This window comes from Streptomyces sp. NBC_00223, assembly GCF_036199905.1.
In the GTDB taxonomy this organism is placed as follows: domain Bacteria; phylum Actinomycetota; class Actinomycetes; order Streptomycetales; family Streptomycetaceae; genus Actinacidiphila.
The window spans coordinates 7,699,563-7,814,905 of record NZ_CP108109.1 but is presented as its reverse complement, the minus strand read 5'-3'; the positions used below and the strand labels follow the sequence as shown (position 1 = coordinate 7,814,905).

At 72.6% G+C, this 115,343-nt stretch carries 100 protein-coding genes, 3 pseudogenes and 1 riboswitch (1 of these 104 only partly in view); of the genes and pseudogenes, 48 read left to right on the top strand and 55 right to left on the bottom strand.

The annotated features are described in order from the left end of the window. The first annotated feature begins 561 nt into the window (after positions 1-561). Positions 562-1,299, top strand: coding sequence for a dethiobiotin synthase (bioD, locus tag OHA30_RS33190; protein ID WP_328917562.1), 738 nt, complete (start codon positions 562-564; stop codon positions 1,297-1,299). A 912-nt stretch (positions 1,300-2,211) separates the two neighbouring features. On the opposite strand, the gene OHA30_RS33185 is transcribed toward bioD, so the two are convergent. Together OHA30_RS33185 and OHA30_RS33180 are read right to left on the bottom strand one after the other, a co-directional pair. Further along, positions 2,212-2,583, bottom strand: coding sequence for a fic family toxin-antitoxin system, toxin component (locus OHA30_RS33185; RefSeq protein ID WP_328917561.1), 372 nt, complete (start codon positions 2,581-2,583; stop codon positions 2,212-2,214). Further along, complete coding sequence (locus OHA30_RS33180) at positions 2,580-2,807, bottom strand: DUF6364 family protein (RefSeq protein ID WP_328917560.1); 228 nt, start codon at positions 2,805-2,807, stop codon at positions 2,580-2,582. The genes OHA30_RS33185 and OHA30_RS33180 overlap by 4 nt, the downstream gene beginning before the upstream one ends. Before the next feature lie 111 nt (positions 2,808-2,918). Between OHA30_RS33180 and OHA30_RS33175 the strand changes: the two genes are divergently transcribed. The 6 genes from OHA30_RS33175 (at position 2,919) to mug (ending at position 9,195) form a co-directional block, all read left to right on the top strand. Beyond that, positions 2,919-3,341 carry a GNAT family N-acetyltransferase gene (locus tag OHA30_RS33175; RefSeq protein WP_328917559.1) on the top strand — a complete coding sequence of 141 codons (423 nt, stop codon included), beginning with the start codon at positions 2,919-2,921 and terminating at the stop codon, positions 3,339-3,341. Positions 3,342-3,709: 368 nt separating this feature from the next. Next, positions 3,710-5,047 carry a hemolysin family protein gene (locus tag OHA30_RS33170; RefSeq protein ID WP_328917558.1) on the top strand — a complete coding sequence of 446 codons (1,338 nt, stop codon included), beginning with the start codon at positions 3,710-3,712 and terminating at the stop codon, positions 5,045-5,047. Continuing rightward, complete coding sequence (locus tag OHA30_RS33165) at positions 5,044-6,060, top strand: hemolysin family protein (protein WP_328917557.1); 1,017 nt, start codon at positions 5,044-5,046, stop codon at positions 6,058-6,060. The genes OHA30_RS33170 and OHA30_RS33165 overlap by 4 nt, the downstream gene beginning before the upstream one ends. 243 nt (positions 6,061-6,303) lie before the next feature. Then, on the top strand, positions 6,304-7,179 hold the full coding sequence (locus OHA30_RS33160) for an SGNH/GDSL hydrolase family protein (RefSeq protein ID WP_328917556.1): 876 nt from the start codon (positions 6,304-6,306) through the stop codon (positions 7,177-7,179). Between the two features lie 43 nt (positions 7,180-7,222). Continuing rightward, positions 7,223-8,656, top strand: a complete 1,434-nt coding sequence (gene purB / locus OHA30_RS33155) for an adenylosuccinate lyase (RefSeq protein WP_328917555.1) — start codon at positions 7,223-7,225, stop codon at positions 8,654-8,656. Next, positions 8,653-9,195: a G/U mismatch-specific DNA glycosylase gene (mug, locus tag OHA30_RS33150; RefSeq protein ID WP_328918097.1), complete on the top strand. Its 543-nt coding sequence runs from the start codon at positions 8,653-8,655 to the stop codon at positions 9,193-9,195. Before purB ends, mug begins: the two co-directional genes overlap by 4 nt. Before the next feature lie 36 nt (positions 9,196-9,231). Here the strand turns inward: mug and OHA30_RS33145 are convergent, their stop codons facing one another. After that, on the bottom strand, positions 9,232-9,822 hold the full coding sequence (locus OHA30_RS33145; protein WP_328917554.1) for a hypothetical protein: 591 nt from the start codon (positions 9,820-9,822) through the stop codon (positions 9,232-9,234). Between the two features lie 150 nt (positions 9,823-9,972). Between OHA30_RS33145 and OHA30_RS33140 the strand changes: the two genes are divergently transcribed. Then, positions 9,973-11,130 (top strand): ROK family protein, encoded by a 1,158-nt coding sequence (locus tag OHA30_RS33140; protein ID WP_328917553.1) that lies wholly within the window; start codon positions 9,973-9,975, stop codon positions 11,128-11,130. 630 nt (positions 11,131-11,760) lie between these two features. Here OHA30_RS33140 and OHA30_RS33135 read toward each other — a convergent pair. Beyond that, a complete protein-coding gene (locus OHA30_RS33135; RefSeq protein ID WP_328917552.1) occupies positions 11,761-12,525 on the bottom strand; it encodes a GntR family transcriptional regulator in 765 nt (254 codons plus the stop codon). A 287-nt stretch (positions 12,526-12,812) separates the two neighbouring features. On the opposite strand from OHA30_RS33135, the gene OHA30_RS33130 reads away from it, so the two are divergent. Continuing rightward, entirely contained in the window at positions 12,813-13,559 is a 747-nt protein-coding gene (locus OHA30_RS33130) for an SDR family oxidoreductase (protein WP_328917551.1), read from the top strand. A 329-nt stretch (positions 13,560-13,888) separates the two neighbouring features. Here the strand turns inward: OHA30_RS33130 and OHA30_RS33125 are convergent, their stop codons facing one another. Next, entirely contained in the window at positions 13,889-14,797 is a 909-nt protein-coding gene (locus OHA30_RS33125; RefSeq protein WP_328917550.1) for a DMT family transporter, read from the bottom strand. 218 nt (positions 14,798-15,015) lie between these two features. Here OHA30_RS33125 and pdxR point away from each other — a divergent pair, with 218 nt between their 5' ends. The 3 genes from pdxR (at position 15,016) to OHA30_RS33110 (ending at position 20,895) form a co-directional block, all read left to right on the top strand. Continuing rightward, entirely contained in the window at positions 15,016-16,437 is a 1,422-nt protein-coding gene (gene pdxR, locus OHA30_RS33120; RefSeq protein WP_328917549.1) for a MocR-like pyridoxine biosynthesis transcription factor PdxR, read from the top strand. Between the two features lie 1,065 nt (positions 16,438-17,502). Continuing rightward, positions 17,503-18,960, top strand: coding sequence for a GNAT family N-acetyltransferase (locus tag OHA30_RS33115; protein ID WP_405784866.1), 1,458 nt, complete (start codon positions 17,503-17,505; stop codon positions 18,958-18,960). A 246-nt stretch (positions 18,961-19,206) separates the two neighbouring features. Then, on the top strand, positions 19,207-20,895 hold the full coding sequence (locus OHA30_RS33110; protein ID WP_328917548.1) for a DUF885 domain-containing protein: 1,689 nt from the start codon (positions 19,207-19,209) through the stop codon (positions 20,893-20,895). A gap of 130 nt (positions 20,896-21,025) precedes the next feature. Here OHA30_RS33110 and OHA30_RS33105 read toward each other — a convergent pair whose 3' ends face one another. Both OHA30_RS33105 and OHA30_RS33100 read right to left on the bottom strand, forming a co-directional pair. Continuing rightward, complete coding sequence (locus tag OHA30_RS33105; RefSeq protein ID WP_405784868.1) at positions 21,026-22,468, bottom strand: MFS transporter; 1,443 nt, start codon at positions 22,466-22,468, stop codon at positions 21,026-21,028. Next, entirely contained in the window at positions 22,461-22,907 is a 447-nt protein-coding gene (locus tag OHA30_RS33100) for a MarR family winged helix-turn-helix transcriptional regulator (protein ID WP_328917547.1), read from the bottom strand. Before OHA30_RS33100 ends, OHA30_RS33105 begins: the two co-directional genes overlap by 8 nt. Before the next feature lie 262 nt (positions 22,908-23,169). Here OHA30_RS33100 and OHA30_RS33095 point away from each other — a divergent pair, with 262 nt between their 5' ends. Then, on the top strand, positions 23,170-23,694 hold the full coding sequence (locus tag OHA30_RS33095; RefSeq protein WP_328917546.1) for a GNAT family N-acetyltransferase: 525 nt from the start codon (positions 23,170-23,172) through the stop codon (positions 23,692-23,694). Positions 23,695-23,724: 30 nt separating this feature from the next. On the opposite strand, the gene OHA30_RS33090 is transcribed toward OHA30_RS33095, so the two are convergent. After that, positions 23,725-24,216: a rhodanese-like domain-containing protein gene (locus tag OHA30_RS33090; RefSeq protein ID WP_328917545.1), complete on the bottom strand. Its 492-nt coding sequence runs from the start codon at positions 24,214-24,216 to the stop codon at positions 23,725-23,727. A 94-nt stretch (positions 24,217-24,310) separates the two neighbouring features. Between OHA30_RS33090 and OHA30_RS33085 the strand changes: the two genes are divergently transcribed. After that, positions 24,311-24,757 carry an Lrp/AsnC family transcriptional regulator gene (locus tag OHA30_RS33085; protein WP_328917544.1) on the top strand — a complete coding sequence of 149 codons (447 nt, stop codon included), beginning with the start codon at positions 24,311-24,313 and terminating at the stop codon, positions 24,755-24,757. Here OHA30_RS33085 and OHA30_RS34150 read toward each other — a convergent pair. From OHA30_RS34150 to OHA30_RS33065, 3 genes are all read right to left on the bottom strand, one after another. Further along, a complete protein-coding gene (locus OHA30_RS34150) occupies positions 24,747-28,664 on the bottom strand; it encodes an AAA family ATPase (RefSeq protein ID WP_405784872.1) in 3,918 nt (1,305 codons plus the stop codon). The genes OHA30_RS33085 and OHA30_RS34150 overlap by 11 nt on opposite strands. Next, positions 28,664-29,824 (bottom strand): exonuclease SbcCD subunit D, encoded by a 1,161-nt coding sequence (locus tag OHA30_RS33070; protein WP_328917543.1) that lies wholly within the window; start codon positions 29,822-29,824, stop codon positions 28,664-28,666. Before OHA30_RS33070 ends, OHA30_RS34150 begins: the two co-directional genes overlap by 1 nt. 130 nt (positions 29,825-29,954) lie before the next feature. Beyond that, positions 29,955-30,581 (bottom strand): YigZ family protein, encoded by a 627-nt coding sequence (locus OHA30_RS33065; protein WP_328917542.1) that lies wholly within the window; start codon positions 30,579-30,581, stop codon positions 29,955-29,957. Positions 30,582-30,705: 124 nt separating this feature from the next. Here OHA30_RS33065 and OHA30_RS33060 point away from each other — a divergent pair, with 124 nt between their 5' ends. Continuing rightward, positions 30,706-31,113 (top strand): CoA-binding protein, encoded by a 408-nt coding sequence (locus tag OHA30_RS33060; RefSeq protein WP_328917541.1) that lies wholly within the window; start codon positions 30,706-30,708, stop codon positions 31,111-31,113. A gap of 55 nt (positions 31,114-31,168) precedes the next feature. On the opposite strand, the gene OHA30_RS33055 is transcribed toward OHA30_RS33060, so the two are convergent. The 4 genes from OHA30_RS33055 to OHA30_RS33040 form a co-directional block, all read right to left on the bottom strand. Beyond that, positions 31,169-31,699, bottom strand: a complete 531-nt coding sequence (locus tag OHA30_RS33055; protein ID WP_328917540.1) for a YbaK/EbsC family protein — start codon at positions 31,697-31,699, stop codon at positions 31,169-31,171. 107 nt (positions 31,700-31,806) lie between these two features. Continuing rightward, positions 31,807-32,625, bottom strand: a complete 819-nt coding sequence (locus OHA30_RS33050; protein WP_405784874.1) for an acyltransferase — start codon at positions 32,623-32,625, stop codon at positions 31,807-31,809. A gap of 25 nt (positions 32,626-32,650) precedes the next feature. Beyond that, the gene (locus OHA30_RS33045) at positions 32,651-33,307 is read right to left on the bottom strand and encodes a DedA family protein (protein ID WP_328917539.1); all 657 of its coding nucleotides are present in this window, start codon (positions 33,305-33,307) and stop codon (positions 32,651-32,653) included. A 162-nt stretch (positions 33,308-33,469) separates the two neighbouring features. Beyond that, positions 33,470-33,922: a DUF4442 domain-containing protein gene (locus tag OHA30_RS33040; protein ID WP_328917538.1), complete on the bottom strand. Its 453-nt coding sequence runs from the start codon at positions 33,920-33,922 to the stop codon at positions 33,470-33,472. Between the two features lie 72 nt (positions 33,923-33,994). Here OHA30_RS33040 and OHA30_RS33035 point away from each other — a divergent pair, with 72 nt between their 5' ends. Continuing rightward, positions 33,995-35,170, top strand: coding sequence for a hypothetical protein (locus OHA30_RS33035; protein WP_328917537.1), 1,176 nt, complete (start codon positions 33,995-33,997; stop codon positions 35,168-35,170). A 164-nt stretch (positions 35,171-35,334) separates the two neighbouring features. After that, the gene (locus OHA30_RS33030) at positions 35,335-36,741 is read left to right on the top strand and encodes an MFS transporter (protein WP_405784876.1); all 1,407 of its coding nucleotides are present in this window, start codon (positions 35,335-35,337) and stop codon (positions 36,739-36,741) included. On the opposite strand, the gene OHA30_RS33025 is transcribed toward OHA30_RS33030, so the two are convergent. Then, entirely contained in the window at positions 36,681-37,544 is an 864-nt protein-coding gene (locus OHA30_RS33025) for a spermidine synthase (RefSeq protein WP_405784877.1), read from the bottom strand. The genes OHA30_RS33030 and OHA30_RS33025 overlap by 61 nt on opposite strands. Before the next feature lie 403 nt (positions 37,545-37,947). Here OHA30_RS33025 and OHA30_RS33020 point away from each other — a divergent pair, with 403 nt between their 5' ends. Together OHA30_RS33020 and OHA30_RS33015 are read left to right on the top strand one after the other, a co-directional pair. Then, on the top strand, positions 37,948-39,177 hold the full coding sequence (locus OHA30_RS33020) for an MFS transporter (protein WP_328917535.1): 1,230 nt from the start codon (positions 37,948-37,950) through the stop codon (positions 39,175-39,177). A gap of 262 nt (positions 39,178-39,439) precedes the next feature. Next, a complete protein-coding gene (locus OHA30_RS33015) occupies positions 39,440-40,339 on the top strand; it encodes a TVP38/TMEM64 family protein (protein ID WP_405784878.1) in 900 nt (299 codons plus the stop codon). On the opposite strand, the gene OHA30_RS33010 is transcribed toward OHA30_RS33015, so the two are convergent. Beyond that, positions 40,293-40,907 carry a flavin reductase family protein gene (locus OHA30_RS33010; RefSeq protein WP_328917534.1) on the bottom strand — a complete coding sequence of 205 codons (615 nt, stop codon included), beginning with the start codon at positions 40,905-40,907 and terminating at the stop codon, positions 40,293-40,295. The two genes, OHA30_RS33015 and OHA30_RS33010, sit on opposite strands and share 47 nt — an antisense overlap. A 490-nt stretch (positions 40,908-41,397) precedes the next feature. Here OHA30_RS33010 and OHA30_RS33005 point away from each other — a divergent pair, with 490 nt between their 5' ends. Continuing rightward, positions 41,398-41,577 (top strand): hypothetical protein, encoded by a 180-nt coding sequence (locus OHA30_RS33005; RefSeq protein ID WP_328917533.1) that lies wholly within the window; start codon positions 41,398-41,400, stop codon positions 41,575-41,577. A 62-nt stretch (positions 41,578-41,639) separates the two neighbouring features. Here OHA30_RS33005 and OHA30_RS33000 read toward each other — a convergent pair whose 3' ends face one another. The 3 genes and pseudogenes from OHA30_RS33000 to OHA30_RS32990 form a co-directional block, all read right to left on the bottom strand. Further along, complete coding sequence (locus OHA30_RS33000; RefSeq protein WP_328917532.1) at positions 41,640-42,560, bottom strand: IS3 family transposase; 921 nt, start codon at positions 42,558-42,560, stop codon at positions 41,640-41,642. After that, positions 42,557-42,865, bottom strand: a complete 309-nt coding sequence (locus OHA30_RS32995) for a transposase (RefSeq protein ID WP_328917531.1) — start codon at positions 42,863-42,865, stop codon at positions 42,557-42,559. The genes OHA30_RS33000 and OHA30_RS32995 overlap by 4 nt, the downstream gene beginning before the upstream one ends. 335 nt (positions 42,866-43,200) lie before the next feature. Then, positions 43,201-43,625, bottom strand: a pseudogene (locus OHA30_RS32990) (ATP-binding protein); the annotation flags it as partial. Between the two features lie 615 nt (positions 43,626-44,240). On the opposite strand from OHA30_RS32990, the gene OHA30_RS32985 reads away from it, so the two are divergent. The 3 genes and pseudogenes from OHA30_RS32985 to OHA30_RS32975 all read left to right on the top strand — a co-directional run. Beyond that, complete coding sequence (locus tag OHA30_RS32985) at positions 44,241-45,713, top strand: NF041680 family putative transposase (RefSeq protein ID WP_328918090.1); 1,473 nt, start codon at positions 44,241-44,243, stop codon at positions 45,711-45,713. A 7-nt stretch (positions 45,714-45,720) separates the two neighbouring features. Further along, positions 45,721-46,407, top strand: coding sequence for an HAD-IA family hydrolase (locus tag OHA30_RS32980; RefSeq protein WP_328917530.1), 687 nt, complete (start codon positions 45,721-45,723; stop codon positions 46,405-46,407). A 6-nt stretch (positions 46,408-46,413) separates the two neighbouring features. Continuing rightward, a pseudogene (locus tag OHA30_RS32975) lies at positions 46,414-46,702 on the top strand (IS5/IS1182 family transposase); the annotation flags it as partial. Positions 46,703-46,729: 27 nt separating this feature from the next. Here OHA30_RS32975 and OHA30_RS32970 read toward each other — a convergent pair. After that, the gene (locus OHA30_RS32970) at positions 46,730-47,203 is read right to left on the bottom strand and encodes a MarR family winged helix-turn-helix transcriptional regulator (protein ID WP_328917529.1); all 474 of its coding nucleotides are present in this window, start codon (positions 47,201-47,203) and stop codon (positions 46,730-46,732) included. Positions 47,204-47,286: 83 nt separating this feature from the next. Between OHA30_RS32970 and OHA30_RS32965 the strand changes: the two genes are divergently transcribed. Then, entirely contained in the window at positions 47,287-47,907 is a 621-nt protein-coding gene (locus tag OHA30_RS32965; RefSeq protein ID WP_328917528.1) for a DODA-type extradiol aromatic ring-opening family dioxygenase, read from the top strand. An 80-nt stretch (positions 47,908-47,987) separates the two neighbouring features. Further along, the gene (locus OHA30_RS32960; protein WP_328917527.1) at positions 47,988-48,923 is read left to right on the top strand and encodes an NADP-dependent oxidoreductase; all 936 of its coding nucleotides are present in this window, start codon (positions 47,988-47,990) and stop codon (positions 48,921-48,923) included. On the opposite strand, the gene OHA30_RS32955 is transcribed toward OHA30_RS32960, so the two are convergent. From OHA30_RS32955 to OHA30_RS32920, 8 genes are all read right to left on the bottom strand, one after another. Then, on the bottom strand, positions 48,924-49,502 hold the full coding sequence (locus OHA30_RS32955) for a Tn3 family transposase (RefSeq protein ID WP_328917526.1): 579 nt from the start codon (positions 49,500-49,502) through the stop codon (positions 48,924-48,926). Between the two features lie 209 nt (positions 49,503-49,711). Then, the gene (locus tag OHA30_RS32950) at positions 49,712-50,110 is read right to left on the bottom strand and encodes a hypothetical protein (RefSeq protein ID WP_328917525.1); all 399 of its coding nucleotides are present in this window, start codon (positions 50,108-50,110) and stop codon (positions 49,712-49,714) included. 8 nt (positions 50,111-50,118) lie between these two features. Further along, entirely contained in the window at positions 50,119-51,225 is a 1,107-nt protein-coding gene (locus OHA30_RS32945; RefSeq protein ID WP_328917524.1) for a potassium channel family protein, read from the bottom strand. 125 nt (positions 51,226-51,350) lie between these two features. After that, a complete protein-coding gene (locus tag OHA30_RS32940; RefSeq protein ID WP_328917523.1) occupies positions 51,351-52,385 on the bottom strand; it encodes an urea transporter in 1,035 nt (344 codons plus the stop codon). A gap of 376 nt (positions 52,386-52,761) precedes the next feature. Beyond that, the gene (locus tag OHA30_RS32935) at positions 52,762-53,268 is read right to left on the bottom strand and encodes a DUF2690 domain-containing protein (protein WP_328917522.1); all 507 of its coding nucleotides are present in this window, start codon (positions 53,266-53,268) and stop codon (positions 52,762-52,764) included. A 69-nt stretch (positions 53,269-53,337) separates the two neighbouring features. Beyond that, a complete protein-coding gene (locus OHA30_RS32930) occupies positions 53,338-53,787 on the bottom strand; it encodes a hypothetical protein (protein WP_328917521.1) in 450 nt (149 codons plus the stop codon). A 151-nt stretch (positions 53,788-53,938) separates the two neighbouring features. After that, on the bottom strand, positions 53,939-57,733 hold the full coding sequence (locus OHA30_RS32925; RefSeq protein ID WP_328918089.1) for an nSTAND1 domain-containing NTPase: 3,795 nt from the start codon (positions 57,731-57,733) through the stop codon (positions 53,939-53,941). Positions 57,734-58,014: 281 nt separating this feature from the next. Next, positions 58,015-61,485, bottom strand: a complete 3,471-nt coding sequence (locus tag OHA30_RS32920) for a discoidin domain-containing protein (RefSeq protein ID WP_328917520.1) — start codon at positions 61,483-61,485, stop codon at positions 58,015-58,017. Positions 61,486-62,068: 583 nt separating this feature from the next. On the opposite strand from OHA30_RS32920, the gene OHA30_RS32915 reads away from it, so the two are divergent. From OHA30_RS32915 to OHA30_RS32905, 3 genes are all read left to right on the top strand, one after another. Next, positions 62,069-62,218, top strand: coding sequence for a hypothetical protein (locus tag OHA30_RS32915; RefSeq protein ID WP_328917519.1), 150 nt, complete (start codon positions 62,069-62,071; stop codon positions 62,216-62,218). 120 nt (positions 62,219-62,338) lie between these two features. Beyond that, positions 62,339-62,887 carry a hypothetical protein gene (locus tag OHA30_RS32910; RefSeq protein ID WP_328917518.1) on the top strand — a complete coding sequence of 183 codons (549 nt, stop codon included), beginning with the start codon at positions 62,339-62,341 and terminating at the stop codon, positions 62,885-62,887. An 854-nt stretch (positions 62,888-63,741) separates the two neighbouring features. Next, complete coding sequence (locus OHA30_RS32905; RefSeq protein WP_328917517.1) at positions 63,742-63,921, top strand: hypothetical protein; 180 nt, start codon at positions 63,742-63,744, stop codon at positions 63,919-63,921. 386 nt (positions 63,922-64,307) lie between these two features. Here OHA30_RS32905 and OHA30_RS32900 read toward each other — a convergent pair whose 3' ends face one another. From OHA30_RS32900 to OHA30_RS32885, 4 genes are all read right to left on the bottom strand, one after another. After that, a complete protein-coding gene (locus OHA30_RS32900; protein WP_328915889.1) occupies positions 64,308-64,544 on the bottom strand; it encodes a helix-turn-helix domain-containing protein in 237 nt (78 codons plus the stop codon). 14 nt (positions 64,545-64,558) lie between these two features. Then, positions 64,559-64,897 carry a helix-turn-helix domain-containing protein gene (locus tag OHA30_RS32895; RefSeq protein WP_328917516.1) on the bottom strand — a complete coding sequence of 113 codons (339 nt, stop codon included), beginning with the start codon at positions 64,895-64,897 and terminating at the stop codon, positions 64,559-64,561. Beyond that, entirely contained in the window at positions 64,894-65,277 is a 384-nt protein-coding gene (locus OHA30_RS32890) for a type II toxin-antitoxin system RelE/ParE family toxin (protein ID WP_328915887.1), read from the bottom strand. Before OHA30_RS32890 ends, OHA30_RS32895 begins: the two co-directional genes overlap by 4 nt. A gap of 298 nt (positions 65,278-65,575) precedes the next feature. Continuing rightward, positions 65,576-65,977 carry an Imm32 family immunity protein gene (locus tag OHA30_RS32885; protein ID WP_328917515.1) on the bottom strand — a complete coding sequence of 134 codons (402 nt, stop codon included), beginning with the start codon at positions 65,975-65,977 and terminating at the stop codon, positions 65,576-65,578. A 234-nt stretch (positions 65,978-66,211) separates the two neighbouring features. Between OHA30_RS32885 and OHA30_RS32880 the strand changes: the two are divergent. Next, a pseudogene (locus tag OHA30_RS32880) lies at positions 66,212-67,058 on the top strand (tyrosine-type recombinase/integrase); the annotation flags it as partial. Between the two features lie 406 nt (positions 67,059-67,464). Here the strand turns inward: OHA30_RS32880 and OHA30_RS34145 are convergent. Together OHA30_RS34145 and OHA30_RS32875 are read right to left on the bottom strand one after the other, a co-directional pair. Continuing rightward, a complete protein-coding gene (locus tag OHA30_RS34145; RefSeq protein ID WP_443045122.1) occupies positions 67,465-67,632 on the bottom strand; it encodes an SUKH-3 domain-containing protein in 168 nt (55 codons plus the stop codon). Between the two features lie 2 nt (positions 67,633-67,634). Beyond that, the gene (locus OHA30_RS32875; RefSeq protein WP_328917514.1) at positions 67,635-68,195 is read right to left on the bottom strand and encodes a hypothetical protein; all 561 of its coding nucleotides are present in this window, start codon (positions 68,193-68,195) and stop codon (positions 67,635-67,637) included. A gap of 51 nt (positions 68,196-68,246) precedes the next feature. Here OHA30_RS32875 and OHA30_RS32870 point away from each other — a divergent pair, with 51 nt between their 5' ends. The 4 genes from OHA30_RS32870 to OHA30_RS32855 all read left to right on the top strand — a co-directional run bounded on the left by OHA30_RS32870 (position 68,247) and on the right by OHA30_RS32855 (position 74,445). Further along, complete coding sequence (locus OHA30_RS32870; RefSeq protein ID WP_328913034.1) at positions 68,247-69,542, top strand: ISAs1 family transposase; 1,296 nt, start codon at positions 68,247-68,249, stop codon at positions 69,540-69,542. 963 nt (positions 69,543-70,505) lie between these two features. Next, positions 70,506-71,696 carry a globin domain-containing protein gene (locus tag OHA30_RS32865; protein ID WP_328917513.1) on the top strand — a complete coding sequence of 397 codons (1,191 nt, stop codon included), beginning with the start codon at positions 70,506-70,508 and terminating at the stop codon, positions 71,694-71,696. 202 nt (positions 71,697-71,898) lie between these two features. After that, positions 71,899-73,038, top strand: a complete 1,140-nt coding sequence (locus tag OHA30_RS32860) for a nitric oxide synthase oxygenase (protein WP_405784885.1) — start codon at positions 71,899-71,901, stop codon at positions 73,036-73,038. Between the two features lie 300 nt (positions 73,039-73,338). Continuing rightward, a complete protein-coding gene (locus tag OHA30_RS32855; RefSeq protein ID WP_328917512.1) occupies positions 73,339-74,445 on the top strand; it encodes a GH25 family lysozyme in 1,107 nt (368 codons plus the stop codon). Between the two features lie 684 nt (positions 74,446-75,129). Here the strand turns inward: OHA30_RS32855 and OHA30_RS32850 are convergent. From OHA30_RS32850 to OHA30_RS32790, 13 genes are all read right to left on the bottom strand, one after another. Then, positions 75,130-76,644, bottom strand: a complete 1,515-nt coding sequence (locus OHA30_RS32850) for a cryptochrome/photolyase family protein (RefSeq protein ID WP_328917511.1) — start codon at positions 76,642-76,644, stop codon at positions 75,130-75,132. Between the two features lie 539 nt (positions 76,645-77,183). Then, entirely contained in the window at positions 77,184-78,092 is a 909-nt protein-coding gene (locus tag OHA30_RS32845) for a class I SAM-dependent methyltransferase (protein WP_328917510.1), read from the bottom strand. Positions 78,093-78,346: 254 nt separating this feature from the next. Further along, positions 78,347-79,450, bottom strand: a complete 1,104-nt coding sequence (locus OHA30_RS32840; RefSeq protein WP_328918087.1) for an NAD(P)-dependent alcohol dehydrogenase — start codon at positions 79,448-79,450, stop codon at positions 78,347-78,349. Between the two features lie 2 nt (positions 79,451-79,452). Then, the gene (locus OHA30_RS32835; RefSeq protein ID WP_328917509.1) at positions 79,453-80,856 is read right to left on the bottom strand and encodes an aldehyde dehydrogenase family protein; all 1,404 of its coding nucleotides are present in this window, start codon (positions 80,854-80,856) and stop codon (positions 79,453-79,455) included. 7 nt (positions 80,857-80,863) lie between these two features. Beyond that, entirely contained in the window at positions 80,864-81,616 is a 753-nt protein-coding gene (locus OHA30_RS32830; RefSeq protein ID WP_328917508.1) for a (5-formylfuran-3-yl)methyl phosphate synthase, read from the bottom strand. 628 nt (positions 81,617-82,244) lie between these two features. Continuing rightward, positions 82,245-82,925: an N-acetylmannosamine-6-phosphate 2-epimerase gene (locus OHA30_RS32825; RefSeq protein ID WP_328917507.1), complete on the bottom strand. Its 681-nt coding sequence runs from the start codon at positions 82,923-82,925 to the stop codon at positions 82,245-82,247. Then, positions 82,922-84,019, bottom strand: a complete 1,098-nt coding sequence (nagA, locus tag OHA30_RS32820; protein WP_328917506.1) for an N-acetylglucosamine-6-phosphate deacetylase — start codon at positions 84,017-84,019, stop codon at positions 82,922-82,924. The genes OHA30_RS32825 and nagA overlap by 4 nt, the downstream gene beginning before the upstream one ends. Then, positions 84,016-84,858 (bottom strand): GntR family transcriptional regulator, encoded by an 843-nt coding sequence (locus OHA30_RS32815; RefSeq protein ID WP_328917505.1) that lies wholly within the window; start codon positions 84,856-84,858, stop codon positions 84,016-84,018. The genes nagA and OHA30_RS32815 overlap by 4 nt, the downstream gene beginning before the upstream one ends. 98 nt (positions 84,859-84,956) lie before the next feature. Next, positions 84,957-85,982, bottom strand: a complete 1,026-nt coding sequence (locus OHA30_RS32810) for an SIS domain-containing protein (protein WP_328917504.1) — start codon at positions 85,980-85,982, stop codon at positions 84,957-84,959. Further along, complete coding sequence (locus OHA30_RS32805; protein WP_328917503.1) at positions 85,979-87,214, bottom strand: sugar ABC transporter permease; 1,236 nt, start codon at positions 87,212-87,214, stop codon at positions 85,979-85,981. The genes OHA30_RS32810 and OHA30_RS32805 overlap by 4 nt, the downstream gene beginning before the upstream one ends. A gap of 2 nt (positions 87,215-87,216) precedes the next feature. Beyond that, complete coding sequence (locus OHA30_RS32800) at positions 87,217-88,029, bottom strand: ATP-binding cassette domain-containing protein (RefSeq protein WP_328917502.1); 813 nt, start codon at positions 88,027-88,029, stop codon at positions 87,217-87,219. Beyond that, positions 88,026-88,994 carry an ROK family protein gene (locus OHA30_RS32795; protein WP_328917501.1) on the bottom strand — a complete coding sequence of 323 codons (969 nt, stop codon included), beginning with the start codon at positions 88,992-88,994 and terminating at the stop codon, positions 88,026-88,028. Before OHA30_RS32795 ends, OHA30_RS32800 begins: the two co-directional genes overlap by 4 nt. After that, positions 88,995-90,110, bottom strand: a complete 1,116-nt coding sequence (locus OHA30_RS32790; protein WP_328917500.1) for a substrate-binding domain-containing protein — start codon at positions 90,108-90,110, stop codon at positions 88,995-88,997. A gap of 446 nt (positions 90,111-90,556) precedes the next feature. Here OHA30_RS32790 and OHA30_RS32785 point away from each other — a divergent pair, with 446 nt between their 5' ends. From OHA30_RS32785 to OHA30_RS32770, 4 genes are all read left to right on the top strand, one after another. Further along, positions 90,557-93,727, top strand: a complete 3,171-nt coding sequence (locus OHA30_RS32785) for a glycosyltransferase (RefSeq protein ID WP_328917499.1) — start codon at positions 90,557-90,559, stop codon at positions 93,725-93,727. 225 nt (positions 93,728-93,952) lie between these two features. Then, on the top strand, positions 93,953-94,597 hold the full coding sequence (locus OHA30_RS32780) for a TetR/AcrR family transcriptional regulator (RefSeq protein ID WP_328917498.1): 645 nt from the start codon (positions 93,953-93,955) through the stop codon (positions 94,595-94,597). Beyond that, positions 94,594-95,307, top strand: a complete 714-nt coding sequence (locus OHA30_RS32775; RefSeq protein WP_328917497.1) for a VC0807 family protein — start codon at positions 94,594-94,596, stop codon at positions 95,305-95,307. Before OHA30_RS32780 ends, OHA30_RS32775 begins: the two co-directional genes overlap by 4 nt. Positions 95,308-95,411: 104 nt before the next feature. After that, entirely contained in the window at positions 95,412-96,149 is a 738-nt protein-coding gene (locus OHA30_RS32770; RefSeq protein WP_328917496.1) for a class I SAM-dependent methyltransferase, read from the top strand. 77 nt (positions 96,150-96,226) lie between these two features. Here the strand turns inward: OHA30_RS32770 and OHA30_RS32765 are convergent, their stop codons facing one another. Beyond that, positions 96,227-97,282, bottom strand: coding sequence for a sodium:calcium antiporter (locus OHA30_RS32765; RefSeq protein WP_443045121.1), 1,056 nt, complete (start codon positions 97,280-97,282; stop codon positions 96,227-96,229). Positions 97,283-97,515: 233 nt separating this feature from the next. Continuing rightward, positions 97,516-98,919: a UbiA family prenyltransferase gene (locus OHA30_RS32760; protein WP_328917494.1), complete on the bottom strand. Its 1,404-nt coding sequence runs from the start codon at positions 98,917-98,919 to the stop codon at positions 97,516-97,518. Between the two features lie 95 nt (positions 98,920-99,014). Here OHA30_RS32760 and OHA30_RS32755 point away from each other — a divergent pair, with 95 nt between their 5' ends. The 3 genes from OHA30_RS32755 to OHA30_RS32745 are packed head-to-tail and all read left to right on the top strand — an operon-like array spanning position 99,015 to position 101,698. Then, complete coding sequence (locus tag OHA30_RS32755) at positions 99,015-100,088, top strand: type III polyketide synthase (RefSeq protein WP_328917493.1); 1,074 nt, start codon at positions 99,015-99,017, stop codon at positions 100,086-100,088. A gap of 6 nt (positions 100,089-100,094) precedes the next feature. After that, positions 100,095-100,685, top strand: a complete 591-nt coding sequence (locus OHA30_RS32750; protein WP_328917492.1) for an isoprenylcysteine carboxyl methyltransferase family protein — start codon at positions 100,095-100,097, stop codon at positions 100,683-100,685. Further along, entirely contained in the window at positions 100,682-101,698 is a 1,017-nt protein-coding gene (locus OHA30_RS32745) for an NAD(P)/FAD-dependent oxidoreductase (protein ID WP_328917491.1), read from the top strand. Before OHA30_RS32750 ends, OHA30_RS32745 begins: the two co-directional genes overlap by 4 nt. A gap of 105 nt (positions 101,699-101,803) precedes the next feature. Here OHA30_RS32745 and OHA30_RS32740 read toward each other — a convergent pair whose 3' ends face one another. The 3 genes from OHA30_RS32740 to OHA30_RS32730 all read right to left on the bottom strand — a co-directional run bounded on the left by OHA30_RS32740 (position 101,804) and on the right by OHA30_RS32730 (position 103,619). Then, positions 101,804-102,343 carry a DUF6529 family protein gene (locus tag OHA30_RS32740; RefSeq protein ID WP_328917490.1) on the bottom strand — a complete coding sequence of 180 codons (540 nt, stop codon included), beginning with the start codon at positions 102,341-102,343 and terminating at the stop codon, positions 101,804-101,806. 50 nt (positions 102,344-102,393) lie between these two features. After that, on the bottom strand, positions 102,394-102,558 hold the full coding sequence (locus OHA30_RS32735) for a hypothetical protein (RefSeq protein ID WP_328917489.1): 165 nt from the start codon (positions 102,556-102,558) through the stop codon (positions 102,394-102,396). Between the two features lie 182 nt (positions 102,559-102,740). After that, the gene (locus tag OHA30_RS32730) at positions 102,741-103,619 is read right to left on the bottom strand and encodes an ATP-grasp domain-containing protein (protein WP_328917488.1); all 879 of its coding nucleotides are present in this window, start codon (positions 103,617-103,619) and stop codon (positions 102,741-102,743) included. A 44-nt stretch (positions 103,620-103,663) separates the two neighbouring features. Between OHA30_RS32730 and OHA30_RS32725 the strand changes: the two genes are divergently transcribed. Further along, positions 103,664-103,849 (top strand): hypothetical protein, encoded by a 186-nt coding sequence (locus OHA30_RS32725; RefSeq protein WP_328917487.1) that lies wholly within the window; start codon positions 103,664-103,666, stop codon positions 103,847-103,849. Positions 103,850-104,187: 338 nt separating this feature from the next. On the opposite strand, the gene OHA30_RS32720 is transcribed toward OHA30_RS32725, so the two are convergent. Continuing rightward, the gene (locus tag OHA30_RS32720) at positions 104,188-104,442 is read right to left on the bottom strand and encodes a hypothetical protein (RefSeq protein ID WP_328917486.1); all 255 of its coding nucleotides are present in this window, start codon (positions 104,440-104,442) and stop codon (positions 104,188-104,190) included. Positions 104,443-105,233: 791 nt separating this feature from the next. Next, a riboswitch (cobalamin riboswitch) is annotated at positions 105,234-105,455 on the top strand. Positions 105,456-105,616: 161 nt separating this feature from the next. Between OHA30_RS32720 and metE the strand changes: the two genes are divergently transcribed. The 7 genes from metE (at position 105,617) to OHA30_RS32685 (ending at position 114,839) form a co-directional block, all read left to right on the top strand. Then, a complete protein-coding gene (gene metE, locus OHA30_RS32715) occupies positions 105,617-107,935 on the top strand; it encodes a 5-methyltetrahydropteroyltriglutamate--homocysteine S-methyltransferase (RefSeq protein ID WP_328917485.1) in 2,319 nt (772 codons plus the stop codon). A 261-nt stretch (positions 107,936-108,196) separates the two neighbouring features. Then, positions 108,197-109,204, top strand: coding sequence for a terpene synthase family protein (locus tag OHA30_RS32710; protein WP_328917484.1), 1,008 nt, complete (start codon positions 108,197-108,199; stop codon positions 109,202-109,204). A 7-nt stretch (positions 109,205-109,211) separates the two neighbouring features. Then, positions 109,212-110,600, top strand: a complete 1,389-nt coding sequence (locus tag OHA30_RS32705; protein ID WP_328917483.1) for a cytochrome P450 — start codon at positions 109,212-109,214, stop codon at positions 110,598-110,600. Beyond that, a complete protein-coding gene (locus OHA30_RS32700) occupies positions 110,597-111,937 on the top strand; it encodes a cytochrome P450 (RefSeq protein WP_328917482.1) in 1,341 nt (446 codons plus the stop codon). Before OHA30_RS32705 ends, OHA30_RS32700 begins: the two co-directional genes overlap by 4 nt. A gap of 91 nt (positions 111,938-112,028) precedes the next feature. Next, positions 112,029-112,574 (top strand): EF-hand domain-containing protein, encoded by a 546-nt coding sequence (locus OHA30_RS32695; RefSeq protein WP_328917481.1) that lies wholly within the window; start codon positions 112,029-112,031, stop codon positions 112,572-112,574. Positions 112,575-112,692: 118 nt separating this feature from the next. Continuing rightward, complete coding sequence (locus OHA30_RS32690) at positions 112,693-113,553, top strand: class I SAM-dependent methyltransferase (RefSeq protein ID WP_328917480.1); 861 nt, start codon at positions 112,693-112,695, stop codon at positions 113,551-113,553. Continuing rightward, entirely contained in the window at positions 113,550-114,839 is a 1,290-nt protein-coding gene (locus OHA30_RS32685) for a phthiocerol/phthiodiolone dimycocerosyl transferase family protein (RefSeq protein ID WP_328917479.1), read from the top strand. Before OHA30_RS32690 ends, OHA30_RS32685 begins: the two co-directional genes overlap by 4 nt. Positions 114,840-114,871: 32 nt before the next feature. On the opposite strand, the gene OHA30_RS32680 is transcribed toward OHA30_RS32685, so the two are convergent. Next, on the bottom strand, positions 114,872-115,343 hold the end of the coding sequence (locus OHA30_RS32680; protein WP_328917478.1) for a cytochrome P450. Its footprint extends 884 nt past the window's final position; 472 of the gene's 1,356 nt are visible here — the last part of the coding sequence; its start codon lies off the right edge, out of view; its stop codon occupies positions 114,872-114,874.

Here is a 115,343-nt window from a genome sequence, read left to right as displayed (position 1 = left end):
CGGCCGTGGGCCAGGCGTACATCCGTGCGGGGTGCGACTCCCGTCACGGGGGCCGCGGCACCGTCGTCGTCCGCACGTCCGTGCGGGGTGCCCTCCCGGCGGGGATACGCGGCTGTGGAGCAGGTGCACATCCATGCGGGGCTCAACGCCCGTCGCCGGGATCGCGGCACCGTCGTCGCCGTCCGCGCGTCCATGCTGGATGCCCTCCCGGCGGGGGTACGCGGCAAGTGGGACGTGCACGTCCGCGCGGGGTGCGACTCCCATCGCGGGGGCCGCGGCACCGTCGTCGTCCGCACGTCCGTGCGGGGTGCCCGTGCCTGGCGGCGCGGGGTCGTTCCCGCCCTCCCCCAAAGCCTCCGTCTGCGGGTCTTCTTGTGGCGGTACAGCGCCGTCGGCGGCTGCCGGGCCCCGGGGGCAGGGGCGTGTGGGGTGATGCCGGCTGCAAGCCTTCCCGTGGGGGTGCGGCGCCCTCGGCGGCCGCGGGCCTCCGGGGGAGAGTGGGCGCGCGGCGAGGGGGATCGTAAGGTCGGGCGGGGGGAGGACGAGGAATGGAGTGGGAACGTGGCCATCGTGGTCATCACCGGGACGGGTACCGAGGTCGGGAAGACCGTGACGACAGCGGCCGTCGCCGCGGCTTCGCTGGCGCAGGGGCTGAGCGTGGCCGTGCTCAAGCCCGCGCAGACCGGCGTGGCCGAGGACGAGCCCGGGGACGCCGCCGAGGTTGCGCGGCTCGCGGGTGAGGTGACGGCGGTCGAACTGGCCCGTTACCCCGAGCCGTTGGCCCCCGCGACCGCGGCCCGCCGCTCCGGCCGGGAGACCATCTCCCCCGGCGAGATCGCGGAGGCGGCGGCGAAACTCGCGGCCGTTCACGACGTCGTGCTCGTCGAGGGCGCGGGCGGCCTGCTGGTCCGTTACGACGAACAGGGCTCGACGCTGGCGGACGTGGCCGCGCTGCTGCACGCCCGGGTGCTGCTGGTCGCTCCCGCCGGGCTCGGCACGCTCAACGCGACCGCGCTCACCGCGGAAGCGCTCAAGTCCCGCCGGCTGAACTGCCTCGGCGTGATCATCGGCAGTTGGCGCGCCGACCCCGACCTGGCCGAACGCTGCAACGTCGTCGACCTCCCCCAGGCCGCGGGCGCCCCGCTCCTGGGCGCGCTCCCCCAGGCGGCCGCCAAGCTGTCACCCGCCGAGTTCCGCGCCGCCGCCCCGGACTGGCTGGCCCCCCAACTCGGCGGCCAATGGGACGCCCTCGCCTTCACCAAGATCTACACCCCGCCTCTCCCCCAACCAACCTACTAGCGCCAGCCGCGGACGGCACCGCACCCCCACGGGAAGGCTTGCAGCCGGCATCACCCCACACGCCCCTGCCCCCGGGGCCCGGCAGCCGCCGACGGCGCAGCATCCCCACAAGAAGACCTTCGGACGGAGTCCGAGTTGCCCGGGAGAGCACAGCGAGATGGGGGTACGTACCCCCAGGCGAAGCTTTGGGGGAGGGCGGGAGCCGCCCCGCGCCGCAAAGCACGGACACCCCGCACGAACGTGCGGACAACGACGACGCCGCGACCCCCACGCCGGGAGTCGCACCCCGCAGGGACGCGCACCTGCTCCACAGCCGCGTAGGCGTTGCCCCGGCCGGTCGGTCCTCGCGGCCCTCCGTGGTCGGGGCAGGGGGCCAAAGTGGTGGGTTCCGGTGACGAAGAAAGTCACCGTGGAGCCGGGGTCGGAAGCGTGCGGTTGCACGGCACGCCGCGTTTCTGGCGTGGGACATCCCCCGCGTATCCCCGCCGGGAGGGCACCCCGCCCGGAGGGCGGCCGCGGTCCGGCGCCAGCCCAGGACTTACCCCCGCGCCGCCGGGCGCGGACCCCGCGCGAACGTGCGGACGACCACGGTGGCGAACCCCCGCGACGGGAGTCACACCCCGCACGGACGCGCACCCGTCCGACCGCCGCGTACACCCGCCGGAAGGGCACCCCGTACGGACGTACGGACGACCACGGTGGCGAACCCCCGCGACGGGAGTCGCACCCCGCACGGACGCGCACCTGCTCCACGGCCGCGTACACCCGCCGGGAGGGCACCCCGCAGGGGCGTGCGGACGACGACGCTGCCCGCGCGCCCGCGCCCGGGAGTCGCACCCCGCGCGGAGGGCGGCGTCTGCGCGGCGCGGAGCCAGATCGCGCACCCGCTGGGCGGCTCCCGGGCCGGAGGGGCTATTTCGTCCAGGCCCGCAGCTCCTCCGCGATGCGGGGGACGTCCGCACGTCCCTCCCGAACCAGCCGGGCCAAATCCCGCACCCGCTCCGGACTCGTCACCACCTTCTGCCCCACGGCGACGAGATACGCGTACGCGACCGCCGTCGCGAACAGCGCGTTCGACCGCTCAAGCGCCGGCACATGCACCAACAATTGCATCAGCGCCGCCGCGCGCTCGTACTCGTCCGCGTAGACCGGCCGCCCGAAGATCTCCGCCCGGTGTCGGCTGACCGCCGCGACGAGTGCGCCCCAGTCCGTCACCTGCGGGTCGCCGGGGGTGTTGTGCTCGGCGACCATCAGCAGCCAGGCGAGGTCGATCCTGAGGGTCAACGCGAACCTTCCGGCCGGTTGTCGAGTTCCTCCTCGAAGACCGCCTCGTACTGCTTCATGAAGTCGGCGGCGGCCTGGACGAACGCCCGGCCGTTCTCCCCCTCGTCCTGCTGGACGAGTTCCTCGATGTACCGGTTCACACTGATGCCGCGCTGCGAAGCGCGTTCCCGCGCCGTCTCGGCGGTGGCTTCGTCCACCCGCACGTTCAACTGGGTCTTCGCCATACACCCACGCTAGCGCCGTGGCGCTAGTAGCGGCAAGGGTGGGTGACGAGGGCCGCGTCCGGATCGCGGAATTCCCTGAGCCAGGCGCCGCGGGGTGGTTGGCTGCCGCGTATGAGTGATCTTCGTATACGGCCCGCGAATCCGTCCGACGCCGCCGCGGTGCTCGCGTTCTGGCAGGTGGCGGCGGAGGGCACGAGCATCAGCGACGACGAGGCGGGGGTGGCCCGGCTGATCGGGCGGGACCCCGAGGCCCTGCTGCTCGCCGAGCGCGACGGCGTCCTGATGGGGTCGGTGATCGCCGGTTTCGACGGGTGGCGCTGTCACCTCTACCGGCTGGCCGTCCACCCGGACGCCCGCCGCCAGGGGGTGGCGCGGGTGCTGCTGGCGGCCGCGGAGGAACGTTTCCTGGCGCTGGGCGGGCGGCGCGGCGACGCGATGGTCCTGGACGCGAACGAGCGGGCACACCACGCGTGGCGCGCGACCGGTTACGTCCGCGAAGAGCGCTGGCGCCGCTGGACAAAGCCGCTGGCCTGACCGGCCCGGCCCCGACCCACCGCCCGCCACGTTCGACGGCCCTCGCGCCGTACGGGCCCGGCCCCGGGACCCTCGGGCCAGCAGCTTTCCGGCCGCCCCGACGCCGTAACGGCCCCTGGCGCCGTGTCCCCCACGCCTGGGCGGATCGTTGCCGAGGGGTGCGCGCCGACTCGCATGCGCCCTACCGCGCCCGGAGTGGCGCCCCGCGCCCGACCCGACCGCCGCGCCCGGGCGGCCCCGGCGCCGTACCGCACTGCGGCCACCGCCGTCCCGCGACCCCACGCCCCGGAGCCCCGCCCCCGCGGGCACGCGGCGCCGCGCCGTGCGGCGGCCGGGTGGCTGGCCGATCATGGGAGCGAGGTGTGCCGATGACCGAAACGCTGCTCCTGGTGGTGGCCGTCCTGCTGACCTTCGCCTGTGGCGTGTTCGTCGCGGCGGAGTTCTCGCTGACCACGATCGAGCGCGGTGAGCTGGAGCGGGCCGCCCGCGACGGTGAGCGCGGCGCCGCCGCGGCCCTGTCCGCCGTACGGAATCTGACCGTGCAGCTGTCCGGCGCGCAGTTGGGCATCACGGCGACCGGGCTGATCATCGGCATGCTGGCCGAGTCGTCCATCGGCAAGCTGCTGCGCGGACCGCTGCGGGCCGCCGGTCTGCCGCGCTCCGGGGCGTCCTCGCTGGGCCTGGTGCTGGGCACGGCGCTGTCGACCCTGGCCCTGATGGTGATCGGCGAGCTCGTCCCGAAGAACTGGGCGATCTCCCGGCCGCTGCGGGTCGCCAAGGCGGTCGCGCCCTCGCAGCGGGTCTTCACCGCCGCCTTCGGGCCGCTGATCCGCCATCTGAACAACACCGCCAACCGGGTGCTGCGCCGTATGGGCCTGGAGCCGGCCGAGGAGCTGGCCTCGGCCCGCGGCCCGCAGGAGCTGGCGGCGCTCGCCCGGCACTCGGCGCGCGAGGGCACGCTGGAGGCGGACACCGCCGAGCTGTTCGTCCGCACCCTGAATCTCGGCGAGCTGACCGCCGAGAACGTGATGACCCCCCGGGTCCGGGTCACCGCGCTGGAGGCCGGGGCGACGGCGGAGGACGTGGCGAGCGTGACCCGGGCCACCGGCCTGTCCCGTTTCCCCGTCTACCGCGACAGCCTGGACGCGGTCATCGGCACCGTCCACATCAAGGACGTACTGGCCGTCCCCGCCGACCGCCGCCCCCGGCTGCCGGTGACCGAGCTGCTGCGCGACCCGCTGCTGGTCCCGGAGTCGCTGACCGTGGACCGGCTGCTCGACCGGCTCTCCGGCGGCCGGACGATGGCGGTGGTGATCGACGAGTACGGCGGTACGGCCGGGGTCGTGACGCTGGAGGACATCGTCGAGGAGGTCGTCGGCGAGGTCCGCGACGAGCACGACCCGCAGGAGCTGCCCGATCTGCTCCTGCTGCGCACCGACCCGAGCGGCCGGCGGATCTACGAGGCCGACGGCGCCACCCGTACCGAGGACCAGTTGGAGCGGATCGGGCTGCACGCGCCGGAGGGGCCGTACGAGACGCTGGCCGGTCTGGTGGCGCACCTCCTGGGCCGTATCCCCGAGCACGGCGACACGCTGGAGCTGGACGGCTGGCGGATCGAGGTCACCGACGCGGAACGGCACCGGGCGGCCCGCGCCCGGCTGATCTCGCCGCCGCGCGGCGACGGGGGCGGGAGGCCGGGCCCGTGACCTTCGTGCAGTTGCTGATCGGCCTGCTCACCCTGATGGTGAACGCCTTCTTCGTCGGCGCGGAGTTCGCGATGATCTCGGTGCGGCGCAGTCAGATCGAACCGGCCGCCGAGTCCGGTGACGGGCGGGCCCGCCATGTGCTGTGGGGTCTGGAGCACATCTCGCCGCTGCTGGCCGCGGCCCAGCTCGGCATCACCGCGTGCACGCTGGTGCTCGGCATCGTCGCGGAGCCGGCCATCGCGCATCTGCTGGAGCCGGTCTTCCACACGGCGCACGCTCCGCAGGGCGCGGTCCATCCGATCTCGTTCGTGATCGCGCTGGTGGTGGCCACCTACCTGCACATGCTGTTCGGCGAGATGGTGCCGAAGAACATCGCGCTGGCCGATCCGCCCCGGGCCGCGCTGCTGCTCGGGCCGCCGCTGGTGGCGCTGACCCGGGCGCTGGGGCCGCTGATCGGCGGGATCAACGCGCTGGCCAACGCGGTGCTGCGGCTGGTGCGGGTGGAGCCGAGGACCGAGGTGGCGGCGGTCTTCTCGGACGACGAGCTGGCCCGGATGGTGGGGGACGCGGCGGCCGCCGGGCTGCTGGACGAGCGGTCGACCGAGCGGCTGCGGGACGCGCTGGAGCTGGGCCGGCGGCCGGTCGGCGAGATCGTGCTGCCCGCCGACCGGGTGGTACGGGCGCGGCTGGGCATCACGGCGGAGGGTCTGGAGGCGCTGAGCGCGCGGTCGGGGTTCTCGCGCTTTCCGGTCGCCGACGACGACGGGCGGGTGCTGGGCTATCTGCACGTCAAGGACGCGCTGGACGCCGAGCCGCGCGACGCGGCCTTTCCGCGGTCCGCGCTGCGGCACATCACGCGGGTCGGCGCGGCCACCCCGCTGGACGACGTGCTCACCGCGATGCGCGCGGGCCGCGCCCATCTGGCGGCGGTGGTGGACGACCAGGGCCTCGGCGTGGGCCTGGTCACCATGGAGGACGTCCTGAAGGAACTGGTCGGCCGCGGCCGCGCGTGACCGCTCCGCGGTGGCACGCCGGGGGCTCGACGCGGCCCCCGCCCCGGCGCGGAACGCGACGCGAGGTCGCCCCCGAGTTCGGCACGCGGGCGCGACGACACGGAGGGACGCACGTCGCGGTCGCGCCGGCCCGGGGTGCGCCGGAGCGGCGCGGGAGGCGCGGGAGGCGCGGGCTCGACGCAGTGCGCGGAGGCGCGCTTGCGTTTTCGTACCGACCAAGCGGTCGCATAGGATCGCCGCGCCATGCAGACGCCTGTCACCTACTCCAGTTACTCCAGCTTCGTCGCCGTCGGCGACTCCTTCACCGAGGGCATGTCCGATCTGCTGCCCGACGGCTCGTACCGGGGGTGGGCGGACCTGCTCGCCGACCGGCTGGCCGCGCTCCCCCGGCCCGACGCGGACGCGTTCCGGTACGCCAACCTCGCCGTGCGCGGCAAGCTGATCCGGCAGATCGCCGACGACCAGGTCGACGCCGCGGCCGCGATGGGCGCGGACCTCGTCACCCTGGTCGGCGGTCTCAACGACATGCTGCGGCCCAAGTGCGACGTGGACGCGGTGTGCGCGCTGGTGGAGAGCGCGGTACGCAGGCTGGCCCCCTCCTGCGGCCAGTTGGTGCTGATGCGCAGCCCGGCCAGGCGCGGCCCGGTCGCCACCCGCTTCCTGCCCCGCATGGAGCACCTGTTCGGCTTCCTCGACGAGTTGGCCCGCGAGCACGGCGCCGTCGTGGTCGATCTGTACGGCGCCGACGTGCTCGGCGACCCGCGTATGTGGGCAGACGACCGGCTGCATCTGACCGCCGAGGGCCACGAGCGGGTGGCCGAGGCGGTGTGGCAGGCGCTCGGGCTGCCCGCCGCGTCCGACTGGACCCGCCCGCTGCCGCCGCCCGTGCTCCCCGGCTGGGCGGCCAGGCGGGGAGCGGATCTGCGCTTCACCCGTCAGCACCTGCTGCCGTGGATCGGCCGCCGGCTGACCGGCCGCTCCTCCGGTGACGGCCGCCTGCCCAAACGCGCGCAGTTGGTACCGTATCCGGGCCCGATCCCCGTGCCGTCGCGGGACGCGGGCGGCATCCCGTCGCAGGACGCGCCCGCGACCCCGTACCCGGCCCCGTCCGAGGGCTGACCATGGACGTACCGCCCCGGCGCGACCAGTAGAATCTCCCCACGTGACAGCCAAGCCGCGTATCCCGAACGTCCTCGCCGGCCGCTACGCCTCCGCGGAGCTAGCCGCCCTCTGGTCCCCCGAGCAGAAGGTGAAGCTGGAGCGCCGGCTGTGGATCGCCGTCCTGCGCGCTCAGCAGGACCTCGGCATCGAGGTGCCCGAGCGGGCGCTCGCCGACTACGAGCGGGTGCTCGACGAGGTCGATCTCGGCTCCATCGCCGAGCGCGAGAAGGTCACGCGGCACGATGTGAAGGCCCGCATCGAGGAGTTCAACGCGCTGGCCGGGCACGAGCAGATCCACAAGGGCATGACGTCCCGCGATGTGACGGAGAACGTCGAGCAGCTCCAGATCCGGCTGTCGCTGGAACTCGTCAGGGACCGTACGGTCGCGGTGCTCGCCCGGCTCGGGCAGCTGTCGGCGCAGTACGCGGAGCTGGTCATGGCGGGCCGCTCGCACAATGTGGCGGCCCAGGCGACCACGCTCGGCAAGCGTTTCGCGACGGGCGCGGACGAGCTGCTGGTGGCCTTCGAGCGCGTCGAGCAGCTGATCGACCGCTACCCGCTGCGCGGCGTCAAGGGCCCGGTCGGCACCTCGCAGGACATGCTCGACCTGCTCGGCGGCGACAGCGACAAGCTCGCCGACCTGGAGCGCCGGATCGCCGACCACCTGGGCTTCTCCCGGGCGTTCACCTCGGTCGGCCAGGTCTACCCGCGCTCGCTGGACTACGACGTGGTGACCGCGCTGGTGCAGCTGGCCGCCGCGCCCTCGTCGCTGGCCAAGACGATCCGGCTGATGGCCGGGCACGAGCTGGTCACCGAGGGCTTCAAGCCGGGCCAGGTCGGCTCCTCGGCGATGCCGCACAAGATGAACACCCGTTCCTGCGAGCGGGTCAACGGCCTGATGGTGATCCTGCGCGGCTACGCCTCGATGACCGGCGAGCTGGCCGGCGACCAGTGGAACGAGGGCGACGTGTCCTGCTCGGTGGTGCGCCGGGTCGCGCTGCCTGACGCGTTCTTCGCGCTGGACGGGCTGCTGGAGACGTTCCTGACGGTGCTGGACGAGTTCGGCGCCTTCCCGGCCGTGGTCGCCCGCGAGCTGGACCGCTACCTGCCGTTCCTGGCCACGACCAAGGTCCTGATGGGCGCGGTCCGGGCGGGCGTCGGCCGGGAGAGCGCGCACGAGGCCATCAAGGAGAACGCGGTGGCGTCCGCGCTGGCGATGCGCGAGCAGGGCACCGAGCGCAACGAGCTGCTGGACCGGCTGGCCGCGGACGACCGCATCCCGCTGGACCGTACGCAGCTCGACGCGCTGATGGCCGACCGGCTGTCGTTCACGGGCGCGGCGGCCGGGCAGGTCGCCGAGGTCGTCCGGCGGGTCGAGGACGTGCTCAAGGCGCACCCGGCGGCCGCCGTGTACCGGCCGGGGGCGATCCTCTGACCCCCGAGGAGCTGACGGCGGCCCGCGACCGGACGCTGGAGGACATCGTCGCCGGCGGGCTGCGGGTGCTCTTCTGCGGGATCAACCCGGGGCTGATGTCGGCCGCGACCGGGCACCACTTCGCCCGGCCGGGCAACAGGTTCTGGCCCGCGCTGCACGCCTCCGGCTTCACTCCGCGCCGCTTCGCGCCCTCCGAGCAGCGCGAGATGCTGACCCTCGGGCTCGGTATCACCAATGTCGCCCCGCGGGCGACCGCGCGCGCCGACGAACTGAGCCGGGACGAGCTGATCGCCGGTGGTCGGAGACTGACCGCCACGGTCGAGACGTACCGGCCGGGGTGGCTGGCGGTGCTGGGCGTGACCGCGTACCGGGTCGCCTTCGCGGAGAAGGACGCGCGGGTCGGCCCGCAGGAGCGGCGCATAGGCGACACCCGGATCTGGGCGCTGCCGAGCCCCAGCGGGCTCAACGCGCACTGGTCGCCGGTCGCGCTGGCCGAGGAGTTCGCCCGGCTGCGGGCAGCGGCCTACGGACTGTCGTAACAGCTCCCTTGGGCCGGGCAGTCGGACCGGGCGGCGTCAGTCCGGCGCGTTGTCGCGGTGGGCCGGCGGACCGGACGCGCCCGGCCGGCCGTACGGCCCCGGTGGTCTTTCCGCGGCAGGCGTCGGGACCGGCGCGGGCTCGGAATTCCGCGGCGCCTCCCGTATACGGTCCGGCACAGGCTCAGGTCCCGGTATCGCCCGCCGATCGGCTGTCGCGAGCACCAGCCGGAAGGGTAACGACGCGCCGCCCTGGCCGACCCCGAGCGCGATCCAGCGCTCGCCGACCCGCCAGCCGTAGACCTCGGGCACGTATCCGCACAGCGCGTCCAGCGGCGGCGGCACCTCGCCGCCCTCGGCGCTCCGTATCAGATACGGCGCCAGGTCCAGCGGCTCCGGGTCGCCCCAGCGGCGGGCGAGCAGTTCGATCAGCGCCTGGCAGGCCGCGCCGAAGTCGTCGGCGCTCTCCGCGCGGCGGCCGATGTCCTCCCCGGTGAAGTCCTCGCCGACCGCCAGGTCCGCCAGGTGGAAGCCCGGGCCGCTGTCCAGGGCAGGCGTGCGGACCGGCCGCGCCGGGAAGTCCAGGGCGCGCAGCCGGTCCACCTCGGCGAGCTGAGCGGCAAGATCCATGTGTCCAGTAAACCTCCGCCCTATGACAATTGGCGGTCCGTCAGACGGCCCTGGTCCGGGCGTCACCCAACCGGTACCGGACGGCACTCGCCGCCGGGCCGTCCGCCGGGTACGATCCGCCACACACAGGCACAGGCTGGAGGGCACATCTTGGGGCGTCTCACCGGCGGGGACCCCTCCCTGCTACGGCGGATCAACTCCGCCGTCGTCCTCCACGCGCTGCGCGGAGCGCAGACCCCGACGCTGACCGAGCTGGTGCACAGCACCGGCCTTTCCCGGCCCACCGTCGAGGGGGTCATCGAGGGGCTGACGGAGTCCGATCTCGTCGTCGAGGTCGCTCCGGAGCCGGGCGACGCCCGCAAGCAGGGCCGTCCCGCCCGCCGGTTCCGCTTCCACGCCGAGGCCGGGCATCTGCTCGGCATCGAGATCGGCGCCCACCAGGTCCGGGTCGTGCTCTCCGACCTCGGCGGCCAGGTGCTGGGCTCGCACGGCCGTAACGTCGACGAGTCCGCCTGCGCGGAGGACCGGCTGGAGCGGGTACGGAGCACGGTCGCGGAGCTGCTGCGCAAGGCCGGGGTGGCCCGCAGCACCCTGTGGGCGGTCGGGGTGGGCAGCCCCGGCATCGTGGAGGCCGGCGGCGAGGTGCGGCTGAGCACGGCGCTGCCGGGCTGGACCGGGCTGCCGCTGGGCGAGCGGCTCCAGCGCTCGTTCCGATGTCCGGTCCTGGTGGAGAACGACGCGAACGTGGCCGCGGTCGCCGAGCACTGGAAGGGCGCCGCGGTCGGCACGGACGACGTGGTGTTCGTGCTCGCCGGTCTGAGCCCGGGGGCCGGTTCACTGATCGGCGGGCGGCTGCACCGCGGTTTCGGCGGCGCGGCGGGCGAGATCGGCGCGCTGCATCTGCTGGGGCGCGAGGTCACCCCGGAGTATCTGCTCTCGACCACCGGCACCCCGCTGCATCCGCTGGACGAGCCCGCCGTGGAGCGGGTGTTCGCGCTGGCGAAGAAGGGCGATGTGCAGGCCAAGGACGCCGTGGAACGCTTCCTGCGCCGCCTGGTGCACGACGTGGCGGCGCTGGTGCTGGCGATCGACCCCGAACTGGTGGTGGTCGGCGGCTGGGCGGCGGGCCTGGACGGCGTACTGGAGCCGCTGCGCTCCGAGCTGGCCCGCTACTGTCTGCGGCCGCCGAAGGTGGTGCTCTCCGCGCTGGGCCAGGAGGCCATCGCGACGGGCGCGCTGCGGCTGGCGCTCGACCATGTCGAGGAGCAGCTGTTCGCGGTCGAGCAGACCTCGCTGGCGCGGCACTGAGCCGGCGCCGCACGACCGGCGCACGTCACAACAGGCCGGGGCACCACCCCACGGCGGGACGCGAACGAACCGGCCCGGCGGCGCCGAACCGCCCCTGGCCCCGCCGCCAGGCGGACGGCCGGCGCACGTCACAACAGGCCGGGCGCCACTCCACGGCGGACCGCGAAACGAACCGGCCCGGTGGCGCCGAACCGCCCCTGGCCCCGCCGCCAGGCGGACAAGCCGCGCCCGGCGGACGGCCGACGCACGTCGGAACCCGCCGGGGCGCCGCCCCACCGACCTGCCACCGCGACAGGACGCGGGACGCCGCACCCGCCGAACGGCCGACCCACGCCAGAGCAGGCCGGGCACCGCCCCACCCGAACCCCGCCGCCACGGCGGGACGCGAAACGAACCGGCCCGGCGGTGCCGAACCGCCCCTGGCCCCGCCGCCAGGCGGACGCCCGACGCACGTCGGAACCCGCGGGGCGACGCCCCGACTACCCGCCACCGCGGCAGGACGCGGGACTGCGCGGCCCCGCGGTGCCGAACCCGTACGCGGCCGGGGCTCATCCGCTCAGATGACCGTACGGACGCCGACGGCCCGGCTCTTCGCGGGGAAGAGGCGGGCCGGTCGGTGGGCGGCGGAGGTCAGGACGCCTGGCGGCGTGCCTCCGGCTGCTGGTGCAGGACTTCCAGGGCGCCGGAGTCGCCGAAGGTGAGCCGGCAGGTGTCGGCGCGGTAGGTGGCGACGGAGGCGGCGGCGACGCGTCCGCCCGCGTAGTAGCGGGTGGTGACGACCAGCACGGGCGCGCCGGGCAGGCGGTCGAGCTGCTTGGCGTCCTCGGCGCGGGCCGAGCCCAGCTCCACGGAACGGTCCTCGCCCTCCAGCGCCAGCTGGTGCAGCTCGAAGAGCACGGCGGACGCGTGCGCGGCGGGCGTCAGCAGCGTGGAAAGACCGGGCACGGAGGCCGACGGCACGTACAGCAGCTCGGTGGCGACCGGCAGGGCGCGCATCACGCGCTCGCGGCGCAGGGTGTGCACGGCGTCGTCGGGGCCGGTGCCGAGCAGCGCGGCGATCGGGGCGGGGGCGACGGCCTCGACGCAGCCGACGGTGTTCCAGGCGTCGTGGCCCGCGCCGGGCCAGACATTGGCCGACGGGCCGACGGCCACGCCCATGCGCGGCGGCGCCACGGTGGTGCCGACGCCGCGGCGGCGCTGCAACCGCCCTTCCAGCTCCAGCTGTTCGAGCGCCTGACGGAGTGTGGCCCGCGCGACGCCGAACCGGGCGGCGAGGTCGCGCTCGTTCGGCAGGATCTCGCCGACCTCGAACTCCGAGTCGAGGGCGTCGATCAGCACGGTCTTCAGGTGCCAGTACTTCGGTTCCTGTACCGCTTCGAGCTGCGTGGTCCCCACCCTGTCCTCGCAATCACCGGGCCGCTCCGGCGTCGGCCGGCTCTGTCGCGGCTATGAAGCCCTGTTGTTCAGCCTTGTTTCCGAACCACTGTTTATTAAAGGTTCTTGCACTACTAGGAAGATAGAGGCGGCCGCCGAACTTGGTCAAGACCAATTCTCGAACCCACCCACGCCTGGCGGAACCGGATACACCGGACGTTCATCCGATGTTGACGCGGCGCTGCGATAGCGTGGGTGATCTCCGCCGGGGTCCTCTCGGGGGCGCTCACCTGGGAAGGAACGGTCCGATGGAGCAGGTCACCGTGATCACGGGCGCAAGCCGCGGTATCGGAGCGGCGGTCGCGGTCCGGCTCGCCGCGGCCGGCCACCGGATCGCCCTGGGGTACGAACGGGCGAAGGACGCGGCCGAGGAGACGGCCGGCAAGGTCCGCGCGGCGGGGGCCGAGTGTCTGGTCCACCAGGTCGACACCAGCGACGAGGCTCAGGTCGACGCGTTCTTCGACGCGGCGAAGGCGAGCCTGGGCCCGATCACCGCCCTGGTGAACAACGCGGGCGTCACCGGCCCCCTCGGCGCCTTCGCCGAGACCCCGGTCGAGGTGATGCGGCGGGTCGTGGACGTCAATGTGATGGGCGCGCTGATCTGCGCGCGCCGGGCCGTGCGGGAGATGTCCACCCGGTACGGGGGCGGGGGCGGCGCGATCGTGAACATCTCCTCGGGCGGCGCGACGCTGGGCAGCCCCGGCGAGTACGTGCACTACGCGGCGAGCAAGGCCGCGGTGGACACCCTGACGCTGGGCCTGTCCAAGGAGTTGGGCCCCGACGGGGTGCGGGTCAACTCGATCCAGCCGGGGATGATCGTCACCGACATCCACGCGACGATGGGCGACCCGGAGCGGCCGTGGCGCACGGCGGGCCGGGTGCCGATGGGGCGGCCGGGGCAGCCGGAGGAGGTCGCGAACGCGGTGGCGTGGCTGCTGTCGGCGGAGGCGTCCTACACGACGGGCGCGGTGCTGCGGGTGGCCGGCGGGCTCTGAGCCAGCGCCCGGGATCTTCAAAGGGCTCGCGTCGCACGGGTGTTGCGCGGTGCGGAAGGGCGACGCGCGCCCTACGTCCGGTGGAGCGCCGCCCACCGTCCGCCGGAGGAGGGGACCGGGCGGACCGGCGGGCGGGCTCCGGCGCCCCGACCGAGACGGGGGCGCCCGGTCGAGGCCGCTGGCCGGGCCGGCGCTGTGCTCCACCGGCCCGTACTGACTGAACTCCCCCCGAGCGGGCGGAGTTCCCGGCCCGTGGATATATCCACGGCGCCGGCGCGGCGCCGGACCTGTGACACATGTGGGCGGGCCGGGTACGGGTGACGGTCGTATCAGCCGACGGAAGCGGGCTGCCGCGCCCCGGGCCGGGAGTCGCGGCGCCGGCCGGCCCTGCCGGCGCCCAGGGCGACACCCGCGGCGACGAGGGCAGCGCCGGCGAGTTGGCCCGTGCCGAGCGTGCCCACGGAGACCAGCGGCGCGGTGAGCGCGGTGGAGACCGGGATGAGGCCGGAGAAGAGGGTCGCGCGTTCCGTACCGAGGCGTTGCAGGCCCGCGTACCAGCAGACGAAGCCGATCACCGTGGCGACCACCGCCTGCCAGCCCAGCGCCAGCGCCTCGTGACCGGTGGGCGTGCGTACGCCGTCCGTGGCGGCCGCCAGCGCCCCCGCCTCGATCGCGGCGAGCCCGCAGACGCACGCGGACAGCAGCGGCGGGCCCAGCGGCCGTACGAGCGGCGCGGCCAGCAGCGCGAAGCCGACCTCGCCGGCCAGGGCCGCCACCGACCAGCACAGGCCCGGGACGTCCGTACCGCCCCAGCCCTGTACGACGAAGGCGCCGCACGCGACGAGCACCGCTCCGGCGCTGACCGCCAGGGCCGGGCGGCGGCCGGCGGCGAGCGGGACCAGCACGGCCACGACGACCGGCGCGCAGCCGACCAGCACCCCGGGCACGGCGGGTTCGGCGGTGCGTTCCGCCGCGAGCACGGCCAGGTTGAAGCCCACCATGCCGACCGCCGCGACGGCCGCCGCCAGCGCCCACTGCCGGGCGGTGAGCGCGCGCAGCCGCCGTACCGCGTCGCGGCGGGCGGGCACGAGCAGCAGCAGGCACGCGGCGCCGTACCGCAGCGCCTGGCCGCCCGCGTGCGGGTAGTGGACGAGCGCGCCGCCCGCCGTGAAGGACGCGCCGACCAGGACGCAGGCGAGGGCGGCGAGCAGGACGCCGCTGCGGTGGGAGGGATTCATGAGGAGGACGCTACGGACGCAAGCGGTCTGGTTTAAGGTCCATTTCCATGGGAGTTATGAGAACCAATTCGACCGGGGACGGCGACGGTCCGGGTTCCGGGGCGGGTCCCCGGTTAGCGGGCGGCGGCAGGCGCGGGGCCTCGGGGGACGGCGCCGGGAGCGGCACGGGCAGCGGGTCCGGCAGCGGCAGGGGGGACGGCTGGACCGCCGCCTGGGAGTTGCTGCTGCCGTCCGCCGCCGCGCCCGCGCGGGGCCGGGGCCGGGTGCTCCAGACGGCGTTGCGCGACGCGGTGCGCTCCGGGCGGCTCGCCCCCGGCACCCGGCTGCCGCCCAGCCGTGAACTCGCCGCGGACCTCGGTGTCTCGCGCGGCCTGGTCACGGACGCGTACGCGCAGCTCACCGCCGAGGGGTATCTGACCGGCCGTCAGGGCTCCGGTACGTGGGTCGCCGAGGCCGCCGCCGCTCCCGTGGCGCAGAGCGCGACGCGCTTCGCCGAGGACGACCGGGGCGGCCCCATGGACTTCCGCCCGGGCCTGCCGGACCTCTCGCTCTTCCCGCGCACCACCTGGTCGGCCACTCACCGGCGGGTGATCGCCCGGCTGCCGAACCGGGCCTTCGGCTACCCCGATCCGCGCGGGCTGCCCGCGCTGCGCGAGGCGCTGGCCGAACTCCTGGCCCGGCGGCGGGGCGTGGCCGCCGATCCGGACCAGGTGATGGTCACCTCGGGCGTCGCGCAGGCGCACACGCTGCTCGGGCTCGTCCTGCACGGGCGCGGCGAGCGGATGACGGCGATCGAGGACCCGGGCAGCCCCGAGCACCGAGGTCTGCTGGCGGCGACCGGTCTGACGGCCGTACCCGTGCCGGTGGACGCCGAGGGGCTGCGGGTCGAGGCGCTGGCCGCGACGGGCGTACGGTCGGCGGTCGTGACGCCCTGCCACCAGTTCCCCTCCGGGGTGGCGTACTCGGCGGGCCGCCGCGCTGGTCTGACCGAGTGGGCGCGGTCGGTGGACGGCCTGGTGATCGAGGACGACTACGACGGCGACTTCCGTTACGACCGCGCGCCGGTGGGGGCGCTCCAGGGACTGGCGCCCGGGCATGTCGCGTACACGGGGTCGGCGAGCAAGTCCCTGGCGCCGGGGCTGCGGCTGGGCTGGCTGGTGGCCCCGCCGGACATCGTGGCGGAGGCGGCCGTCCGCAAGCGGACGATGGACCTCGGCAATCCCGTCACCGAGCAGGCCGTGCTCGGTGACTTCATCACCGCCGGGCACTACGACCGGCATCTGCGGCGCTGTCAGCGGCTGTACCGGGCGCGGCGGGACGCGCTCGTGGCCGCGCTGGCCGAGTGCTTTCCGGGGGCGGAGGTGAGCGGGATCGCGGCGGGGCTGCACGCGATCGTCACGTTGCCTCGGCGGTACGGGCCGCAGGGGCGGTTTCTCGCGGCGGCGCGGGTGGCGGGGGTGGCGTTGCGCCCGCTGTCCGACTACCGCGTCGCGGCTGCGCCGGGGCCGAGGCCGACGGCGCCGCAGCCGGACGACGCCGACGACGCCCCGGACGTCAGGCTCGTCGTGGGCTACGCCCACCTCTCCCCGGAGGCCATCACCCAGGCCGTCCGCCGCCTGGCCTCTCCCCCACGCCGGTAACACCGCCCCGGGCCCGGCCGGGCACTCACACGGCGGCCGGGCCCAGCGGCAGGCGCCGCGTCGCCGCCCGACGAGGCGCCTGCCGCGCCGGCTGCCGGACGGCCCGCGAGCCAGGCACCCGTGTCGGCGGCCACGCGGGCCCTGCGGGCCGGGGACCCGGGCCAGGGAGCCAAAGACACCGCCCCCGGGCCCGGGACCCGGGGCAGGTGTCGCCTCGCCGCCCGACGTGCGGGCGCACGGGCCCGGGGCCGAGGAGTCGAAGACGTCGCGGACCTTACCCACGGACGAGCCGATCCGCCTCGCCCGGCAACCGCCTCCCCGCGCGCGGGCTCCCCCCGGGGGCCACGCGGGCCCTGCGGACAAACCGCGACTCCCGTCCGGCGACCTGGGAGCCCGTACGGGCAACCGCGCCGACCCGGCCGGGCCAAGCGGGCCCGACCCCGGGCGTCGCATCGCGGCCGAAGGGCAGGAACGGGCCCCGTGGTCGGGGGGCCGAAGACGTCGCGGACCTCAGCCGCGGACGAGCCGGTCCGCCTCGCCCGGCAATCGCCTCCCCACGCGCTCCCCCGGACTGCCCCAGCCGAAACCCGCGCCCTGGGGGGCACGCGGGCCCTGCGGGCCAAGCCGCGACACCCGCCCGGCAACCGTGTCAGCCCGGCTGCGCGGGCCACCGCGCTACCCCTCCCGCAGACCAGGCGTGGTCGGCACGGGTCCGGGGCCGGGCCCCAGGCGCGCGTCACCGTCCGAAGGACGGGAGCGGGCCGAGCCACGACTCCCGTCCGGCGTCCTGTCCGGCGACCCGGGAGCCCCGGCGGGCAACCGCGCCGGCCCGACCGGGCGGGGCCACCGCGCTATCGCTCCCGCAGGCCGAGCGGGGCCGGCACAGGGGTCTGGGGCGCTGCCCCAGGTGTCGCGTCGCCACCCGGGCGCGGGACCGGGGGCCGGGGCCGGGAGTGGCGGCGCGGCGGCGCCCGAGGGGCGGGGCGGGAGGGGACGGGTGGGACATTTACTCCGCGGTCACGGCGCGTTCGCGGTCGCGCAACACGCGTTCGGCATGGTGGATGTATGACTCATCCGACCTCCGCCCGCGCCCGTGAAGCGGCCCGCGCCCAGCGTCCGGGCCGCGGCCATGACCACCGCCCCGCCGCCGCACGGCACCCGCACTGGGGCCGCGCCCTCGTGGAAGTGGCCGCGCTGTTCACGGCGATGGCCGCCGCCGACTTACTGGCCGACCTGGTGAAGCACGGCCCCGACGGCCGCGCCCTGCTGATCGCCTCCGCCGTCAGTCTGCTCGCGGCGGCCGGGTGCCACGCGTGGTGGGCCCGCCGCCAGGGCCACGGCCACGCACCGCCTCCCCCGCCGTCCCCGACACCCGCCGCTTCCGCCGCGCCCGAGCAGGGCCACGCGGAAGACGTGGAGCCCGCGGAACCCGCCCTGTGGCGCCTGCGGACGACCGTACGGGACACCCCCGGCAGCCTGGGCTCGGTGTGCACGGCCCTCGCGCGCAGCCGGGTCGACATCATCACGCTCCAGACGCACCCGCTGGCCGAGGGCACCGTGGACGAGTTCCTGCTGCGGGCCCCGGCCGCGCTGACCGCCGCGGCCCTGTCGCTCACCGTCGCCGACGCGGGCGGCACCGACACCTGGCTGGAACGGGCCGACGCCCACGACCTCGTGGACACCCCCACCCGTATGCTCACGCTCGCCACCCGTACGGCCCTCGACCCCGCCGAACTGCCGCTCGCGCTGCGTCAGTTGTTCGGCCGCTGCACGATCGGCTCGGTCCCCGCCTCCGCCGACGACGCCTCCGTCACGGACGCCGGCGACCCGGCCGACCCCCCGACCCTGATGCGGCTGCGCGACCCGTCCGGCGGCACGATCACCGTACGACGTGACCATCTGCCGTTCACGCCCACCGAGTTCGCCCGGGCCCGCGCCCTGGTGGAGCTCGACGCGCGGCTGGGCGCGCGCATCCCGGACCGGGCAGACGTGCTGACCCTGCCCGAGGGCAACGAGATCACCGTGCGCCGCGCGGGCCCGAAGGACCGGACCGCCGCGCTGGCCATGCACGCGCGCTGCTCCCCCACCACGCTCGCCCGGCGCTACCACGGCCCGGTCGGCGACGCCGACAGCTATCTGACGCATCTGCTCGGCCCGCGCTTCGGCCGGTCGCTGGCCGTCGAGACCGCCTCGGGACGGCTGGTCGCGCTCGGCCACCTGCTGTGGGACGGCGACGAGAACGAGGTCGCGCTGCTCGTGGAGGACGAGTGGCAGCGCCGCGGGATCGGCGCGGCGCTGCTGCGCGGACTCGTCGAACTCGCCGTGGAGGCGGGCCGGGAGAGCGTGTACGCGGTCACGCGGTCGACCAACACCGGAATGGTGGCGACCATGCGCGAACTCGGCCTTCCGCTGGACTACCAGGTCGAGGACGGCACCTTGGTGATCACCGCGACCCTGCCCGCGGCGGACACCCGCCGTACGGCCACCGCGGCCCTCCCCTGGCTCACCGCTCACCGCCCCTGATTCGCACCCTGGGCAACGAAACAGCCGGCGAAACGGCTCACGACGCGGCGCGGGTCGGCGGTCGGCCGCGCGGCCGGCTCGGCGGCGGTCGCGGGCGCCGGCTGCCTTCCGGCCGGCTGAGGCACGTCCCCGTGTGTCGCGGGTCACCGCCCGGGTCTACGCGCGATGTGGCCGTCGGCCGACGCGTGAGTAACCGGGAAATCTATGGTGGTGACGCCAGGCGCTCCGACGTACCAGGATGGTCGTATGTCCAACATCACCAGCAGCCAGTTGCCCCGTCAGGTCGCCGACGCGCATGTCGACGGTCTCCTCGAACTCGACCCGATCTTCGGTACGTACCTCGGAGCGCCCGGGAGCGGCCGACGGCTGCCGGACTTCTCGCCGGCCGGCGCCGACGCCCTGGCCGACCTGGCGCGGACCACCCTGGACCGGCTGACCGAGGCCGAGGCGCTCCCGGGGGCCGAGAGCGACGCCGAGCGGCGCTGCGCCCGGCTGCTGCGCGAGCGGCTGACCGCCGAACTCGCCGTGCACACCGCCGACGAGCACCTGCGGGCGCTGAGCAACCTCGACTCGCCCGCGCACCGCATCCGCGAGGCGTTCACCCTGATGCCCGTGGAGACCTCCGAGGACTTCTCGGACCTCGCCGCCCGGCTGCGGGCCGTGCCCGCCGCGCTCGACGGCTTCCGCGCGTCGCTGGCCGAGGGCCTGGCCCGTGACCTGCCGGCCGGTCCGCGCCAGGTGGAGACGGTGGTCGGGCAGTTCACCGAGTGGGTCGGGGAGAACGGGGACGGCAGCTGGTTCTCCGGTCTGGTCGCGGGCGGGCCGCAGGAGCTGCGGGCCGAGCTGGACGCGGCCGCCGCCGAGGCCACCGCCGCGTACACCGCGCTGCGGGACTGGCTGCGCGACACGTACGCGCCGGCCGTCGCGGGCGCCGCCGACACGGTGGGCCGCGAGCGGTACGCCCGCTGGACCCGGCTGTGGAACGGCACGGATCTCGACCTGGACGAGGCGTACGCGTACGGCTGGTCGGAGTACCACCGGCTGCACGCCGAGATGGTGGCCGAGGCGGGGAAGATCCTGCCCGACGCGACCCCCTGGGAAGTCCTCAAGTACCTGGAGGAGCACGGCCAGGCGGTGGAGGGCGAGGAGGCCGTACGCGACTGGCTCCAGGCCCTCATGGACGAGGCGATCGGCGCGCTCGACGGCACGCACTTCGAACTCGCGGAGCGGGTCAAGCGCGTGGAGTCCCGGATCGCCCCGCCCGGCGGCGCGGCGGCCCCGTACTACACGGCGCCGTCCGAGGACTTCAGCCGTCCGGGCCGCACCTGGCTGCCGACGATGGGCAAGACCCGCTTCCCGATCTACGACCTGGTCTCCACCTGGTACCACGAGGGTGTGCCGGGCCATCACCTCCAGCTCGCGCAGTGGGCGCATGTCGCCGACACCCTTTCGCGCTACCAGGCGACGGCGGGGCTGGTCAGCGCCAACGCGGAGGGCTGGGCGCTGTACGCCGAACGGCTGATGGACGAGCTCGGCTTCCTCACCGACCCCGAGCGGCGGCTGGGTTATCTCGACGCGCAGATGATGCGGGCCAACCGGGTCATCGTGGACATCGGCATGCACCTGGAGCTGGAGATCCCGGCGGACTCGCCCTTCCACCCGGGTGAGCGGTGGACGCCGGAGCTGGCCCGCGAGTTCTTCGGCATGCACAGCGGGCGGCCCGCGGACTTCGTGGACAGCGAGCTGATCCGCTACCTCGGGATGCCGGGGCAGGCCATCGGCTACAAGCTCGGCGAGCGCGCGTGGCTCACCGGGCGCGCGGCGGCCCGCGCGGCCCACGGCGACGCGTTCGACCTGAAGGCGTGGCACATGGCCGCGCTGTCCCAGGGCTCGCTGGGCCTGGACGACCTGGTCGCGGAGATCTCGGCGCTCTAGCCCGCCGGCGGGGTAAGGGTTCGCGGCGAGGGCGCCCCCGGCCGCGCGCGAGCCCGGCCCCACCGGGCCGGGCTCGCGCGTTGAGGCGTGCCGGCGGACGCCCACGAAGCGGAGTTGAGCCCCGGGGGTTCTACGCCGCCTGCGGCGCGCCCGCCGGGGTGTCCCCGTCCGTCGCGCGGCCGAGTGTGCGGTCGAAGAGGGTCAGGAGAAGGTAGAGCACGCCCGCGCCGAGCATGATCCAGACGAGGTGGTGCATGCCGCCGGTGTCCGCGCGCTGCCCGAAGGAGGCGGCCGTGGTGGAGGAGGCGACCATAGACCCGACGTAGGCGAAGGTGCGCAGCAGGCCGGCCGAGGAGGCGGTGCGCTCGGGGTCGGCCTGGAAGTAGACGGAGTTCTGGAGGGCCAGGTTGTTCAGCCCCTGCGGGACCCCGAAGATCAGGGCGACGAGAACGAGCGTCCACACGGGGCTGTCGCCGGTGAGCCTCAGCATCACCACGCAGGCGACGATCTGCCCGAGCGCGCCGACGAGCAGCTTGCCGCGTACGCCCTTGCGCCGACCGGTGACGATCGAGACGCCGATGGCCACCAGGAACATGGGAATCTGCACCAGCCCGGCGTGGAAGGGCGAGAGCCCGAAGCCCTCCTCCGTCCACTGGCTGAACCCGTAGAGGAAGGAGTACGCGACGACGTAGGCGACCAGTGCGCGCCCATAGGTGACCAGCAGTGGTGTGTTGCCGCCCAGTACCCGCAGGTCGATGAACGGGCTGGGGGCCCGTAGCTCCCGTATCCCGAACGCGGCGCTCGCGGCGGCGGCGATCACCAGCAGGTACCAGTCGCGCGGGTGCAGGTTCATCAGGAACAGCAGCAGCGCGATGAGCATCGCGGCGAACAGTGCCATGCCGGGCAGGTCGAGCCGGGCGGCGAGGCGGCCGCGCTGCGGGGGCTTCCCCGTACCGGCTTCTTTGGGGGCCTCCTTGGGCAGCCTGAGCAGCCCCAGCAGCACGGCCGCGACGGCCAGCGGCACGTTCAGCGCGAAGGTGGCGCGCCAGCCGCCGAGTCCGATCAGCAGGCCGCCCAGCAGCGGGCCGATCACGGCGATGGTCTGGTTGGCGACGGCCAGGGCGGTCAGTATTCCGCCGGGACTGTCGTGTCCGGTGCGCCTGGCCTCGCTGCGCAGCAGCGCCATCGCGGCGGGATACCCGGCGCAGGTGCCGAACCCGAGCAGGACCCGCGAGGCGATCAGCACCCCGAGGTTCGGCGCCAGGGTGCCGACGACACCGGCGACTCCGACGAGGCTCGTGCTGACGAGGAAGAGCCTGCGCGGCCCGAAGATGTCGATGAGCCGGCCCACGACGGGCTGCCCGAGAGCGGTGGCCAGATAGAGGGCCGAGACCAGCCACGCGGTCTGCGAGGGCGGCGCGTGCAACGCGTTGCCGATGGGGACGAGCGTGACGGCGATGATCGTGGAGTTGATCGGGTTCAGGACCGAGCCCAGCAGCATCGGCGGCAGCAGCCGCCGGTCGAAGCCGGCCGCCGCCGTCCTGTCCCGCCCCTCGGTTATGTGATCAGTCATGGGTGAGGCGCTCCAGCACTGCCATGGCGGCGATCACGGCTCTCCGTTCCTCTTCCGTGCACTTGTCCTGCAACTCACCGGCGAGCCATTCCTGCCGGGCCTGCCGCCCCTCCTCCACCCGCCGGTGCCCCTCGGCGGTCAGCGCGATCAGCAGCCGGCGGCCGTCGTCGGGGTCGGGCCGCCGTTCCACCAGCCCCAGGGCGGTCAGCGACGCGACCGTCGCCGTCATCGACTGGTGGCGCACTCCCTCGGCCGAGGCCAGCTCACTGGCCGTGACGCCCTGCTGGCCCGACAGCCGGCTCAGCACGGATGCCTGGCCCAAGGTGATGTCCTCGGCCTCGGCGGCGTTCAGGATGCGGCGCCGCAGCCGGCTGATGACCGCGCGGACCTCGCGCGACGCCTGGACCGCCGAGGGGGACGGACGGGGGCTCTCCTGCATGCGTCCCACCCTAGAACCCGCAGCTTGAGTTGTACAGTTTCACCTGTACAGCTTGCCCTGATCGACGGGCCCAGGCCGCCGGGCCGGACCCCGCCGCCGCCCGGTGGCGTCCGGCGGGGGCTGGCGGCGTCCGGCGGGGTGCCGGAGCCGGGCGGCGTCCGGATGCCACCGCTTCTTCGGCCCCCGAGCCGTTAGTCTGCTGCTTTCCGGACGCGAGCCGGCCCGGCTCCTCCTGACACGTCGAACAAGGCGGTACGGCCCGATGACCCTGCACGCTTCCCATGACGGCGGAGCCCTGGTGCTGACCCAGGGCCGGCTGACCCTGCGCGAGCAGCTCCCCGCGGACGCCGCGCAGTTGGCCGAGGGCAAACCCGCCCGGCTGACGTGGATAGACGGCGTGCCCGGCGAGGGCACGATCGGCGCGGCCTCGATGACGGTCGCCTCCGCCGCCGTGGGCGTGTACTGCGGGGGCTGGGGCCTGTTCGCGATCACCCGGACCGAGGACGGCACGGCGCTGGGCGGCGCCGGTTTCCACGGCCCGCCGGACGAGGGCGCCGTGGAGATCGGCTACGACCTGTCCGTGTCGGGCCGCGGCGCGGGCTGGGCGACCGACGCCGCCCGCGCGCTGTGCCAGTGGGCGCTGGCCCAGCCGGGCGTCCTGGTGGTGCAGGCCACCACCGAGCCGGGCAACCGCGCCTCCCAGGCCGTACTGGAACGGGTCGGCTTCCTCCGCGTCGCCGACCGCGGCGAGCTGTGGGCGTACGAACTCACCTCGCCGCCCGCCTGACCGCCGCGCCCGCCCCCGGCCCGACCGGTCTCACCCGCAGCCGCACTCGCCCTCCGCCACGGGCGCGGTCAGCGGGTCCGGGTCGCGCCGCGCGGGCCCGGCGGCGGTCTCGTACGCGAAGCCCTCGCGCATCCAGTACTCCATGCCGCCGAGCATCTCCTTGACCCGGTGGCCGAGGGTCGCCAGGGCCAGTGCGGCGCGGGTGGCGCCGTTGCAGCCGGGACCCCAGCAGTAGACGACCACGGGCCGGTCCGGGTCGAGCAGTCCGGGGGCGAGCCGGGGGATCTCGGCGGTGGGCAGATGGACGGCGCCGGGGATGTGCCCCTGCTCCCACGCCTCGGCGCTGCGGGAGTCGACCAGGGTGAACCCGGGGTCGCCGCCGCCCGCGAGCGCGGCGGCCACGTCCGAGACGTCGGCGTGGAAGGCGAGGCTCGCGGCGAAGTACGCGGCCGCCTCGGCGGGAGCGGCGGGCGGCACCCGCAGGACCGGGTGGCCGGCGAGCGGCGTCGGTGTCGTCGTCATGGCGGGAAATCTACGGTCACCGTGGTCCGCGCTGAAGGGGAGATCCACGGCGTTGTCTTTGCGTGGCGGGGGAATCCCCGGCACTCTGGGCGGCATGACGATGTTTCCCCTGGACGCCACCGACTGGCGGCTGCTCGAAGCGCTCCAGCGCGACGGCCGCGCCACGTACGCCGAGCTGGCCCGTACCGTGTCGATGTCGCCGAGCGCGGTCACCGAGAGGGTGCGGCGGCTGGAGGAGACCGGAGTGATCACCGGGTACACGGCGGTGATCGACCACGAGCGGATCGGGCTGACGGTCCGCGCGATGGTCCGGCTGCGCTACCCGACGGGCAACTACAAGCCCTTCCACGACATGCTCGCCGTCACCCCCGAGGTGCTGGAGGCCCACCACGTCACGGGCGACGACTGCTTCGTGCTGAAGGTGGCGGCGCGCTCGATGCGGCACCTGGAGGAGATCACCGGCCGGATCTCGGGGCTCGGCGCGGTCACCACGAGCGTCGTCTACTCCTCGCCGCTGGAACGCCGCCCGCTCATCCTCTGACCGCGCCCGTGCGCTGCCGGACCGTGGAGCCGTCCCGGCCTTTGACGACCCGCAGTTGGGCGGGGATACGGTGCCGCAGATCGGCCACGTGGCTGACGATGCCGACGGCCCTGTCCCGCTCCCTCAGCCCGTCGAGGACGTCCAGCACCTCGTCGAGGGTCTGGTCGTCCAGGCTGCCGAAGCCCTCGTCGATGAAGAGCGTGTCCAGGCGGGTGCCGCCCGACTCGTCGGTCACCACGTCGGCCAGGCCGAGCGCGAGGGCGAGCGAGGCGAAGAACGTCTCGCCGCCCGACAGCGTCGAGGTGTCGCGCTCGGTGCCGGTCCAGGCGTCCACGACCATCAGTCCGAGACCGGACTTGGCCCGCCCGCCGCCCCGCGCGTCGGTGTGCACGAGCGTGTAGCGGCCGCCGGACATCCGCTGGAGCCGTACGCCCGCGGCGGCGGCGACCTGTTCCAGCCGGGCGGCCAGGACGTAGGTCTCCAGCTCCATCCGGTACTGGTTCTCGGTGGTGTTCGCCGAGGTCAGGTCCGCCAGGTGCTTGATCCGGGTGAACTCGGCGCGGGCCGGGCCGAGTTCGCGGGCCCGGCCGGTGGCCAGGGCGCTGAGCCGGTCGAGTTCCGCGCACGCGGTGGCGGCGGCGGCCTCGGCGGCGGAGGCGGCGCGCAGCCGGCGGTTGGCGGCGTCCAGGACGGCCGTCGCGGCGGCCGGGTCGGCGGGTGGGAGGGCCGCGGCGGCGACGGTCTCGGGCGCGGTGGCGTCGGCCTCGACGGCGGCTTCCTCCTTGGCCCATGCCTCGGCCCGGAATTCGGCCTCCGCCAGCCGGGCGGGCGGCAGCAGCGCGGCGGCGGCCTCGGCGGGGGACGCGAACCCGGCCCGGGCGGCGGCGTCCGCGAGCGCGGCTTCCGCCGCGTGGAGCCGTTCCGCGGCCTCGGTACGGCCCCGCACGGCGTGGACGGCCCGGTCGAGCAGGGCGATACGGGTGGTGAGGTGGTCCCGGCGGGCGGCGACGCTGGCGTGGCCCGCGCGTGCCTTGGCGACCTCGGCGGTCAACTGCTCGTACTGCGCGTCCAGTTCCTCCCGGCGGGAGGTGCGGGCGGCGGTCCGGCTGAGCGCGTCCTGCCGCTGGGCGGCGCGCCGGTCGCGTTCCTCCTCGGCGCGGGTCAGCGCGTGGCGGGCCTCGGCCACGTCGGCGGCCGCGCGGACGGCGGCGGTGTGCCGCGCGGCGGATTCGGCGTGGGCGGCGGCGAGTCGGTCCCGGGGGGCGTCGCCGGCGGTGGCCGTGGCCGCCGCGAGGGCGGCCCGCAGCCGGGCGACCTCGTCGCGGGCCCGCTCGTAACGGGCCGACTCCCGCTGGAAGTCGGCGTAGGCGGTGTCCTCGTCGGCCCGGGTGACCTGCTGGGCCGCGGGGTGCGCGGGGGCCGGGTGCTCGGGGGCGCCGCAGACCCGGCAGGGCTCGCCGTCGACGAGTTGGGCGGCCAACTCGGCGGCGATGCCGGTGATACGCGCCTCGCGCAGGTCCTGCCAGGTCTCGCGGGCGGCCGCGGTACGGTCCCGCGCGTCACGGGTGTTGTCCTCGTGCCGGGTCGACTCCGCTGCCAGCGCGTCGCGTTCGGCCGCCGCGTCGCTGCGGCGCCGGGCCGCCTCCACGTCGGCGGCGAGCGCGGCGGCCCGGTCGGCGGCGTCCAGCCCCGCGTCGAGCCGGGCCTGCAGGGCCGCTCGCGCGGCGGGCCACTCCTCCAGCCACGCCTGGGCGTCCCGCAGCGCCTCCTCGTCGGTGCGCTCCTCGCGGGCCAGCGTGGCGCGGCGCTCGGCGATCTCCCGCGTCCGCGCCTCCAGCGCGACGGCAGCGCCGAGCCCGCCGAGTTCTTCGCGCGCCTCCCCCGCCCGCCGCACGAGCACGGCGCCCACTCCGTCGGAAGGTTGCCCCACGGAAAGGCCACCGACGACCCCCGCCGGACCGCCTCCCGGCCCCACGGCGACCCCGCCACCGCCCGCGGTGCGCGGCCCGTTCACGACCGGACGGGCGTCCGAACCGGACTGCCGCCCCTCCGGCCCCGAACCGACCTCTGCTGCACGACTGTTGGCCCCGCCGGGCACACGCCCGCCCTCGGGCGGACCGACGTCCGAACCCCGCTGCTGCGGCGCGGCCAGCCGGGCCTCAGACCCCGAACCAACGCCCCCAGTGCGGTTGTTGACCGTATCGGCCAGCCCGGACGACGCGCCAAGTGCGTGACCGGGCCCCGCCGGGCCCGGCAGAACGGCGCCGAACTCCGAACCAGGCACGCCAGCACGGCTGTTGCCCACACCGGTCGGCCCGGACCCCTCACCGGACAGACACCCTTCCCCCAGCGGACCAACGTCCAAGCCCCGCTGCTGCGGCGCGGGAAGCCGGGCCTCAGACCCCGAACCAACGCCCCCAGTGCGGCCGTTGACCGGATCCGCCCGCCCAGCCGCATACCCACCCCCGGGCAGAGCGGCGACCGAGCCCGGCAGGACGGCGCCGAACTCCGAACCAGGCACGCCAGCACGGCTGTTGCCCACACCGGTCGGCCCGGACCCCTCACCGGACAGACACCCTTCCTCCAGCGGACCGACGTCCAAGCCCCGCTCCGGCGGCGCGGACAACCCGGTCGCAGACCCTGAACCAACGCCCCCAGTGCTGTCGTTGACCACGCCGACCCGCCCGGCCGCCACGCCGGGTGCGTGACCGGGATCGGCCGGGCCCGGCAGGGCGGCGTCGGCCGACGAATCGGCGTTCTCGGCAGGGGCGGGCGGGCCGGAGTGTTCGGATACCGCGTCTGGCGGGGTGGCGGTTTGGTGGGGGGCTCGGGCCGAAGGGAGCGAGGGCAGCCAGGGCGGCTCGCCCGCTTTCCGTAGGGACGCCGTCGCGTTCCGCTCCACCTCCAGGGCGTACTCGTACCGGCCTACGGCCTCGCTCCGCAGCGCCAGGGCCGGTTCGACGGTCGCGGCGCGGCGGGCGCGGGTCAGGGCCGTACGGGCGGCGGTACGGGCGGGCGCCTCCAGGGCGAGGGCGGCGGCCCGCCCGAGCGCTTCCGCGTGGCGGGCCTGGAGGGTGTGCAGGGCGCGGGCCTGCTCCGCCCGCTCCGCGGCCACCGCGTAGGCGCCCTCGGCGTGCCGCACCGCCGCGCGAGCGATCCCGTACCGCTCACGCGCGGTGGACCGCAGCACCGCGGCCCACTCCAGGACGTCCGCCCCCTCCCCGGGATCGTCGTCGGGCCCGGGGCCCGCGGCCTGCCGCATACGGCCGGCCAGTTGGGCGAGTTCGGCGTCGCCCTGCGCGAGCAGCTGCGCCGATTCCTGCCTGCGGTCCCGCAGCCAGTGCTCGACGGACTTGAAGCGCCGGGTGTCGAAGAGCCGCCCGAGCAGCGCGGCCCGTTCCGTGGCGCTCGCCCGCAGGAAGGTCGCGAACTCGCCCTGCGGCAGCAGCACCACCTGGCAGAACTGCTCGCAGCTCATCCCGACGAGCTGCTTGATCTCCTCGCCGATCTCCTGGTGCGACTTGGAGACTCCCCGCCACTGCCCGCCGATCTGCTCGCGCAGCAGCGTGACGGCCTTGTCCATGGTCGTGCCGGTGCCGCGTTTCTTCGCGCGGGGCTGCTCGGGGCGCCGGGTGATCTCCAACCGCCGCCCGCCGAGGGTGAGTTCGAGGACGACCTCGGTCGGTGTGCCGGGCGCGGCGTGGTCGCTGCGCAGCCGGGTGGCGGGCCGGGCGCCGGGCACCTGACCGTAGAGCGCGAAGCAGACGGCGTCCAGGACGGAGGTCTTGCCGGCGCCGGTCGGGCCGTGCAGCAGGAAGAGCCCCGCGGCGGACAGTTCGTCGAAGTCGACGGACTGCGGGGCCGCGAAGGGCCCGAACGCGGTGAGTTCGAGGCGGTGCAGTCGCATCAGTCGCGTTCCGCCCGTACGGAGTCGGCCCGCACCGCGTCCAACGCCTCCCGCAGCACGGCGCGTTCACGCGTGTCCGGCGCGTGGCCGCGTACGTGGGCGACGAAGTCCTCGGCGATCTGCTGGTCGCTGCGGCCGCGCAGCCGCTGCGCGTAGGAGGCGAGCGGGTCCTCGTCGGCGGCTTCGGGGTCGAAGGCGAGGGCGAGGACGTGCGGGAAGCGCGCGGCGAGGGCGGCCATCGGCTCGTGCGGGCGGAAACGGTCGGTGAGGGTGGCCTCGACCCAGGCGCCGGTGTGGCGTTCGAGCGCGGGGTCGGCGAGCAGGTCGTCCAGCCGGCCCCGGATGCGGGCGAGCGGGCGCGGCACGGGCGTGTCGATCCGCTCGGCGTCCACCTCGCCGCCGGGCCCGAGGGTGACCAGCCACATGCTCTTGCGGTGGTGCACCTCGGAGAAGGAGTAGGCGAGGGGCGAACCGGAGTACCTGATCCGCGCGTTGAGCGTCTGGCAGCCGTGCAGATGGCCGAGCGCGGTGTAGTCGACGCCGTCGAAGAGGGCCGCGGGCACGGCCTCGACGCCGCCGGCGGTGATGTCGCGTTCGCTGTCGCAGGGCGCGGCGCCGGTGACGAAGGCGTGCGCGAGGACGACGCTGCGGGTGCCGGCCGGGCGCCCGGCGAGATCCGCGCGCACCCGGTCCATGGCGGCGCCGAGCACCGCCGTGTGGTCGGCCCGCTCGGCGCCGAACTCCTCGCGGGCGAGGGCGGGTTCGAGGTACGGCAGTCCGTAGACGGCGACCTCGCCGTGCTCGTCGGACAGTACGACGGGCCGGTGGCAGGTCGCGGGGTCGGTGCGCAGGTGGATGCCGGCCCGGCCCATGAGTCCGGCGCCGACGCCGAGCCGCCGGGCCGAGTCGTGGTTGCCGGAGATCATCACGGTGGGGACGCCGAGGTCGGCGAGGCGGTGCAGCGCGTCGTCGAAGAGCTCGACGGCGCTGAGCGGGGGGACGGCCCGGTCGTAGACGTCCCCGGCGACGAGGACGGCGTCCACCCGCTCGGCGCGCACGGTGGCCACGAGGTGGTCGAGGAAGGCCCGCTGGGCGTCGAGCAGGCTCACCCGGTGGAAGGACCGTCCCAGATGCCAGTCCGACGTGTGAAGCAAGCGCATGATCCCCAGAGACTAACCCGCCGTGCCACCGGCCGTGGCACGTACCCGTGATCGGGGCACGCGCGGCCGAAGCGGCGACCGGCGGGACCGACCGGGTCGTGCGGCAGCGCCGTACGGCCGGGTCGTACGGTCATACGTCGACGTACGCGCTGCCCTCGGTCGTGACGACGGCCGTGCCCGAGGTGGCGTCGGCGAGCCAGGAGCGGAAGGCGGGCACGTCGGCCTCGGGGACGCCGAGGCGGAAGGTGACGGCGGCGGTGTACGTCACCTCGCGGACGGTGTGCCCGGCGGTGCGCAGCTCGTTCTCCAGCCGCCCGGCCCGCTGGTGGTCGACGGTGACGGTGACCAGGGCCAGCCGGCGCCGCTCGACCGTGCCGATCTCGTCCAGCGCGGCGGAGACGGCACCGCCGTACGCCCGGGCCAGGCCGCCCGCGCCGAGCTGGATGCCGCCGTAGTAACGGGTGACGACGGCGACGGTGTCGCGTACCTGCCGGGCGAGCAGCACCTGGAGCATGGGGGTGCCCGCGGTGCCGCCGGGCTCACCGTCGTCGCTGGCGCGGTGCAGGCGCCCGTCGGGGCCGATGACGTACGCGAAGCAGTTGTGGCTGGCGCCCGCGTGCTCCTTGCGGACACCGCGCACGAACTCCTGGGCCGCGTCCTCGCTCCCGGCGGGCGCCAGCGCGCACAGGAAGCGCGAGCGTTTGATCTCGCTCTCGTGCACGCCCGCGCGCGCCACCGTCAGATACCGGTCGGTCATCCTTTCAGCCTAAGCGCGGGAATGGTCACGCCCGGACCGTCGTTCGACCAGGCGACAGACGACAGAGGGAACAGACAGGCGAGGGCGGCCGGCGACGAGCGGCCGCGAAGGGCTGGAGGACGGCGTGTACGGCGACACGGAGACGGTACGGAAGATCCTGACCGGCACGGGCGACACCTGGGCGGTGGTCGGCCTGTCGAACAACACCGCGCGGGCCGCGTACGGCGTGGCCTCGGTGCTCCAGCGTTTCGGCAAGCGGGTCGTGCCGGTCCACCCGAAGGCGGAGAGCGTGCACGGGGAGCAGGGGTACGCCTCGCTGGCGGAGATCCCCTTCCCAGTGGACGTGGTGGACGTCTTCGTCAACTCCGACCTGGCGGGCGGGGTCGCCGACGAGGCGGTGGCGGTGGGCGCGAAGGCCGTCTGGTTCCAGCTCGATGTGATCGACGAGGGGGCGTACGACCGCACGCGCGCGGCCGGTCTCGACATGGTGATGGACCGCTGCCCCGCGATCGAGATACCGCGCCTGGGCTGACGCGGGTACGGGGTCGCGGGCGCCGAGGGACCGGTCGGGGGCCGCGGGGGCGCGGTCAGACGCCGAGGCCGTCGAGGACGACCGCGCCGGGCAGCGCGGCCAGCACCTTGCCGGGGACGATCAGCTTTCCGCGCCGGGCTCCGCTGCCGATGACCAGGTAGGGCGCCTCGACCACGGCCGCGTCGATCAGCAGCGGCCAGTCGGCGGGCAGCCCGACCGGGGTGATCCCGCCGTACTCCATGCCCGTCTCGCCCACGGCCGTGTCCATCGCCGCGAAGGACGCCTTGCGCACACCGAGGTGGCGGCGGACCGTGCCGTTGACGTCCACACGGGTGGTGGAGAGCACCAGGCAGGCGGCGAGGGTGATGTCCTGGCCGCGCTTGCCCGCGACGACCACGCAGTTCGCGGACTTCTCCAGCAGGTCCTGGCCGTAGGCGGCGACGAAGTCGGCGGTGTCGGCCTTGGCCGGGTCGGTGTCGACGAGGATCATCTCGGCGGTGACCGCGGCGGCGACCGGCGGGGGCAGCAGCTCACGGCGTTCGGTGGCGGGGTGGACGACCTCGAAGGTGCCGATCGGTGCGCGCATGGGCTTGAACCTAACAAACGCGGACTGTGCGCCGACGCTGCGGGGAAGGCGGCCGCACTCTCACACGGCGGGCTTGACTCCGGCCGACCCTCGCGGCGCCGCCGGCCTCACACGCCGGGCGGGCCAGGGGTCGGCCCGTGCCACGGGGGGCCGGGCGCCTGGCTCGCGTCGGCGGGCTCCGCGGACTCCTCGACGTCCAGCAACTGTTCGGGGCTCACGTCCGCCGGGAAGGGCGAGGGCGCCGGGGTGCGCAGCGGCGGGTCCCAACTCCGGGTCTCCGGCAGCCAGCGCCGTACGATCCGGGCGGGCGCGCCCGCGACCACCGCGTAGTCGGGCACCTCGCCGCGTACGACGGCGCCCGCGCCGACCACGACGTTGCGGCCGAGTGTCGCGCCGGGCAGGAGTACGCAGCCCGCGCCGAGCCAGCTCCCGCTGCCGACCTCGACCGGCGCCGAGCGCGGCCACTGCTCGCCGATGGGCTGGGTGATGTCGTCGTAGGAGTGATTGAGGCTCGTGACGTAGACATACGGGCCGCAGTAGACCTTCTCGCCGAAGACGATCGGGGCCAGGGCCACGACATGGCTGCCCCGGCCGATGACGACGCCGTGGCCGAGCCGTATGACGGGGTCGGGGCCGAAGCCGGTGCCGCCGGGCATCAGGCCGACGGTGAGGGTGACCTGCTCCCCGATGACGCAGTGGTCGCCGAGGTGGATCCAGGGCTCGCCGAAGACGGTCCCCTGCGGGAAGGCGAGCCGGGTGCCGTCGCCGATCCGGCCGAAACGCAGCGGCCCCGGGCGGTCCGCGGTGACCGCGCCCGTGTCCCGTACCCACTGCCAGCCGCGGTGCACCAGACGCGAGGTCGCGCGGCGGCGCCAGGCCGCGGCGCCCGCCATCGCGGAAAAGAACACGTTCTCATTCTCGGGCACGTGCCCACCGTATACGGCGCGGGCCCTACTCCCCGGCCTGCACCGCCGCGACCTCGGGCTCGGCCGCGGTTTCCATTTCCGCCTGCATCTTGGCCGCGCGCCGCTTCACGAACAGCATCGAGCCGACGCCGAAGAGGACCGCGATGGCCAGCCCGATGTAGCCGAAGCGCTTGAGCCAGGGTTCGGCGACGACGCCCACGTAGTAGATGACGGCCGTGATGCCGCCGGCCCAGACGACGCCGCCGAGCGCGTTGGCGGTGAGGAACTTCGCGTACGGCATCTTGAGCACGCCCGCCAGCGGTCCGGCGAAGATCCGCAGCAGGGCGACGAAGCGGCCGAAGAAGACCGCCCACATGCCCCAGCGCTGGAAGGAGCGCTCGGCGGTGGCCACATGGCCTGGTGAGAAGTGCTTGGGGAATCTTCGGCCGAGCCGTTCCAGCAGGGGTTTGCCCCCGCGGTGTCCGATCGAGTAGCCGATCGAGTCGCCGCCGATCGCGCCGATCATCGCGCTGACCGCGACCAGCCACGGATTGACGTTCCCCTGTGACGACATCAGCGCGGCCGTCATCAGGACGATCTCGCCCGGCAGCGGAATGCCCAGGCTCTCCAGTCCGATGATCAGGCCGACCATCAGGTAGACCGCGATCGGTGGGATGCCGTCGAGCCATTCCTGGACGTGCACAGCCGGTTCCCTCCCCGCGACGACAGTCGGAGCGCGCACCCTGGCGCACTGCTGGGAAGCCTAACCGACCACGCGGACTTTCCGGCCCGGCGAACGGGGCCGACGGGATCGTCCTGCCAGGTCAGCCGTTGCCGACTGCCGGGACCGGCGGTGCCGGCGCGGTCAGTGGTTCGGGCGCAGGGTCCAGACGATGGTCATCCGCCCGGTCTCGGCGTCGTCCGCGCGCCGGATGACCACCTCGACGGGGAATTCGGGGCGCTCCCCCGCGTCCAGCTCCGCGACGACCTCGGCCACGGGCCTGCCGAGCCGCGCGGTCGCGGTCACCGGGCCCTTGGCCAGCTTGCTGTAGCCGATCTCGGCGCGCACGGCCAGCGGCACGGCACGGCCGAGCTGGTCGCCGAACGCGGCGAGCACGATCGCGCCGGACGCGGACTCGGCGAGGGTGAACATCGCCCCCGCGTGCGGGCCGGCGACATGGTTGTGGAAGTCGGGCTGGTCGGGCAGCAGGACGACCGCGCGCTCGGGGGTGGTCTCGGTGAACCGGAGGTTGAGGGTGCGGACCATCGGCACGGTGGCCGCCATCATGTCGCCTATGGAGGGCAAGGTCTCGGTCATGCCCGCAGGTTACCAGCGAGTAGGGGTATCCGGCGTGGAACCGCGGGCCAGGCTCCCCTAGTGTTTCCCGCCATGTGGCCAGGAGACCAGCAGCCCGGGGGACAGCAGAATCCGCAGGGCAATCCCCCTCAGCAACCGCAGGGACCGTACGGACAGCCCAGCCCGTACGCGCACCCCGGATACCAGCAGCCGGGCCCTCAGCAGCCGGCCCCCCAGCCCGGGTATCCGCAGCCCGGCTACCCGCAGCAGCCGGGTTACCCGCAGCAGCAGCCGGAGTACCAGCAGACGCAGCCGTACGGTGCGCAGTCGCCGTACGCCCAGCCCGGCTACCAGCAGCAACCGCCGCCCGGGGGCTATCCGACCCCGCAGCAGTGGGGTCCGCCCGTGCCCGGCGGACCCGGCGGGCAGCCGCCGCGCAAGGACCGCAGGAACCTCACCGTCGGCATCGCGATCACCGCGGCCGTCGCCGTGATCGCCGCCGTGGTGGTCGGTGCGGTCTATCTGACCGACGGTGACAAGAAGGACGACGCCAAGGACGGCCCGACCTCCACGCCGACCGCGACGGCCCCTACCTCGGCCACCGCCACACCGACCCCGACCGACACCGGCGCCCCAGAGACCGACGACCCGGACAACCCGCGCGGCGCGCCGGACACCATGGACGTCAAGCCGGTCGTCCCCGGCTGGAAGGTGGTCAGGCGCGGCGAGCGCAATGTCGCCTTCGACGTGCCGCCGGACTGGAGCGTCGACAGCGAGGGCATGACGATCGGCTTCGAGGACAAGGACGGCAAGCCCGCCGTCGCGATGAGCGCCCCCGCGTACTACAAGCACAACTGGTGCAAGACGGCCAACGGCACGGCCGACCGCGCGGTGGTCGGTACCAAGGGCGCGAACGGCGCGACCAGCGTGCGCAACGCCGCCGAGGTGCAGGCCACGGCGTGGGCGTACTGGGGCTACCAGGACAACGGCAAGGGCACCTTCTCCAAGGCGCTGAACAGCAAGGCGTTCCAGAACTCGTACGGCATATCCGGCTGGCAGGCGCAGGCCACCGCGACGGACGTCCCCAAGGCCAACAAGTGCTCGGCGGACGGCGAGGCGTACACGGTCGCGTGGGTCGACCCGGCGCAGAGCGACCCGGCGAAGTCGCTCGTGGTGTGGGTGCTGTACGCGGACCGCGGAGTGCCCGACCAGCTGGCCGAGGCGACGATCGACAAGATCAAGAGCACGATCCGCCCGCTGAAGAAGTAGCGCGGCCTCACGCGGCCCGCCCGCCGGCCCGCACTCCGGTCCGCCCGCCGGTCCTCTCGAAGGCGGGCGGTCGGGCGGTGGCGTGCGCCGGAGCGCGTGGGCGGCGGGGGCCGTCGGGCGGATATCCCCTGGCGCCGGGCCGGGCGCTCGGGGATAGTGCCCGGGTGAAGCGGAAAGACCCGGCCGGCCCCCCGCGGCGCGCCCCCGTACCCCCGTCGTCGCGGCAGCGCCGCCGCCCGCGCGGAGCGGCCCGGCTGGCGGCCTTCCCGCCCTGGGCCGGCCGGAACTACCGGCTGCTGGTCTCCGCCTCCTTCATCACCAACATCGGCAACTCGGGCGCGCTGATCGCCGCCGCCTACGCCGTCATCGAGAGCGGCGGCAGCGCCACCGACGTGGGTCTGGTGGCCGCCGCCCGCACCCTGGCGATGGTGGTCTTCCTGCTGGTCGGCGGGGCGCTCGCGGACCGGGTGCCGCGGCAGCGGGTGATGGTCGGCGCGAACTCGGTCAACGCCCTCTCCCAGGGCCTGTTCGCCCTCCTGGTGCTGACCGGGTCTCCCCCGCTGTGGCAGATGGCGGCGCTCACCGGGATCGGCGGCGCCGCGCATGCCTTCTTCTCGCCCGCCTCCGAGGGCATGGTCCTGTCGACCGTCGAGACCGCGCACGCGGGCAAGGCGTTCTCCGTCTACCGGCTGTCGATGAACGGCGCGACCATCGGCGGCGCCGGACTGGGCGGCGCGCTGGTGGCGGCCTTCGGGCCCGGCTGGGTACTGGCGATCGACGCGGCCGGATTCGTCCTCGCCGCGAGCCTGCGCTCACGGCTCGCGGTCGCCGCCGCCGACCGTCCGGACCGCTCGGGGAAGCCGGGCGGCATCCTGGGCGATCTGCGCGAGGGCTGGCGGGAGTTCGTGTCGCGCCCCTGGCTGTGGGGCATCGTCGTGCAGTTCGGCGTGGTCAACGGCATGCTCGGCGCGTCCGAGTCCGTCTACGGCCCGCTGGTCTCCCGCGAGCACCTGGGCGGCGCCGGCCCCTGGGGCATCGCGCTGGCCGTCGGCGGGGTCGGTACGGTCTGCGGCGGGCTGGTCATGCTGCGCTGGAGACCGCGCCGCATGCTGCTCTCCGGCACCCTCGGCGTCTTCCCGATGGCCCTGCCGGCCGTCGCGCTCGCGCTCGCCCTTCCGCTGTGGCTGCTGTCCTTGTCCATGTTCGCGGCGGGCGTGGGCATCGAGGTGTTCGCGGTGGGCTGGATGCTGGCCCTGCACCAGGAGATCCCCGAGGAGAAGATGTCCCGGGTCTCGGCGTACGACTGGCTGGGCTCGGTGGCGATGATGCCGCTGGCGATGGCGCTGGCCGGCCCGGCGGCCGACGCCTTCGGCCGGACGGAGGCGCTGTGGGGGTCGTCGGCGCTGATCGTCGTGCTGACCGCGGCCGTACTGCTGCTGCCGGACGTACGGCGGCTGGAGCGCGCGCACCCGGCGGTCCGGACCGTGGCGGCGGGTACGGCGGCCGCCGGTCAGCCGACGGTGAAGGCGCCGTCCGGCGGGGCGGGCGAGGGTGTGGCGGAGGCGTCGTAGACGGGCGTGCTCCCGGTGAGGCGGTCGAGCGGGCGGCCGTGCACGACCCGGGCGGGGAAGGCGTCGCCCGCGCAGAGCCGGGCCAGCGCGTCGACCGGGAGCGGGCGGCGGGAGGCGGCCAGCACGGTGTTGCCGAAGCGGCGGCCGCGCAGCACACCGGGCTCGGCGAGTACGCAGATGTCGGCGTCCGGGCCGAACGCCGCGCGTACGGTGGCCAGTTGGGAGCCGAGGAAGGGGAAGGGCGCGGTGTCGGCGAGGTTCGCCACGTACAGCCCGTCCGGGCGCAGTACGCGCAGCGCGTCGGCCGCGAACTCGACGGAGGTGAGGTGGGCCGGGACGCGGGAGCCGCCGAAGACGTCCGTGATCACGGCGTCGGCGCTCGCGTCGGGGCGGGCGGCGAGCCAGGCGCGGGCGTCGGCGGTGCGCGTCTCGATGCCGGTGTCGTCCGCGGCGAGCGGCAGGTGTTCGGCCACGAGCGCGGCGAGGGCGCGGTCCGCCTCGACGACGTGCTGCCGTGAGCCGGGCCTGGTCCGGGCCAGCCAGCGCGGCAGCGTCAGCGCGCCGCCGCCGAGGTGCACGGCGTCCACGGGCGTGGCGAACGCGGCCCGCAGTGCGCAGGCGATCCGCCGGACGTACTCGAACTCCAGGTGCGTGGGGTCGTCCAGGTCCACGTACGACTGCGGGGCGCCGTCCACGGTGAGCAGCCAGGCGCGGGCGCGGTCGATGTCGGGCAGCAGTTTCGCGGTCCCGAAGTCGACGGGCCGCGTGACGGGTACGGGTTCTTCCTGGTCCTCCACCCTCACATCCTCCCAGCCACCGCACCCCGTCCCGCGGCCGGCGCCGGGGGCGCGAGCCGGAGCATGTACCCGGCGTGGGAATGTCGGCTCACGCAAGCCGAACGCGCCACGCCCGCGCGAGCGGTGGACGCGGCCCGCGTGGCGACTCGCCCCCGCCGGAATGCCGGCGACCGCTTCGCCCACCCGTCCGGCGGGCCACCGCCGCAACTCACGCCGGCGCGCTGCGCGGGCGCCGGCGCGTGTGTGACGGCGCGTCACGTTCCCTCCGTACAGACGAGCGCCGGAGAAACTTCACTGCCCCGTGATCCCCCGGAATGAAAGGGGTACGAGACTTTGTTCCGCTGGTAAACTAAGTGCGTTCGGCCGCCCACCGGCCGTCACCGTCCCCCGTACCCGAAGGAACCTTTCCATGCCCCTGGCCGTACTCGCCCTCGCGATAAGCGCCTTCGGCATCGGCACGACCGAGTTCGTGATGATGGGCCTGCTGCCCAACGTCGCGCACGACCTCGGCACTTCCGTGCCGACCGCGGGCTACCTCGTCTCCGCGTACGCCCTCGGCGTCGTCGTCGGCGCGCCCCTGCTCACCGCGCTGGGCGCCCGCGTCCCGCGCAAGCGCATGCTCGTGCTGCTGATGGGCCTGTTCACCATCGGCAACCTCGCCTCCGCCGTCGCCCCCGGCTACGCCACGCTGCTCGCCGGCCGCTTCCTCACCGGGCTGCCGCACGGCGCCTTCTTCGGGGTCGGCGCGGTCGTCGCCTCCCGCCTGGTCGCGGAGGACCGGCGGGCGCGGGCCGTGGCCGCGATGTTCCTCGGCCTGACCATCGCCAACATCGTCGGCGTCCCCGCCGCCACCGCCCTCGGCCAGCACCTCGGGTGGCGCGCCACCTTCCTCGTCGTGTCCGTGGTCGGCCTGCTCTCCCTGGCCACGCTCGCGCTCCTCGTCCCCCGGCTGCCCTCCGACGAACACGTCGGCGTGGCCCAGGAAGTACGCGCCCTGCGCGACCCCCAAGTGCTGCTCGGCCTGCTCACCGCGGTGTTCGGCTTCGCCGGCGTCTTCGCCGTCTACAGCTACCTCGCCTCGATGATGACCGAGGTCACCGGCTTCGCGGACTCCTCCGTCACCCTCCTGCTCGCCCTCTTCGGCATCGGCATGACGCTCGGCGCGCTGGCGGCCGGTCCGCTGACCGACCGGGCGCTGCGCCCGACGCTCTACGGTTCGCTGGCCGCGCTCGCCGTCGTGCTGGTCCTCTTCCGTTACGCCGCGCTGTCCAAGGAGACGGCACCGGTCGCCGTGGTCGTCCTCGGCGCGGTGGGCTTCCTCACCACCACGCCGCTCCAGATGCTGGTCATGAACAAGGCCCGCCGCGCCCCCACCCTGGCCTCCGCCTCCAACCACTCGGCCTTCAACCTCGCCAACGCGGGCGGCGCCTGGCTGGGCGGCGCGGCCATCGCGGCGGGCTGGGGCTGGACGTCGCCCGCGCTGGTCGGCGCGGTGCTCACGGTGATCGGCCTGGGCATCGCGGTGACGGCGGGCGTCCTGGACCGCCGCAATCCGCAGCCGCCCTCCCCGGTGATCGCGGGCGGCGGGCCGATCGGGCGGGAGTCCGCGGCGGAGGGGATGGCGGCGGAGCGGGCGTGAGGCTTCGGGCAGCCGTGTGAGGGGGGTGCGGGCGCCCGGTTGTACGGGGCGCGGTGCGGTGCGGCGCGGGCCGCCCGGTCGTACGCGGTGCGGTGCGGTGCGGTGCGGGCCGCCCGGTCGTACGCGGTGCGGAGCGCCGGCCGGTCGTACGCGGTGCGGTGTGGGCCGCCCGGTCGTCCGGCGTCCGGCTGTACGGCGTCCGGCCGGCGTAAGTGCCGTGCGACCGGAGCCGTACGGCCGCCGCCTCCGTTACGCTCGCCCCGTGCTCGACCACGCGAACGTCAACGCGCCCTCGACCGCGATCCCCGGCCCGCCCTCACCCTCGACCTCAGCTTCAGCCCTGCCCGTGCCCCCGCCGCCGGCCTCCGGCTCGACCTCAGCCTCAGCCCGGTGGCCGGACGCGCGACGGCGCCCGGCGTACCGACTGGCCGTCCGCGGCTCGCGGCTGCTGTGGTCGCCGTGGGCGCGGTTCGCCCTGCTGGTCGCCGTACTGGCGGCGGCGGTCGTGGCCGCCCTGGCCTGGCAGCCGCAGCGGCTGCTGACGACGCACGGGCTCGCGCCGCAGACGTCCGGCGCGACCGCGGTGATCGTCTTCGCGGTCGCGTACGGCGTGGCGACGGTCGCCTTCGTCCCGCGCCCGCTGCTCAACGCCGCCGCCGGGGCGCTGTACGGCATCCACGCCGGGCTCCCCGCGGCGATCGGCGGGACCGTACTGGGCGCGGGGCTCGCCTTCCTGCTGGGACGCTTCCTCGGCCGGGACGCCGTACGGCCGCTGCTGCGCGGGAGGTTCGTGCTGTCGCTCGACCGGCAGCTGAGCAGGCACGGTTTCCGCAGCACGCTGGCGATGCGGCTCTTTCCCGGGGTGCCGTTCGCCGCGGCGAACTACGCGGCGGCGGTCTCCCGTATCCGCCTGATGCCCTTTTTGACGGCCACGGCGGCGGGCAGCGCGGCCAACACGGCGGCCTATGTGGTCGCGGGCAGCCGCGCGGCCTCGCCGACCTCGCCGGTCTTTCTGTGCGCGCTCGGTTTTCTCGGGGTGACGGGGGTGGCGGCGGCCGCGGTGGCCCGGCGTACGCGTGCCCGTACGTCCGCGACCGCGTCGACCGGGCCGGCGGTCAGCGACCCGGGCGCGCCGGCCACTCCTCCAGCGGGATCCGGTTGATCTCCAGGATGTCGCCAAGAGTTCCCCACTCGTTCCGGCCGAGCCGGGACAGCGGGCGCAGGTGCCGTACGTCGGGGCGGCCGTCGACGATCGCGGCCTCCGAGACGGCGACGTGCACGACCCGCCCGAAGACGACCGTGGAGTCGCCGAGCCGCAGGGTGCTGTGCAGTTCGCACTCCAGCGCCACGGGGGACGCGGCCACCCGGGGCGGCCGCACCTTCAGACTCGGTTCGCGCGCGATCCCGACCTCGTCGAACTCGCTGACGCCGCGCGGGAAGGGCGTCCCCGTGGCGTTGATCTGCTCGAACAGGTGCTCAGGGGCGAGGTTCACCACGAACTGGCCGGTCTCCTCGACGTTCCGCACCGAGTCCTTGCGCCCCACCGACGTGAACTGCACGACGGGCGGGCTGACGCAGGAGACGGTGAAGAAGCTGTGGGGGGCGAGGTTGTCCGTGCCCGCCGCGGAGGTCGTGGACACCCAGGCGATCGGCCGGGGCACCACCACCGAGGTGAGCAGTCGGTAAAAGGCCCTGCTGTCGGTCTGACCAGGGTCGAAGTCAATACGCATGCCCCTAGTATCCACGCGAAGGCCGCGGATCTTAGCGGCGGACTGCGGCTCGCCCAAACCCCGGCGTTTCCGGAAAGTGCCCGATATCGGACGGCACGACTACCGGGAGCTGAACCCAGTGAGTACCACGACGCTGTCCCCCTGGGACGGCCTGACGATCCCCCCACAGGCGCGCGGCAGGGGGATCACCCTGAACCTGTTCGACCAGTTGTCCGCTTATGTTCCCCGACGCCCCCCATCAGCCGGCGCCGGGCCCTGCCGCGCCGGTACCGCGGGGACCTGGTCGCAGACCTCCACTGGCTGGTCACACCGCTTGGGTGCGTCCGACGGATGATCGCCGGCTTCCTGAGATCGATGCTCGGGTAACCACGTTGCTCTTCTGTGGGCGGGCCGTGATGCTGAGTCAGTGCCAGGGCAGAGGAAGCGGAAGCAGCGGGAGGCCCGCCGGCGGGCTGCCGCCCGCTTTGCCCCGGAAACGGGACGCTGGGAAGTGCTCTTCGAGACTCAGGACGAGTCGCAGTGGCGTGCCCAGATTCAGCGCCTTCGGGCCGGGAACAAGCAGATCGACTGGTCAGCGGTTCGGCTGGACACGCTCTGCGGGCGGCTGACCCAGCCGACCACCTACCGGCTGAGCGTGTTCATGCCGATCAGCGGGTCCGTTGCGGACTGACGCACCCTGGCGTGACCTGCCCTGGCGGGCATGAGGTTCCCCCGGTGTGCGGGTGTGGCTGACTAGCTGGTCAGGGCGGGTTGACGTGGTTTCAGGTTCGTTGGTTCGGCCGTCGCCCGGTTGGCGTAGTGCTTCTCTTCGTACTCGATCGGGCTGAGGTAGCCGAGCCGTTTTTGGATGCGGCGGGGGTTGTAGAAGCCGTCGATGTACTCGAAGAGCGCGAGGTTTGCTTCGGCTCTGGTGGCGAAGACGCGGCCGCGGATGCACTCGGTCTTGACCAGCATCCACAGGTTCTCCGCGAGGGCATTGTCGAACGAGTCGCCGACCGAGCCCATGGATGCCTGGATCCCGGCCCTGACCAGGCGTGTTGTGAGTTTCACCGAGGTGTATTGGGTGCCGTGGTCCGCGTGGTGGACGAGTTCGCCGGGCGCGACTTCGGGGCTGGCCAGGGCGTATTCCAGCGAGGTCAGGACCAGGTCGGCGTCCGCGCGGGCGGAGGTCTCCCATGCCACGACCCGGCGGGAGAACGCGTCCCGGATCGCCGATAGCCACAAAGGCCCCTCCTGGGTGGAGATCATGGTGAGGTCGGTGACCCACAATCGGTTCGGCCCGTTCGCGGTGAAGTCGCGTTGCACCAGGTCAGGAGCGAGTTCGGCGTCGGGGTCCCGGCGGGTGAAACTCTTGCCCCGGCGGGGGCTGATCCCGGCCAGGCCGGCCTGGCGCATGAGCCGCTCGACGCGCTTGCGGCCGACATGGACACCCTCGCGCTTGAGGACGGCGTGCACGCGGGGTGAGCCGTAGATCCCGCCGGACTCGTCGTGGATCTGGCGGATCCTGCTGGTCAGCCCGGCGTCCTGGCGGCGCCGTTCGCACGGCTCGGTCACGGCTTGGCGCCAGCGGTAGTAGGTGGAGGAGGGGATGTCCAGTTCCCGGAGTACGGGCTCGGCCCCCAGGTGCGAGTGCTCATCGAGGAGCGCGGTCATCGGGGCCGGGTCGGGTCGAGCTGGGCCGCGAAAAAAGCCGAGGCCGTCCGCAGGACCTCATTGGCACGCTTGAGCTGGGCATTCTCCTTGCGCAGGGCGGCCAGCTCCTCCCGCTCGGCAGTGGTCGGCACATCGTCCCGTTCGCCGGCGTCCGCCTCGGCCTGGCGGATCCAGTTGCGCAGGGCCTCGTGGTGCACGCCGAGTTCCTCGGCCATGCGACGGATCACGGGCTTCGGCTCGGCCGCCCGGTACATCCGCACCGCACGCTCACGCAACTCCAGCGGGTACTTCCTCGGGGCAGGCATCGTCAGGGCCCCTCTCATGAAACCCATCTGACCTGCTGTCACCATTCCCCGCATCTCGGGGGAACCTCACCCGTCTTGAGCGAGCGATGAGGATGACATGCGAGCACTGCCAGGGCGACGAGAAACTCGACCGGTGGCTGGCTGAGGGGTTCTATGAGATCGCGACTTGGGTTCCAATGTGGACCTCACATCCGAACTTCCCGAGGCCGACCCCGGGGGTCTACTACGAGGCCTGCATAGAGCGGATCAGTGATCTGGCCAGGTGGTTTTTCCGAGGCTGGCACGATTACTCCGAAGGACACCAGTGGTCTGATCTGTGAGCCCCCCACGGTCGGTCAGGCTGCGTGGTCTCGGTCCCGTTCGATGGCGGCGAGGCGGCTTTGAGCCGGTAGCTGTTGCCGTTGATCGAGACGACCTCGTGGTGGTACAGGAGGCGGTCGAGGATCGCGGTGGCGAGGACGTCGTCGCCGAAGACCTGGCCCCACTTACCGAAGGTCTTGTTGAGGTCAGGACGATCAGGCCCTTCTCGTAGCGCTGGGAGATGACCTGGAAGACCAGATTCGCCTCGGCCCGCTCCAGCGGCTGGTAGCCGACCTCGTCAACGACCAGGACGCTGGACCGCAGGTAGGTGCCGAGCTTGCGCATCAGCCGGCCCTGTTTCCCCGGCGGCTTTGAGGTGGCGGACCATGTCGTCGAGGCTGATGAAGTAGATCGAGTGGCCGGGCCGGCAGGCGGCGACCGCAAGGGCGACGGCGATGTGCGGGCCCGCCAGCGTCTCCGCAGGACGGCATTCTGAAACGATCAGTAAGCTTGTTCTTTATCTTCCGGCCGCGTCGCAGGGCGGGGACGGAAGGTTCCAGACGGCGTCTGACCGGTTGACGATCTTTCGAAGTTCGCGGGTGCTTCGTGGTGACAGGGCCTGCATTACGGTGTCGAGGAGGGCTCGGGCTTCGAGAGGGTTGCCGCAGCAGTACCAGTGCACGTTGCCCCGCTCGTAGTCGTGCCACAGTGTACGCTCGGGCTGGTGGACGTAGTCCTTCCACAGGCCCACAGCCGCGCTGACGTCGCCTGGCTGCAGATAGTTGCGGGTGTGCTCAAGACGGATGATCTCGGAGAGTGCACCTGAAGACAGGCCGTTGATGACTGACCCTGCACCCCTGGTCCGGTGGCTGCCGGGAGCGCCGGCACGGATGTGTCCTGGCCGTCTACGCGGCATGGACCTTTCGGTTCGTCGTCATGCCGTACATGGTGCCACGGTCTCGAATGGCGTCTCGAACGGATTCGCCCGCGTGGGGATTCGCCGGACGTGGAAGCGGCCTTCGTCTGATCCTGTGCTCCGACCAAGGTGCACGTGACCGGGACGAAGGCCGTGAGGGTGAGTCTGCTGCCTGATGCTGTTCGGAGGGAAGCGTTCGCGGAAGCGTCACGCTTCCGGGGAGATTTCTACGAGTGTCTGACCGCCCGGCGCGACGAGTTGTTCGAACTGGCGGACGCGGTGCTCTGTGTGGACGGTGCGGTGAAGTCCCCGGTGGACTTGACGCTGCTGCCCGAGCACCGTCGTGGGCACGGAGCGATGTACGGCGGCCTGAACCACGGCCGGATCGACACCGGTCGATTGCGGACGGTGCTGGCCGGCCTGCCGCTGCCGCGTTTCGACAGCGGGCGCCTGGTCCTGGCGGTCGACGTGTCGCCATGGCTTCGCTCGGACGCGCCGTGCTCGGCGGAGCGCCTGTTCTGCCACGTCTACGGCCGGGCGAAGACTGCGTCGCAGTTCATTCCGGGCTGGCCCTACTCCTTCGTGGCCGTTCTGGAGCCGGGTGCCACGTCCTGGACCGCGATCCTGGACGCGGTCCGGCTCGGCCCGGCGGACGACGCGACCGCAGTCACCGCCGCCCAGCTCCGAGGGGTCGTTGAACGGATCATCGCCGCAAGCCAGTGGCAGGCCGGGAACCCGGACATCGTGATCGTGAGCGATGCCGGCTACGACGTCACCCGCCTGGCCTGGGTCCTGCGCGACCTGCCGGTCGAGCTGGTCGGCCGTGTCCGCTCCGATCGCGTGATGCGGCTGCCGAGAGCGCCCGGTGTCAGCGGCCGGCCGCCCAAGCACGGCCCGGAATTCCGGTTCACCAAGCCGGAGACCTGGCCCGAGCCCACGGTCACCAACTACGGCAAGGCCGAGACCCAGGCATGGGGCCGGGTCCACCCGCGGCTCACCCACCGCTCCTCATGGCTCGACCACGACGGCGAACTGCCCTTGGTCGAGGGCACGTTGATGCGGCTGAAGGTCGAGCATCTGTCGAAAGAACGGGATGCCCCGCCACGGTGGTTATGGTCCTCCAAGACCGGTGCCACCCCGGACGACGTGGATCGCTTCTGGCAGGCATTTCTCCGCCGCTTCGACCTGGAGCACACCTTCCGCTTCGCGAAGCAGACCCTCGGCTGGACCACCCCGAAACTCCGCACTCCCGAGGCAGCGGACCGCTGGACCTGGATCCCGATCGTCGCCCACACCCAACTCCGGCTCGCCCGGACCCTCGCCGTGGACCTCCGCCGGCCCTGGGAGAAACCGACCACCTCCGACAGACTCACCCCGGCCCGGGTCCGCCGGGGGTTCAGGAACATCCGCGCTCATCTCGCCTGCCCGGCCCGCGTCCCCAAACCCCGAGGCACCGGCCCCGGACGCCCACCCGGCGCCAAGAACAAGCACCGGGCACCCCGCTACGACGTCGGCAAGACCGTCACGCCCCGAGACCCTCAAGGCAATCGGCAAGCCCGGAAGATCTTGGTAGATAAAGAACAAGGTAAGGGTTGTCCCGCAAACTGCCTGTTCGGGGGCCTGATGGCATGATCGAGGCGTGATCGGTGAACCTGCTCGGCCCGGAGCTAAGAAGTATGTCCTGTTCGATGTCGATGGCACGTTGATCGATGCCGTGGACAACCAGCGCCGGGTTTGGCGCGAGTGGGCGGAGCGATACGGGCTGGATCCCGTTGAGGTCTACCAAGTGGCGCTGCGGACCAGGCCGATGGATACCTTCGCACAGGTCATTCCGGACCGTGAACCGCGTGAGTGCCTGGCTGCACTGCACGACCTGGAGGACGAGGATGTGCGGTCCGGCGTGTATACGGCCTTCGACGGTGCCTCCGAGTTGCTGGGCACGCTGCCCTCCGGGTCGTGGGCGTTGGTGACGTCGAATTACGAGCACCGTGTGCGCGGACGCTTCGCCCGGACCGGCTTGCCGGTGCCGGATGTCATCGTGGATGCCGCCTCCGTCGAGGAAGGCAAGCCCTCACCTGTCCCGTATCTGCTGGCTGCCAAGCGGCTCGGCGCCGAGCCGGAGGACTGTCTGGTGATCGAGGACGCCCCCTCCGGGGTGCGGTCCGGGCTGCGGGCCGGCATGACGGTGTGGGGGGTCAACGCTCCCGTCGCTGTCGACGGCGTGCGCCGTCACTTCGGAAGCCTGCGCTCAGCCGTCCTCGACATTCTCGCCTTCGCGTCCGGAACCCACCCTCACCGGCCGGAGAGCTCAACACCGGTGAAATGATCTTGCATCTCGAAGTCCGCGGTCGACCGCGTCATCGGTCACGTCGGGCCGCTGACGGCACTGCGACCTTGGCACCGCTTCACGAAGGACGCCGTACTCATCGTGGACGGCCCCCTGGTTCCAACCCGCGACCATGAGGTCGCCGAACAGTCAAAAAAACTTCCGGTACTTCACCAGCCGCCAGGTGGTCATCGACGCCGGTACTCGCCTGGCCGCCGTGGTCGGACAGACACTGCCGGGCAACCGCAACGACTGCAAGGCGTGGAGCGAGTCCGGCGCCAAGGCCACCGTCGGCCCGCAAGGCCCCGCCTGGAGAGGGCGCTCAGCCTCCTTCGAGTTCCCGGCGCACGGTAGCGGCGATGCGGGTGAGTGCGGCCTCGAGGTGGCGGCGCTGAGCGGCGCTGAGCGGGTCGAACACGAGCCGCTTCACCTGCGCGACGTGTTCCGGTGCGCTCTCGACGAGCTTCTGCCGGCCGGCGTCGGTCAGGGCGGCGAGGGTATATCGACCGTCGCCTGGGTCGGGCCTGCGGGCGACCCAGTCGCGGGCTTCGAAGCGGTCCATCACCTTCGACAGGCGGGGCTGGGTGCTGTCGCAGACCCGGGCCAGGTCGCTGAGCCGCATCGTGGCCTCGTCGGCCATGGACAGCTGGGCCAGAACCCCGTACTCGAAGTTGGAGATGCCCGCGTCCCGTTGCAGCTGGCGGTCGAGGGCCGCCGGGAGGGCGATGACGACCGTGAGCAGCGCCTGCCACAGGTCCTGCTGGTCGTCGTCGAGCCAGGGCGACTGAGTGTCCATGAGCCCCATCATACTTGCCCGGGCAACTCGCATCACTTGCCTGGGCAACCCTTGATGGGCTAGCTTTTCACTTGCCTCGGCAAGTGAAAACACTTGCCGAGGCAAGTGAAGGAGCTGATTTCGATGACCACCACGAGCAGCCTGGCCTCCCCGAACGGCCTGACTTCCCCCTGCCCTACGCGACCCCGGACGCCACCGACCTGGCGCGGCGACTCACCGGCCTGCTGGGCGGGACGCCCGTGCACGAGTTCGCCGACCGCGGCCTCGACCACGGCGCCTTCATCCCGCTCATGGCCATGTACCCCGCGGCCGACGTCCCGGTCGTGCAGCTGTCGATGCCCAGCCTCGACCCCGGCGCTCTGCTCGAATTCGGGACACGCCTGCGGCCCCTGCGCGAAGAAGGCATCCTCGTTCTCGGCTCGGGCTTCATGACGCACAGCTTCGCCGTCTTCCGCCGGCCGGAGCTCGCCGCCGAGACCACGGCCTTCGACGAGTGGGCCGTTGACGCCCTCGCCCGGGGCGACGCCGACGCCCTCACCGACTACCGCGACAAGGCACCCGGCGCTGCGGTCGCCCATCCGACGGCCGACCACTTCGTCCCGCTGCTGCTCACCGTCGGCGCCGCCGATGACCCCGGCAGCGCCGTGAGCGCCATCGACCGCATGGTGATGGGCAACTCCACCCGGTCGGTGCGGCTGACCTGAGCGCCTCGACGTGCTTCACCTTCCCGCCTGATCGGCTCATCCGTTGGCGGCGACATCAATACACCCTGGAGGAAAGTGCCATGAAGGCAATACGTTTCCACGAGTTCGGCAGCAGCGAGGTCCTGCGCTACGAGGACCTCGACCGTCCGGTCCCCGGCACCGGGCAGGTGCTGGTGCGGGTGGCGGCCACGTCGTTCAACCCGGTCGACGACCACATCCGCGCCGGTGTCCTGGCCGAGATGATCCCGATCACTCTCCCGTACGTGCCGGGGATCGACCTGGCGGGCACCGTCGCTGAACTCGGCGCGGACGTGACCGGCCTGGAGGTCGGCGACCGGGTCGTGGCGATGCTGCCCCTCGACTCCGCCGGCGGCGCCGCCGAGTACGTGCTCGCCCCGGCCGAGTCCCTGGCCCCGGCGCCCCGGACGACCGAGCTGGTCGACGCCGCGGCGCTGCCGCTGACCGGCCTGGCGGCCTGGCAGACGGCGTTCGAGCTCGCCGAGCTGAAGCCCGGTCAGACCGTCCTGGTCAACGGGGCGGGGGGCGCGGTCGGCAGCCTCGTGGTGCAGCTCGCCGTCGACGCGGGAGCGCACGTGACCGCGGTGGACGCGCCGCAGCACGCCGACCGCCTTCGGGGCTACGGGGCGGACCGGGTCGTCGGCCCCCTCGCCCCCGCCGCGGGCCCGGCCGCCGTGGGCGGTCCGTTCCAGGTCGTGGTGAACCATGTGCGCGTCTCCCCGGAGGAGCTCGCGCAGCTGACGAACTACGTCGCCGACGGCGGGGTCGCCGCCAGCACGGCCGGCCCGATTCCCGAGGACCCCGCCCGGGGAGTGCGCAGCGCGAGCCTGTGGGTCCGCAGCGACGGAGCCCAGCTGGCCGAGCTGGTCGCCAAGGTGGATGCCGGCAAGCTCCGGCTCCATGTCGCCGCCCACCGCCCGGTGGCCGAGCTGGCCGCCGTGCATGAGGACGCCGGCGCCGGGCGGCTGCGCGGCAAGACGGTCGTGCTCGCTCCCTGATCACACCCTGACCGCACGCGACCGGGCCGCCCGCCGTTCGCTCTCCCGCCGGTGGGCCGCCCGGAAGTTCAACGGCGGCAGCACCCGTGACCGGTCGGCACCGGCGAGGCCATGCGGCAGGCCCTGCACTCGAGCCCCGCCGCTGCCGCCCACGCCCGTTGCCCGGGACGCCGAAGCGTCCCGGGCAACCTCGTCCTCACCCGGGCTCCGGCCGGCGCGGATCCGGAGCAGGTGCGGCGCGAGCAGGCTGACCTCCTGGGACTCCTTGTCCGCACCGGCCGGGTCGCCGTCCTTGCCGTAGAAGAGGTCCTTGTTCGCTGAGTTCCGGTTCTCGTTCTCCACCACCTGCAACCCCTCGTGGATCTCCTGGCGCATCTCGGCGTCGGCGAGGCAGCCGCAGACGAACGAGGTACGCACCGCCCGGCCCAGCTTCTCGATCGCCCGGTACGTCGGGGGCTTCGGTCCGGCGAAGGCGAACCCGACGGTGGACGCGCCGTGCGTGTCGGTGTGCTGCCGGTCAGAGGTGCGTCGTAGATCACCGTGGCAGTGGCGGAGGTGGCTCCCGGGGCGGTGACCCATTCCTTCCCACTCGTTTTGTTCTACCGGCTGGTCTCCTCCCGCTACGAGCGGTGCCGGTGCGGCCGCGTGTACCTCGTCGGGGTACACGTTGCCCAGGCCCAATGCCACGCCACCGGGCACCCGTCCGAAGAGCGGTGTCCACGGTGGGTTCCGCGCCGGTCGGCACGCTGAACCCGGCCGGCGCCGGCCGTCGCCGTCGCTGGAGGGTTTCACCCCCGGCGGGGTTCTGCCTCCGGTTCGCCGGGGGTGATGTCGGCGGTGTGGGCGGTGATGATCTGGTTGATGCGTACGGTGTTGCGCACGAGGGGGTCTGCGGCGGCGGGGTCGTCGGTCGGGGGCAGGATGGCTGTCGGGTCATGGGTGTCGACGGCTGGGTGGCCGGTGATGGCCTGGGTGAGGGCGTGCAGGTTGTTGTCGGTGAGCTCGGCCAGTTTGTCCAGGGGCACGGCGGCAGGTGGCGGGGTGCGGGGGTTGGTGAGGTGTCGGGTGTAGTAGGCGAGTGCGGACGCGACGGTGAGTTGGCGTTCGACGCCGTCGCGGTGCAGAGTGCCGGGGATGCGGCGGAGTGGCGCGGCGGTCTGGTAGAGGCGGCGCAGGTTCTGGTTCATGGTGCTTGTCAGGCGGCGTAGGGTCTGCTGGTCGGGGGTGTCGGTGAGCGCGGTCCGGACGATGTCGCCGACGGTGTGCAGCAGGGCCAGCAGGTCGGTGGTGAATTTCTCCCGGGTCCGGGTGGGCAGCAGGAAGGTCGCGGTGGCCAGCCCGATGACGGCGCCGATGACGGTTTCGGCGACTCGCAGTCCGATGGCCTGCCGTCGGGGTAGGCGGCCGCGAACACGTCGAACGCCACGACCTCGGGCACATCGGTGCTCTGCCAGCGCAGCTGCTGGTGCAGGTAGTCGGTGAATCGGGTGAAGTGCAGGGTCAGTGGGGTGAGCAGCGGTTGCCGCGCGGCCGGATGGTCGGCGGGCAGGCCCCAGCGCAGTGTGGCGATGATCCCGCCGAGTCTGTTCAGCGCGTAGGGCAGTGAGAAGTGGTCGCGTCCGCTCTGGAAGTAGTAGGCGACGTGATGCAGGCGCAGCCCGTCGGTGTAGGAGGCGAAGCTGTCGTGCAGGGTCTCCAGGTAGGCGTCGAGCCCGGTGGCCCGGCCTTGTGGGAAGTACGGGGCCAGGCCGGCGACCGGGTCTTCGGCGTCGGCCACGTCGTACAGCTTCGACGACAGTGCCGACAGGTCACGCACCACCTGGTAGACGCCCAGCAGGAAGGTCAGTGCCAGGGTGACCAGGACCAGCCCGCTCAGGGTCTCCAGGATGGTCAGCGTGCGCAGTACGTCGGTCTCCGGCGTGACCTGGGAGGTGCCCACGGTGGCCAGCTGTGCGGCGGAGAGGTAGAGGGCGCTGAACATGCCCGGTCCCAGCCCCTGCCCGTCGTAACCGAAGCCGTTGCCCGGGGTCAGGCCGTAGTAGATGAACCCGAATCCGAGCACGACGCACACCAGCCAGGTCAGCAGGCTCACCGCGATCTGCAGCCCGGTGGCCTGGCGCAGCGCGGCGGGCCGCCACCTGCGGGGAATCCGGCGGGTGACCTGACGCATCGCCCGCCACTGCAGGGCGCACAGCGGGGTCGCCAGAAACCCGGCCTCGTCGTAGTTCAACGACGTCAGGAACAGGTCGACCAGCCCCACCCCGAGCACCACGACGCCCAGCGCGATCCAGAACCCGGCCATGTCGCGACGCCCTTCGGGTCAGTCTCGGCGGGCCGGCATCCGGCGACGGGTCCGGCGTTCGCCGACAGTGCGGGCACGGTGCGCCCGGCTCGGACCGAGCATGTGGGTGCTCCCCTCTCGTACGGTCATCGTGTTCCGGCGTTGCGGGGGGTCAGGCTGTCCCAGCGGCGCGACACCGAGCGCAGGTTGGCCTCCGGGGTGGTGGCGTCCTCCGGATGCACCGCGTGCAGCCGTGTGAACGAGCTGGCGGCGAACAGGCACAGCCAGGTGGTGACGACGAAGGGTGCGGTGAGCGTGGGCAGCCCCACCGGGGCCAGCACGGTGCCGAACATGCCTTCGACGACCACGCTCACCGCGGCGGCCACCGCGGCGAACAGCGCCGAGCGGTAACTGAGCAGGTAGTACAGGCCGGCGAGGGCGATCGCCGTCAACACCGCGTTGTAGCCGGCCAGGCCGCCGCGCAGCGTCGTCTCCGACGCGCCCAGCCCCCAGGCCACGCCGAACCCGATCAGGCTGCCGGCGGCGGCCGCGATGGCGGAGATCCGCGAATTGACCAGGATCCCGACCAGCAGCGCCACCCCGGTCCAGACGCTGGTTTGCAGCATCACCTCGGCGAATCCGTGGAAGAACCCGAACAGCAGATCGCTCGGCGTCGGTGTCGATGCACCGGAGGACGACCGGGTGGGCAGGCGCGGGGCGGTCAGCGCCGCGGCGCCGCCCAAGGCGCCGAACTGGCGCAGCCCCGCGAGGAACACCCAGGCGGTCGCCACGAACGCGGCGGTCAGCGTCGGGACGTGCTCGGAGTTGACGAAGTTGTAGATGGCCGCGGCGACGATCGTGACGGCCGAGCAGGCGAACACCACATAGCCCACCAGGGCGGGCCCGCGGGTGACGTAGGCGGCCAGACCGATCGCGGTCAGGGTGCCGTTGAACCCGTACAGCCCCTGCCTCACCGATGCTCCCGGCACCCCCACCAGCAGCGCCGTGCCGGTGGCCACCACCGTTCCCAGCAGCGCGTACAGCCCGGCCACCCAGCTGCTCACGAAGATTCCGGCCAGGAAGATCGCCCCGGACAGCGGATTGTTCTGCAGGAGCACCTGCCCGACTCCGCGCAACACCGTGTCGACGAAGCCTCCGACCGGAGACTTCCAAAGCGCCATCACCGACCGCATCTCACGTCCTCAACGGTTGCCCCGCACACCTTGACACGGGGCGACCGGCGACTCCACTGACCCGGCCGACGGGGAGGGCCCGGGTTTGCCGCCATTGGGTCGGTGACGGCCGGGTCGGTCGCCGGGGGCTCGGACGTCGAAGCCGACAGCGCGCGCTGACATCCCGATCATCATGTGATGGACGCCCCCTCACATGAGGGACGCCCGAGCGGAAAGGCCGGCGCCGGCGTCACGACGCACGGTCCCCGGCGGCGCGGCCCGCCCGGTCGAGGAGCACCGGCACGGCGCCGCCGGGGACCGCTTCATGCGTCACGCCGCCCTGTGGGACGGCGCCGCGGCCGACCCCGCGTCCGGCCGGCGGAGGTCAGCAGATCGTGACCCACGGGTTGTACGGGACGCCCGTGCCCGTGAAGGCGACGACTTGCCCGGAGGTGTCCTTCACGACGCTCGACACGAGGACGCACGTGCTCCCCGGGGCGTAGACCTGCATCCCGAAGGACGATCCGACCGCGGGATCGGTCTCCTGGTCCTCGTAGTAGCCGAGCCATCCCCCGTGTCCGTCGGGCTGGCTGGAAGGGCGCCGGATGCCCTTGGTGACGGTGCCCGTGGCGAGCGGAACGGTGATGACCGCCCGCACCCAGTTGGTGCCGCACGACGGCGAGTAGCGCACCTCCATCGTTCCGTACGTCGCCTGCTGGCTCCTGATCGGTTGCGTCGCGATGGTGACGGCGTCCGCCTGGCAGCCGGTCGTGGACGGATTACTGCCCGTGTAGGGGTCGTACGGAGCGGCCGTGGCGGGCACTGCCGCCAGGGCGACGGTGCCCATGGCCGTCGCCAGCAGGGCCAGGGTCCGCTTTCCGGTGACACGCATGTGACACTCCTTCTTCTCGTGCGCTGTCGTGGCGGGGATGCTTTCGGGTGGTGACGGGTCGGCGGTCCGTCAGCTGGAGCAGACGGTCGCGCCCACGCGGAGGTTGTCGGCGAGGTACACCCGGCCCCAGGAGCACACGCGCTCGCTGGGCGCGACACGGAGGTAGGGCGACCAGTTGGACGTTCCGACGTCCACGGCCAGGGAGTTCTGGCCGGTCCTGGGGGCCTCGGTGTAGGACTCCAGGGTCTTCGAGCCGACGTACGACGTGGTGCGGGTCCAGTTGCCGCTGCACGCCCACGACCAGCGCATCTCCACGAGGCCGACGACCACGCCGGCGTTGGTGATACTGGCCGACGCGATCGTCTGCCCGTTGGCGCAGTCGACGGCCGGGTTGCCGTCGCCGCCGGAGTCGGTGGCGGCGGCGTCCGGCGCCGCGCCGAGCAGACCCGCGCCGACCAGTGCGGCGGCCGCGACGGCGGTCCTGAGCTTGTTTCCGGTGCGCTTGTTTCCGGTACGCATGGTGTTCCTCTCGGAGATCCACGGTGCGATGTGCTTCGTGGCAGGTCTACCGAGGGGTGGCGGGGGCCGGACAGCGCTCGCCGGGAGCCCGTACGACCTCGTACGGGCAGGTCGCCGGTCCCGTACGGACTCGTACGGCAGCGGTGTCGCACTACCGGCAGGGCGCGGTGTAGGGCAGGTCGGGGAGGAAGCGGGCCCACTCCGCCGGCGTGATCGGGTCGCCGACGGTCGCGCATGCCCAGCGGGCGACCGAGTCCGGGTCGGTGTTCCACAGGTGTACGGCGTCGCCCCGGCCGCCGGCCGCCAGGGTCCGGCCGTCGGGACTGAAGCCGACGGTGAGCAGTCCGTCGCCGGACGACTTGAGCGTGGCGAGCAGGTCGGGCCGGCGGGGTTGGCGCAGGTCCCACAGCCAGACGGTGTGGTCGATGCTGCTGACGGCGAGCCGGTCGTCGCCGGGGGCGAAGGCCAGCTCGTAGATCTCGCCCACCGGTCCGACGAGGGGCGCGCCGACGAGGACCGGGGTGTCGGGCCGGGACAGGTCGACGAGCCGGACGGAGTAGTCGGCGCCGCCGAAGGCGAGGAGACGGCCGTCGTGGCTGAAGGCGGTGGCGTAGACGGCGCCGCCGAGTCCGCGGACGGTCGTCAGCAGCCGGGGGTGGTGGCGGTCGCGGACGTTCCACAGGTAGCCGCGGGCGTCTTCCCCGGCGAGGGCGAGCAGCTTCCCGTCCGGGCTGAACCGCACCCCGAAGGCGATGCCCGTAGGTCCGGTCATCGCCGCCAGGACGGCCGGGTGGGCCGGATCGGCGAGGTCGAGCAGATGGACCGAACCGTCGTCGGCGGAGACCGCGGCGGTCGACCCGTCGGCGCTCAGCGCGATGGCCTCGATCGTCGCGCGGGCGACGCGCACCGGCCGGCCGAGTGCCGCAGGGTGAGCCGGGTCGGCCATGTCGAACACGCTGACCGTCCCGTCGGTGGCGCCCCCCAGGGCCACATCCCCGTCCGGCGTCAGCGCGGAGGCACCCGCCAGGGGCGCCGAGCCGGGCACGTTGCCGATCGGCCCGGCGATGGCGGCCGGACGCTGCGGATCGGTGACGTCGAACAGGCGGAGCGTGCCGGCGCCGTCGCCGGCCAGCAGCCGGTGGCCGGTGGCGTCGAACGAGACGGAGAAGACCTGGCTCGTGCCCGTGGTGAGGACCGGTCCCGGCACGCTCCAGGAGCGCAGGACGCCGTCGCCGGCCAGGGTGTCCAGGGTGCCGGCGTCCTCGTAGGCGGCGGCGAGGACCGGCGCGGGCTGCGGCAGCGTGCCGAGCGGCTGCCGGGAACGCAGGTCCCACAGCCACAGCGAGGTGTCGGCGCTGCCGGCCGCGAGGGTGCGGTCGTCCGGGCTGAAGGTCACCGTGTTGATCCAACTGGCCGGTCCCGTCAGCGGTTTCCCCAGGGGAACCGGGCGCGCGGGGTCGCTGATGTCCCAGATACGGACGTTGTGCTCGGCGGCCGTGCCCGCCGCCAGCGTGTGCCCGTCGGGCGAGACGGCGATGGCGTAGATCTTGCTGGCGGCGCCGGTGAGGGCGGACAGCACGCGCGGCGGGCCGGCGCCGGAGACGTCCCAGAGCCGGACGCGCCGGTCGTCGCCGCCCGCGGCGAGGGTGCGGCCGTCGGGGGTGAACGCCACGGATGTGACCGCCTGGTGGGACCCGGTCAGGGCGGCGGGCGCGGAGGCTTCGCCGTCCACCCGCCACAGCCGGACCGTACCGTCGCCGCCGCTCGCGGCCAGCAGCCGGCCGTTCGCGCTGAAGGCCAGGCCCAGGACGGTTCGGGACGCCCCGGACGGCAGGGGCACCGGCACCGGGTGCGACGGGTCGGCGACGCGCCACACCGTGACACGGCCGGTGCTGTCGCCGGCGGCCAGCATCGTGCCGTCGGCGCTGAGGGCGAGGGCGGCCGGGGCCCGGCCGAGCGTCAGGCCGGGCCCGACGGGGACCGGCCCGCCGGCGGCACGGGGCCGCCACAGCCGCACCCGTCCGGCGGAGGTGCCCACCGCGACCAGCGAGGGGGTGGACGCGCTCACCACGGCGGAGCCGGGGTCGGCCCGCAGTCGGCGTGCGGTGGGCCGCGCGGACGAGTCGAGCAGCGACGCGCGGGCCTCCGGGGTCGCGGCCGTCCGGTACGCGGCCAGCGCCAACTGCGCCGCCAGTCCCGGGTCCTTGTCGCGCAGCCGGTCGGCGCGCTCCGCGGTCTGCCGCGACAGGGCCGTGCGCGTCTCGCGGTGCGCGGTGACGCCCACCCGGTGCGCGTAGGCGCCCGCCCCGGCCGCGACCAGCACGAGCGCCATCAGCAGGCTGGACATCTGGTAGCGGCGGCGTACGCGGCGCCGTTCCGCCGCCTCCCGGGCCGACGCGGCGTCGGACGAGGCGGTGAGGAACTGCCGTTCAAGCGGGTTGAGCGCGTCCCCGGAACCGGGCCCGGCCGCCCACTCCAGGGCTGCCGCGAGCGTCCCGCCCCGGTACAGGCCCTCCGCGGGGTGCTGCTCGTCACGCCACGCGCGGGCTGCCGCGGTGAGCCGGCCGTGGACGCGGTGGCCCTCCCGGTCGTCCTCCAGCCAGCCCCGTAATCGCGGCCACGCCGCCAGCAGGGCCTCGTGGGCGATCTCCACGGTCTGCTCGCCCGCGGTGAGCAGACGGCGGGTGACGAAGACGTCGAGGACCTCGGCCATGTCGTCGTCGGCGGCGGACTGCGGGACGGCGGCCGGTCGTACGGTGGCCGGGGTCGACTGTGCGGTGGCGTCGGCCGGTCCCGCGACGGCGGAGTGCGGGTCCGCGGGCGCCCGCGCGTCGAGGAGTTCGTCGAAGGCGACGCGGCGCCGGGTGTCCGCCGTGCTGTCGTCGGTCTTCACCAGACGGAGGAACAGGTGCCGCGCCACGGGCTGTTGACGGACCGGCAGGGACAGGAAGGCGACCTCCGCGGTCTGGGCGATGGCGCCCCGCACGCCGCCGGCGGCCCGGTAGTGGCGGACCCCTACCGAGGTGGCGCGCGGGTTCTCGGCTCGGGCCAGTTCCACGATGGCCTGGAGCGTGTACGACAGCAGCGGCAGCAGGCCCACTTCGCGTGTCGCGTCGGCGAGCAGCAGCTCGACCAGCCCGTCCTCCAGCTCCAGGCCGGCCAGCCGGGCGGGCTCGACGATCACCTCCCGCAGCTGGGCCGGGGCCATCGGCCCCACCGGGACCTGCCCCTGTTGCAGCGCCACCGCCAGCCGCGGGTAACGCAGCGCGCGACTGTAGAAGTCGGCGCGCAGACCGAGCACCACCGGGCCGGGGTGGTCCAGCAGCACGGCCATGAAGGCGAGGCGTTCGCTCTCCTCGGCGCACAGCGTGAAGAGCTCCTCGAACTGGTCGACCAGCACCACCGCGTCCCGCGCGGCCCCGGCGGCGTGCGACGCCCACTGGCGCAGCGGCGCCGCGCTGGGCGTCATCACCACCGACGGCCCCACCCGGGGCAGGAGCCCTGCCCGTAACAGGGACGACTTGCCCGACCCCGAAGGCCCCACCACGACGAGCGGCACACCCCGCCGACGGCAGCCGGCCAGGGTGTCCACCAACTGAGCGCTGAGGGCCTCCCGGCCGAAGAACACCCCGGCGTCGTCCGATCCGAACGCCTCCAGACCCCGGTACGGGTTCCACGTCGGCGCGGCGCCCCGCCTGGCCCGGGCCGGCAGCGTGCGCAGCGCCTCCAGCCACGCCTTCCGGGGCTCCCCCGCCGGAACCCCCAACGCGGCCAGCAGCGCGGCGAACTCGGCGTGCACGGCGAGCTGCGGCAGATGACGGCCGGAGCAGTAGCCCGCGATCGTGTTGAACCCCAGCCCGCACTCGTCGGCCAACGCGCGGTACGACTTTCCCGACGCCCTGCGCAGCGCGTCCAGGGCCCGCGCGAACTCCTCCGCTGTGTCGATGGCAGGTCCCTCCGTGGCGGTGTCGGCGCGGCCACGATACCGGCGGGGCCGGACACCCGCCGAGGGCGCGGACAGGCCGGCCGAAGCGCGGCCGACGGCCGGTGGCGGCCCTGCCGGTGACGGGCGCGGCGACGGACGCGGCCCGGCCGGACGGGACGCGGCGGCAGGAGCGCGGGCGGGGCGGCAGGAGCGCGGGCCGGGTCGGCGGCGGACGGAAGAACCGCGGGCCCGTGGGCCCGCCGTACCGGCCGCGGGACGGCGTCCGCCCCGCGGCCGGGCTGTCACCTGACGTTAGCGGTGACGGCGGAACTCAGGGTCAGGCTGCCGGTCAGCGGCAGGTTGCGGGACGAGTCTCCGACCAGGATCTGGTACGAACCCGCCGCCGCGACCCAGCTGTTGGACGCGGTGCTCCACGACGCCAGGTCATGGGCGCCGACCGTGAAGGTCACCGTCCCCGAGGCGCCCGGGGCCAGGGTGACGCGCTGGAATCCCTTCAACTGGTGGGGCGGTTCGCCCGCGGCGCCCGGATCCCCGACGTAGAGCTGGGCCACCTCGTCCCCCGCGCGGCTGCCGGTGTTGGTGACGGTCGCGGTGACCGTCGCCTGGCCGTTGGTCAGCGCGCCGACCTTCAGGTTGCTGAAGGAGAAGGAGGTGTAGGACAGACCGAAGCCGAAGGGGAACAGCGGGGTGACGTTGTTGGCGTCGTACCAGCGGTAGCCGACCTTCAGTCCCTCGGAGTACTGGACCACGCCGTTCGTACCCGGCCACTGGGCGGTGGTGTTGGCCGGGACCTGGGAGAGCGAGGTCGGGAAGGTCACCGGCAGGTGGCCGGAGGGGTTCACGTCGCCGAACAGGAGCGCGGCGATGGCCTGGCCCCACACCTGGCCGTCGTAGAAGCCCTCGAAGACGCCCGCGACCTGGCCCAGCCAGGGCATCAGGATGGCGGCGTTGTTGTTGAGCACGACGATCGTGCGCGGGTTGGCCGCGGCCACGGCGGCGATCAGGGCGTCCTGGCTGCCCGGGAGGTTGAGCGAGGCGTTGTCGGCCTCCTCGTGGCCGTAGTTGTCGCTGGCGAAGACGACCGCGACGTCCGAGGAACGGGCCAGCGCGGCGGCGGAGTTCTGGTCGCTGCCGTCGTTGTAGGTGACCTTGGCGGCGGTGTCGGCCAGCCGCTCCTGGATACCGATGATCGGCGTGTACGTGCCGGGGCTGGTGACGGTCCCGCTGCCGCCGCCGATGGTCTGCGCGCCCGGTCCCGCGTCCTGGCCGATCACCGCGACCGAGGAGAGGTTCGCGGGGTTCAGCGGCAGGGTGCCGTTGTTCTTCAGCAGGACCGTGCCCTCCTCGACGCCCTTGAGGGCGACCTGCGCGTGCGCCGGGGTGGTGACGATCGCGGTGTTGGAGCCGGAGGGCGCCTTGTCGAACATTCCGAAGCGGAACATCTGGGTGAGCACCCGCGAGACCATCGTGTCCACGGTGGTCTGGGTGACCTGGCCGTTCTGCACCGCCTGGACCAGGAAGTCGGCGAAGTAGTACCCGAAGGGCATCTCCACGGTCATGCCGTTGTTCGCGGAGTCCACGGTGGAGTGGGCGCCGCCCCAGTCGGAGGTCACGAAGCCGGTGAAGCCGGCCTGCTGGTAGAGGCCCTGGTTGAGGATCTGGGCGTTCTGGCAGGACGGGACGTTGTTGACGTTGCTGTAAGCGCACATCACCGAGGCCGCGCCGCCCTGGGTGATCGCGGTCTGGAACGCCGGCAGGTAGATCTCCTCCAGCGTCCGCGCGTCGACGTTGATGGTGCCGGCCGGCTGCTCGATGTTGTACGCGGCGGCGTGCTTGATCTGGGCCATCACGCCCTGGCTCTGGATGCCCTGGACATCGGCGGCGCCCATCTGACCTGACAGATAAGGGTCTTCGCCGAACGTCTCGAAGGCCCGGCCCCAGCGCGGGTCGCGCACGATGTTGATCGTCGGGCCGAGGGCGACGTTCACTCCCTTGCCCGCGAACTCCTGGCCGACCGCGGAACCGTAGTCCTGCTCGTACTTCGGGTCGAAGGTCGCGGCCGAGACCAGGCCGGACGGCATCTGGGTCACTCCGCCGAGCCCGTCACCGACGCCGGCCGGGCCGTCCTGGAGGTTGAGGTCGGGGATGCAGAGGGCCGGGTTGCCGACGATCTTGCCGATGTAGTCGGGGGAGCCGGTGCCGTGGAGCATGGCGACCTTCTGCTGCAACGTCATCTGGCCCATGAGCTGCGCGACGCGGGTGGCGGTCGCCGCGGTGGAGTTGACCCACGGGCAGTTCCCCGGGGCCGGCTTGACCGGCGGGGTGGGGATGGAGCCGGTCACGCCGCCGACGGTGTAGACCTGGAACTCCCACAGCGCGTCGCCGTATCCGGTGGCCCGCTTGGTGCCGTACACCCGGATGTAGCGGCCGGTGCCGGTGACGTCGAGCTTCTGCTTGCCGCCGGTGCCAGTGGTGGTGGAGTAGACCGAGGTCCAGTTCGTGCCGTTGTCGGAGACCTGGATCTGGAAGCCGCTGGCGTAGGCGTTCTCCCATTGCAGGACCACCTGGCAGATCGGCAGGCTCGCGCCCAGGTCGACCTGCAACCACTGCGGGTCCGCGAAGGCGCTGGCCCAGCGGGTCACGGTGCTGCCGTCCACCGCGTAGTTGGCCGCGTACGCGGGGTTGTCGTCCTGGACCGAGGACGCGGTGGCCGGGTGGCCCAGCGCGGCGTTGGTCGTACCGCAGGTGCCGCCGGTACCGCCTCCGCCGGTCGTACCGCCCGTGGTGCCGCCGGTGGTGGTGCCCCCGGTGGTGGTGCCGCTGCCGCCGGTACGGACCTGGAACTCCCACAGCGAGTAGCCGTAGCCGGTCGCCCGGGCCGTGCCGTACACCCGGATGTAGCGGCCGGTGCCCGAGACGGTCAGGGTCTGTGTGCCGCCGGTGCCGGTGGTGGTGGAGTAGACCGGGGTCCAGGTCGCGCCGTCACCGGACACCTGGATCTGGAACGCCGACGCGTAGGCCGCCTCCCATTGCAGGACGACCTGGCAGATCGGCACGCTGGCGCCCAGGTCGACCTGGAGCCACTGGGGGTCCGAAGCCGCGCTCGACCAGCGGGTGTTGGCATCACCGTCGACCGCCGCGCTCGCCGGGGTCCCGGCGTTCTCCACGGAGGAGGCGGTGGCCGGCCGGTCCAGCGCGGCGTTGGCCGTGCCGCAGGTGGTGCCGGTGCCGCCGCCGGAGGCGGAGCCGTAGACCTGGAACTCCCACAGGGAGTAGCCGTAGCCGGTGGCCCGCTTGGTGCCGTAGATTCGGACATAGCGCCCGGAACCGTTTACGGAAAGCGTCTGTGTGCCGCCCGTGCCGGTGGTGGTGGAGTAGACCGAGGTCCAGGTCGCGCCGTCACCGGACACCTGGATCTGGAAGCCGCTGGCGTAGGCGCTCTCCCATTGCAGGACCACCTGGGAGAGCGTCGCGCTCGCGCCGAGGTCGACCTGAAGCCACTGGGGGTCCGAAGCCGCGCTCGACCAGCGGGTGTTGACGTCACCGTCGACCGCCGCGCTCGCCGGGGTCCCGGCGTTCTCCACGGAGGAGGCGGTGGCCGGCTTGCCCTGCGACAGCAGCGTGGTGTCGGCGTGGGCCGGCCGCGCCGTACCGAACAGCGAGGCGATCAACGCCAGGACGGCGATGGGGGCGAGCCACACGGAGCGGAACATCCGGGCCGTACGGGGTCTGGCCCGATGACTGACGAACATGAATCTCCCTCACAGGTGAGATGGGGGGAAGCGAGAGAATTCGGTGCGGGGACCGCGATGGGCGAGGTACCGCCGGGGCGGAGCCCATCGGTGGAACGGGATTCGCGCGGGCGGTCGTTGGCGGCCGAGGGCCCGTACGGGGGCGCGGCGGCGGTCAAGGTCGGAAGGGCGGGCGGCTGCGCCGGGGGGCGGGAGAGCGCTCTCCAATGGGGAAGTGAACACGCGTGCTCCGGTCGCGTCAAGGCACACGCGCAACTTCACAGCCGGCCCCGGCGGCCCGCCCGCAACGGTGCTCGCGGCGAGGGCGGTCTTCGCGGAGTTGGAGCCAAGGCATGCGGGAACCTCGGCTACTCGAACCGCGTCTTCGTGACGGACCTGTCGGGCATTCTCTCGTGGAACATCAAGGGCAACCGCGGTCGGGGCAACCGCGGTCGGGGCAACGCCATCCGGCACTGCATCCGGCACTTCATCCGGCAGGCCGGTCCGACCTACTTCTTCGGCTGGAATGCCGCGGAGCGACTGGGCAACGCGCAGGAAGCAGGGGAGAAGTGCCGGCCCGGCGTGCGACGCTGCGACACAGAGAGTGGACCAGCACAGCAACTGGGTGGCCCGGGCCTTGGAGAGCGGCCGCTGGAACCGTTCGGAGACCCGGCGCTACTTGAACCGGGGCCAGTTGCTCCAGTACCTCTACAGCATCGGTGACTACCTCGACCGGGCTGGTTACCTCTGGTAGTAGAGACGGCCCCGGAGATCCCGCGCTGGACCGGAACGTGACACTGGGTCAGGTGCGGTTCCTCCCTCGCGGGCGGCTGCCGCACTTGGCCGCCCGTACGTGTCCCCACAGGAGCTACTTGTGCACCCCGCCCCCGCCCCCGTTTCCGCCCGGACCGCCGTGCTGCTGGCGGCAGTTGTCGTCCTGCCCTCGGTCACGGGTCTGAGCGCCTGCTCACTCATCGGTGACAGCTGCCACGGCACCACGGCCGCCAAAGCACAACTGGCAGCCCAGCCGATACTCTCCGCCGCACCGCACGGCGCCGCCGAGCCCGCGAACTACCACGGCGAGGGGACAACAACGGGCTGCGACGACGACAGTCCCGGAAAGGCATGGCTGCACGCCGACCGGGTATACGCGTACACCGGGACCCCGGGCGATGTCATCGGCTACTACGAGAAGACAGCCCCGGCGGCCGGCTGGCAGCGGGAGGACCCCGGGCCCGGCGCGCTGCCCGCCGAGGTGCAGGGGGTCTGCTGGACCAGGGCCGTGAAAGGCCGCCATCTGCTGCTCAGCGTGGACTTCCGCGTCAGCGGCTACACTCCCCCGCCCGCGATCGGCACCGGCCTGGCCTACGAAGTGTCGGTCGGCTCGAACAAGGACGGCACCCCGGCCCGGTGCTGGCGATAAGCGCACCGGCCCCGACTCTCGTGAGAGGACGGTTCGAGAGGTGACGCCCGTCGCGCCACCGAGGATGCCGAATTGCCGGCGGGCCGCTCCTTCGACTTGCCCGGAAGCACGCTCCGGGTCCCCATGAGCTGCCACGTGGACCACCCCTGGCCCGACGCGGTCGAATGACCGACTTCCACCCTGCGTTCCGCCCTGGAATGCCGCGCCGGTTGGGGGCATTCCAGGACGGTACGCCTGTGGCCGAACCATCACCTCGGCGTTCCACGCCGCCCGGTTGCGTGCGGGTTCCCGTGACCAACCGCTACGGGTACTTGCACCCCCGAAGCGGCTTGGAAGCGTTCGTCGACAAGGCTGCTCGGAGGCGGCGAACAGTCTGAGAGCGCGCTGTCGGATGACAGTAGTCGCGGTGATCGACAGTGGTGACGGTCCTGAGTGAGTCTCGCCAGGAGCGTTGCAGGAACCCGACAGCATCTCCGCCCGCTCCGCGTACACCCCGGCCACCGCCGCCGTTGCACGCTCGCTGCACAAATGGCCACCGCTCGGCCACCGGACGCCCCTGAATGCCGTCCAGCGAGGGGTCCGAGGGTTACCGTGGAGCCGCCTTCGGGATTCGGGCCCGAGACCTACGCATGACGAGTGCGCGAGCGGTCGTGACACGTCATGTCCGGCACTACCACTGAACCTTGTTTTGCCTAATCAGGAGGCATGCGTAGGGCTCTATCGTGTTGGCTCATGCCGGGGTGTCCAAGGCGTCCGCGCTCCCCTTGCGCTCCCCCGAACGCATGTGGCGGCCGCTGTTCGAGGCCGTACAGGATGTCTCCGGAGTCCTGTGAGTGGAGTCGTGTCACATCCCGATGGCCCAGCCCGTATTCCAGGCGCCCACCGCATCGGATCACCGCTTCGAACTCAACGTCACCGTCTACGCTCACGTTCGACTCCGCCTCCAACGCGACGTCATCGACACGCTCAACGACGTTCTTGGCCAGGCCGACGACGGCCCTGACGACCCACCCGTCGTGGCAGTCATCCGCTGACGTTCCCGTCACAAGCCCCTACGGCCCCTCCGGAATCCACGGATGCGTGCCATATCGGGGTACTCGATGAGGACCGCCTGAACTCTCCGAGCTTCTCAGAAATCTCGGCAAGCTCTTCCTCGTCAAACTCATTGATGACGCCCCCGGAAATGTCCACACCGAATCGAAATTTTCCTCGATCCAAGTGATCAAAAAACTTGTCATCGCGATAGGAGCCAGCTCCACGCAAGCGATTCACCAGTTCCTGATGATCACCAGTAGGACTCAGAAGGACGATGGTAGGACGCACTGTGGCTCCCTTCGTACTGAAGTCCACCGGTGTTGCCGTCCCTACTGCCGTCAACGGTCTGGATCACGCATGGAATTCTTGGGATTTGAGATCCACGTCAAGCGGCCTTGTCGTGCGGAGTGAGACTGATGCTCAAGTCGGCTCCAAGGGCGCGGGCCAGGCGGCGCAGCATCGGAAGGGTGGGCATCGTTCCGCCGGCTTCGAAGCGGGAGATCTGCGGCTGTTTCATTCCGCATCGCTCAGCCAGGTCGGCCTGGGACAGTCCGAGTTCAGTGCGCCGGTCGTGGACGAGTCTGCCCAGCTCTCGGGCGAGTGCTGTGGAGGCGTCGTGCATGGCTTCTCCCGGGTTCAGGCGGCCGGGGTGACGATGGTGACGGTGGGCTCGTCCCCGGGGGCGAGGTGCATGTCGACGGTGAGGTCCAGAGCGCGGGCCAGGCGCATGATGACAGCGATGGGCGGCAGTTCGGTGGCGGTCTCGATGCCTTCGATCTCGTCGGTGGTGGTGTGCAGGCGCTCGGCCAGGTCGGCCTCGCTCAGCCCGAGTTGCTTGCGCCGGTCGTAGACGGCCTTGCCCAGTGTCATGGCGAGGCTGGCTTCTTCGTAGACGCGGTCGTACTCGGGGTCGGCGTCGAGGTGTTCACCGACCAGCCGACGGTGGCGGCGGGTCCTCCATTCGCTGTGATTCATCGGTCCTCCTTGAGGTCACGGCTGTAGAGGTCGTGTTCAGCGGCTGCCTGGTGCTCGGCTTCGCACAGCCGTTGAGCGGCGTGCGCGCGGTCCACTTCGGCCTGCTCGCGCATCTTGCTCTTGCGGAACACGGTGAGCAGCACGATACGACGGTCGGGTGCGAGCCAGTAGGTAATGCGCTGGTGGGCGTCGCCGAGGCGGAAGCGCAGCTCGCGGAGCTTGCCGCCCAGGTGGCGGGAGTGCGGTTCGTCGAGCGTGGTGGGCTGCTCGGCGAGCAGGTCGGCGACGCGCTCGGCCTGCTTGTAGTGATGGGCGGGAATGTTCTCCAGCCACAGCCGCACCTCCGGCTCGATCTCGATCGAGTACCGCCCACTGTCCATAGCACCCATGATATATGGCACGGGGTGCGAGAGCGCGACTTCGTAGCTCAGGTCCTGTGCCATCGCCGCGACCGCCGCCACTCCAACGTCGCACACCCCAATACTCCCCCCCTTCGTCCTGATACCACGGAGCCGCCGCAAACCAGCGGGCACCGATCCGAGCCGTGTCCCGGCCTGGGGCGGTCTCCGCCAGGGCCCCGCGCCCTAACGGCCCCATCGGAAACCAATCCGATGGGGCCGCTGGGTAATGCATGGAAACCTAATAACCTCACTTCAAGGCCAGCTGCCCCCAGCCGCTTCATGGCACCTGAATTGCATCGCTGTCGATGGCGAGAACCAGCGATCCTGACCCTTCGGCCAGATAGTCATGTTCCGGAAAGTAGTCCACATGAAGATGGTCGCACCGATCTGCCTCCAAAGCGAAGCCTTCGATGTTCTCGGCAAGAAGAGAAATTGATTCCAATCTGCCTTCAACGTTCAGAGAATCACCGTCCGCAGAAGAAGAAATCCTGATATTTCCACTCGCTTGGTGAATTTCGATCCGCAACAACGATCTGCTGTAAGGGAACGGATCTGGTACCTTTTCCAAGATGGCTTCCCCCTCGCCGCTCCGCAGCTTTCGACCCAAAGCCAACAGCTCAAAGCGGGTTCCAGACAGCTCCAACTCCCCTGTCGAATCGCCGCGCAATACTTTCAGCATTACGTCTCCGTCAGTCGTCTATAGCCAGTAGCCGCCCGGCCGGATCGTGGATGGATTAATACCGGTGTGCGGATCCTTTAGCGGGCCACTTGTAACGGTCTTTCCATTGATCTGAGTTTCCAATTCAGATGCGGCCCCAGTTTCTGAACGTAAGCACTATTGGGGTTCACATCGAACCGCGCAATCTTCTGACCGCGTTACCGGACTCGTCGGTCGTCACGCTCACGCGGCCTCGACATCGCCCGCGACCAGCCCCAGCGCTGCGCGATCGGGAAGTGCTGCCGCAAGGGGCTCTCTCCTCTCATGCTGGCCTACGTGCACTCCGTCCTCAAGTCCGCACTGGAGCACGCCGCCCGCGAAGAGGAGATCCCCCGCAACGTCCACATGGGCACCCCCACCCCGCCGCTTCAACCGCCTGACGGCCTACGAAGCCCGCCAGTTCCTCGCCGGCGCCCAGGGGCACCGGCTCGCCGTCCTGTTCGAACTCGCCCTGCACTGGCCTACGCAAAGGCGAACTCCTGGGCCTGCGCTGGGAAGACCTCGACCTCGACGCGGGGGCACCGCAGACATCCCCCGCACACTCCAGCGCACCAGCGGCCTGACCACCCCGCCCACCAAGACCATCAGCTCGGAACGCCGATCGCCCTCCCCGCCCCCGTCGCCTCACTCCGCACTCACCGCGACCGGCAGGCCCCCGAGAAACAGCACACCGGCGCGCAGTGGATGGACAGCGGCCTCGTCTTCACCCGCCCCGACGGGCAATCCCATCGAACCCGCCACCCTCACCCGGCACTTCAACGTCCTGCTCCGCCGCTCCCGCCTGCGGGCAATCCGGTTCAACGGCCTGAGGCACTCCACCGCGACACTCCTCCTGGAGCAGGGCGTCGAACTGGTCGTCATCAAAGAGCTGTTGGGTCACGCTCACATCGGCGTGACGGCCATGGTGTACGCACACGTCCGCCTGCGTCTCCAACGCCAGGCCATCGATCTCCTCAGCCACACCCTCCACACCCTCCCCGAGGCCACGACCGAGCCCGAGGGCGGCGACGAACCACCACTATGTGCGGCATCCATCCACTGACGTTGCCGTCGACTACTGCCGTCGCCCCAACGCAGAAGCCCCGCCGGGACGCACCGGCGGGGCTTCAATTCACCGTCTCGAATTCATCGGGGCCACGGCTTTAGTCCCGGGTCAGAATGCAGGCATACCAGGGGCCGATCTGCGCAAACCGCCAACTCCAAAGCGTCTTCGATGGTAGAACCCATTCCCCAAATCCATCCAAGGCCAGCGGAAACCACCTTCCCACCGGTCTCCACGAAGACGCTCGAATAGCTGAGCCATTCGCCGATAGGAAAGTATTGCCCACCCAGGGCTTTCTCAATTTCCAATGCCAGGCCTCGCTGGCCCGCCCCAGCCGAAATGGGGTCGAAATTGAAAGGTTCATCGTTGCTGAAGTTCGGGCCAGATTTATTTACCGGCTCGACAATCAGACCTCCCAGCGCGACAAGAATTCTGCAGCCTTCGAATTTGGTTGATACCCCTCCTGCTGCAAGGAGTCGAGCCAAGGGCTGGCATCCACTCCCCGCTGGGGGTGCCAGCCGGCGTCACGAAGAGCCTGCAGCAGGTCGGGGCGCAACGAGTCAAATCTGATCATGATTAATAACCGATACCGAGGTTGTCCAGCAGTCGCTCGCATCGACCGCATGGAGTGGCTGGTTCACCATGCCCAGTCGTATTCGAAGTCGGCATGGAGTTGTTTCTCGACTTCACCATACGCATCGTACCTCCTCTGATCGCATCGGAGCCTTCAGCCTTCTGGGCCTGAATGAGACAGCTCACCTCGGCACAGCCTCCGTGATGACCAGCTTCTTCCAGAGCCTCCGCCAGGTCGCCGTCCGCCTGCTGACCGTGCTTGTTGCGGCCGTAATATTTCGCCCCCGAGGGAGACTCATACGGAATCGAATTCGTCCCTGGCTCATTACGCACAGAGTTGGCGTAATCCACAAGTGAATCGCAGTTGTGAACCAGTACCGGCGTATCGCCCGCCAGCACATAGTAGGTGTGGAGTTGGTCGGCGGTGAGGTTGTACCTGGCAGCCGCGCCGGGGGTGAGTTCGCCGGTGGGGACCCAGGTGTGGGTCAGGGCCCCGGCGAGTGCCTGGATTGTCCCGGCCTGGGGTGTTGATCTCGGTGGTGGGCCCCGGAAGCAGGTGAACACGGCACCTGTGGATCATGGAGTTCTCTACGCTGCAAGATCCACGAAGGTGCCGTGTTCGTTCCTCCATCATCCCCTGTCGCTGTCCCCGTGCCTCATGCGCCCTGCCTGGAGGCTCTCGGCGAGGGTGCCGCCAAGGAGCAAGTCCGCTGCCTGGTAGTCGAGTTCGAGTCGGTCACCGATCCGAGAGGGGCTTGCGGAGTGCGGTACCGGCTCTCCTCGCTGCTGGCCCTGGTGGTCTGCGCGATGACCTCGTCCGGCCACGACTCGATCACCGCGGCGGCGGAGTGGTGCCGACGTGCGACGCCGGAGGAACTGGCCGCCTTCGGCCTGCCCTACCACCCACTCCTTGGCCGCTACCGGGTGCCGAGCGAGAAGACCCTGCGCAGCGTCCTGGGGCGGCTCGATCCCGGTGAGATCAGCGCGGCCGGCTACGACTACCTCCGGCCTCTGCTGTCCGCACAGGCCCGCCGGCCGGATCCGGTGATGCCCGACGGTGGCACCGAGCGTGAACAGCGCCGGGCCCACCGGGCGGCCGCCCGCGCCGAGCCGGTACGGCTGCGACGGCGGGCGATCGCGGTGGACGGCAAGTGCCTGCGTGGCGCGAGGCGCCCGGACGGCAGCCGGGTCTTCGTCCTGTCCGCCGTCCGTCACGGCGACGGTGTCACGCTCGCCTCCCGGGAGATCGGCGCGAAGACCAACGAGATCCCCGAGTTCGCACCTCTCCTCGACCAGATCGATGACGCTGATCTCGCGGGAGTGGTCGTTACCGCCGATGCCCTCCACGCCCAACGCGACCACGCCACCTACCTGCGCGAACGCGGCGCTCACTACCTGCTGACCATCAAGAACAACCAGCGCGGCCAGGCCCGTCAGCTCCACGCCCTGCCCTGGAAAGTGATCCCCGTGATCCACCGCGACGACGCCCGGGGCCACGGCCGTCACGAGCAGCGGCTCGTGCAGGTCGTCACCGTCAACGGACTGCTCTTCCCGCACGCGGCCCAGGTCCTGCGCATCCAGCGCCGTCGCCGTCTCTACGGGGCGAAGAAATGGTCCAGCGAGACCGTCTACGCCATCACCGACCTGCCCACCGAGGAAGCGAACGCAGCCGAGATCGCGTCCTGGGCCCGCGGGCACTGGACCGTGGAAAATACCGTCCACTGGTGTCGAGATGTCACCTTCAACGAGGACAAGTCCCAGGTCAGGACCCACAACGCGCCCGCCGTACTCGCTGCCCTCCGCGACCTGATCCGCAGCGCGCTCAAGCTCGCCGGCTACGTCAACACCGCCGCCGGACGACGAGCCCACACCGAGCGCCCCCGCGTCCTCGCCCTCTACGGCATCACATGATCAAACCAGACGATCCAGGCACTCGCCGGGGCCCTGGGTGTGGGTGGTGTCGTCCCTGAAGGGGTGTTCGGTGGTGGCGTGGAGGGTGTTCTGACGGCCGGGGGTGCTCTCGACGACGACGTCGACCAGGTTGTCGTCGTGGTTGATGTGGGTAGCGGCGACCGACAGGACGCGTCCGAGTTACACGGTGTCGTCTTCAACTGCGACGGCTCGTGCCGGAGTTGGCCGATCTCAACCCTCGCCTGTCGGATCGTCGACGACGGGGGCGGGGTGGCGGACGGAGTCGTGGGGGCAGCGTTGTCGGCGCCCCGGCTGCTCGGATCGGCCGATCCGTGGCGGGACCGGTACGGGTCCGGTCCGGGTACGGGTCCGCCGGGGGCCCGCAGGTGCGCGGGGCCGTTTGAAAACAGCCGGGGCAATTGCGCCCCGGCCGGGCGCGCAATGGCCGAAATCCCACCCCTGTCACCGACATGGCAAGTACCGTGATAAGTGGCCAAATCCGGAAAGGGCGACCATTGTTGAGGATTTCAGCTGCCCTGAGCGCGCATTTTTGACACGGCAAGCCGACGCATTAGGGTGGCCCGTGGCTTTCCGACCGCGCCCGCACATCCGCACGTCAAGTACCGAGGAGCTACGTGACCACGCAGGCTTTCATCGCACGCGTGCGCCTGTCCGTGCTCCGCGGTCCACGGCGATTGCGCCGCCCGGCGGACGATACGAAGCAGGGCACGACAACGCTGTCGAGGCGCGTCGCGTGACGCGCCCGTCCGGTCCGCCATAAAGCCCGCAATATTTTTCGCCGATACCGAATCACAGTGAATCGAGGTGCGCCGAGTGATATTTTCCACCCGTGCATCGCGTCCCGGGAAAGGCCGTCGAGGCTCGGCGGCGGGCGGTGCGTCCGGCGGTCTCCCCCCGCTGCCGGAGCCCCCGCCGGCCCCGTTACCGCCACCGCCCGTCGCCATGCTCGAACCCCCGGTCCTGGTGCCGCTGGCGGACGACGAGATCGCCCTGCTGCGCGCGAGCGTGGACATCGTGGGCCCCTTCGCCGGGGAGATGACCGTCTACTTCTACGCGATCCTGTTCACCCGCTACCCGCAGGTGCGGCAGCTCTTTCCCGCCGACATGGACGTCCAGCGGGACCGGCTGCTGCGGGGGCTGCTCCGGATCGTGGACCTGGTCGACGACCCCGACAACCTGGTGCGCTTCTGCAGCCGGCTGGGCCGCGACCACCGCAAGTTCGGCGCCCTGGACGGGCATTACCCCGCCGTGGGGGAGTGCCTGCTGGCTTCCCTGGCACGGTTCGCCGGGCCCGCCTGGAGCGCGGACCTGGCGGGAGTGTGGACGCGCGCCTACCAACTGGTCGCCCAGGTCATGACGTTCGCCGCCGAGCAGGACGCCCTGGTGTCGCCCGCGGTGTGGCCGGCGGAGGTCATCCACCATGTGCAGCGCGGCCACGGCATCGCCGAGGTCACCCTGCGGCCGGAGAGCCCGTACCCGTACATCGCGGGGCAGTACGCCGGTGTCGAGACGCCCTGGCAGCCCAGGGCGTGGCGCTACTACTCCCCCGCGCACGCCCCGCGCGAGGACAACACACTCACCTTCCACGTACGGGCGGTGCCCGGCGGCCGTGTCAGCCAGGCGCTGGTGCACCGGGCCAAACCCGGCGACCAGGTCCAACTGGGCCCGGTCCAGGGCGACATGACGCTCGACCCGAACAGCGACCGCGACCTGGTCTGCGTGGCCGGCGGCACCGGCATGGCCCCCATCCGGGCCCTGGTCGAACAGGCCGCCCGCGACGGGACCGAGCGCTACGTCGATGTCTTCGTCGGCGCGCGTACCGCCGACGAGCTGTACGGACTCGACGACATGCTGCGGATGTCGCAGCGCCACCACTGGCTGTCGGTGCGCGCCGCCGTCTCCCACGAGCGGATCGTCGGGCTGGAAGGCACGCTGCCCGAGGTGCTGGGGCAGTTCGGGCCGTGGTACCAGCACGACGCCTTCCTGTCCGGCCCCGTGGAGATGGTCACCCAGGCCACCAACGCCCTGATCCGGCAGGGCGTGCCCAGGGAATGGATCCACCGCGACCCGTTCGACGTACCGGCGCTGGAGGCCGAACTGCTGCCCAGGAGAACACCGGAGGACGCCATGTGAGCCGCCGGAGCCGACCGTCGGCCGGTTGAGCCGCCCCCGCCGAAGCGCCGAGCACCGAGCGCCGAGCCCGCCGGCCGAGCGTCCGAGCGTCCGAGCGCCGAACGTCCGAGCGCCGGGCCGCCGGAGCGCCACCGCCGAGCCACCAGCCGTGCGCCGCCCAGCGCCGAGCGCGCACGGAACCCCGACCAGGAGAGAACCACCCGTGACCTTCCACCACCCGCGTGCCACGCCGGTCCGCCGCCGTACCGCCGAGCACGGCGCTCTCCTGGAGGCCGCCGGGGACTTCATCCGCCGGTTCGCCGCCGAGGAGCCGGACGCGACCGACCCCCGGCGCAGACTGACGCAGATCGCCGCCGAGGTGGCGGTGTCCGGCACCTACGCGCACACGCCGGCCGAACTGGCCTACGGCGCGCGGGTCGCGTGGCGCAACTCCGAGCGCTGCATCGGCCGCCTGTACTGGAACAACCTGATCGTTCGCGACCTACGGCACCTCGACCACCCCGACGACATCGCCGAGCAGTGCTTCGAGCACCTGCGCATCGCCACCAACAACGGCCGTATACGGCCGGTCATCAGCGTCTTCGCGCCCGACCGGCCGGGCCGGCCGGCGCCGCGGCTGCTGGGCGAGCAGCTCGTGCGCTACGCGGACGACCCACGAAGCGCGGAGCGGACCGCGCTGGCGAGGGAGCTGGGCTGGAAGGGTGGCAACGGCGCCTTCGAGGTGCTGCCGCTGATGGTGCAGACCGCGCCCGGCCGACAGCCGGAGATGTACGAGGTACCCGAGGACGCCGTGCTGGAAGTACCGCTGACCCACCCGGGTCTTCCGGGCTTCGCCGCGCTCGGCCTGCGCTGGTACGCGGTCCCGGCCGTCAGCGACATGTCGCTGGAGATCGGCGGGATCACGTATCCGGCCGCGCCCTTCAACGGCTGGTACATGGGCACCGAGATCGGCTCGCGCAACCTCGGGGACCCCGGCCGCTACAACCTGCTGCCCGTCGTCGCCGCCCTGCTCGGGCTCGACACCGGCAGCGAGCGCACCCTGTGGCGCGACCGGGCCCTGGTGGAGCTGAACCTGGCCGTCCTGCACTCCTTCGGGCAGGCCGGGGTCACGATGGCCGACCACCACACCGAGTCCACCCGCTTCCTGGCCCACGTCGAGCGCGAGAACCGCCACGGCCGCCGCGTGCCGACGGACTGGAGCTGGATCGTCCCCCCGCTGTCGGGCTCGGCGACCGCGGTCTTCCACCGCTACTACGATGCCCCGGACCCCGACCTGCGCCCCGCCTTCGTCCACCGCGCGGCTCCCCAGGACTCCCCCGGCGTCTGCCCCTACCGCCCCTAGCACTCCCTTTGCGGTTCTCCGTCCTTCCTTTCCGGTCAGGGGGCTGCTTTCGCGGCCTGCCGGCCTGACGCAGCGTCAAGGGCCGGGCCCGGTGACGCGGCGCGGCGCCGGCCGACGTGGCGGCGGACCTCCGATCACGCCGACAGCCCGGCAGCCCGTCAGCCCGTCAGCCGACGGCTCGGACCTACCGGAACCCGGACAGTCACCCCCTGTTCCCGTGCGGTTCTTCCACCCCAGGGAGCTACGCGCGTAACATCCCTTACTGACATGGTCATATCAATTCGACTTCGAGGGATGCTCATGCCCCCAACCAGCAGTCTCGTTCGTCGCCTGATCTGCGCCGCAGCTCCCCTGACGGCGACCGCTCTCCTGTTCCTGACGGCCGGTCCGGCGGCCGCCTCCGCGCGGCCGGCCGCGGCCCCCGCGGCCACCGTGCTCACGCACCCCGAGGCGGACTTCGCGGGCGCCGGACTGCACCGGGCTGCCGCCGGCGCACACAGCGCGTCCGCGGCGACGCCGGAGGCGACGCCCGCCGCGGTCGCCGGCCTGCCCGGCCTCGACGTCAGCGACTGGCAGGGGACGGTCAACTGGTCCTCGGTCCACAGCGCGGGGGCCACCTTCGCCTACGTCAAAGCCACCGAGGGGACCACGTACACCAGTCCCTCCTTCAGCGGCCAGTACACCGGCGCCTACAACGCCGGACTGGTCCACGGCGCCTACCACTTCGCCATCCCCAACAACTCCACCGGCGCCGTCCAGGCCGACTACTTCGTCGGGCACGGCGGCGGCTGGTCCGCGGACGGCAGAACCCTGCCGCCGGCCCTGGACATCGAGTACAACCCCTACGGCGCCACCTGCTACGGCCTGAGCCAGAGCGCGATGGTGACCTGGATCAGGAGCTTCAGCGACGAGGTCCACGCCAGGACCGGCCGCTACCCGGCGATCTACACCACCACCGACTGGTGGACCACCTGCACCGGCAACAACAGCGGCTTCGGCGCCACCAACCCGCTGTGGGTCGCCCGCTACACCGGCAGCGTCGGGACACTGCCGGCCGGCTGGTCCGCACAGACCATCTGGCAGTACGCCGACTCCGGCACCTTCCCCGGCGACCAGGACAGCTTCAACGGCAGCGCCGCCGCCCTCACGGCTTTCGCCAAGGGCACCGGCGGCACTCCCCCGCCCCCGCCGCCGTCGGCCGGCTGGCCGACGGTCAAGCAGGGGCAGTCCGGCGAGGCGGTACGGGCGATCCAGTATCTGCTCAACGCGCACGGCACCTCGCTGACCGTGGACGGCCAGTTCGGACCCGGCACCGACACCGCCGTACGCACCTTCCAGTCCGCACACAGCCTCACCGTCGACGGCATCGTCGGCACCAACACCTGGAAAGCGCTCGTCGGCTCGTAACACCCCTGCGCCGCGACCCGCGAACAGGGGTCGGCCCGCCCACCGGGGCCCGAAGGCACGAGGCTCCGGAGTGTGCGGAGAGCACGCTGATCCGATGAGCGGATCGTCATGAGCGTCTGTTTCCCGTCCGCACGGGGAGCCTCATCGGCTCCTGCCCGTCCTGGTCGCCCGATGGACAGCACCTGCCGCCGCCCGATGAACCGGCAGCCCACCGTCCGGGAGTCCCGGCACCGGCCGCAGGGTCGGCGCCGGTGACGACAGCCCCAGACGTATCGGCGACGGTCTCCGATACGTCTGGGGCTGTCGTCGGACCGCCACACGAACGGGGTCCCGGCGAGCTGTCATGAAGAACGCGCACCTGGGCTCAGTACCGGCCGGTCCGCTGCCCGACGCCGCGGGCCCCGGTCGCAGGCCGCGGCCCGCGGCTCCGCGTAGATCTCGCGGACGCCGAGCAGCGCGCGGGCGGGCGTGACGGCGGGGGCGGCGGGCGGCGGCGCGGCGGCGCTGGGGCGAGATCGTCCCGGCCGAAGAGTGCTTCGGACTGCGGCGGCTCGTCGGGGCGGGGCGTCATACCGGCTCAGCGGGTCGGCCGAGTGAGCCGCGTTCCGTGCTCGGCCAAGCCCAACAGGGGGTGGCGTGCACGCGGACCGCCGGAATCCCAGCCGGCTGCTGCCTTCGCACCGCTCATGGCGCCTGTCCACCGCGCGCGGCTGCCTGCTCCAGGAGTTCGGGCAGGTCTCCCAGCCGGTCCAGGCCCTGGACGGCGCGGGCCATCCGGTGGTTGCCGCTCAGCTCCGACCGGTGACGGTGCAGGAACGCCCAGTAGCCCGTGGTGTAGGGACAGGCGTGCTCTCCGACCCGATCCGTGGGCCGGTACGCGCACGGGCCGCACAGGTCACTCATCTTGTGAATGTACGCGCCGCCGGAGGTGTACGGCTTGGTGGTCATGAGCCCGCCGTCGGCGTACTGCGACATGCCGAGGACGTTGGGCAGCATCACCCAGTCATGGCCGTCGACGAAGCAGCGGTGGAACCAGTCCGTGACGGCGGCGGGGTCCCAGCCGTCCTGGAGTGCCCGGCTGCCGAGCACCATGAGCCGCGGGATGTGGTGGGTCCAGCCGGTGTCCCGCACCTGGGCCAGCACTGTGGACAGGCAGTTCGCGGTGACCGCCTCGGCGTCCAGGTCGAGGAACCAGCCGGGCAGCGGCTCACGGTGTCGCAGCGCGTTGCGCCCCCGGTAGTCCTCGCCGAAGTGCCAGTACAGCTGCCAGACGTACTCGCGCCAGCCGGCGATCTGCCGGACGAAACCCTCGACGCTGTTGAGCGGCGCGGCACCGGCACGCCAGACCTTCTCGGCCCGCTCCACGCACTCGGCGGGGTCGAGCAGCCCGAGGTTGAGCGGCGCGGACACCCGGCTGTGGCTCATCACCGGGTCGGCGGCCAGCATGGCGTCCTCGTAGCGGCCGAAGTCCGCCAGCCGGTGGGAAAGGAAGTGGCGCAGCGCAGCCAGCGCCTCCCGCCGGGTGACGGGGAACTCCCGCGGTCCGTCGCCGCCCACGAAGGACACCTCGCCGTCGCGCTCCCACCGGTCGAGGTCGCGGCGGACTTCCGCGTCGATCTCGTCCTCGGCCGGCCTCCACGGTTCCGCCAGGTGCAGTGTGGCGGCCCCGCGCGGCGGGGACTCGCGGTTGTCGTGGTCGAAATTCCACCTGCCGCCGACCGGTTCGCCACCCTCCATGAGCAGACCGTGCTGCGCGCGGACCCACCGGTAGAAACCCTCCATCCGCAGTCCGCCGGCGCCGTGCCCGTCCACCCACCGTGCGAACTCGGCGTGCGGCACCAGAAATCCCCTCGCGGGCAGAACATCGACCCGCTCCAGCGAAGTGACCAGGCCCAGCGCGGCGCGCGAGGTCGGATGGCAGACCGTCACCCGTTCCCTGCCGCGGCCCAGCACCGCGGCCAGCCCTTCCGTGTACGTCCCGGCGCGCACATACCGGACCCGGTCGCCCAGTTCGGCCGCGCGGTGCCGCATGGCGGACAGCACCAGATGCGCCTTTGCCCGATGGAAGCGCCGCCGGCGCAGAACGGAGCGCGCCTCGATCATCACCACGGGAGCGTCCCTGTCAGGTCCGCCGTGCCGCGGATCCAGGAAGTGCGGGCCGAGCTGATCGCCGAAGAGCCAGTGTGTACGGGGGGCCATGGGACGTCCTGCCGGTAGCCGGCCCGGAGTCGCGTCCGCGCGGCCGGCCGGCCGCATATCCGTCCACCGGCGCCATACCCAGGCTACGGCCGCCGGCAGACCTGTGTGCCGCGGCACGCCGACGCCTGCCGCTCACCGACGACGTCGTCGTCCTGCTCGCCCTGCGCGTCCCCGGGCCGGTCGGGCGGCCCGGTGGTCCGCGCGCCCCGCGTGCGGACGGCACGATGCGGGGTGGGGAGACCAGGAGCAGGCCATCGACGGCGGCACCGCGTTGGCGGAGGCAATGTCAGGGGGTTCTCTCGCCGGAACAACAAGGTGGTCGGCAGGAACGGATCTCGGTGTGGTCGGACCCACCCGCGGCGGCGGGGAGGGGCCCGCAGAGGCGGAGGTGAGGTAGCCGAGCAGGTCCGGGTCTGTGCTGTCGGTGGCAAGGGTGTCGAGGCGGCACTGAGCTTCGGCCAGGGCACGGCCGGCCACGTCCGCCGCACGGTCGGCGGACGTGGCCGGCCGACGGCGGACGTGGCCGGCGGACGGTGGCGTCAGGGCCGGGACTTGTTCGCGAACACCCACCGGTTGCCCGCCAGCGCGTCGTTCTGCTCGGGCAGCGGGCCGCGTCCGTGCCGGCGGGTGAAGTCGAAGGGGGTGCGGACCGATGTGGACCAGCCCTTGCCGGCCAGGTCACCCGCGGAGTCGGGCCGCGGTTCTCCATCGAACAGGTTGAGCAGGTCGATGCCGATCTGGTGCTTCGTCGAGGTGTACAGCGGGCTGTCGCGGTAGGCCAGCAAGTCCCTCTCCAGCTTGACCTCGAACGCCAGAGCGCTTCCCTCCGTGCTCAACCGGTCCACCGTGTCGATGAGGTAGGTCTCGGCGGCACTGGGCAGGTAGAACAGCAACCCCTCGGCCAGCCAGACGGTCGGTGCGGCCGTGTCGAAGCCGGCGTCGGTCAGCGCTCCGACCCAGTCGGCGCGCAGATCGATCGGAATCGGTACGCGCGCCGCCTTCGGGGTGGCCGACAGTCCGCCGAGCACCTTGTGCTTGAACGCCAGCACGCTTTCCCTGTCGATCTCGAAGATCACGCAGCCGGGAGGCCAATCGAGGCGGAACGCCCGCGCATCCAAACCCGCCCCGAGCAGGACTACTTGGCGAGCGCTCCCGGCGTGCACCGACCTGAGGAGAAAGTCGTCGAGGGCCCTCGTGCGCAGACCGAAGTACCGCGCGAATCGCCCCCACAGCGGGTTCGCGTCCCCGTCCGGAACCTGTTGCATGCGGACCGGCCAGCTTGCGGACGCCGGTGCGGCGAGCACGAAGTGCTCCGCGTAGATGTCCCGTGCCAGGCTGTCGTGGCGGTGGGTTTCGATCGCCCGTGCCGCGGCGACCAGGAGAGCGGTCAGGCCGACGCCTCCTTCCACGCCTTCCGCACCGGTGTTGCGATGCCCTGTGCCGACCATGTGTCCTCCCGAGTAGAGACCACGAACCGTGAGGAATCGAATGACGGATCCGCGGTGAATGCACGACGTGACAGCCTGAATGACCCGTTCCTCGGGGGCGTACCCGATGGCACGCGGCCCTGCGGCAACTCCCGGCCCACCAGTCCGGTCGGCTCGGCGAAGGCAAGCTCGCCGCGCGGGCCGCCACGGCGGTGCTGTGTAGGTGGCCGCTCGTCAGGTGACTGTCGACCGGATGGCGGCGTTGAACGCCTCGCTCATCGGCAGCTCCCCTCCGGTACCAGGACGGGTTTGACCACAGTGCCCGCGTCGCAGTCGCGTTCGGCCTCGTTGATGTCGGCGAGCGGGTACGTACGGATCAGCTGGTCGAAGGGAAACCGCTCGGCCTGCCACAGGCCGATCAGCCGTGGAATCAGCAGTCCCGGCACCGCGTCCCCCTCACAGATGTGGGAGATCCGCCGGCCCCGGTCCAGCGCCCCGGGTTCGAGCGGCAGCGTGGTGTGCAGCCGTGTCACCAGGCCGAGGTTGCCGGTCGGGCGGAGGGCCCGGAGCGCGTCGTTGATCAGTTGGGCGGAGCCCGTGGTGTCCAGCGCGTACTGCACGCCGCCGTCGGTCAGTCGACGAATGCGGTGGGGCAGATCGGCCGATGCGGCGGACAGCGGGATCGCGCGGAATCGCTCGGCGAGGGCAAGCCGTTCGGGGTGCCGGTCGACGGCCACGGTCACCGCACCGGCGGCGGTGGCCGCCATCACCGCGGCCAGGCCCACCGCTCCCGCGCCGAAGACCGCGATGCTGTCGCCGGGGCCGACACCGAAGGAGTTGAAGACCGCTCCGGCTCCGGTGAGGAAGCCGCAGCCGAGCGGTCCGAGCAGTTCGATGGGCAGCGAGGGATCCACCCGGACGGCGTTGCGGGCCGGGACCACGGCGTACTCGGCGAACGAGGACTGGCCGAACCACCGGGGAGCCAAGGCGCCCCCGGCCGCGTCGGTGAACCGCGGCACGGCCTCCTTGCGCCCTCCGAAGAGGTTGAGCGAGGCGAAGGAGTCACAGTAGGCGGGGGCCGCGCCCATGCAGTTCCGGCAGTGCCCGCAGGAGTCGAAGCTCAGCACGACATGGTCGCCGACGCTCAGGCCGGTGTCCGGGCCGCCCGTCTCCACCACGACCCCGGCCCCCTCGTGGCCGAGCACCGTCGGCAGCGGTGAGCGGCCCGCCGAACGCCGGACCGCGAGATCGGTCCGGCACATCCCGCAGCCCGCGATTTCGACCAGGATCTCGCCATCGGCCGGCCCCGCCTCCAGGATCACCTCCTCGACGGCGAACCGGCTCTCGTACGAGCGCAGTACGGCCGCACCGAACCTCATCGTCACGTCCCCTCCGGACGGTGCACGACGAACGGCCTGAGGTTCCCGTAGAGCCCCCACGGCCCGCCCGCGACGCCGACACCGCTCTCCTTGATGCCCGCGAAGGGCTGGGCGAAGGACAGTTCGGCGTGATGGTTGATCCAGGCCGTCCCGCATTCCAGCCGGTCGGCCACCGCCTCGGCCCGGTCGAGGTCGGTCCCCCATACCGAGCCGCCCAGCCCGAAGCCGGTGTCGTTGGCCGCCTCGACGGCTTCGTCGAGGCTTCCGTACGGCAGCACCGGCAGGACCGGACCGAACTGTTCTTCCGTCACGACCGGGCTGTCGGAGGGGACACCGTCCAGAATCGTCGGGGCGAAGAAGTAGCCCGGTCGGTCCAGCCGGTGGCCGCCGGCCACGGCCCGGGCGCCGTCCGCCAGGGCCCGGGCCGTGTAACGCTCGACCCGGGCCAGCTGGGCGGCGTTGTTGACCGGCCCCAGTTGCGAGCCCGGATCGAGCCCCGGTCCGACGACGGCGGTCTTGGCGCGCTGTGCGAGAGCCTCGACCACTCGGGAATGGAGCCGGGCCGGGGCGTAGACGCGCTTGACCGCCATGCAGACCTGCCCGCAGTTGCGGAACGCCGCCCAGAACAGCCGGTCCGCGATCCGCTCCACCTCCACGTCGTCCAGCAGGATGGCCGCGTCGTTGCCGCCCAGCTCCAGGGTGACCCGGGCGAGCGAGGACGCCGCGCCCTCCGCGACCGCCCGCCCGGTGGGAATCGAACCGGTGAAGGTCACATGGCGGATTCCCGGATGGGACGCGAGGCGGGCGCCGAGGGGTTCGCGGCCGGTGACGATCGTCAGTACGTCCTCGGGAAGAGCTGCGGAGATGACGGACCCCAGCAGCCGGGTGGCGAGGGGCGTGAACGGGGAGGGCTTGAGCACCATCGTGTTGCCCGCGGCGAGCGCGGGCGCGAACTTCGCCGACGCGAGCTGGAGGGGAAGGTTCCACGGGACGATCGCGGCGACGGGTCCGAGCGGCCGCCAGCGGACCTCGCTGCGTACCGGCCGACCGTCGGTGATCGGCTGGCGCCCGGGGTCCAGCTCGGCGAAGTAGCGCAGGCGGGCCGCCGCGCGGGCGACCTCCGCGTACGACTCGGCCAGGGGTTTGCCCTGTTCACGGGTGAGCAGCGGAGCGAGTTCGGCCCCGGCCGCCTCCACGGCGTCGGCTGCGGCGAGCAACGCGGTGGTGCGGGCGGCGGGGTCGGCCCGCCAGCCGCGCCAGGCCGCGTGAGCCCGGTCGACGACGGCGTCCAACTCGTCCGGCTGCTGGTCGGGGGCCTCGTCGAATGCTTCGCCCGCTGCCGGGTCGATGACGGCGAAGCGCCCGCCGCGGGTCCCGGGCGTGCGGCTGGGCTGACGTGTCGGCATGCCGGCGTCAGCTCGCGGCGGCGGCAGCTGCGTACTCGCGGGCATGCCGGTCCATCTCCGCCCGGAAGGCAGCCACCAGCCGTGGCTGAATCTTTCCGGTCCTGCGGTCACCCCCCTCGCAGACCGCCCCACGCACCCCCACGATGTCGGTGCCGATGCGGGTCAGCGCGCCGAGGTCGTCCACCTTGACGCTGCCCGCGAGGGCGGCGAGCAGATCGGCCTCGTGGGCCAGCCGGACGAACTCCGCGCAGACGTCGGGCGGAACGTGGTCGAACAGCCGTGTCCCGTCCTTGATCGCGGTGTCGAGCATGGCCGCGTCGCAGCCGGAACGGCGGGCGATGTCGGGCAGCGCGAGCGGGTTGACGCAGCCGATCCGGTCGGCGTCGGCGTAGCCCGAGGCGACGACGAACGCTTCCGGCCGGTAGTCCTTCACCGCCCGGACCACCCCTCGCATGACCTCGATGGCCTGTTCGGGCGTCGTGCACCCGTAGAGGCCGACCTTGATGTACGAGGCTCCGGAGACAGCGGCACCGAGCGCCGCCTGGGCCACCGTGCCGGGCTTGTACGGTACGTCCCCCACGGTGGCGGACACCGGCTTTTCCGCCGGGACCGCATCGCGGATTTCCCTGATGACCCACGGGAAGTTCGCGCCGAGCGAGCCTTCGTCGGGCTTCTTGACATCGACGATGTCGAGGTACTCCGCTGCCTTCGCGCAGTCGAGAGCCTCCTCGACGCTGTCCGGGGAGATGAGGAGCAACAAAGTGGATTCCTTCCACCGCGTGTCCACCCGCCAAGAGGCCGGTGTGCGGAGTCGCCTGGATCAGGTGCGGTCCGCTCATCATCGCTGCGGCCCGTGTCCGTCGGCAGGGCGCGCGGAGCCCGAACGGATCATTGACACGATGTGTCCGCGCCCCCCGGCGCGCCGTCCACGCCGGCGCGAACCGCCGCGCGCGGGCGGGCGCCTGCCGGACGCTCCGTGGACAGATCGGCCGGGGCACCACCGCCGCGGTGTGCAGTCGGCAAAAGGCCCTGCGGTCGGTCCGACCAGGTCGAAGTCCATACGCGTGCCCCTCGGTGTCCACGCGAGGGCCGCGGATCCCGGCGGCGGACCGCGGCACGGCCGAACCCGGGCACCGCGGCGCCGCCCGAAGCACCCCGGCCGTCGCCCCGGGTTCGGCACCGTCGCCACTGACCCCGGCAACCGGCGGGCGGCACACGGCTGCTGAACGGCTTCGGTTTCCACCCCGACCCGGCCGGCCCGACCGGTACGGGCTCGCCCCGCAGCAGGGCGACGGACGCGAAAGCGGCGCCCGAGCTGTCGCCCTGCTCCGTAAGGCCACGGCCAGGAGCCCCTTCGGCGGGGTTCCTGGCCGGGTTCGCATGCCGGGCTACGGAGTGGTGGCGTACGCCGCGCCGGCGAAACGGGCAGTCAGCCAGACGGGGTCGACGATGGCCGAGCCGACCACGACGGCGTGCGCGCCCGCGTCAATGGCCGCGCGCACGTCGTCCGGCGTCGAGTAGCCGCGCTCGGCGACGACCGGCACCCCGGCGGCGGCCACGAGGGTCGCCACGAGCCCGAGGTCGGGCAGCGGGCCGGTGTTCGCCTTGGCGGGGTAGCCCATCGTCGACGAGCTCACCAGCGCGGCGCCCGCCTCCACGGCGGTGCGCGCGTCGTCGATCCCCGGCACACCCGCCTTGACCGGCCTGCCGAGCGCGACGAACGACGCGACCAGCTCGGACAGGTCCTGCCCGTCGTGGCGACGCGCGGCCGAGTCCGCCTCCAGTTCGACGACGTCGGCGCCGGCGTCCACCAGCGCGGCCGCGTGGTCCCGCGTCGGCGTGATGCGGACGACCCCGCCGTGCGAGCCGTCGATGCTGACAGCGAGCACGGGGAAGCCGGGGAGGGCGCGCTTCACGGCGCGCACGGCGTCCGGGCCGTCCATCTTCACGGCGACGGCGCCGCCGGCCTGCGCGGCGGCGGCGAGCCGGACGACGTCGTCGATGTGCTGCCAGGGCGACTGCGGCGACGGGGTGAGCGAGACGATCAGCCCGCGGGGAAGGAGGTTCACGCCGCGAACTCCTCTCCGCCGACCAGGACGCGCTCGACGGCGACGTTCTCGTCGGTCACGATCAGGTCGGCCGGGCCGCCGAGGGTCAGCTCCCCCGCGCCGGTGAGCCCGTAGAAGCGGGCGGGCGCGCGGCTGGCCAGGTTCACCGCGCGGTCGACGGGCCAGTCGTGCTCGACGAGCTTGCGCACCTGCTGAAGCAGCGTCACCGTGCTGCCGGCGAGGGTGCCGTCGGGCAGGCGCGGCACGCCCTCGGTGACCGTGACCGTGAAGCCGCCCACGGTGAAGGCGCCGTCGCCCGCCCCGGCGGGGGACGCGGCGTCGGTGACGAGCATGATGCGGTGCTCGGCGGCCTTGAGCGCGAACAGCGAGGTCTCGCGCGCCAGGTGGATGTCGTCGGCGATGAGCTGGATGGCGACCTCCTCCCGGTTGAGCGTCGCGCCCGCGATGCCGGGGGCGCGGTGGCTGAACGCGATCATCCCGTTGAACAGGTGCGTGACCGCGCGGGCGCCCGCGTCGAAGCCCGCGTACGCGGTCGCCGTGTCGGCGCCCGAGTGCCCGGCCTGCACGATCACCCCTTCCCGGGCGGCCCAGGCGATCAGCTCCAGCGCGCCGGGCAGTTCGGGGGCGACGGTGATCGTGCGCAGCGGCCCGGCGTCGAGGAACCGCCGCACGACGCCGATGTCGGGGTCGCGGAGGTACTCGGTGCGGTGCACGCCGCGGTGGTGCGGGGACAGGAACGGGCCCTCGGCGTGCACGCCCACGACCTTCGCGCCGCGCGGCGCCGACTCCTGGAGCTTGCCGAGCACGCGGAGCTGCCGGACCACGTTGTCCGCGGAGTCGGTGATGACGGTGGGCTGTACGTGGAAGACGCCGTCCCGGGTGAGCGCCGCGAACGCCCGCTCGAACTCCTCGGCCGTCGCCGCGTTGAAGTCGACCCCGCCGTACCCGTTGACCTGTAGGTCCACCAGGCCGGGCAGAACGTACCCCGTGCCGGTCGACGGCAGGCCGGCGCGTACCAGCCGTCCGTCGTCGACCTCGACGTCGCCCTTCACCCAGGCGCCGGCGATGACGGCGCCACGTGCGGAAACTCTCATGGATACAACCTCGCTATGTGCGGTACGGCGCCGCGGCCGGTCGGCTCCGCGGCGGTTGGGGGGCGGTGCGCGCGGCCGGCCTGGCCCTGGAGGGCGGCGCGGAAGCGGTAGCGGTCGCCGCGGTAGACGCTGCGGCACCACTGCACGACCCGGCGGTTCTCGTCGAACGTGGTCTGGACGATCTCCAGGATGGGGTCGCCCGGGGCAAGGCCGAGGCTTTCGGCGATCTCGGCGGACGCGCCGCGCGCTTCGATGACGCAATCGGCTCTGACCGCGTGCAGGCCGTACTGCTCGGCGAGCGTGCGGTAGAGGGAAGCGGTCGTGAAATCGTGTTCGCCCAGTCCGGGCGCCAGGCCCTCCGGGATGAGCGAGAAGTCGATCAGGGTGGGGATGCCGTCGAGGTGCCGCAGCCGGACCAGTTCGACGATGGGAGCACCCGGCGCGACACCCAGCAGGTCCGCCTCGTCGAGCGAACTCGCGCGAGTGAGGCACTTCAACACTTTCGAACTGGACGTCAGGCCGTTCGCGGACGCGAGGTCCGAGAAGCTCACGAGCCCGGTGGCGCCCTCCTCGATCGACTCCGCCTCCGGCTCGGCGGGCCGGAGCGAGGCCGGCGCCGACGTCTCTCCCCGCACCCACCGGGCACCCGCGATGACCTTGACCAGACCGGCCACCTCCAGGTCCTTCAATGCCTGGCGGACGGTGACCCGGCTGACGTCGAACTGCTCAGCGAGAACCCGCTCGGAGGGCATTCTCGAACCGGGGGCGATCACCCCCGATTCGATGCGTTCCCTGAGGTGCTGCGCCACCTTACGGTGCAGTGCTGGCGAAGTAGACATAGCCCCGATTGTGTCCGTTGGATTGATGGGGAGAGACGTATTCGGCGCCCGTGCCGTACGGTGCCGAGGCGGTCGTCCGGCGGCCGGGCCTGTGGCGGCTATTCGCCGTCGTCGAGCTTGGTGCCCGTGTCGAGGAAGAGGAACTCGTCGGGGTCGATCCCCCGCGCCCGCGCCGCGCGCAGCGCCACCTGTTGCAGCAGCGCCGCCACGAAGATCGGAATCTCCAGGGGGCCGCGCGCCTCGACCGGCACGACCAGGGTCCGCTCGCCGTGGGTGACGGGAGCGCCGGTGCGCAGCTCGACGATCTGACGGCCGAGCGAGCCGAGGGCCCGGACGATCTGCCCGTCGTCGGGACCGTCGAGAACGATGTGCAGGGTCGAGGGGTGGGTCGACTCCATCAGCCCGTGCAGGTACTGCCGTGTCTCGAACGACGCGGCGGGCACCCGCGTCACCTCGCGCAGCAGCAGCGCGCCGCCTTCGGCCGCTCCGTACTGGTCCGCCGGCGCCACCAGGTCGATGATCGACGCGGCCGACAGCCGGTCCGCGATCTCCTCGGCCTGTGCGGAGGTCACCGTGAGGAATCCGGCCAGCCGCTCCCCCAGGCTGAGCCACGACGCGGACGGTTCGCCGTCGGTCCAGGTCTCGGCGAGCATCGACACGGCCATCGCCGAGGCGGTGAAGCCGATCGTCGAGGCGAGGCTGTCGGGCAGGTCGCCGAGTGTGAGCACCGAGTCGGCGGCGGAGGCCATCGGTGAGTCGGTGACGTTGACGACCGCGAGTTTGCGGCCCGGGGCCGCGCGTATCACGTCGACCGTCTCGCGGCTGCGGCCCGACTGCGACAGCGCGATGAGCGTGGCGTTCTCGTCGAACGGCCCCGCCTCGGCCGCGTTGAGCCGGACACTCGGGATGCCGTGTGCCGACAGGTGGGCGACCGGCGCGGCGAGCGCCGCGAGGCTCGCGCCGATGCCGATGAAAGTGGCCCGGTCGGGCCGGCCGACGGCGCTCGCCGCGGCGAGCGCCCGCTCGCGCAGCACCGGGGCGATTTCGGTGAGCCGGTCGGTCTGGTCCACCACGCCCTCCTTGAAGGGGACGAAACCCTGTCGCAGAAACGCGTTGACGCTCATCGGCCGCTAGCCGCCCTTCCTCGTCGTGCCAGGGAATCGATCACGACGGCGGCGACGAGGACAGTGCCGGTGATCACGTACTTGACGGCGGAGGTCTGGTTGAGCAGATCCATGCCGTTGGACACCGCTCCGATGACGAGCATGCCGAGCAGCGCGGAGTATGCGCTGCCGCGCCCGCCGAACAGGCTTGTGCCGCCGATGACCGCGGCGGCGATCGCGTTCAGCAGCACGTCGCTGCCGCCGCTGGCCTGGTTGACCGCGAACAGGCGCGAGGCCGCGAGCACACCGCCGAAGGCCGCGAGCGACGAGGCGATCGTGAACGCGATGACCTTGACCGTGCCGACCTGGATGCCGGCGCGCCGGGCCGCCTCGGCGTTGCCGCCGACGGCGAACAGCTTGCGGCCGAACGTCGTGCCGCGCAGCAGCACGTCGACCATCACCACGAGCCCGACGAAGATGATCAGCGACAGCGGGATGCCGTGCCACTGCGCGAAGACGGTTGTCGCCGCGAGGATCAGAGCCGTGATCACGGACGCGCGCACGAGGCCCCCGGTGAGGGGTCGCACGGTCAGACCGCGCTCCAGCCGCCGCCTGGCGGTGAGGAACGTCCTGCCGAACGCGGCCACCGCGTAGAGGAGGGCGATCACGTAGCCGATCCACGCCGGGAGCGTGGTGTTGGCGAGCGAGGCGATCGCGCCGTTGTAGGGGATGTTGATCGTGCCCTGGTTGCCGAGGACGAGGAGCTGGCCGCCCTGCCAGGCGAGCAGTCCGCCCAGGGTCAGCACGAACGACGGAACGCCGAGCTTGGTGAAGATGAACCCGTGGAACAGGCCGATCGCGGCGCCGAACACGATCGCCAGGACGATCGCGAGGACCGGCGGCCAACCCATGTTGATGCTCAGCACGACCATGGCGGCGGAGGTGATCCCGCTCACCGATCCGGCGGAGAGGTCGATCTCCCCGATGATCAGGACGAACACGATGCCGAGCGCGATGACGCCGGTCGAGGCGATCTGCAGGCTCAGGTTGGACAGGTTCTGCGGCGAGAGGAACCGCCCGTTCGCGATCTGGAAGACCAGCGAGATGACGACGAGGCCGAGGACGACGGGCAGCGGTCCGAAGTCACCGGTGCGCAGGCGCTGGAGGCGCTCGCGCGCCCAGTTCCCCTCCGATGGCGGTCCGGGCGGCAGGACAGTGCCCTGCGCGCGGCCGGTGGCGGTGTTCGTGGTCACGGTCATCCTTCCTCGGCCCGGTCGCGGCGCCGCTTCCGGCGCTTTTGGGCACTGCTGTCGGCGACGCCCGTGATGGCGGCGACGACCTGCTCTTCTGTGGTCCCCTCGACGGGGAACTCGGTGACGCTGCGCCCGAGCCGCAGGCAGACGATCCGGTCCGCCACGTCGAAGACGTCGGCGAGGTTGTGGCTCACCATGAGGACGGCGTGCCCCTCGGCGCGCAGCCGCTCGATGAGTTCGAGCACTTCGGCGGTCTGCTCGACGCCGAGCGCCGCGGTGGGCTCGTCCAGGATGACCATGCGCGGCTCACCGAGCAGGGACCGCGCGATGGCGACCGACTGGCGCTGCCCGCCCGAAAGCGACGAGACGGGTGCGCGCAGGTCCTTGATCTTGACGGAGAGCCGCTTGAGCAGCCCGACGGCGATCTGCTCCATGTCGAGCGCGCTCAGGAAGCCCCCGTGGTGCTTCTCGCGCCCGAGGAACAGGTTGGCGACGATGTCGAGGTTGTCGCACAGCGCGAGGTCCTGGTAGACGGTCGCGATACCGAGGCGCGTCGAGTCCATAGGCTTGCGCGGGGACACCGGTCGGCCGTTCACCGCCATGGTGCCGCCGTCGCGGGGGTGGGCGCCGGCGATCGTCTTGATCAGGGTGGACTTGCCGGCCCCGTTGTCGCCGACGAGCGCCACGACCTCTCCTGCGGCGACGCTCATGCTGACGTCGCTGAGCGCCTGCACGGCGCCGAAGCTCTTGCTGATGTGCTCCAACTGGAGCACGGGCGGCGGATGTTCTCCCGCCCTTTCAACGGTCGGTGTCATCGGCGGTTGCCTTTCATGCCGGGTCGGTCCGCCGCGGCGGCGACCGCGATCGGCTTGGCGAGGTGCCACGCGGCCGCGCCGGCGAGGCCGGCGTCGTCACCGCACAGGGCGGCGCGTACCTCGACGTCCCAGGAGACGTGCGAGGCCGCGGTGTCGCGGATGCGACGGTCGAGTTCGTCGAGAAGGTGGGCGCCGGCCGCGCGGGCGACCCCGCCGCCGACCACCAGTACGTCGGGCGAGACGACGTGGCACAGGAGGATCGCGGCGGCGGCCGCCGCGTCGGCGATGTCGGCGAGCGCGCCGGCCGCCAGCTCGCGGGCGTGCCGCGTCTTCGGTCCGGTGCCGGTTCCGGAGGCAAGCTCGGTCAAGGCGCGGTAGTCGACGTCCCTGCCGAGTTCACGCGCGACCTCGCGCACGCGCTGTCCCGAGCCGAGGTCCTCGATCATGGGACGTCCGGCGCCGAGCAGGTGCAGGAAGCCGATCTGGAACCCCGACACGCGTCCCGACAGCACGCGGCCGTCGCTCACCACCGCCGCGCCGACCCCCGTCGAGAGGGTGAGATAGGCCGTCGTCCCGGTGGTGGATCCGGCGCCGAAGTACGTCTCGCCGATCGCGGCCAGTTCGGCGTCACCGGCCAGCTCGACGGCCAGTCCGGTGGCCTCGGCGAGGTACGCGGCGGACAGACGGCCGAGGTCGGTGGACGGCAGGTTCCGCGCCACGTGCAGACGGCCCTGGACGTGGTCCACCCGTCCCGGCAGGCCGACGACCGCCGAGACGGCGTCCGTACCGGCCGCGACCCGAGCCATGAGGTCGGCGACCTGCTCGTGCGCCGCGCCGTGCCGGACGGGCTCCTTGAGCCGGGCGGTCAGGACACCGCTTCGGTCGACGAGCGCCGCGCGGGCCGTGGTGCCGCCCAGGTCGACTGCCACGACCCGGGCGGCATCGCTGGTGGGGAAGGAGGTCACTTAGCGGAGTCCCGCCTTGACGCACGCCTTCTGGTAGTCGGCCGTGCAGATCTGGTCGACGGTCAGATAGCCGCTGTCGAGCAGGATCTCCTTCATGTTCTCCATCGTCACGGCGATGGATTCGAGCAGGTAGGCGGGCACCTTGTGAGCGCCGTCGTCGACGGTGCCGTTGAGCAGCTCACCGGAGGGCTGCTTCCCGCTGGCGAGCGCGGCGGCCGCCTTGGCGCCGATCCGCGCCTCGGTCTCGACCGGGAGGTACGTGCTCTCGTACAGGTCGCCGGCCACCATGTTCTGGATGGCGTCGAGTTGCGTGTCCAGACCCGTGACGGGCGGCATCGGGTTGACGCCGGCGCTCTTCAGCGCGGCGACGACACCGGTGGCCATGCCGTCGTTGCCCGCGTAGACGCCGGCGATGTGGGACGCGCCCAGCTTGGTGATGGCCTGCTGCATCTGGTTCTGCGCGTTGGCGGCCGACCAGCCCTTGGTGTCGTACTCGGCGGCGACGGTGAAGCCGGACTTGTCGACGGCGCTGTGCGCGCCTTCCTTCTCCGGCTTGGCGCCCGAGTCGACGGGGTCGCCGTTCATCATGACGACGTTGCCGGAGGTCTTGCCGTCCTTCTTCAGCTTGTCGAGCAGCGACTGCATGCCGACGGCGCCCTGCTGGACGTTGTCGAACTTCACTCCGTAGTCCACGCCCGCGTTGTAGATGACGCGGTCGTAGCTCATGACCTTCGCGCCCTGCTTGCGGGCGCCGGCGACCACGGCCCCGGCGGCGTTGGAGTCGACGGGGTCGATCACCAGCACGCTCGCCCCCTCGGTCAGCGCCGACTCGGCCTGGCTGAGCTGCTTGCCGGCGTCCCCGGCCGCGTTGTAGTACCGGAGCTGACATGTGGGGCAGCTCTCCGCGAGCTGCTTCTCGAACGTCGGCTTGTCCCGCGCCTCGTACCGGGCGGTCGCGTTCTCCGGGAGCAGAAGCGCGACGATCGGGTTCTTCTTGGCGTTGCCGGCGGTGTGGCTCCCGGTCGAGCCGGACGCTCCGTCCGTTCCGTCGGATCCGCCCGACGCGCAGGAGGCCAGTACGAGGGCTCCGACCGCGGCCACCGCCGCAACAGCCATGCGTCTGCGGCGTGAAGGAGAAGTAACGTTCATGGGAGTTTCATCCACCTCTGGGCCATTTGTAGCGGGGTGAGGTGAACCACGCTAGAACTGGTAGCGACCGCTGGTCAATCCTTTGGTATTACAGCTCGATAACCTAAGTAGACCACTGGTATTACCCGCTCCTGGCCAGGGAATCTTCAACTGGCCCAACCGCAAGCCCTGTAGCGGTCGACCTCCGCGCCCGCCGCGCCCCCTGCGGCGGACCCCTCGCGGCCTACTTCTGGTCCGAACCAGCGGTCGCATGCCATGACGGCCCGCTCACCGGCGGATCGACCCCGACACGGCGCGCATCACAAGCCAGGCCAAACCTGATGATCCAGTATAAAAACAGGGAGAAACGCCCTCTACGATGTGCGAATCGCCGGGGGCCGCGGCTCGGCCAAGGGGAAAGTGCGGGAAACAGCGTGTCGCTCAAGGTCACCGTGGTGGTGCCCACCTACAACTCCGGCGTCCTCATCGAGCCCCTGATCGACGCGATGAAGCGGCAGACGCTGCCGGCCGACGAATTCGAGGTGCTCTTCGTCGACGACGGCTCCACGGACACCACCCCCGACCGGCTGGAGGAACTGGCCGCCCGCGACCCGCTCTTCCGTCTGATCCGGCTGGCCAACTCCGGCTGGCCCGGCCATCCGCGCAATGTCGCCATCGAAGCGGCCCGCGGCGAGTACATCCAGTTCGTCGACCACGACGACCGCATGGGTCCCGAGGCACTGGAGCGGATGTACGCGATGGGCCGGCGCAACGGCTCGGACATCGTCATCGGCAAGGTCACCATCACGCACCGGCTGCGGGGCGCCCCGCACGGCCTGATGAAGCGCAACCGCGAGTCGGTCACGTACAAGAGCGCCGCCCTGCACGACAGCCTCACGGTCCACAAGATGTACCGCACGCGATACCTGCGTGAGCAGGGGATCCTTTTCCCCGTGGGCCATTACGTCGGCGAGGACCTGCTGTTCATGGTGCCCGCCGTCCTGCGGGCCGGCTCGGTGTCGATCGTCGGCGACTACCCCTGCTACTTCTACCTGGAGCGCGAGGACGGCGGCCACGCCACCCCCACGCGGCTCGACCCGGCCGGCTACTCCGGCAATCTGCGCGAGATCTTCGACGCGCTGCTCGCCGAGACCGGGCCCGGACCCGTACGCGACACCTGGCTGCGCCGCTTCTGGCGCGCCGACCTGGTGAAATACCTCAGCGAGCCCATCTTCCTGGACTACCCCGACGACTCCTACCGCGATGAACTCCTCCAGGCGCTGCGCGCGGTCGCCGCGGACTACCTCACCGAGGGCGTGTACGAGGGCCTGACCGGTCTGGAGCGCCCCCGGGCCGTGCTGGTCCGGGCGGGCCGGACCGCGGCGGTGACCGAACTCGCCCGCCGGGGCGCGACCCTCGTGGGCCACGCCCACCTCACCTCGGCGTACTGGCACCGCGACAGGCTGCGGCTGGCCTTCGACGCCCACTTCACCTACGGGGCCGAGGGGGAGCCGATCACCGTCGAACGGCACGGCGACCGCTGCCTTCTCCATCCGGCCCTCATCAAGGGCCTGGGCCCGGGCCCGGACGACGGTCCCGGCCTCGGCCCGGTCGACATCACCGACGATCTCCAGCGCTTCCGGGTGGACGTCTTCCTGCGCCACCGCGGGACGGCGGTCACGTGGATGCTCCCCCGTGATCTGGACCTCCACTGGGAGGAACTGCCCGGCACCGCTCCCGACGGGTCCCTACGGCTGCGCCCGGTGATCCGCACGACCGCGGCGGTCGATCCGCGCCGGGCGGCCGGCGGCGGGGCCCCGGACGAGGGGGTGTGGGAACTCCAGGTCCGGGTGCTGGGCCCCGGTCTGGACCGGCACACCGATCTGACGGCGACGCCCGCCTCGCCGCCGATCCCGGCAGGCGCGGTCGCCGGCGTCCGGGTCACCGCGGCGGAACCGGCCGGCGGCGCGGGGCTCGCCCTGCGGGTCGAGGCCGGCGACGAGCCGGCGGCGGGGGACGCGGGGGCCCCGGCGGACGCTCCCCTGGTCAGCGTCGTGCTGCCGGCGGGCGACGACGCCGAGCAACTCGCCGTGAGCCTGGCCTCCCTGACCGCCCAGTCGTGGCGGGACGACGCGTACGAGGTCCTGCTCGTCGCCGACGCCTCCCAACCGGTCCCCGCGCCGCTGCCCTCCCCCGTCCGCCTCGTCCCCCACGACGGTACCGACCCGCGCGACACCGGGGCCGCCGCCGCCCGCGGCACCTACCTGTTCTTCCTCAGGCCCGGCGACCGGCTCGGCGATCAGGCGCTGCGACGGATGTACGACTACGGCCTCGCACACGACGCCGATGTGGTCGCGGGCAAGCCCGCCGGGGCCAAAAGGCGTTCCGTACCGAAGGAGTTGTACGCCCGGGACCGCCCGTCCGCCACCCTGGCCAAGGACCCGCTGGCCAACAGCCTCACCGCCGACAAGCTCTTCGACCGGGCGATGATCCAGCGGCACGGCCTGCGCTTCGGGGCGTCACCGCACCCCCTGGCCGAGCAGGCGTTCACGGCGGAGGCGATGCTGCGCGCCCGGCGGACCGCCGTCCTCGGCTCGTACCTCTGCTGCTCCTACGCACCGGCCGCCAAGGCCGCCGACTTCGTACCCGGCCCGTACTACGCGGGGCTGCGCGCGATGCTCACGACCGTCGACCGGCTCACCGAGCCGGGCCCCGCGCGCGACCGGCTGCACCAGCGCTGGCTGCGGGTGGAGATGCTGGAGAAGCTCGGCGGGACCCGGCTGCCCGACCTGGACGACGCCGGGCGCCGCGAACTGCTCGGTGAGATCCGTACCACCCTGGACGGGTATGTCTCGCCGACCGCGACCGCCGGACTCTCCGGCCGGCAGCGGGTGACCCTCGCCCTCGTGGCCGAGGACCGCGTCGACGACCTGCTCGAACTCACCCGCTGGGAAGGCACGGCGGGCTGCCGGCTGCTGCTGCGTGACGCCCGGTGGCTGGCCGACGGCACCTTCGAGGTGGACTTCACCGCGCGGCCGGTCGCCGACGGCCGGCCCCTCGAACTCCTCGCCGGTGAGGACCGGATCGGCCCGCTGTCGCTGTCGGCCGGACTCCGTGCGCGGCTCGCCGCCCAGCCGCTCACCGGACCCGCGCAACCGGCCAGGGCCAAGGCCGTGTTGGTGCTGCGCGAACGCGCGACGGGGGCGCAGTACCCGCTGACCACGACGTGCGAGGTGGTCAGGGAGCCCGGGGAGGAGGGCATGGAGAGGCTGCTGGTGACCGGCCGGGCCGCGTTCGACCCGGCGACGGTGGTCTCCGGCACGGCGCTCACGGACGGCGCCTGGGACTTCCACGTCCGCCTGACCGCCCTGGGCTGGACCAGGACCGCCCGCCTCGGCGCCGACCGCCCGGCAGAGCCCGCCCTCACCCTCGCGCCACGGCCCCACCCGGACGGGAACGGCCGTACGGTGACGCCCTACTGGACGAAGCCCCAGCAGGATCTGTCCCTGCGCGTCGGCCGGCCGAAGCCCACGGCGACCGCTCCGGCGTCGCCGCATCGCGGGCTGGTCACCCGAGCGCTGGGCAAACTCCGGCGACGGGCATGAGGAGCTGAATCTCCGCCGAGCCGCCGAAGGCGCCGACCGTCGAGGCGGCGGGGCCGTCCTCGCCGTGTCCGGCCGCGACGGTTTCGTCCAGGCGGTCGCGGACGGCCTGGAGCAGTGAGCCGGGGGCGGCGGCCGTCCAGGAGCCGCCGAAGTATCGGCCGTGGCGCGGGTGATGGCGCCGCCACTCTCTTGCTCGGGCGAGCAAGACGTACTACCGTCTTGCTCATGCAAGCAAGGAATGGCACGTCCAAGCAAAAGGCGGGGCGCAGGGACAGGTCCTCCTTCACGGAGACGGGCCGCCGCGCCCAGATCGTCGCCGCGACGATCGACGTCATCGCCGAGGTCGGGTACCACCGGGCCTCGTTCGCGAAGATCGCGGAGCGCGCCGGGCTGAGCAGCACGGGGATGATCTCCTACCACTTCGACGGGCGGGACGACCTGATGCGCGAGGTCGTCGCCGAGGTGCTGCGGCTCGCGGACGGGTACATCCGCCCCCGTATCGAGGCCCATGAGAGCTACGCGGGCCGTCTGCGCGCCTCCATCGAGGGCAATCTCGACCTGCTGGCCGAGTACCCGAACCACCTCGCGGCGGTCGTCGAGATCCTCGGCAACCTCCGCGGCGGCGACCCCGGCATGGTCGCCTTCCTCGACACGACGGAGGCGAACCTGGCCGTCCAGGTGGAGCAGATCCGCAAGGCGCAGCGCGCGGGCGAGTTCCGCGACTTCGACCCGTGGGTGATGGTGCGGGCGATCCGCGCCGCCATCGACGACGTGGTGCGCCGCGCCACGCACGATTCCGATCTCGATGTACGGGCCGCCGGCCGGGAGCTGGCGGACCTGTTCGACCGTGCCACCAGGGGGACTTCATGACCGCAACGCACACGGGGGCGCAGACCGTGACCACGGGCCCGGCGCCGCAGACCGCCACGGACGAGGACGCCGCCGCCCCCACCCGACGCCGCACGGCGGCACTGCGCCGACGGCTCGCCGCGCAGCTGTTCTTCGAGCTGGCCCTCCCGCTCGGCTCCTACTACGGGCTGCGCGCGGCCGGCGCCGGCCAGTGGCTCGCGATGGTCGTCGGCGGAGCGCTGCTGCTGCCGTGGATCGGTTACGGCGTCGTGCGGCAGCGGCGCGTGGAGGCGATGGCGGTGTTCACGCTGACCCTGGTGGTGGCCGGAACACTGCTGTCCATGATCACCGGCAGCGCGCGGGTGCTGATGATCCGGGACAGCTGGCTGACCGCCGCGATCGGGTTCTGGGTGCTCGGCACGCTGCTCACCCGGCGTCCGTTCATGATGACGGCCTCGCGCGGCATCGTCATCGCCAAGGTCGGCGAGGCCGGACTGGCCGAGTGGGAGGCGCGGTGGGACGCGGAGCCGACGTTCCGTCACCACTTGCGGCTGGTCACGGCGGTGTGGGGAGCCGGCTTCCTGCTCGACGCGGTGCTGCGGGTGGTGCTGGTGTACACGATCCCGCTGGACGCCTTCCCGCTCACCAGCACCTTGCTCTGGCTGGTGATGCTCGGCGGTCTGTTCGCGTTCCACAACTGGTACATCACCCGGAACGGCCTGAAGCTGTAGGGGCGGTCGGGGACACCGGCGTCGAAAGGCCGGGCATCGACGCCGCGGATCGTGTCAGGATGCTCGTCATGTACGGGTCTGGTCGCGCACTGAGCTTCGGAGCAATGGCGGAAGCCTACGAACGGTTCCGGCCGGGGTATCCCGTGGAGCTGTTCGACCTGGTGATGGGGTACGCGGGCCGGCCGGTCCGGACAGCCCTGGAAATCGGCGCCGGGACAGGCAAGGCGACCCGCCTGTTCGCTCAGCGGGGAGTCGCGGTCACCGCGACCGACCCTGACGGGGCCATGCTCGCCGAGCTGCGCAAGCACGTGCCGGCGAGCGTCAGGCCGGTGCGAGCCGCGTTCGAGGAGCTGCGGCCGGGCGAGAGGTACGGGCTGGTGTACGCGGCGGCGGCGCTGCACTGGACGGACCCGGAGGGCCGGTGGCCACGCGTGGCCGCGCTGCTGGAGCCGGGTGGCGTGTTCGCCTCGTCCGGCGGGCCGTTCCGGCCGGCCGACCCGGCCGTGGAGGAGGCCGTTCGCGCGGCACGGGCGCCGTTCCTGGAGAGCGACGAGGTTCCGTCCCCGGACGGGACGCCTCCGGGGCATGCCATGCAGTGGCCGGGTACGGAACTCCAGCGGTCCGAGTGGTTCACCGATGTGCGACAGGCCGTGGTCGAACGGCGCTTGACGATGACCGCCCGCGACTACGTCGGCCATCTCTCGACCGTCTCGGCCTATCTCGTCCTGCCGGCCGCGGCGCGGGAGCGGATATTCGACCGGCTCCTGCGGGTGCTCCCCGAGACGGTCGGGATCACCGCCGACCTCACCGTCCATCTCGCCCGCCGGCGGGACGAGTTGTAGGTACGTCGCCCGCCCGCGGTTCCTCCGGGCACAGGGATCCACCGGTCATCGGCTCGCGGGCAGGGGGCGGGCGGGGCTCAGCCGAGGATCGGGACGAGGCCGAGGGCGAAGACCCCGTAGAAGCCGGCGGCCGCTGTCAGACGGCCCGCGGTGAGCCGGTGCGCCCGCATCGACAGCAGCAGGTAGACGATCGCGGCGATCGTGATCAGCCCGGCCCAGATCAGTGCGCCGTCGAACTTCCAGGTGGTGAAGAGCAGACCGAGACCGCTGGGCACGGTGGCCTGGATCATCATCGCGCCGGAGATGTTCGCCAGCGCCAGTTTGGTCTTGCCCTGCCGCACCCAGATCACCGCGTTCATCACTTCCGGCAGCTCGGTCGCGACGGGGGACAGCAGCAGCGCGGTCACCTCGCTGGGAAGCCCCAGCATCGGCCCGATCGCGTCGAGTTGCCTCACGAACAGCTGCGAGGCGAGGAAGATCACCGCGAGCGTGGCCAGCGTCTGTACGACGACCGCCCAGGTGGCCGGGGAAGCGGCCCCGCGCTGGAGCTTGAGCGGCTCCAGCTCCTCGTGCTCCCCGTCGCCCTGGTCCTCGGCGCGGATCTCACGCCAGAAGTACACCGCGTAGGCCGTGAAGAACAGCAGGCCGAGAACGGGCTTGTACGCGAAGGCCACCAGACCGAGCGCGACCTTCACGACGAAGATCGGCAGGAACCACTTCTGGTCCTTCGCCAGCCGCCGCATGTCCTTCTCGTCACCCAGCGCCTGCCCGGCCGGCCGGGCGGGCGTCGTGCCCGTCTCCTCGCGCACCGCCGACTCGTGGCGCCGGCGCTTGAGCAGCAGCACGAAGCCGGTCACGCCGTAGGCGATCGTGGACAGCGCCAGCGGGCCGCCCATCGCGGCACCCACGCCGATGTTCCTGGCCTCGGGTGTGGCGCCGGTGGTCACCGCGACCAGCGTCACCACCGACTCCGGCAGGGCCGTGCCGAACGCGGCCAGGATCGTGCCGACCGCCATCTTCCCCACGTTCAGGCGCTGTCCCAGCCATTCCACGGCGTTCACGAACCACTCGCACGAGAGATAGATCGCCACCGCGCACACGATGAGCAGCACATAATGGATCACACGGACCATCCAGCCTTCCGGCGCCGCGGAAAACCGGGGACGACACGCGGGAAGCGCGGCGTACGGCCCCGGCCCCGCGACACGCGACACGACGTCGGCAGGGAGCCGCAGGTCGCGCCCTGCCCGTACGGTCCCCGCGGCGGGTCCTGCCGAGGTACGGCGCCGCGCGGGCCGGTCGGATCCCACGCGGCCGCGCGCCCGTCCGGTGGTGGGCGTGACGGCCCGCGCCGGGGCGGGCCCGGTCACGTGAGGGCGTGGCCGCGCAGGAGCAGCAGGCCCACCGACGTGGCGGCCATCGCGAGTGTCGCGAGGAAGGGCAGCCGTGTGTGGGGGCGGGCGGCGGCCGGGGCGACGGTGGCCAGGGCCGCCACGGCGGTGACGGCGAGCGCGGTCCAGCCGGCCGCGCCGGGCGGGCCCGGCGGGCCGAGGACGAGGACCGCGGCGGCGCACAGCAGCGGCATCGGGGCCAGTAGCCGGCTGCGCCGGTGGCCCAGCCGCTGGGGCAGGCCGCGTACCCCGGTGGCGAGGTCGGCCTCGATGTCCGGAAGCACGTTGGTGATGTGGGCGCCCACCCCGAGCAGCGCGCCGGCCGCGAGCGCCCAGGCCGGCGGGGCGGGCCGGGCGGGCAGACCGAGCGTCACGAACGCGGGGAGCAGCCCGAAGGCGACCGCGTAGGGCAGCCAGGACCAGAGCGTACGTTTCAGGCCCGCGTTGTAGGCCCACGCGGCCGCCACCCCGGCCAGGTGCGCGGCCCCGGCCGCCGGACCGCAGGCGAGCGAGGCGGCCACGCAGAGGGGGACGGCGGCCCCCGTCGCGATCCGTACGGTGCGCGGTCGTGGCACGCCGGCGACCAGCGGCTTGTCCGTACGCCCGGCGGCCGTGTCCCGCCGCAGGTCCAGCAGGTCATTGCTCCAGCCGACGGACACCTGCCCGGCCAGTACGGCGAGCGCCACCAGTACGCAGCCGGCGGCCGTCTGCCCGGACGCGGCGGCGAGCGCCGTCACCAGGGCGGTCACGGCGACGGCCGGCTCTGGGTGGCACGCCCGGACCAGTCCGCGGACCGCCGCGCCCGGCGCACGGCGACCCGCGCCGCCGACCGGTGTCGTCCGGGCCCCGCCGTCGGCGGGCGCCGCGGCCGGGGCCGGCCCCGGGGCGCACGGACCCGTGTCCGGTGACGCGGAGACCGGCGGCGCACTGCCCCGCGCACCGGCGGACGTCACGGTGCCGCCCGGCACCGGGTCGGGTCCCGCCGTCGCCTCGAACCCCCGCGTGGTCGCGGCCGCATCCTCAACTCCCTCAACACACCGACCCGGGTCGATCCGCGCACCGGCGGACGTCACGGTGCCGCCCGGCACCGGGTCGGGTCCCGCCGCCGTCGCCTCGAACCCCCGCGTGGTCACGGCCGCATCCTCAACTCCCTCAACACACCGACCCGGGTCGATCCGCGCGCCGGTGGACGTCACGGTGCCGCCCGGCACGGCGGCGTCCCGCGCGAGGCCCGGCGCGTCGGCGGCGGCCGCCGCGATGGCCGCCGCAGCCGGGTCCGGCACGGGAAGCGGCCCGTCGGCCACCGGACCGTCGGCCGACAGCCCGTCAGCCGCCCCCGCGGGAGGCGTGTGCGCGGTCCCGCCGTGGTCGCTGGACACGCGCTCGACTGTAGAGGGGCACACCGCTCGGGCCGCTGCGGCGCGCACAAGCCCGAATCAACATCATTTGCCGGGAATATTCCTATGCTGACCGGATGAGTCGAATCGCTGGCGTGTACGCGGCACTGCCGCCCCACCGCTACGAGCAGCACGAGATCAGGGACGCGCTGGCGGAGATGGCCGGGGTCGGGGCGGCGGGCGGGGAGCGGCGCGGACTGCTGGACCGGATGCACGCCGGTTCCGCCGTACGCAGCCGGTACTTGGCGCTGCCGCTGGAGCGCTATGCCGCCCTGGGCGGTTTCGGCGCGGCCAATCGGGCGTATGTCACGGCGGCGCTGGAACTGGGCGAGGCCGCGGCGCGCGGGGCGCTCGCCGAGTCCGGTGTGCCCGCGACGGACGTCGAGTTGGTGGTGTTCACCTCGGTGACGGGCCTCGCGGTGCCGTCGATCGAGGCGCGGCTGGCGGGCCGGCTGGGACTGCGCCCGGACGTCAGGCGGATGCCGGTCTTCGGGCTGGGGTGCGTGGCGGGCGCCTCGGGCCTGGCCCGGGTGCACGACTACCTGGCGGGACGGCCCCGGGCCGCGGCCCTGCTGCTGTCGGTGGAGCTGTGCTCGCTCACGCTGCGGCGCGGTGACACTTCGGCGGCGAACCTGGTGGCCGGCGCGCTGTTCGGCGACGGCGCCGGCGCGGTGGTGGCGGTCGGCGCCGAGCACCCGGCGGCGGACACGGCCCGCGGCCCGCGGGTGGTGGCCACCCGCAGCCGCCTGTATCCGGACACCGAGCCGCTGCTGGGCTGGGAGGTCGACGACGACGGCTTCCGGATCGTGCTGGGCAGTGACCTCCCGGACACCCTGATGGACCATCTCGGCCCGGAGGTACGGGACTTCCTCGCCTGCCACGCGCTGAAGGCGGCGGACGTGACCGGCTGGATCTGCCACCCGGGCGGCCCGAAGGTCCTGGAGTCGGTACGGGCGTCGCTCGACCTGCCCGCGCGTGCGCTGGAGCTGTCCTGGCGCTCGCTCGCCGAGGTCGGCAACCTCTCCTCCGCGTCGGTGCTGCACATCCTGCGCGACACCCTGGACCTGGCCCCGCCGCTGGCCGGCACCCCGGGGCTGATGCTCTCCGTCGGCCCGGGGCTCAGCTCCGAACTCCTCCTGCTGCGCTGGTAGGCGGCGATGGTTCTCTCCCCCGTGGCCGACCGCCTGTCGGCCCCCGCCGCCCCCTCGTCCGCGGTCCTCTACACCGTGCTGGTGCTGCTGGTGGCCGTCGAGCGGCTGGCGGAGCTGGTGGTGGCGCGGCGCAACGCCGTCTGGAGCCTGGCCCGCGGCGGCACCGAGTACGGTCGCGGCCACTACCCGGTGATGGTCGCCCTGCACACCGCGCTGCTGGCCGGGTGCCTGGCGGAGACCTGGTGGGGCGGGCGGGTGTTCGTCCCCGCGCTCGGGGTGCCGATGCTGATGCTCGCGCTGGGCGCGCAGGCGCTGCGGTGGTGGTGCATCCGCACGCTGGGACCGCGCTGGAACACCCGGGTGATCGTGGTGCCGGGGCTGCCGCTGGTCGGCGGCGGCCCGTACCGGCTGATGAACCACCCCAACTACCTCGCCGTGGTGGTCGAAGGGGCCGCGCTGCCGCTGGTACAGGGGTGCTGGATCACCGCGCTGTGCTTCACGCTGCTGAACCTGGCGCTGCTCGCCGTCCGGTTGCGCTGCGAGAACAGCGCGCTGCGGGCCCTGCCGGCCGCCCCGGCCCCGGTGGGGGCGCCGTGATCGACCTGCTGGTGGCCGGTGGCGGCCCGGCCGGGCTGGCCACCGCGATCCACGCCGCCCGGGCCGGACTTGAGGTGGTGGTGGCCGAGCCGCGGCCCGGGCCGGTGGACAAGGCGTGCGGCGAGGGCCTGATGCCGGGGGCGGTCGCCGCGCTGGCCGACCTCGGCGTACTGGTCGGCGGCCGCCCGCTGCGCGGCATCCGGTACGTGGACGGCCGGCACCAGGCCGAGGCGTACTTCCGGGCAGGGCCGGGCCGCGGGGTGCGCCGTACCGAGCTGCACGCGGCGCTCGCCGAGCAGGCCGCGCGCCTGGGGGTGCCGGTGCTGCCGCTGCGGGTGGGCGAGGTACGCCAGGAGGCCGACCGGGTGCACGCCGCCGGGATCACCGCGCGCTACCTGGCGGCCGCCGACGGGCTGCACTCGCCGGTACGGCGGGCCCTCGGTCTGACCGGCCCGCCGGACCGCGCGACGGCCCGCTACGGTCTGCGGCGGCATTTCGCGGTGGCGCCCTGGACGGACTGCGTGGAGGTCCACTGGTCCGGCCGGGCGGAGGCGTATGTCACCCCGGTCGGGCCGCGGTTGGTGGGCGTCGCCCTGCTGACCTGCGAGCGGGCGCCCTTCGACCGCCAGCTCGGCGCGTTCCCGCACCTGGCCGCGCGATTGCCGGCCGTCGCCGCGACCCCCGCGCGCGGCGCCGGTCCGCTGCGGCAGCCGGTACGCGGCCGGGTGCTGGGGCGGGTGCTGCTGGTCGGGGACGCGGCCGGCTACGTCGACGCGCTCACCGGCGAAGGCGTCTCCCTCGCGCTGCGGGCCGCCGCCCACTTGGTGCGCTGCGTGCTCGCCGACCGGCCCGAGGAGTACGACCGTGCCTGGCGGGCGATGTCACGGCGGCACCGCGCGCTGACGGCGGGACTGCTGCGGGTGCGCGCCAACCCGCTGCTGGCCGGGCGGATCGTCCCCACCGCCGCACGACTGCCGGGGGTCTTCGGTGCGTTGGTCAACGGCCTCGCCTGAAGAGGGGGTTGCGCGCGGGCGGCAGGGTCCCGGGGGCGGTGCGGCGGACAGGGCTCGGGGACGGCGACAGGCCGGTGCCGGGCGGTCGACGTGCCTGACGACACGTCAGGTGGAGGACAGGCCCGGTACGGAGTCTCCGTTGAGCACCCACAGTCCGGCGGTGTACCACAGCAGGGCGATGCCAATGACGAGCAGTGACCCCATGACCGGCAGCAGCCAGCCCGGCAGCCGGCGGGAGCGCACCACCAGCACCTTGGCCACGAAGGCGCCGTAGAACGCGCAGCCGGCCACGGAGTGGATCGCCACCCGCGCGCTGCTGGTCTCGATGCCGTAGGTGACCAGGCAGTGGTAGGAGATCGGCAGGGAGAACAGGAAGGCGAAGAAGCCCAGGGCCCGGTGCCCGAGGCGGACCGGGCGCGGGGCGGCGCGCACTCCGGGCAGGCGGCCGTACATCCACAGGGCCAGGCCCAGCTGGATCAGGGCCAGGCAGAGCAGGGCGCTGCCGAGGCGCGCCTTGAGGTCCACCGCGTCGTTGCCGTGCTGCCCGTACAGGCCGCTGTTGTAGTCGGGGGTGTGCTGCTCGCCGAAGACGTAGATGCCGACGCCGACCGCGATCGGCAGCAGGATGCCGAGCCCGACCGTCACCGCGCGTACGGCGGGGCGGCGGGGCGGTCGCCTCTCGGCGTGGGAGCCGGTCAGCTCCCGACCTGCTTGCCCATGGCGTGCTCGACAAGGGTGCCGAGTGCGCCTGCGGACCTCCCGGCGGAGGACGCACCGCTCGCGGCGGAGGACGTACTGCGGGAACAGCCGCTCAGCGGCAGGGCGGCGGCGTACGAGGCCGTCGCAGGGATGCGTCTCATCACAGCTCCGAAGGTGCGGCGCGCGGTACGGGCCCAAGTGTCCCTCCGCGTCCCCGCCGTACCCGGCCACGCCACACGCCCGTACCGCCGTGAACAGGCGCGATCAGCCAAGCGGCCCATTGAGCCGGGGGCCGGGCCCGTTCAGGGGAGGTGACGGCTGCGCGGGGCCGCTTCCGCGCGTGCTACGGACCGACCAGCAGAGCGGCCAGCTCGCCTCGACCGCTCGACGGGTGCAGGTCGCTGACTTGACCGTCACCGACTTCGACGACCCGCCACACCCCGTCCGAGCGGAGGGCCACGTCGGTGGTGACGAACCGGCATCCCAGCCGCCGCACCGCGGGCCCGATGTGGTCGAGGTCGGGCACCGGCCCACGCTCGAACGGGCTGTCCGGGTGGGGGGTGAGCAACCTGGGTTCGCCGTTCAGCCACCACACGCGTACTTCGGCCGCGACGGACTCCGGCTTCGAGAACGTCTCGAAGCCGCGCAGAACGACCCCGCCGACCAGGAACTCCTCCTGCAGTTCCACGAAGCGCCGCACGACACGTGTCAGTCCGACCGCGTCGGCGAGATCGGGGATGAAGCACGCCTGGTCCCACTCGTGCTTGCGGGATTTGACGTAGTCCTTCACGATTCCCGGGCCCGGCGGCAACGGCCCGGCGAGGACAGCCAGGTCCTCGGCGGCCAGGATCTCCCCGGGTTCGGTGGGACGCCACGCGCTCGCGGGCGTGATGTCGACGAACATCGGGTACCAGCCCGGCAGTTCGTGAGCGGCCCGGTATTCCTCCGGAGTGACGAGCAGTTCGATGCCGCGTCGGCTCAGCGCCTCGGCCAATTCGGCGTATCGACCGCCGGGGATCATCCAACCTCGATACCAGGCACTCCCCAGCCCGGCCGGTACGTGCGCGACAGCCCGCTGTACGTCCCCCCGCAGCAGCGCGTCGTGGTCGACCAGCCCGACCGCCCCGCCACGGGCCCGCACCTCGTGTGCTTCCGCCGCGAAGTGTTCGTCCACACGTCGAGAGTTCAACGGATCATGGCAGTACAGGACGGACGTCGGCATGCCGCACACGCTACGGACCACCGGAGCCTTGGGCCACCGGATTCGTGCGGCCGGGCACGGCGGCGTGCGCTGAGCGGCGAGGGCCGCTGCGGGCCGTCGCCGGCTTCCCGCCCACGGTCAACGGATACAACTACAGCTGGACAGTGCCCGTATCCGACCTCGGTGACGCCATCGACTACATCGATATGCAGGGCGAGGGCTACGGCCCCCTGACCAACGTCCTCGGCTGAATCAATTCCGTCGACCGACGACCGTCCCCTCATCGTTCTTCGGACGGCTCCGACCGTCTCCCGTAAGGAATTCGGCCGGAGCCGTCCGAGGACACAGGACCCGCTGCCCGCGGTGGGCAGAATCGGATACGGGCCGGGGCCGGGGACCCGTCGGTGGCCATCCGCGAGCCGGGGTACGAGGGGCGCCTCGACCCCGAAGCCATCGCCGAAGCCGTCCGCGACGACGCCGAGGGCCGCCGAACAGCGACTCGGCGGCCCGCGTGAGGCAGCGCGCCGAGCAGGCCGGCGATCCGCGCCGTGGACGATGGCTCATCACAACGACCCGGCTCCGACGCTGTTCACCGACGCCACCTGAGGTATTTGCTCACACCCAGCCCTGCTGCCGCCACGAGGCATCCGGAGATCGCCAGCCAGAGAAGCGCTGCCATGATTCCCGCACATATGATCAGAAACCCGACCGGTGCAATGAACTCAAGTCTGCTGCCGGTTCCCCGTACGACCACCTCCGCGACAACCGCGATCATCACGGCCAGCATGATCAGGGGACCGATCACCGGAATCCCATGAGGGGTGACATCGACGGAAATCTCCACCCGGAACCCCCTTCGAACAGACGCCCGTTGCGAGGCGGATCAGCCCAGGACGCCCGGCTCACGCCGCGAGCGCCAACCGAAGATACCCCACACGTATCCCGCCGCCTGTCAGTGAAGTCTCGCCCGACTCAGCCGATTTCCCCTGGCGAAACAGCCGCCGACGGCGTGGGCGTCAGGTCGGGGAGTCGCGGAGGGAGCCGGCGACCGCCCGCAGGCAGAACGTGAAGTCCTCGGCCGATCCGGCGACCGCCGCAGCCGAACACCCCCACACCGCCCGCCGGATAAGGCGGCCCGCCCGGCCGAGGACACGGGCGTCCGCGACCGCAACCGAAACCGCTTGGTCGTTGACCGTCAGCTCTGCTGCGCCGTAGCGGGGGCAGTGGGCAAGGTGTATCCGTCGGCGAGCAGGGCTCGGCGGACAGCTACGGCCCGATCCCCGGCTGCTTCGAATTCGGCCTTCGCGGCCATGAAGTCGGCCTTGGTCCGCTCTCCGCCGGCCTCGAATTCGGCCCTGGTGACGTCGGAATGGGGACTCCGGCGGTGAGTTGGGCAGGACGTCCGGCGATCGGGGGGTCTTGTGACGGTCCGATCGCCGTGCCGGGGCGGACCGTGACGTTCCTCCGCTCGGACGGCGTGCGCCGACTGCCCGCGGACTTGGCCCGTGCCCCGCTTTCACCTCCTTCGTTCCGGGCGTTCCGGGCCGGTCCCGGACTCCGCCGGGGAACCGGACCTGTGTCCCACGTCATGTCCCGACATGTGAACAGCGGCGCCCGGGAAGTGGCCCGCCCTCTAACCTGGCCGGTGCAGCTGGTTCGCCCTGTCCGCCAGGCAGGCGCGTCGCAAGAGGGAACCCGGTGGGAATCCGGGACTGCCCCGCAGCGGTGAGTGGGAACGACCGCCGTCATACGCACTGGATCCGGACCGCGGATCTGGGAAGCGACGGCCAGTAGGTGTCCGGCACGAAGCCGGACGCGCCCGCGAGTCCGAAGACCTGCCCGTTGCCCGTACGCGACCGATCGCGTGCGGAAATCCCGGTGACCTCGTGGGCGGGTCGGCGTACATATCGGCGGAACGGGCGCGCCCAGGGCGTGCTGCCGGTCCGTCCGGTCCGTCACCCTTCGCGCTCGCGTCCCGTCGCCGGGATGCCAGGAGACATCTCGCGAAGGAGATTTCCGTGACAGCGAAGTCCGCAGCCGCGGCAGCACGGCCCACCGTGTACGGCTACCCCCGCCAGGGACAGCAGCGGGAACTGAAGAAGGCCATCGAGGGGTACTGGAAGGGCCGGGTCACCGCCGACGCCCTCCGGGAGACCGCGGCCGAGCTGCGCCGCGCCAACTGGCGGCAGCTGGCCGACGCCGGTGTCGATGAACTGCCCACCGGCGACTTCTCGTACTACGACCATGTCCTGGACACCACCGTCATGGTCGGTGCCGTGCCCGCCCGGCACCGAGCCGCGGTCGCGGCCGACCCGCTGGACGGCTACTTCGCGATGGCCCGCGGTACGCAGGAGGTGGCGCCGCTGGAGATGACCAAGTGGTTCGACACCAACTACCACTACCTCGTCCCCGAGTTGGGCCCCGGCACCGTCTTCACCGCCGACCCGTCCAAGCAGGTCGCCGAGCTGAAGGAAGCCCTCGCGCTCGGTCACACCGCCCGGCCGGTGCTCGTCGGCCCGGTCACGTATCTCCTGCTCGCCAAGCCCGCCCCCGGTGTGGCCGCCGACTTCGAACCGCTGACCCTGCTGGACCGGCTGCTGCCGGTCTACGCCGAGGTGCTGGCCGATCTGCGGGCCGCCGGCGCGCAGTGGGCGCAGTTGGACGAGCCCGCGCTTGTCCAGGACCAGCCGCCTGCCGTGCTGGACGCCGTGGCGCGCGTCTACGGCGATCTGGGGGCGCTCACCGACCGGCCGAAGCTGCTGGTGGCGTCCTACTTCGACCGGCTGGGCGAGGCGCTGCCGGTGCTGGCCAAGGCCCCCGTCGAGGGCCTGGCGCTGGACTTCACCGGCCCGGCCGCCGCCAATCTCGACGACCTCGCCGCCGTCGGCGGGCTGCCCGGCAAGCGCCTGGTCGCGGGCGTCGTGGACGGCCGCAACATCTGGATCAACGACCTGGAGAAGTCGCTGTCCACACTGGCCACCCTGCTGGGCCTGGCAGACCGGGTGGACGTGGCGCCGTCCTGCTCGCTGCTGCACGTGCCGCTCGACCTCGGCGCGGAGAGCGGGCTCGACCCGCAGGTCACCCGCTGGCTGGCCTTCGCCCGGCAGAAGACCGCCGAGGTCGTCACGCTGGCCCAGGGGCTCGCCCAGGGCACCGACACCGTCGCCGCCCGGCTCGCCGCCAACCGCGCGGACCTCGCCTCCCGTACGGCCTCCGCGCTCACCCGCGACCCCGCCGTACGGGCCCGCGCCGCCGCCGTCACCGAGGCGGAGACCCGCAGGCCGCAGCCGTACGCCGAACGCGCCACCGCCCAGCGCGCCCGCCTGGGGCTGCCACTGCTGCCGACGACCACCATCGGCTCCTTCCCGCAGACCGGCGACCTGCGCGCCGCCCGCGCCGACCTGCGGGCCGGGCGGATCGACACCGCCGGGTACGAGGAGCGGATCGCCGCCGAGATCGCCGAGGTCGTCTCCTTCCAGGAGAAGACCGGGCTGGACGTCCTGGTGCACGGCGAGCCCGAACGCAGCGACATGGTCCAGTACTTCGCCGAACAGCTCACCGGCTACCTCGCCACCCGGCACGGGTGGGTCCAGTCCTACGGCACCCGCTACGTCCGCCCGCCGATCCTGGCCGGCGACATCTCCCGCCCCGAGCCCATGACGGTCCGCTGGACCTCCTACGCACAATCGCTCACCGACCGCCCGGTCAAGGGCATGCTCACCGGCCCTGTCACCATGCTCGCCTGGTCCTTCGTCCGCGACGACCAGCCGCTCGCCGACACCGCCCGGCAGGTCGCCCTCGCGCTGCGCGACGAGGTCGCCGACCTGGAGGCCGCAGGCACCGCCGTCATCCAGGTCGACGAACCCGCCCTGCGCGAAACCCTGCCCCTGCGCGCCGCCGACCGGCCCGCGTACCTCGCCTGGGCCACCGAGGCGTTCCGGCTCGCCACCGGCGGGGTACGCGCGGACACCCAGATCCACACGCACATGTGCTACGCCGAGTTCGGCGACATCGTGCAGGCAATCGACGACCTCGACGCCGACGTCATCAGCCTGGAAGCCGCCCGCTCCCACATGCAGGTCGCCCACGAACTCGCCGCCCACGGCTACCCCCGCGAGGTCGGACCCGGCGTCTACGACATCCACTCCCCGCGCGTGCCCGACACGCACGAGGTGACGGCCCTGCTGCGCAACGGACTTGAGGGCATCCCCGCCGAGCGGCTGTGGGTCAACCCCGACTGCGGCCTCAAGACCCGCGCCTGGCCCGAGACACGCGCGTCCCTGGAAAACCTGGTCACCGCGGCCTGCACGGTCCGCGCGGAACTGCCCGCCTCCTGACCCCCCGACGGCCGGGAGGGACGTGTTCCGCGTCCCTCCCGGCCGCGCCCGTGCCATCCGGCCGCCCCCGCCCCCGGGGCGGCGTCCCGCCCGGGCACCGGGCCGACTCGACGGCCAACAGCCCCTGCACGGCCCCCAGTCACGTCAGCCGCTCGCCCGCGAGCGAACCGATCGGGTGAAACAGCGGCCCGGCGCATTGCGTCACCTTCGGTTGCGAATGATCATCTCAGCGTTAGGTACCGCAACGAAGGGCAAGCGTACGTGACGCAACCAGGGGCTGTTTTCAGCACGCCATGGCCGCTCAGGGTCAACCCGCATCTCGACCAGGCTCGGGAGAGCGCGATCGCGTGGATGCGGGGGCACGGTCTGCTGCACGGCGAGCAGGGGGTCGAGGACTTCGTCGAGTGGCGGCTGGCGGAGGTCGCCGCGTACTTCTACCCGAAGGCCGATGCCGAGGACTGCTGCGTCGCCGCGCAGATGATGGGGTGGTACTTCCTGCCCTTCGACGACCAGTTGGACGGTGACATCGGGCGTGATCCCCGGCGGGTGCACCAGGTCTGCGACGCGCTGATCGGGATCGTGCACGGCATCTCGGGGCCCGAGCTCTACCAGGCGCCCACGGTCAGGGCGTTCGCGGATCTGTGGCGCCGGATGACGCGGGGGATGTCGGCGTCGCTGCGCGGGCGTCTGGCCCACCACTGGGAGTCGTACTTCTCCTCCCAGCTGACGGAGGCGGTCGACCGCCTCGACGGGAACGCGTACGTCGATCTGGAGGAGTACTTCCAGCTGCGGGCGGCGACCACCTGCGCGTACGGGCAGAACGACCTGGCCGAGAAGTGGGGCGGCGTCGAGGTGCCGCCCGCCGTGTGGCACCACCCGTACCTGGCGCGGATGCGGCAGTTGGGCGCCGACCTGGTGGCGATCAGGAACGACTCGATGTCCACCTCGCACGAGGACGTCACGGGTCTGCACAACGCGATCCACATCATCGAGCGCACCCGGGCGTGCACGCGCCCGGAGGCGCTGGCCCGGGCCTCGGCGCTGGGCCAGGAGAAGGTGGACCAGTTGGTGACGCTGGAGGCCGAAGCCCTCCCCCGGCTGCTGCGGCATCTGAACGCCGCACAGGGCGCGGCCGTGCTGGAGTACGCCGACGTCATCCACGACTGGGTCGTCGGCGACTACGTGTGGGAGCAGACCTCCACCCGCAACCAGTCCCATCGCACCCTGCCCGAGTGGGCGTCCGCGCTGCTCATGACCGCCGGAGCCTGACGACTCGATGACACGGACCATCCCCCGCGTGCCGGGCGGCCTGCCGGTGCTCGGCCATCTGCGCCAGTTGCTGACCGGCCCCACGCGGTTTCTGAACTCCCTTCCCGCGCACGGCGACCTGGTCGAGATCCGTCTCGGCAGCCGACCGACCTACGTGGTGTGCAGCCCCGAACTGGCCTCCCAGGTGCTGATCCGCGAGCGCCGCCGGTTCGACAAGGGCGGCCCCTTCTTCGAGAACATCGCGGTCTTCTTCGGCGACGGTCTGGCCACCTGCCCCAACGCCAAGCACAGCAGGCTGCGCCGGCTGACGCAGCCCGCGTTCAGCCCCCGGCAGCTCGTCCGCTACAGCGAGCTGGTCAGCCGCGAGATCACGGCGGTCACGGAGCCGTGGCGCGACGGGCAGGTGCTGGACGCCCACCGGGTGATGCAGGAACTGGCGATGCGGATCACCGTCTCCACGATGTTCGCCTCCTGGTTCTCCGGCGGGCAGGACAGCGCGGACCTGGCGCGGGAGACGCTGGGACATGTCGACACGCTGGTCAGCGGCGCCTTCCTGCGGATGGTGGCCCCGGGCATGGCCCGTCTGCCGCTGCCCGCGAACCGCCGCTACGAGCGGGCCCGACTGGCCCTGTACGCACGGATCGACGAGACGATCGCCGCGTACCGCCGGGAGACACCGGACCACGGCGACCTGCTGTCGATGCTCCTGGCCCGCGACGGCGCCGGCGACGCGCTGAGCGACCAGGAGATCCGGGAGCAGGTGATGACGATGTTCATCGCCGGCATCGGCACCACCGCCGCCATGCTGGCCTGGGCCCTGCACTATCTGTCGCTCGATCCCGCCCTGGAGGCGTCGGTCGCGGCGGAGGTCGGCAGCGTCTGCGACGGGGACACCGCGCGCCACGGCGACCTGCCGCAGCTGCACTCCCTGCGGAGCGTCGTCACCGAGACCTTCCGGATCAGCCCGGCCGCCTGGATGTTCAGCCGCGTCACCGTGGCCGAAACGGACCTGGCCGGCCACCGGGTCCCCGCCGGCGCGGACATCCTGATCAGCCCGTATGTGCTGCATCACCGCCCGGATCTGTTCCCGGACCCGGAGCACTTCGATCCGGGCCGCTGGGACGGTGACGGCAGGACCCGGGCGAAGGCCGAGCGCGCCGGGACGCTGCTCCCCTTCGGCACCGGCCACCGCAAGTGCATCGGCGGCGACTTCTCCGTCATGAACATCACGCTCGCCCTGGCCACCATCCTGAAGTCCTGGAGCCTGGCGCCGGCCGGCGGGCGGCCCGTCACCGTGAGCGGCCGCAGCATCATCGAACCGCGTGACCTGGCCCTGCGGCTGAGCCACAGAACGATCCCCGCCCCTCGGGCGACCCACGCGGAGGAGATCCGATGAGCACCACCCTGGCCGCCTCCGTACCGACCGCCCCGAAGCGGCTGCCGTTGCTCGGGCACGCCGTTCCGCTGCTGCGCGACCCCGTGGGACTGCTCCAGTCCATCCGCCCGCTCGGCGAGGTCGTACGCGTCTGCATGGGTCCCCTGGACGTGTACGTGCTCAACTCCCCCGCTCTCGTACGGCAGATGCTGGCCTCCGACTCGGACTCCTTCCGCAAGGGCCGGTTCTACGAGAAGTTCCGCCCCTACCAGGGCGACGGTCTGTTCACGCTGGACGGCGACGTCCACCACCGCCAGCGCCGGCTGGTGGCCCCGGCCTTCCACCGTTCGAAGCTCAAGGAGTACACGAAGGTCATGCGCGACGGCGCGCGGGCGCGGTCCGCCGACTGGACGCCCGGCGGCCGGATCGATGTGGGCACGGAGATGTACACGCTGACCAGCGAGATCGTCGCGCGTGTCCTCTTCGGCAGCGAGATGCCCACCGAGGGGATCGGGCGTATCCGGGAGTGGCTGCCGGAGTTCATCCAGGGCATGGGACGCAAGGTGGTCTCACCGGTCGGCTGGTTCGACCGGCTGCCGACCCCGGCCAATCGGCGGTTCGAGACGGCCCGGCAGGGGCTGCGAACGCTGATCGACGGCCTGATCGCCTCCCATCTCGACGGTGACGGGGACGAGCGGGACCTGCTGACGATGCTGATCGAGGCCAGGGACGCCGACACCGGAGAGCCCCTGACCCCCGCGCAACTGCGCGACGAGGCCATGACGTTCTTCAACGCCGGGATCGAGACCGTCTCCTCGACGCTGACCTGGCTGTTCTACGAACTCGGCCGCAATCCGCTGGTGGAGAAGCGCGTACTGGCGGAGGTCGAAGAGGTGCTGGGCTCGCGGCCGGTGACCTTCGACGACATCCCGCGGCTCCCGTACCTCCAGAGCGTGGTCCGCGAGACGCTGCGGCTGCACAGTCCCGCGTGGATGCTGACACGCCGGCCGGCCGCGGCCACCGTCCTGGGCGGACTGCACTTCCCCGCGGGGACCGAACTCCTCTGCAGCCCGGCGACCCTGCACCGCGATCCCGAAATCTACCCGCGGCCCCTTGAGTTCGACCCCGACCGCTGGCAGACCGTCGACCACCGCGGCCCGACCTTCCTGGCCTTCAGCGCCGGTCCCTACAAGTGCCTGGGTGACCACTTCGCCCTCGCCGAACTCGTCATCGCCGTCGCCACCATCACTCCCCGCTGGCATCTGGCTCCCGTCTCCGACCGCGCCCCGCGCGAGGTCGCCGGAGCGGCCCTGGCCCCCGACCGCGTGCTCATGACCACACAGCCGCAGGGCTGCTGAGAACAACACGGCGGTCACCTCCGGCGACTTCGTATGCCGGAATCCGGCCGTGCGATGCGAGAAACCCACACCCACCATGAAAGGAATCGCAATGCTCGGAGCAGTGCAGCGGACGAACCTCAACCGGGTGTTCGACGCCTTGGACATCACCGGTGACGGTGACATCAGCGCGGACGACTTCCTGGCCCTGGCCCGCAATGTGCGGGCCGTGCGGGACGACGTCGACACCGAGCTCGCCGCCGAGATCGACCAGGCGTTCAGCGACTGGTGGGAGATCTTCCGCGAGGCGGCGGACAGCGACGGCGACGGAAGGGTCAGCCGCGAGGAGTTCATCGTCGCGGTCGACAACGGACTGCAGAACGACCCCAAGTACATCGACCGGATGATGCACGTCTCGGAAGTGGCCTTCCACGCGGCGGACACCGACGGCACCGGGCGGCTGACACCCGCCCAGGTCGAGCGCATCTACGAGGCCTTCGGCGTCGACTCCCGGTTCAGCGCGGAGACCTTCTCCAGGATCGACCGCGACGGGGACGGCTTCATCACCATCGACGAACTCCTCCAGGCCTCCCGGGACGTCTACCGGAGCAACGACCCGGAGGCCGCCGGCGTCGTGCTCTTCGGCCCCGTCTCCTGACGAGCACCACCGCACCGGGCGGGCCCCCGTGGGGCCCGCCCGCCCGTACGGGCCCGTTCCCAGAGCTGTCGCCTGCCGGGGAACGGGCCGCTCGCGCACCGACAGACAGGGAACGGCCATGGTCACAGCGCCCGATGACCGGCGCGGCCCGCGCTACGGCGCGGGGCTGCTCGAGCATCAGCACCCCCTGGAGTTACGGCGGCTGCGCGCGCTCGAGGTGTTCGCCGACCCGGCCAGCCGGGCCGCGCTGGAGCACTGCGGTCCCCGACCGGGCACGCGCTGCCTGGAACTGGGCGCCGGCGCCGGCTCCGTCGCCCGTTGGCTCGCCGAACGGTGTGCGCCCGGCGAGGTGGTGGCCACCGATCTGGACACGAGTCTCCTGCCGCGCGACGTACCGAACCTGACGGTCCTGCGCCATGACGTGGCCCAGGACGACTTTCCCGACGGGTCGTTCGACCTGCTCCACGCCCGCTCGCTGCTGGAGCACCTGCCCGAGCGGGAGGAGGTGCTGGCGCGGATGGTGCGGTGGACGGCCCCCGGCGGCCGGATCTGCGTGGACGGCATCACCGTCACTCCTCCGCTCGACGCGCCCGACGCCCTGCGCCGCTGTGTCACCGGCCTCAACGACCTGGCCGGCGGCCGGATGGGGACGGCCGTCCGGTGGGCCACCGACCTCCCCGATCTGCTCGCGCGCGCGGGTCTCGGGCACATCGGCCTGGCGTACACACCGGGCCTGGTCGGTCCGGGCGGCAACGCCGACGCCTTTCTGCGGCTCTGCCTGGAACAGGTCGGCCCGGCCATGGTCGGCCAGGGCCTGGTCCGGCGACAGGACCTCGACGCGTACCTCCACCTGCCGCCCGGTGACGCCCGCCCCGCCCCGGTCTTCCTCGTCGTCTCGGCCTGGGGCCGGCGCCCACGGAACCGTCCGCGCCCGGGGCAGCCCGCGAACCCCTCCCTGTCCGCAAGGAGTTCACCTTGACCACCGCCACCGCCACCGTGACCGCCACCGCTGTCGACGAACGCCCCCTCGCGGCCAGTGAGGTCCCCTTCGCCTTCTTCGGCATGCCCGTCGTCTTCACCCAGCGTCTGTACGGCCGGCTCGATCTGGACGCGCTCGCCGCCGCCGTCGACGACCTGATCGCCCTCCACCCCGTCCTGTCGGCCCGTATCGTCCCGACGGAGGAGGGCTACGTCCTGCGTCTGGACCGCTCGCTGCCCGCGCCGCGGCTGAGAACGGACGGCGACATCGACCACGTCAGCACGCGGTACGCGCCGGACACCCCCATCTTCAGAGCCGTCGTGGTGCGGGAGGACGACAGCAGCCATCGGCTCGCGCTGTCCGTGAACCACGTGATCTGTGACGGCGTCAGCACCCTGACCCTGCTGCACACCCTGTGGCAGAGCTACACGGCGCGGGTCACCGGCGGCACGCCCGCGCTGCCACCGCCCACCGCCGGGCTGCCCAGTCCTGTCGAGGAGCACTTCCGCGCCCGTTTCACCGACGGGCAGCTGGCCGACTTCCTCGCGGAGCGTGCCGCGAAGATGCGCGGTCTGGCCCCGGCGTGCATCCCCATCGTCGTCGAGGTGGACGACTCGGCGCTCGACGCCGGTGCCCACACACGTCAACTGCGGCTGTCCGCCGAGCAGGCCGTACGGCTCACCGGCGCGGCGCATGCCTCGGGCGTCACCATGCACGCGCTGGCCTGCGGCATCACGCTGCGCGCGGTCCACACGCAGACGGACTCGCCGGCCGAGACCGTCACCATGACCTGCTTCTCCGCCCTCGACCTGCGGCGGCGCCACAGGCCGCCGCTGCCCCGCCACCATCTGGTGATGGCCGCCTGCGCCCAGCACACCGTCGTCACGGTGGGCCCTGACCGGCATCCCGCGGACATCGGACGCGAGGTCTGGGAGCAGTTGCGGGCCGCCGTCACGGACGGCACCGCCGAGAAGACCATCGCCGCGATGCCCCAGGTGATGGCCGAGGCGGTCAACGCCCCGATGAGCGTCTTCATCAGCAACCTCGTGGCGAAGACCCAGCCGCTGCGCCTGCCGCCGGACCTCGTCTCCGGCCCGGTGGACGGCTGCGCGATGCCCCAGGGCCCGGTCCCCGCCGTGTTCCTGACCGGCAACGAGGGTGACGACGACACGGCGGACCTCGTCATCACCCTCATCCTGGCCAGGGGCTGGTACACCGCCCGGCAGGCCGACGACCTGGCCGGCGCGATCGAGCGGACGCTCGACGCCACGCTGAGCGGCACGTAGGCCCGGACTCCCCCTGCGGCGAGGCCGCCCGCTCAGCGGCGGGCGGCCACCCGCATGGTCAGCGCGCGCGGGGAGATCACGGCACGTACCGCCGGCCGGACGGTGACGCCCGGGACCGGCAGCAGCCTCCAGCGGGTCGCCAGCGAGGCCATCGCCAGGGACGCCATGGTCAGCGCGAAGTGCTCACCGAGGCACTTGGCGCCGCCGATGCCGAACGGGAAGTAGGCGGCCGGGGGGACCGTGCTCCGCCCGGTGTGCGGGTCGGGCAGCCAGCGCCCGGGCCGGAAGGCGTGCGGGTCGGTGTAGATGTCGGGCCGCCGCTGGACGACGAAGGGGCTGACCAGCACCGCGGCCCCGGCCGGCAGCCGTCGGCCGCCCAGCTCGACGTCCCTGGTGGCCGAGCGCAGGAGGCCCCAGGCCGGGGGATACAGCCGCAGGGCCTCCTTGACGACGCGGCCGGTGTGCTCCAGGCGCGGCAGGTCCTCCAGGGTGGCGGTGCGGCCG

Bases quoted from the DNA above. Each gene is read 5' to 3' on its own strand.
- OHA30_RS33180 (WP_328917560.1), bottom strand. From the start codon at position 2,807: ATGGCGAAGACCCAGTTGAACGTGCGGGTGGACGAAGCCACCGCCGAG.
- OHA30_RS33175 (WP_328917559.1), top strand. From the start codon at position 2,919: ATGAGTGATCTTCGTATACGGCCCGCGAATCCGTCCGACGCCGCCGCG.
- OHA30_RS33170 (WP_328917558.1), top strand. From the start codon at position 3,710: ATGACCGAAACGCTGCTCCTGGTGGTGGCCGTCCTGCTGACCTTCGCC.
- OHA30_RS33160 (WP_328917556.1), top strand. From the start codon at position 6,304: ATGCAGACGCCTGTCACCTACTCCAGTTACTCCAGCTTCGTCGCCGTC.
- OHA30_RS33145 (WP_328917554.1), bottom strand. From the start codon at position 9,822: ATGGATCTTGCCGCTCAGCTCGCCGAGGTGGACCGGCTGCGCGCCCTG.
- OHA30_RS33130 (WP_328917551.1), top strand. From the start codon at position 12,813: ATGGAGCAGGTCACCGTGATCACGGGCGCAAGCCGCGGTATCGGAGCG.
- OHA30_RS33125 (WP_328917550.1), bottom strand. From the start codon at position 14,797: ATGAATCCCTCCCACCGCAGCGGCGTCCTGCTCGCCGCCCTCGCCTGC.
- OHA30_RS33115 (WP_405784866.1), top strand. From the start codon at position 17,503: ATGACTCATCCGACCTCCGCCCGCGCCCGTGAAGCGGCCCGCGCCCAG.
- OHA30_RS33110 (WP_328917548.1), top strand. From the start codon at position 19,207: ATGTCCAACATCACCAGCAGCCAGTTGCCCCGTCAGGTCGCCGACGCG.
- OHA30_RS33105 (WP_405784868.1), bottom strand. From the start codon at position 22,468: ATGACTGATCACATAACCGAGGGGCGGGACAGGACGGCGGCGGCCGGC.
- OHA30_RS33100 (WP_328917547.1), bottom strand. From the start codon at position 22,907: ATGCAGGAGAGCCCCCGTCCGTCCCCCTCGGCGGTCCAGGCGTCGCGC.
- OHA30_RS33095 (WP_328917546.1), top strand. From the start codon at position 23,170: ATGACCCTGCACGCTTCCCATGACGGCGGAGCCCTGGTGCTGACCCAG.
- OHA30_RS33090 (WP_328917545.1), bottom strand. From the start codon at position 24,216: ATGACGACGACACCGACGCCGCTCGCCGGCCACCCGGTCCTGCGGGTG.
- OHA30_RS33085 (WP_328917544.1), top strand. From the start codon at position 24,311: ATGACGATGTTTCCCCTGGACGCCACCGACTGGCGGCTGCTCGAAGCG.
- OHA30_RS34150 (WP_405784872.1), bottom strand. From the start codon at position 28,664: ATGCGACTGCACCGCCTCGAACTCACCGCGTTCGGGCCCTTCGCGGCC.
- OHA30_RS33070 (WP_328917543.1), bottom strand. From the start codon at position 29,824: ATGCGCTTGCTTCACACGTCGGACTGGCATCTGGGACGGTCCTTCCAC.
- OHA30_RS33065 (WP_328917542.1), bottom strand. From the start codon at position 30,581: ATGACCGACCGGTATCTGACGGTGGCGCGCGCGGGCGTGCACGAGAGC.
- OHA30_RS33055 (WP_328917540.1), bottom strand. From the start codon at position 31,699: ATGCGCGCACCGATCGGCACCTTCGAGGTCGTCCACCCCGCCACCGAA.
- OHA30_RS33040 (WP_328917538.1), bottom strand. From the start codon at position 33,922: ATGACCGAGACCTTGCCCTCCATAGGCGACATGATGGCGGCCACCGTG.
- OHA30_RS33035 (WP_328917537.1), top strand. From the start codon at position 33,995: ATGTGGCCAGGAGACCAGCAGCCCGGGGGACAGCAGAATCCGCAGGGC.
- OHA30_RS33020 (WP_328917535.1), top strand. From the start codon at position 37,948: ATGCCCCTGGCCGTACTCGCCCTCGCGATAAGCGCCTTCGGCATCGGC.
- OHA30_RS33010 (WP_328917534.1), bottom strand. From the start codon at position 40,907: ATGCGTATTGACTTCGACCCTGGTCAGACCGACAGCAGGGCCTTTTAC.
- OHA30_RS33000 (WP_328917532.1), bottom strand. From the start codon at position 42,560: ATGACCGCGCTCCTCGATGAGCACTCGCACCTGGGGGCCGAGCCCGTA.
- OHA30_RS32995 (WP_328917531.1), bottom strand. From the start codon at position 42,865: ATGCCTGCCCCGAGGAAGTACCCGCTGGAGTTGCGTGAGCGTGCGGTG.
- OHA30_RS32970 (WP_328917529.1), bottom strand. From the start codon at position 47,203: ATGGACACTCAGTCGCCCTGGCTCGACGACGACCAGCAGGACCTGTGG.
- OHA30_RS32960 (WP_328917527.1), top strand. From the start codon at position 47,988: ATGAAGGCAATACGTTTCCACGAGTTCGGCAGCAGCGAGGTCCTGCGC.
- OHA30_RS32955 (WP_328917526.1), bottom strand. From the start codon at position 49,502: ATGGGTCACCGCCCCGGGAGCCACCTCCGCCACTGCCACGGTGATCTA.
- OHA30_RS32950 (WP_328917525.1), bottom strand. From the start codon at position 50,110: ATGAACCAGAACCTGCGCCGCCTCTACCAGACCGCCGCGCCACTCCGC.
- OHA30_RS32945 (WP_328917524.1), bottom strand. From the start codon at position 51,225: ATGGCCGGGTTCTGGATCGCGCTGGGCGTCGTGGTGCTCGGGGTGGGG.
- OHA30_RS32940 (WP_328917523.1), bottom strand. From the start codon at position 52,385: ATGGCGCTTTGGAAGTCTCCGGTCGGAGGCTTCGTCGACACGGTGTTG.
- OHA30_RS32935 (WP_328917522.1), bottom strand. From the start codon at position 53,268: ATGCGTGTCACCGGAAAGCGGACCCTGGCCCTGCTGGCGACGGCCATG.
- OHA30_RS32930 (WP_328917521.1), bottom strand. From the start codon at position 53,787: ATGCGTACCGGAAACAAGCGCACCGGAAACAAGCTCAGGACCGCCGTC.
- OHA30_RS32920 (WP_328917520.1), bottom strand. From the start codon at position 61,485: ATGTTCGTCAGTCATCGGGCCAGACCCCGTACGGCCCGGATGTTCCGC.
- OHA30_RS32905 (WP_328917517.1), top strand. From the start codon at position 63,742: ATGGCCCAGCCCGTATTCCAGGCGCCCACCGCATCGGATCACCGCTTC.
- OHA30_RS32900 (WP_328915889.1), bottom strand. From the start codon at position 64,544: ATGCACGACGCCTCCACAGCACTCGCCCGAGAGCTGGGCAGACTCGTC.
- OHA30_RS32895 (WP_328917516.1), bottom strand. From the start codon at position 64,897: ATGAATCACAGCGAATGGAGGACCCGCCGCCACCGTCGGCTGGTCGGT.
- OHA30_RS32890 (WP_328915887.1), bottom strand. From the start codon at position 65,277: ATGGACAGTGGGCGGTACTCGATCGAGATCGAGCCGGAGGTGCGGCTG.
- OHA30_RS32885 (WP_328917515.1), bottom strand. From the start codon at position 65,977: ATGCTGAAAGTATTGCGCGGCGATTCGACAGGGGAGTTGGAGCTGTCT.
- OHA30_RS34145 (WP_443045122.1), bottom strand. From the start codon at position 67,632: ATGATCAGATTTGACTCGTTGCGCCCCGACCTGCTGCAGGCTCTTCGT.
- OHA30_RS32865 (WP_328917513.1), top strand. From the start codon at position 70,506: ATGCTCGAACCCCCGGTCCTGGTGCCGCTGGCGGACGACGAGATCGCC.
- OHA30_RS32855 (WP_328917512.1), top strand. From the start codon at position 73,339: ATGCCCCCAACCAGCAGTCTCGTTCGTCGCCTGATCTGCGCCGCAGCT.
- OHA30_RS32850 (WP_328917511.1), bottom strand. From the start codon at position 76,644: ATGGCCCCCCGTACACACTGGCTCTTCGGCGATCAGCTCGGCCCGCAC.
- OHA30_RS32845 (WP_328917510.1), bottom strand. From the start codon at position 78,092: ATGGTCGGCACAGGGCATCGCAACACCGGTGCGGAAGGCGTGGAAGGA.
- OHA30_RS32840 (WP_328918087.1), bottom strand. From the start codon at position 79,450: ATGAGGTTCGGTGCGGCCGTACTGCGCTCGTACGAGAGCCGGTTCGCC.
- OHA30_RS32835 (WP_328917509.1), bottom strand. From the start codon at position 80,856: ATGCCGACACGTCAGCCCAGCCGCACGCCCGGGACCCGCGGCGGGCGC.
- nagA (WP_328917506.1), bottom strand. From the start codon at position 84,019: ATGAGAGTTTCCGCACGTGGCGCCGTCATCGCCGGCGCCTGGGTGAAG.
- OHA30_RS32815 (WP_328917505.1), bottom strand. From the start codon at position 84,858: ATGTCTACTTCGCCAGCACTGCACCGTAAGGTGGCGCAGCACCTCAGG.
- OHA30_RS32810 (WP_328917504.1), bottom strand. From the start codon at position 85,982: ATGAGCGTCAACGCGTTTCTGCGACAGGGTTTCGTCCCCTTCAAGGAG.
- OHA30_RS32800 (WP_328917502.1), bottom strand. From the start codon at position 88,029: ATGACACCGACCGTTGAAAGGGCGGGAGAACATCCGCCGCCCGTGCTC.
- OHA30_RS32790 (WP_328917500.1), bottom strand. From the start codon at position 90,110: ATGGCTGTTGCGGCGGTGGCCGCGGTCGGAGCCCTCGTACTGGCCTCC.
- OHA30_RS32780 (WP_328917498.1), top strand. From the start codon at position 93,953: ATGCAAGCAAGGAATGGCACGTCCAAGCAAAAGGCGGGGCGCAGGGAC.
- OHA30_RS32775 (WP_328917497.1), top strand. From the start codon at position 94,594: ATGACCGCAACGCACACGGGGGCGCAGACCGTGACCACGGGCCCGGCG.
- OHA30_RS32770 (WP_328917496.1), top strand. From the start codon at position 95,412: ATGGCGGAAGCCTACGAACGGTTCCGGCCGGGGTATCCCGTGGAGCTG.
- OHA30_RS32765 (WP_443045121.1), bottom strand. From the start codon at position 97,282: ATGGTCCGTGTGATCCATTATGTGCTGCTCATCGTGTGCGCGGTGGCG.
- OHA30_RS32755 (WP_328917493.1), top strand. From the start codon at position 99,015: ATGAGTCGAATCGCTGGCGTGTACGCGGCACTGCCGCCCCACCGCTAC.
- OHA30_RS32750 (WP_328917492.1), top strand. From the start codon at position 100,095: ATGGTTCTCTCCCCCGTGGCCGACCGCCTGTCGGCCCCCGCCGCCCCC.
- OHA30_RS32735 (WP_328917489.1), bottom strand. From the start codon at position 102,558: ATGAGACGCATCCCTGCGACGGCCTCGTACGCCGCCGCCCTGCCGCTG.
- OHA30_RS32730 (WP_328917488.1), bottom strand. From the start codon at position 103,619: ATGCCGACGTCCGTCCTGTACTGCCATGATCCGTTGAACTCTCGACGT.
- OHA30_RS32705 (WP_328917483.1), top strand. From the start codon at position 109,212: ATGACACGGACCATCCCCCGCGTGCCGGGCGGCCTGCCGGTGCTCGGC.
- OHA30_RS32700 (WP_328917482.1), top strand. From the start codon at position 110,597: ATGAGCACCACCCTGGCCGCCTCCGTACCGACCGCCCCGAAGCGGCTG.
- OHA30_RS32695 (WP_328917481.1), top strand. From the start codon at position 112,029: ATGCTCGGAGCAGTGCAGCGGACGAACCTCAACCGGGTGTTCGACGCC.
- OHA30_RS32690 (WP_328917480.1), top strand. From the start codon at position 112,693: ATGGTCACAGCGCCCGATGACCGGCGCGGCCCGCGCTACGGCGCGGGG.